Genomic DNA, 114,411 nt, shown 5'->3' with positions numbered 1-114,411 from the left:
CCCGCGCTCGCCGCGTCCCTCGGCGGCGTGGAGCTGATCAACCTGGGCCTGGCCGGCAGCGCCCTGCTCGACCCGTTCACCGCCCGCGCCCTGCGCGACACGCCCGCCGACCTCATCAGCGTCAAGATCGGCATCAACCTCGTCAACCTGGACCTGATGCGGTTGCGCGCCTTCGGCCCCGCGGTCCACGGCTTCCTCGACACCGTCCGGGAAGGACACCCGACGACGCCCCTGCTGGTCGTGTCGCCGATCCTCTGCCCGATCCACGAGGACACGCCCGGCCCCTGCTTCCCGGACTTCGGCGATCTCGGCAAGGGACGGCTGCGATTCGTCGCCCTGGGCGACCCGGCGGAACGCGCGAGCGGCAAGCTGACGTTGCGCGTCATCCGGGACGAGCTGTCCCGCATCGTGCGCCGGCGCGCGGCCGACGACCCGAACCTGCACTACCTCGACGGCCGCGACCTGTACGGCGAGGCCGACTCCGCCGAACTGCCCCTGCCCGACGACCTCCACCCCGACGCCGCCACCCACCGCCGCATCGGCGAACGCTTCGCGCACCTGGCGTTCACCGCCGACGGCCCCTTCGCGCAGACGTCCCCGGTCCTGCCCTCCTAGGCGACGTCTTCCGGATCAGGCCGGCGTCCCCTGGTCCAGCGGCGCAGTCCGCTGCCACGGCCGTAGCTGCTCGATCCGTTCCGCCAGCGCCAGCAGCTGAGCCTCCGAGCCGGGGAGCCCCACCAGTTGTACGGCGGTGGGGGCGCCGGACGGCAGCGTGCCGAACGGGATCGCCATCGCGGGCCAGCCGGTGAGGTTCCACGGCGGGGTCAGCGGCGAGTAGTTGGTGTTGGCCATGACGTTGCGCAGCCAGCCCCGCTCGTGCCAGGGCTCGGACTTGGGGGAGCGGCGGGCGAGGGCGGGCGTGAGCAGCACGTCGTACTCGGCGAAGAACGGCTCCAGCCGCCGACGCAGCTCCTCCCGGCTCGCGCCCGCCCGGACCCGGTCGACGAAGCGCTTGCCGACGGCGGCATGGACCCGGGTCCGGCGGGTGAGCTGCCGTGGGTCGAAGCCCTGGGCGTCCACGGAGGTGCCCGCCGTCCAGTGGGTCAGCGCGGTGATGCCCAGCGACATCGGGTACGGCGGGTCGGCACGCCGTACCTGGTGACCGGCCTTGATCAGCAGCCCCGCGGCCTCGCGGGCGGCGGTCGCGTACGGCTTGCTGATGGTGACCCCGGCGAGTGGGCTGCGCAGGGACACGGCGATCCGGTGCGTGCCGGGCGTGTCCGGGCGTACGACCTCGGTGTCGGCGAGGACCGACAGCATCAGGCGGGTGTCCTCGACCGTCGTGGCCAGCGGGCCGTTCTCCGACATGCCGAACCAGTCGCCGTCGCCGATGCCGGCCGGGACCACACCGTGCCCGGGCTTGATGGTGACCAGGCCGCAGTTGGCCGCGGGGATGCGCAGCGAGCCCATGCCGTCGTTGCCGAGGGCGATCGGCACCATTCCCGCGGCGACCGCCGCCGCGCTGCCGCCGGACGAGCCGCCCGCCGTGCGCGAGGTGTCCCACGGGTTGCGGGCCGTGCCGTGCACGCCCTCGGTGGTGCCGAAGACACACAGCTCCGGCACGTTCGTCAGCCCCATGACGACCGCGCCGGCGGCCCGCAGCCGGGCCACGGTGACGTGGTCGCGGTCGGCCGGCGTGTCCGGCGTGGCGCTGGAGCCGACGCGGTTGGACTCGCCGCGCACCGCGAGGTTGTCCTTGACCGCCACCGGCACACCGGCCAGGGGCAGTTCGGCGAGGTCGGCGCGCGAGCCCACCTCGTCGGCCTCTGCGAGCGCCGCCTCGGCCCGGACGACCCGGAAGGCGCCGACACGGCCGTCGAGCCGCTCGATGCGGGCCAGGTGCTCGGCCACCACCTCACGGGGCGTGGTCCGCTTCTCGCGTACGGCGGCGGCGATCTCGGCGGCGGTCCGGCCGACCCAGCTGGTCACGGGCGCTCCTCAGGGCTTACTCGCGAGCATGTAGGAGCACTCTGCCGGGCGGCGGGCCCGGAGTCGAGAGGGCACTCGGCTCGGATGTTCGCGAGGCCGCTCGGCTTGGCCATCGGCTTGGATATTCGGGCGGTTCTTCTTGGACTTTTCGCGCCGCGTCCCCTCGGCACAGCCCTGCTGACCTGCGCATCATCCGATCAATGAGTCAACTCCCCGCGCTTCGGGATCCATTGACAGCCCCTGGGGCCCGCTCAATGATCAGACATCCGATGAATGGGGGTGCCTCATGAGGAGACGCTTGAGAGCGGCCGGTGTCCTGGCGGCGCTGACGCTGCTCTTCGCGGCGCCGGTGCCGGCGCTCGCGCAGGAGGAGCAGGGGCCGCCGGTCACGGTGCCCGCGCTGAGCGACTGGACACCGGCATCCGGCAGTTACACCTACGAGCGCTCCGCCCGCCTCGTGGCCGACGGCGCGACCGAACGGCGGGTCGCCGGCACCCTCGCCGACGACCTCCGCGAGGCGGGACACGGCACGGTTCCCGTGGTGCGCGGCGCCGCCCGTGACGGTGACATCGTTATCGACGTCCGGCCCTACCGGACCTCCCTCGGGGTGGAGGGCTACGAACTGCGTGCCGGCAGGCGGCTGTCGGTGACCGCGGCGACCGAGACCGGAGCCTTCTACGGCACCCGCACCGTCCTCCAGCTCCTCGCCCGGGGCGACCGCATCCCCGCCGGCCGCACGGTCGACGTACCGCGCTACAAGGAGCGGGGCGTGGGCGTCTGCGCCTGCTACATCCACGTCTCCGTGCCCTGGATGGAGAACCTGGTCCGCGAGATGGCGTACCACAAGCTCAACCAGCTCCTCCTCGAACTGAAGGTGAGGAGCGACGCCCATCCAGAGGCCAACACCTGGGGCTACTACACCAAGGACGAGATACGCGGCCTGGTCGCCCTCGGCAAGCGGTACCACGTCGAGATCATCCCCGAGATCAACTCCCCGGGACACATGGACCCGTGGCTCGAGAGCCGCCCGGACCTGCAACTGACCGACTCCGACGGCAACAAGCAGCCGTCCCGGCTCGACATCACCCGGCCCGAGGCCTTCGCGTACTACACGAGCCTGATGGACGAGTACGCGCAGGTCTTCACCTCCCGGTCCTGGCACATGGGGGCCGACGAGTACATGCTCGGCTCCGACTTCGCCAAGTACCCGCAGATCCTGAAGTACGCCCAGGACAAGTACGGCCCCGACGCCGCTCCCCAGGACGCGTTCGTCGACTTCGTCAACCGCGTCCACGCCTACGCGGCGGACAAGGGCAGGAAGCTGCGCATCTGGAACGACGGGCTCACCGGCGCCAATACCGTCCCGGTTGCCGCCGGAACGACGGTCGAGCACTGGCTGAACGTGGCGACGAAGCCGAGCCGACTGCGGGCTCAGGGGTATCCGTTGATGAACGCCGCCTACGCCCTCTATCTGGTGCGTGGCGGCTTCCACAGCGACACCGAGGGGCTGTACGACCAGAGCTGGGACCCGCGCGGCTTCGAGGGTGAGAAGCTGGCCTCCTCCGACGGCATCACCGGAGCGAAGATCAGCCTCTGGCCCGACAACGGCCGGGGCGAGACCGAGAACGAGGTCGCCGTCGCCCTGTGGCCCGCGCTGAGGCACATCGCCCAGGCCACCTGGGGTGATCCACACCCCGACGCCACATACGCCGAGTTCACCGCGCGCGGCACGGCGGTCGGGCACGCTCCGGGGTGGCGGGAACCGACTCGCGTACCGGTGCCGGACGGGGCGTACACCTTCCGCACCCAGGGCCGGTCCTTCGACGCCGAGGTCGCGCGCACCGCCGACGGCTATGTGACCGTGCGGACGGCGGACGGCTGCCTCGAGGTGCGCGGCGGGAAGCTCACGCTCAACGTGCCGCTGCAGCCCGGAGTGGAGGCGGCGCCGCAGGCGTGCGATCCCGCGAACACCCTCCAGCGCTGGCAGCTGGAGCTCGCGGCCGGTGGCTACCGGCTCGTCAACGCCATCACCCGGATGACAGTGAGCGTGACGGACGACGGCCGGCTCGCACAGTACCCGCCGGACCAGCGCACGCCCGCCGTATGGCACCTGACCTGAGGATCCGATCCGAGGACCGACCCGAGGAGCCTTCCCATGGCCGTATCCCGCCGCGTCTTCGTCGCGACAGCCGCCGTCCTCGCCGTGACCGGCGCCACCAGACCCACCTTCGCGGCACCCGCCGCTCGCGCGGAGGACCCCGCCTACCGCATCCCAGTCAGCCCCGACGACACCGAGGCCGACCTCGTCCGCAAGGCCTCCAAAGTCCGCCCGACCGCACGGCAGATCGCCTGGCAGCGCCTGGAGCGCACGGCGTTCCTGCACTTCGGCGTGAACACCTTCACGGGCCTCGAATGGGGCACGGGTGACGAGGACCCGGACGTGTTCCAGCCAGCCGGCCTCGACACCGACCAGTGGGCCCGCGCGCTGCGCGACGGTGGGTTCAGGCTCGCCATCCTCACCGTCAAGCACCACGACGGCTTCGTGCTCTACCAGTCCCGCTACACCGACCACTCGGTGGCGTCCAGCAGTTGGCGCGACGGCCGGGGCGACGTCCTGCGCTCCTTCGCCGACTCCATGCGCCGCCACGGCATCAAGGTCGGGGTCTACATCTCGCCCGCCGACGAGAACCAGTACCTCCACGGCGTCTACGCCAACGGCAGCGCCCGCACCGACCGCACGATCCCCACCCTCGTGGAGGGCGACGACCGCACCCCGTCGCGCTCGTACACCCTCCCGGCCACCGACTACGGCGCCCATATGCTCAACCAGCTCTACGAAGTCCTCACCGAGTACGGCCCGGTCGACGAGGTGTGGTTCGACGGCGCGCAGGGGCGGATCCCGCCGGACAAGGTGGAGAAGTACGACTGGGACAGCTGGTACACCCTCGTCCGGTCGCTCGCGCCCGACGCCGTGGTCGCCGTGTCCGGCCCGGACGTGCGCTGGGTCGGCAACGAGGGCGGGCTGGCCCGGGAGGACGAGTGGAGCGTCGTACCGGTGCAGGAGAAGGACTACGGGCGGACGGACTACGCCCTCGCGTACGACGCCCCCGACCTGGGCAGCCGCGACGCGCTGGTCAAGGCCCGGCCCGTCGCCGACCACCTGCAGTGGTGGCCGGCCGAGTGCGACGTCTCCATCCGCGACGGCTGGTTCTACCACGCCGACCAACAGCCGAAGAGCGTCGAGCAGTTGACCGACATCTACTTCCGGTCGGTCGGCCGCAACTCGGTGCTCCTGCTCAACATCCCACCGGACACGCACGGCCTGCTGCCCGCCGCCGACGTGGCACGGCTGCGGGAGTTCCGCGAGCGCGTGGACCGCGAACTCCCGCAGGACCTGGCGTGCGACGGCCGTACGACCGCCTCGCCCGGCGGTGTCACCGTCGACCTCGGCCGCGAGCGGGAGGTCGACCGCATCCGGCTGGCCGAGGACATCCGGTACGGCCAGCAGGTGGAGAGCTTCGTCGTCGAGGCCGAGCGCGACGGTGCCTGGACGGAGGTGACCCGGGCCGGGACGGTCGGCGCGAGCCGGATCCTGCTGCTGGCGGCACCCGTGCGGGCGCGGCGGTGGCGGGTGCGGGTGACCGGCTCGCGTGCGGGGGCGAGGCTCGTGGAGTTCGGGCTGTACCGGTCGCGGGTCTGACGGGGGCGGAGGGGCGGTCACCACGCCTTCGACGGCCGGGTGACCGCCCCCGCGTGCATCATTGCTCCCTGGTGCCGTGGTAGCGCACGGCGAGCCGCGCCAGGGCGACCGCGCCGAGCAGCAGGCCGAAGTCGCGCAGCGCGATGTCGTAGTGGTCGGGGATCGTCAGCAGGTTGATGATGATCCCCGCGAGCCAGCCGGCCACCAGCCAGCCCCCGAAGCGCGGCGCCACCGCGACGACCAGTCCGGCGACGATCTCGATGACGCCGACGGCGTACATGGCGTCCTGCGCGCTGCCGGGGACGACGTCGTTGATCCACGGGGCGAGGTAGCCCGGCCAGTCGACGAGCAGGTTGGTGAACTTGTCCAGCCCGAACAGCACCGGGGCGACGGCGAACCCCACGCGCAGGATCCAGAAGGCCTGGTAGCCGGGGTCGGTGGTGATGGCCCGCCGGGCGGCGACGGGTGCGGGGGTTGCGGGTGCGGACGACATGGCGCCCTCCTTCTATGAACAACGTCTCTTATCGATAGAAGCGCATCCCGTCTCTTTAGTCAACGACACTTGGTTTTACACTGGTGCTCGTGGATCACTCGAAGGACGCACCCCGCGACGACCTCTCCGCCGTCGCCGCACTGGACGAGCCGACACGCCGCCGGCTGTACGAGCACGTGGCGCGCAGCACCGACCCCGTCGGCCGGGACGAGGCCGCCCAGGCCCTGGGCCTGGCCCGGCAGACGGCGGCGTTCCATCTCGACCGCCTGGCCGACGAGGGACTGCTGGACGTCGTCTACGAGCGGCGCAGCGGGCGCACCGGACCCGGTGCCGGACGGCCGGCCAAGCTCTATCGGCGCTCGGAGCGGGAAGTAGGCGTCAGCGTGCCCGCGCGGCAGTACGAGCTGGCCGGGCAGCTGCTGGCCGAGGCGGTGGAGGAGTCCGACACCACCGGCGAGCCGGTCCGCGCGGTGCTGTACCGCAAGGCGGCCGCGCTGGGCGAGCGGCTGGGCGGCGAGGCCGCGGCAGGGGTCGTGGACATGCTGGAGCGGTACGGCTTCGAGCCGCGCCACGAGGGGGAGACCGTCGTCCTCGGGAACTGCCCCTTCCATCTGCTGGCGAGAAAGCACGCCGAAACGGTGTGCGGGATGAACCTCCATCTGTTGCGCGGCGCACTCGCCACCTCGGGCGACACCGCGTTCCAGGCGCTTCTGGCGCCGGCCCCGGGCCGGTGCTGTGTGGTGCTGGAGCCGGCCTCCTGACCCAGGTGTGTTGATCACGAGCGTTGTTGACGCTGGGCGGGGCGTTCAGGGAGTGCGGGCCGCTCCCGTGCTCTGCCTCGGGATCAGCCGCGGCACCGGCACGCGCACCGCCCGCGCCGACCCCCCGTCCAGCAGGGCGGTCAGTTCGCGGGCCGCCGTGCGCCCGAACTCCACGCTGTCCCGGGAGAGCGCCGACAGCCAGGGCTTGACCATGCGGCACAGCGCCGAGTCCTCCCAGGACACCACCGAGACGTCCGCCGGTACCGAGAAGCCGAGTTCGGACGCGGCGGCGGCGCCGGCGACGGCCATCACGTCGTTGTCGTAGATCAGCGCGGTCGGGGGAGTGGGGCCCTCCAGGACCCGGCGGGTGACGGCCGCGCCCTCGGCGTCGGAGTAGTCGGTGGTCACCGACTTCACCTCGGACAGGCCGCGGCGCCCGGCCTCCGCCCGCAGCGTGCGGACGCGGCGTTCGGTGTGGGCGAGTCCCGGCAGACCGGCGATGTGCACGATCCGCCGATGGCCGAGGGCGTACAGGCCGTCCACGACCGACGCCATCGCGCCCGCGTCGTCCGCCCAGACGGTCGACAGACCGGGGTGGCGGTCGTCGGGCGCGCCGCCGATCACCACGGCGGGCAGGCCGAGTTCGTCGAGAAGGCCGGGGCGGGGGTCGTCGGTGCGCGGGTCGACGACCAGGACGCCGTCCACGCGGTGCTCGGCCCACCAGCGGCGGTACACCGCGCACTCGCCGGCGATGTCCTCCACCACCTGGAACAGCAGGCCGAGATGGCGCTCGGCCAGTACCTCCTGGATGCCGGAGACGAGCTGGAGGAAGAAGGAGTCCACCCCGAGGGTGTCGGCAGGACGGGCCAGTACGAAGCCGACCGTGGCCGCGCCTTCCCCGGACAGCGCCCGCGCCGCCGTGCTGGGCCGCCAGCCCAGCTCCTCGGCGACCTGCCGCACCCGCTCGCGGGTGTCGTCCGACACGCCGGGCCGGCCGTTCAGCGCGAAGGAGACCGCGCTCTGGGAGACCCCGGCGTGCCGGGCGATGTCCTTCATCGTCGGCCGACGGGCCGGTGACCGCTTGCCTGACATGGCGATTCCCCATTCCGGCGACGCATTCCCGGAGCAGTATGCACTAATGCGGTTCAGCTCAGGGTCCCTAATGCGGTTCAGCTCGATGATCCTAATGCGCATTAGTCACTAAAGAAATTAGCTCTGCGAGAGCCATTGACGGGCCTGCGGAACGGCGTGCAGGGTCTGCCTCGTCCACCAACGTGCCCCCGAAGGAGGCCGGTTCACGGTGCCCGTTTCCCGTAGAGCCCTCGCTGCCGCATTCGCCGTCTGTGTCGTCCTGCCGCTCAGCGCGTGCGGCTCCGGAGGGGGCGACGGCATCGCGGCCGACGCCTCCGGCAAGGTCGAGGGCGACATCACCTTCCAGACCTGGAATCTCCGCGCCAACTTCAAGGAGTATTTCGAGGGCCTGATCGCCGACTTCGAGAAGAAGTACCCCGGCACCGACGTGAAGTGGATCGACCAGCCCGCCGAGGGCTACGCCGACAAGATCAGCGCGGATGCGGCGGGCGGCACCCTGCCCGACGTCGTCAACGTCTCGCCGGATCTTGTCGCACCGCTCGCCAAGGCGGGCCTCGCGCTCGACCTCGACAAGGCGGCCGGGCAGTACGAGAAGGAGTATCTGGAGGGCGCCTGGGCCAGCCATCGGATACCGGGCATGACGGGCACTTACGCCTTCCCCTGGTACCTCAACACCGGCCCGCTCTTCTACAACAAGTCCCTCTTCAAGGAGGCCGGACTCGACCCCGACCAGCCGCCGAAGACGTACGGCGAAGTCTTCGACGCCGCCCTGAAGATGGCCGAGGAGACGGACGGCGAGGTCGCCACCCTCGCCAACGTGCCCACGATCGAGGACTTCGGCCGCTACGGCGTCGAGCTCATGAACGAGGAGGGCACCGCCTTCACGTTCAATGACGCCAAGGGCGTCGAACTCCTCGCCCGGTACAAGGAGTTGTACGACGCGAAAGCCCTCGACCCGCAGGCGCTCACGGCCACCCCCGAGTCGTCCGGCAAGAAGTTCCTCACCGGCGCCGTAGCCATGAACCCCGGCAGCGCGCTCGACCTCGGCAACTTCAAGAAGCAGGCACCCAACCTGTACAAGAACATCGGGATCACGGATCAGATCACCAGCACCGGTCACGTCAACATGTACGTGATGGGCGTGATGGTCAACGCGCAGACGAAGCGCACGCCCGCCGCGGTCGCCTTCGCCCACTACGTCACCGACGCCGCGCACCAGATGTCGTTCGCCAAGCAGGTCGCCATCTTCCCCAGCACCGCCGGCTCGCTCGACGACCCGTACTTCACCAAGGAGGACGGCACCGACGAGACGCGCGTACGGGTCGCCGCCGCCAAGTCGCTCAAGAACGCCGTCAACTACACGCCCGTGCTGTTCAGCGAGCAGATGAAGACCGAGCTGCGCAACGAGGTCGCCAAGGCGTTGCAGGGCAAGGAGAGCCCGAAGCAAGCTCTTGACAACGCTGTCGAGGCCTGCAACCGGCTCCTTCAGCAGCAGGGCTGAGCCGTATGGCGAGCCCGACCGTCCCCCGTGTCTCCCGGGTGCGGCGCCAACTGCCCACGAGCCCCTGGCTGTTCGCCGCCCCCGGCCTGCTGATCACCGGCGCCTTCATCCTGTACCCGTTCGTCTCCACCCTGGTCAACGCCTTCACCGACCGCCGCACCCTCATCCCGGGCCAGTTCGTCGGCCTCGCCAACTTCCGCGAGCTGCTGGGCGACGAGATGTTCTGGATCGGTCTGCGCAACAGCACGCTGTACGTCCTCGGCGTCGTACCCGCCCTCGTCGTTCTCCCCCTGCTGCTCGCGCTGCTCGTGCAGAAGAACATCCCGGGCATCACCTTCTTCCGGTCCGCCTTCTACACGCCGGTCGTCGCCTCCATCGTGGTGGTGGGGCTGATCTGGGTGTGGCTGCTCGACGAGCGAGGCCTGGTGAACTCGCTGCTGGAGGCGATCGGAGTCGGCCGCGTCGGTTTCCTGAGCGACCAGTGGCTGCTCCTGCTGAGCGCCATGACCGTGACGGTCTGGAAAGGCCTCGGCTACTACATGATCATTTATCTGGCCGCGCTCGCCAACGTGCCCCCTGAACTGCACGAGGCGGCCGCCGTGGACGGAGCCGGCCCGGTTCGCCGCTTCCTCAACGTCACCGTGCCCGCCGTCCGCTCCACCATGGTCCTGGTCGGGGCGCTCTCCTCGGTCGCCGCCTTCAAGGTGTTCTCCGAGGTGTACCTGATGGCCGGCCCGAGCGGCGGCCCGGCCGGCGAGGACACCACTCTCGTCATGCTCGTCCAGCGCACCGGCACGGGCCTCACCGGCCGCGTCGGCTACGCCTCGGCCATCTCGGTCGTCGTCTTCGTCGTCACCGTCGCCCTGATGCTGCTGGTGCTGCGCGCCGACCGGAGGGACGAGTCATGAGCGTCATCGAGAAGGTACGGCCCGCAGCCTCGAGGCCGGCCGTCACACGCGAACCCCGCGTCACCGACGAACACGGCCGCCGGATACGGGTCTGGGAGCTCGCCCTGCGCTACCTGCTCCTGCTCGCCGTACTCGCCCTCACCGTCGGCCCGTTCCTCTGGCAGCTGTCGACCTCGCTCAAGGGCCCCACCGAGGACATCTTCAGCTCCCCGCCGAAGTTCCTGCCGGGCGATCCCACCCTGCACAACTACGAGCGGGTCGCCGACACCATCCCCGTCTGGGACTACGCCCTGAACTCGCTGAAGGTCGCCACCGCCAACGTCGTCACCAACTGCGTCGGCGCGGCACTCGCGGGCTACGCCCTCGCCCGGCTCCGCTACCGGGGCCGCCGCGTGGCCACCGTCGTGTTCATCCTCGCGATGCTCGTGCCCGTGGAGGGCATCATCATCGCCCAGTTCACGACCATGCGGGAGCTCGGCCTGAACAACACCCTCATCGGGGTCGTCCTGCCCGGCTGCGTCAGCGCACTGAACGTCCTGCTGATGCGCAACGCCTTCCTCAACCTGCCGTACGAGATCGAGGAGGCCGCCTACGTCGACGGGGCCAACGTCTGGCAGCGGTTCCTGCGCATCGCGCTGCCGTCCGTGAAAGGGACCCTCGCCGTCGTCGCGATCTTCGCCTTCATGGGCGCCTGGGACGACTTCCTGTGGCCGCTCATCGTGCTGAGCGACCCGTCCAAGTTCACGCTGACCATCGGCCTCAACTATCTGCACGGCACCTTTGCCAACGACGAACGCCTCGTCGCCGCGGGCACGGTCATCGCCGTGGCGCCGCTGATCGCCCTCTTCGCCTGTCTCCAGCGGTACTTCTTCCGCGGGGTGGGCGAGGGCGCCGTCAAGGGCTGACATTCCAGGGCTGATCTCAAAGGGCTGACCACCCGTACCTCCGTCACAAGGACACGCATGCCTTCTGCCGTGCGCTTCGGCGTCAACTACACCCCGAGCGAAGGGTGGTTCCACCACTGGCTCGACTTCGACCTCGACTCCGTACGCGCCGACCTCGACTCCATCGCGGCACTGGGCCTCGACCACATCCGGATCTTCCCGCTGTGGCCCTACTTCCAGCCCAACCGCACGCTGATCCGGGCGCGGGCCGTCGACCAGTTGGTCCGGCTCGTCGACGCCGCCGCCGAACGCGACCTGGACGTCAATGTGGACGGTCTCCAAGGCCACTTGAGCAGCTTCGACTTCCTCCCGGCCTGGACCCGGACCTGGCACCGCCGGAACCTCTTCACCGACCCGGACGTCCTCGACGGCCAGGCCGCCTACCTGCGCACACTCGCCGCGGCACTCGCCGACCGGCCGAACTTCCTCGGCATGACCCTGGGCAACGAGGTCAACCAGTTCTCGGCGGGCCCGCATCCCGACCCCGACCGGGCGACCGAGGACGAGATCGACCGCTGGCTCACGCGCATGCTCGCCGCCTGTGAGGAGGGCGCGCCCGGGCGGCTGCACCTGCACGCCGAGTACGACGCCACCTGGTACCAGGACGACCAGCCGTTCACACCGGCCCAGGCCGCCCGGCACGGGGCCGTCACGGCCGTGCACTCCTGGGTCTTCAACGGCACCGCCCAGCGCCACGGCCGCACCTCCGTCCCGACCGAACACCATGCCGCGTACCTCGTCGAGCTGAGCAAGGCGTGGGCCGACGACCCGCACCGCCCCGTCTGGCTCCAGGAGGTCGGCGCCCCCGCGCCCCTGATCCCGCCCGAGCACGCCGCAGCCTTCACCGAGGCGACCGTCGCCAACGCCCTGGACTGCCCCGAGTTGTGGGGCATCACCTGGTGGTGCTCCCACGACGTGTCCCGCGAGCTGGCCGACTTCCCCCCACTCGAGTACGGGCTGGGCCTGTTGACCAACGACCGCGAGCCGAAGGACTCCGCTCGGGCGCTGGAGCGGGCGGCGCAGGAGCCCCCGCGGACCCCTGAGCCGCGTACGACAGCGCTGATCGTCCCGGCCGATCCCGCCGGCCGTTCGCTCTGCGCCCCGGGCGGCCCGGTCTTCGACGCCTATTTCCGGCTGGTCGCCGACGGCGTCCGCCCCACGACCGTCCTCGACGTGCGTGCCGCCGACCGTGAACACCTCCGCGCACGCGGCATCACCGAGGTCGTCGCTCCCGATCAGGTACTCCCCACCCCACAAGGAGGCGCCCGCTCGTGACCCCCACCAGACGCACCGTCCTCATCGCCGCCGCCTCGGCCGCGATGCTGCCCTCATTTCCGGCGACGGCAGCCGCCAAGCCCAAGGCCGCCGCCCTCCAGCCGTACGCCTCCTACTGGTACCCGGACTCCCTGCCCTCCGGCACCCCGGGCACCGGCATCACCTGGCGCAGCCTGAAGTCCTGGCGCCCGGCAGACGACCCGGACCTCGCCTTCAACGCCTCGACCGTCCCGCTCGCCCCGCGCTTCACCCCGACCCCGGCGAACGCCACCGCCCGCGCGGGCCAGGCCCGCATCCAGTCCCTGGTGTCGTTCGGGCCCACCTCCGGTAATCCTTCCCAGGGCTCGGCCACCGCCGACTACTACGCCCTCACGCACTGGGCGTACATCGACGAGCTGGTGTTCTGGGGCGGCTCGTCGGGGGAGGGGCTGATTCTCGCGCCGAACGCACCGATCGTGGACGCCGCCCACCGTCACGGCGTGCCCGTCCTCGGCAACGTCTTCCTGCCGCCCGTCGCCTACGGCGGGCAGCTGCAGTGGACGCGCGACCTGGTGCAGAAGGACGCGGCCGGGCGGTATCCACTGGCCGAACGGCTGGTCGCGGTCGCGGCGGCGTACGGGTTCGACGGGTGGTTCGTCAACGCCGAGACGAGCGGCGGGAACGCCACGCTGGGTGCGGACATGCTGGGCTTCATGCGGGAGTTGAAGGTGCTCGCCGAGGGCAAGGGCCAGCGGGTGACCTGGTACGACTCGATGACCGTGAACGGGTCAGTGAGCTGGCAGGGTGCGCTCAACTCCCAGAACGAGGCGTTCTTCCAGGCCGCCGACGACATGTTCGTCGACTTCCGGTGGACGGCGGCGAAGCTGGTGTCATCGGGGCAGCGAGCCGAGCAACTGGGGCGTGGCCGATACGAGTTGTGGGCAGGCGTCGATGTCGAGGCGAACGGGTGGAACTCGTCCGTGAACTGGGACGCCATCGTCCCGCGCGACAAGGCGCACGTCGTGTCGGTCGGTTTCTACCGGCCCGAGTGGACGCGGAATCACCTTCCGGCGGAGGGGCGGGGGCCGGGGGAGTTCCATGCCGCCGACGACCGGTTCTGGACGGGGCGGTCACTGGATCCGTCGCGGCCGGACGGTGCGGACAGCTGGCGGGCGCCGGCCGTGTCGGTCGCCGATCGGTCGACGGTCGCGTCCGTGCCGTTCGCGAGCGTGTTCAACACCGGGCACGGGCTGCGGTGGTACGAGGACGGGGAGGTGACGTCGGACGCGCCGTGGAACCATCTCGGCCTGCAGGACCGGCTGCCGTCCCGGCGCTGGGCCGTGCACACCGAAGGGCAGCGTCCCGCTGTGAACTTCGACTTCGCGGACGCGTGGCGTGGCGGGAGCAGTGTGCTCGTCGACGGTGAACTGGACGCGCCCGCGGTCGTGGATCTGTACGCGACACGGCTGCCGATCGGTGTGGACACGGTGGTCGAGCTGACCCACCGGACCGACGCGGGCAGTGTGGACGTCGAGCTCGCGGTGGCCACCGCCGAGCCGAGCGCGCCGGGTGCGACACCGCCGTACACGTATGCCGCCGTGAACTCGGCCGGCACATGGCAGACCTCGACCGTGCGGCTCACGGGCCTGACCGGCACTGTCCGTGCACTCGGTGTGCGGCTCACCGCGGCGGACGGGCCCGTGAGCTGGCGGCTGGGCGCCGTCGCGGTGCGGAACGCGAATGCTGCGCCCGCCGCCCCCTCAGCCCTCCGGATCACCGGCGCGAGCGGCGGCGATCTGCGCTTCATCTGGAATCCCGCCCCCGGGGAGGTGCGCCACTACACACTCCACCGTCTCCTCCCCGACGGCACCCGACGCTTCCTCGGCGGTACCTGTCAGTCCGCCTACTTCGTCGCGGGCCTGCGACCCGAACAGGGCGAGCAGGCGGCACGGTTCGAACTGCGTGCCGTGGGAGAGCTCTACACGTCGTCGGCTCCCGTGACCGTGACCCACACCTGGTAACCGTCCTCCCCTCAGCCCTGGAGCATCCCGCATGCATGACGACCGCAGCCTGGTCGAAGCCCGTCTCAAGCGCGTCCTCGACGAGCGTGTCCGCCCCGCCGTGTACCCCGAGTCCGTGCCGCTGGAGGTGGCGGTGTGGCATGCGCCGGGTGAGCCGGTGCCGGTCGCGGAGGGGCTCGCGGCCGAACCCGAGCCGATCGAGGTGGGCGCCCGCTGGGGTGCTCCCTGGGGCACCAGCTGGTTCCGGGTCACCGGGACCGTGCCCGAGGCGTGGGCCGGAAGGACCGTCGAGGCGCTGCTCGACCTCGGGTTCGACGAGAACATGCCGGGCTTCCAGTGCGAGGGCCTGGTCTACCGGCCCGACGGCACCCCGGTGAAGGGCCTCAACCCGCGCAACCAGTGGGTGCGCATCGGCGCTCCGGTGGAGGGCGGCGAGGAGGTGCGGCTGCACATCGAGGCCGCCTCCAACCCCGTCATCCTCGACTACCACCCCTTCCTGCCCACGCGACTCGGCGACAAGGAGACCGCCGGCAGCGAGCCGCAGTACACGCTCACCCGCATGGACCTCGCCGTCTTCGACGAGACGGTGTGGCAGCTCGTCCTCGACCTGGAGGTGCTCGGCGAGCTGATGGCCGAGCTGCCGGTGGAGTCGGCGCGCCGCTGGGAGATCCTGCGGGCGGTGGAGAAGGCACTGGACGCGATCGACCTCCAGGACGTGAACGCAACGGCCGCGCAGGCGCGTGCGCGGCTGGAGACGGTCCTGTCCGAGCCCGCCGTGCCCTCCGCCCATCGCATCAGCGCCGTCGGCCACGCCCACATCGACTCGGCGTGGCTGTGGCCGCTGCGCGAGACGGTCCGCAAAGTCGCGCGTACGACCGCGAACATGACCGCGCTGCTCGACGACGAGCCGGAGTTCGTGTTCGCCATGTCCCAGGCCCAGCAGTGGGCGTGGGTGAAGGAGCACCGGCCCGAGGTGTGGGCGCGGGTGAAGAAGGCGGTGGCGGACGGGCGGTTCGTGCCGGCCGGCGGGATGTGGGTGGAGTCGGACACCAACATGCCGGGCTCGGAGGCGATGGCCCGGCAGTTCGTGCACGGCAAGCGGTTCTTCCTCGACGAGTTCGGCATCGAGAACGACGAGGCCTGGCTGCCCGACACCTTCGGCTTCGCCGCCGGACTGCCCCAGATCATCAAGGCCGCCGGCTCCAAGTGGCTGCTGACCCAGAAGATCTCCTGGTCGCAAACCAACAAGTTCCCGCACCACACCTTCCGGTGGGAGGGCATCGACGGCACCCGGATCTTCACCCACTTCCCGCCCGTCGACACCTACAACTGCTCCATGAAGGGCAGCGAGATCGCCCACGCGGCCCGCAACTTCAAGGACAAGGGAGTCGCCCGGCACTCCCTCGCCCCCACCGGCTGGGGCGACGGAGGCGGCGGCACGACCCGCGAGATGATCGGCAAGGCGGCACGGCTGCGCGACCTCGAAGGCTCCGCCACCGTCGTCTGGGAGACCCCGGAGGAGTTCTTCCGCAAGGCCGAGGCCGAACACCCCGACCCGCCCGTCTGGGTCGGCGAGCTCTACCTCGAACTCCACCGCGCCACGCTCACCAGCCAGGCGAAGACCAAGCAGGGCAACCGCCGCAGCGAACACCTCCTGCGCGAGGCCGAACTGTGGGCGGCGACGGCCGCCGTACGCACCGCATTCCCCTACCCGTACGAGGAGTTGGACCGCATCTGGAAGACGGTGCTGCTGCACCAGTTCCACGACATCCTGCCCGGCTCGTCCATCGCGTGGGTGCACCGGGAGGCACGCAGGACGTACGAGCGGATCGCCGAGGAGCTGACCGGGATCATCCGCGCGGCACAGCACGCCCTGGCGGGTGAGGGGGAGCGGCACCTGGTGTTCAACGCCGCCCCGCACACCCGCGACGGCATCCCGGCGGGCGGCGCCGGCACCCCCGCGGCCCAGGAGCGGACGCGGCTCACGCCACGCCCCGGCGGCGGCCACGTCCTGGACAACGGCCTGCTGCGGGTCGAGATCGACGGTCAGGGCCTGGTGGTCTCCGTGTACGACATCGAGGCCGACCGCGAGACGATCGCGCCGGGCAGGGCCGCGAACCTCCTCCAGCTCCACGCCGACTTCCCGAACATGTGGGACGCCTGGGACGTCGACGAGTTCTACCGCAACACGGTCACCGATCTGACCGAGGCGGACGAGGTCGTCGAGAGCGAGGACGCAGTCCGGGTCGTACGGTCCTTCGGATCCTCCCGCGTCACGCAGCGGCTGAGCCTCGCACCGGGCGAGCGGCGCCTGCTCGTGGACACGGTGGTCGACTGGCACGAGACGGAGAAGTTCCTGAAGCTGGCCTTCCCGCTCGACGTGCACGCCGAGCGGTACGCGTCGGAGACCCAGTTCGGGCACTTCCACCGCCCCACGCACACCAACACCAGCTGGGAAGCGGCCAAGTTCGAGGCCTGCAACCACCGTTTCGTCCACCTGGAGGAGCCGGGCTGGGGCGTCGCCGTCGTCAACGACTCCACGTACGGCCACGACGTGACCCGCACGGTCCGCACCGACGGCGCCCGCGGGACGACCACCACGGTCCGCGTCTCCCTGCTGCGTGCCCCGCGCTTCCCGGACCCCGAGACCGACCAGGGCGTCCACCGCTTCCGGCACGCCCTGGTGCCGGGCGCGGGCATCGGGGACGCGGTGCGCGAGGGCTGGCGGATCAATCTGCCGGAGCGGCGGATCACCGGTGGCCGGGAGGTGGCGCCACTGGTGACGGTGGACAAGGACGCGGTCGTGATCACGGCCGTCAAGCTGGCCGACGACGGCAGCGGGGACGTGGTGGTCCGCCTCCACGAAGCCCACGGCGGCCGGGCACGGGCCACGCTGACGGCAGGCTTCGACGTCGGGGACGTCATGGCGACGGACCTGCTGGAACGTCCGCTGCCCGAGGCTCCGTCGTACGACGGCCGGCAAGTCGCCCTGCGCCTGCGGCCCTTCGAACTGGTGACGTTGCGGCTGCGGCGAGCCCGGGTCCACTGACGGCCAACGGCGGCGCGTCGCCGTGAAGTGGCGGACAACTGGCCTCACACTCAAGGGCGTTGGCGTTACGACAGCGCCTTGGAGGCACTCTTGAAGCTTGTCACGCGAGCCCAGCTCGGCTGGCCCGCATCCGCCGCACCCGCACAGACCTCGACCAAGGGTGTGAAGGTCCATTACGAAGGCACATCGGTCAGTGTCAAGCTCCTCGACGACCACGACCTCTGCATCGCCGAGTGGAAGTCGATCCGGGCATCCCATCTGGCCAACGAGAAGGAGAACTACTCCGACATCGCCTACAACTACGGCGCCTGCCCGCACGGTTACCTCCTGGAGGGCCGTGGCCTCGGCAAGCGCACCGGGGCGAACGGCAATCAGGAGCTCAACCGGGGCCACTACGCGATCGTCGGCCTGGTCGGCGACAAGGGGCTCACCAAGCCGACGGACGCCATGCTCGGCGCGATCCGCGACGGCATCGAGCTGCTGCGCCGCCACGGTGCCGGCAAAGAGATCAAGGGGCACCGGGACGGCCTCGCCACGGCGTGCCCCGGCGAGCACCTGTACGCATGGGTGAAGAAGGGAGCGCCGCGGCCAGGTGGTTCGACGACCGTTCCGGGCCCGCGCACGGTGATCGACGTGTCGAAGGTGGTCGCCGCGGCCCTGCGCGACCCGGCCAAGTCCGGCACGCCGGTGTCGTACGCGGGCGTGAAGACCGTGGAGAAGGCGCTCGTCGCGGAAGGTCTCCTCCCGTCGAAGCTCGCGGACGGCCACTTCGGCACGACGACCGTCAAGGCGTACGCCGCCTGGCAGCGCCGTTGCGGCTTCACCGGGGACGACGCCAACGGCATCCCCGGTCAGGCGTCACTGGAGAAGCTCGGCAGCAAGCACGGTTTCGACGTGAAGCCGTAGAGCGGCAGTAGTGAGACGGGGCCGTTCCCCTCGCGCGGAGGTGAGGGGAACGGCCCTCGGCGTTCGCGGTCAGCCGCCGAGCTGGGTCCGCAGCCACTCCTCCACCTCGCCGACGTGCGCGGCCGCCGCCGCCCGGGCCGCCTCCGGGTCGTGGGCGACCAGGGCGCGGTGGATCGCGGCGTGCTCGCGGCGGGTGCGGGCGAAGGCGCCCTCCTCCTGGTAGCCGCGCCAGACGCGGGCGCGGAAGGTGCGGGAGGACAGGCCCTCCAGGATCGCGGCCATGGTGTCGTTGCCGGCGGCGGCCGCGATCTCGCGGTGGAAGGCCAGGTCGTGGGCGAGGATCTCCTCCGGATCGTCCGTGGCGTTCATCGCCGTGAGGTGCTTCTCGACCTCCGCGAGCTGGTCCGGTGTGATCCGCGCCGCCGCCAGGGCCGTCGCCGTCGACTCCAGGATGCGCCGCACCTCCAGCAGTTCCACCAGACGCGGGCCCCGGGACAGGTCGGCCACCACGCCGAACGTCTCCAGCAGGTCGCCGGCCTCCAGCTGGGTGACGTAGATGCCCGAACCGTGCCGGGCCTCCAGCACCCCCAGCACCGTGAGCGCGCGGATCGCCTCGCGCATCGAGCTGCGGGAGATGCCCAGCCGGGCCGCCAGGTCGCGCTCGGTCGGCAGTCGCTGGCCGGGCTCCAGTCGGCCCTCGGCGATCATCGCCTTGACCGCCTCGATGGCGCGCTGCGTCACGGTGCCCTTCTGCGGGGCCGTCTCGACGGTGCCCTTCTGAGGGGCTGTCTCGTCCACGCCGTTCCTCCCGTCGCCCGAGGCGCCTCGGGGCGCCCGGTGAGCGGAAGTGTAATCACCAGGTTGGTCAGACCACTACGGCTGGAATCCGGGAAATTCTGCCGCCGGAGGCTGTTGTTTTGGCGAAGTGGTCTGATAAATATGCGGGCATCTGCTCGAACCAGGTGCTCGAAGACGCTCAACGAGGAGCCGCCAGATGCACGGCAGGACAGCGCGGAAGCAGAACAGGTCACGGATGGTCAGGGCGGTGTGCGCGGTCGCCGGCGCCTCGCTCGTGCTCGCCGCGTGCGGCAGCACCAAGGACACCGGCGCCTCCAGTGCCGGAGGTGGCGGCGGCAGCGGCAAGGTCGGGGTGATCCTGCCCCTGCTGACCTCGCCGTTCTGGCAGTCGTACAACGACTACGTGCCGAAGATGGCCGACGCCGAGGGCGTCGACACGCTCAAGACGGTCAACTCCAACAGCGACCCCTCCCAGCAGATCACCGACATCAACAACCAGCTCAACCAGGGCGTGAAGGGCCTGGTCGTCGCCCCGCTGGACAGCGCCGCCATCGAGGCGGGCCTCGACCAGGCCGAGCGCAAGGGCGTGCCGGTCGTCGCGGTCGACGTGGCGCCGGACAAGGGCAAGGTCGCGATGGTGGTGCGCGCCAACAACGTGGCGTACGGCGAGAAGGCCTGCCAGTACCTCGGCGAGCAGATCCCCTCCGGCAAGGTCGTGCAGATCATGGGCGACCTCGCCTCCGTCAACGGCCGCGACCGCTCCGAGGCCTTCCGGGCCTGCGTGAAGAAGAACTTCCCCAAGCTGAAGGTCCTGGAGATACCGGCCAAGTGGGAGTCCGACACCGCGGCCTCCAAGCTGGACACCCTCCTCAACGCCAACCCCGACATCAAGGGCATCTACATGCAGGCCGGCGGCGTCTACCTCGCGCCGACCCTCCAGACCCTGAAGTCGAAGGGCATGCTGAAGAAGGTCGGCCAGGCCGGTCACATCACGATCGTCTCCAACGACGGCATCCCGCAGGAGTACGACGCGATCCGCAAGGGCGAGATCGACGCGACGGTCTCCCAGCCTGCCGACCTGTACGCCAAGTACGGCATGTACTACATCAAGGCGGCGATGGCGGGGAAGACGTTCAAGCCCGGCCCCACCGACCACGACTCGACCATCGTGAAGCTCCCCAGCGGCATCCTGGAGGACCAGCTCCCCGCCCCGCTGGTCACCAAGGACAACGTCGACGACCCCGACCTCTGGGGCAACACGGTCAAATGATGACGCCACTCGTCGATGCGCGGGGCATCGTCAAGCGCTACGGCCCCACCACCGCCCTCGCCGACGGACGCCTCACCGTCCTGCCCGGCGAGTCCCACGCCCTCGTCGGCCGCAACGGCGCCGGCAAGTCGACCCTGGTCAACATCCTCACCGGACTCCAGGCCGCCGACGAGGGCGAGGTCCGCTTCGACGGCGAGCCCGCGCCCCCGCTGGCCGACCGGGACGCCTGGCGCCGCAAGGTGGCCTGCGTCTACCAGAAGCCCACAGTCGTTCCCGAGCTGACGGTCGCCGAGAACCTCTTCATCAACCGGCAGCCGCTCCAGCGAGGGTTCATCAGCTGGCGCAAGCTGCGCACCGAGGCCGCCGAACTCCTCGCCACCTGGGACGTGCACGTCGACCCCGAGGTCCGCACCGCCGACCTCAAGGTCGAGGACCGCCAAATGGTGGAGATCGCCCGGGCGTTGAGCTTCGGCGCCCGGTTCATCATCCTCGACGAACCGACCGCCCAGCTCGACAAGCGCGAGATCGAGCGGCTGTTCACCCGCATGCGGGCACTGCAGGACTCCGGCGTCACCTTCCTGTTCATCTCGCACCACCTGCAGGAGGTGTACGAGGTCTGCCAGACCGTCACCGTCCTGCGCGACGCCCGCTGGATCACCACCGCTCCGGTCGCCGAACTCCCGCGCCGGGCCCTGGTGGAGGCCATGGCGGGGGAGTCCCTGGAGGCCATCGCCGAGCAGGCCGTGGACCCGAGGGACGTCGACCACGACGCCCCCGTCCTGCTCGAGGCACGCGGGCTCACTTCACCGGCGTACGAGAACATCGATCTCACCGTGCGTCGCGGGGAGGTCGTCGGGCTCGCCGGCATCAGCGGCAGTGGCAAGGTGGAGCTCGCCGAGTCCTTCGCGGGGCTGCACACACCGACGGGCGGAACGGCTCAACTAGGCGGTGAGCGGCTGCCGTTCGGCGATGTCCAGGCCGCTCTCGAGGCGGGCGTCGCCTGCGTGCCCCGCGACCGGCACGACCAGGGCCTCGTCGCCGGCATGACCATCGGCGACAACGCCACCATGAGCGTCCTGGACCGGCTCGGCCGCTTCGGCTTCGTCCGCACCGAACGCAAGCGCGGCTTCGCCACCGCCCTCATCGAGCGCCTCGACATCCACACCGAGGGCCCCGAGCAACCCGTCTCCGACCTGTCCGGCGGCAACGCGCAGAAGGTCGTCATGGCCCGCGCCCTCGCCTCCGACCCCCGGCTGCTCGTGCTGATCAACCCCACCGCGGGCGTCGACGTGAGGTCCAAGGAGTCACTGCTGGCCCGCGTGGACAGCGCCCGCGAGGACGGCATCGCCGTACTCGTCGTCTCCGACGAACTCGACGACCTGCGCCGCTGCGACCGCGTCCTCGTCCTGTTCCACGGCCGTGTCGTCGCCGAGCACCCGGCGGGCTGGCGCGACCACGAGCTGATCGCCTCCATCGAAGGAGTGGACAACCATGGCTGACACCAAGGCCCCACCGGCCCTGCCTGTGAAGGTGCCGGACGCCCGTGCCGCCAGGACGGTCCTGCTCCGCCGCGCCCGTGAACTCGCCCTCGTCCCGGCCCTGTTGCTCCTCATGGTGCTCGGCGCGGTGGTCAACGACTCGTTCCTCACCGAACGCAACCTGATCTCCATCCTCGGCGCCTCCGCCGCGTTGGCGATGGTCGTGCTGGCCGAGTCGCTCGTCCTGATCACCGGAAAGTTCGACCTGTCCCTCGAATCGGTCGTCGGCATCGCACCCGCGGTCGGCGCACTCCTCGTGCTGCCCGTCGCCCAGTCCGGCTGGGGCACCGAACTCCCCGCCGCCCTCGCCCTGTTGGCGGTCCTCGCCGTCGGCGCGGCAGTCGGTGCCTTCAACGGCATCCTGGTGGTGAAGTTCAAGCTCAACGCGTTCATCGTGACGCTCGCGATGCTGATCGTCCTGCGCGGGCTGCTGGTCGGCGCGACCAAGGGCAAGACGCTGTTCGGGATGCCCGACAGCTTCTACTCCCTCGCCACCACGACGTTCATCGGCATCCCGATGTCGGTGTGGCTCGCGGCGGCGGCCTTCGCGATCGCCGGGTTCGTGCTGCGGTACCACCGCATCGGACGCGCCCTGTACGCCATCGGCGGCAACGCGGACGCCGCCCGCGCGGCCGGTATCCGGGTCGAGCGCGTCATGCTCGGCGTGTTCGTCGTCGCGGGCACCCTCGCGGCCGTCGGCGGGATCATCCAGACCGGCTATGTCGGCGCCATCAGTGCCAACCAGGGCAACAACATGATCTTCACCGTGTTCGCGGCCGCCGTGATCGGCGGCATCAGCCTGGACGGCGGCAGGGGCACCATGTTCGGCGCCCTGACCGGCGTACTCCTCCTCGGCGTCGTCCAGAACCTGCTCACCCTCGCCCAGGTCCCGTCGTTCTGGATCCAGGCCATCTACGGCGGAATCATCCTGGTCGCCCTCATGATCGCCCGCGTGACGACGGGTCGGGCTCAGGACTGACCCGAGCCGCCCCCCTCATCGACGTCACCGACCGAAAGGCCCTCTGTGTCCCCGACCCCCGGCACCCCCGCCCGCATCACCGCGGTCGACACCCACGACATCCGCTTCCCCACCTCGCGCGAGCTCGACGGCTCCGACGCGATGAATCCCGACCCCGACTACTCGGCGGCGTACGTCGTGCTGCGCACCGACGCGGCGGACGGGCACGAGGGGCACGGGTTCACCTTCACCATCGGGCGGGGCAACGAGGTCCAGGTCGCGGCGATCGAGGCGCTTCGCGGCCATGTCGTCGGCCGGTCCGTCGACGAGCTGTGCGCCGACCCGGGGACCCTCAACCGCGACCTGATCGGCGACAGCCAGCTGCGCTGGCTCGGCCCCGAGAAGGGCGTGATGCACATGGCGATCGGCGCGGTCATGAACGCCGTGTGGGACCTGGCGGCCAAGCGTGCGGACAAGCCCCTGTGGCGGCTCCTCGCCGACGCCGACCCCGAGTGGATCGTCCGGCAGGTCGACTTCCGGTACCTCACCGACGCGCTCACGCCCGAGGAGGCGCTGGCCATCCTGCGCCGGGGCCGGGAAGGGGCCGACGAGCGCGCGGCACGGCTGCTGGAGCACGGTTACCCCGCCTACACCACCTCCGCCGGCTGGCTCGGCTACGACGACGACAAGCTCACCCGGCTCGCCGCCGAGGCGGTCGCCGACGGCTTCCGGCAGATCAAGCTGAAGGTCGGCGCCGACCTGGAGGACGACGTACGGCGCTGCCGTGTCGCCCGTTCGGTCGTCGGTCCCGACATCCGCATGGCGATCGACGCCAACCAGCGCTGGGACGTGGCCGAGGCGATCCGCTGGACCAAGGCCCTCGCCGAGTTCGACCCGTACTGGATCGAGGAGCCCACCAGCCCCGACGACGTCCTTGGCCACGCGGCGATCCGCGAGGCCGTCGCCCCGGTGAAGGTGGCCACCGGCGAGCACGTCCAGAACAGGGTCGTCTTCAAGCAGCTCCTCCAGGCCGGCGCCCTCGACGTCCTGCAGATCGACGCGGCCCGCGTCGGCGGCGTCAACGAGAACCTCGCCATCCTGCTGCTCGCCGCCAAGTTCGGCGTGCCGGTCTGCCCGCACGCGGGCGGCGTCGGACTGTGCGAACTCGTCCAGCACCTGTCGATGTACGACTATGTGGCGGTCACAGGCACCACCGAGGACCGTGTCATCGAGTACGTCGACCATCTGCACGACCACTTCCTCGACCCGGTGGTGATCAGGGAAGGTCACTACACGGCACCAACCGCGCCGGGTTTCTCGGCCGCCATGCGACCCGAGTCGATCGCGCGGTACACGTTCCCCGGCGGCACCTTCTGGGCCGCCGACCTCGAGACTTCCGGAAAGAAGGGGCACGCGGCATGAGCGACTTCGACGGTCTCAAGGCACTGGTGACGGGAGGCGCCTCCGGCATCGGCCGGGCCACGGCCGAACTCCTCGCCGCGCGGGGCGCCCAGGTCGCCGTACTCGACCTGGACCCGTCGTCCGTCGACAAGCCCCTGCTCGCCTTCCGCGCCGACGTCACCGACGACGCCTCCGTACGCGAGGCCGTCGCGGCCGCCGTGGCCGAGCTCGGCGGGCTGGACGTGTTGATCAACAACGCCGGCATCGGCGCCCGGGGCACCGTCGAGGACAACGACGACGCCGAGTGGCACCGGGTCATGGACGTCAATGTCGTCGGCATGGTGCGGGTCGCGCGCGCCGCACTGCCCCACCTGCGCGACTCCCCGCACGCTGCGATCGTCAACACCTGCTCCATCGCCGCCACGGCAGGGCTGCCACAGCGGGCGCTGTACAGCGCGACCAAGGGCGCCGTGTACTCGCTCACCCTCGCCATGGCCGCCGACCACGTCCGCGAGGGCGTCCGCGTCAACTGCGTGAATCCCGGGACGGTCGACACGCCGTGGGTCGGCCGCCTGCTCGACGCCGCCTCCGACCCGTCCGCCGAGCGCGCCGCCCTGGAGGAACGCCAGCCCACCGGCCGCCTCGTCTCGGCCGCCGAGGTCGCCGGCGCCATCGCCTACCTGGCGAGCCCGCTCTCCGGCGCCACGACCGGAACCGCCCTCGCCGTCGACGGCGGCATGCAGGGCCTGCGGCTGCGGCCGGTGGGCCAGTGAGCACGCCGAGCGGGCTCGGCTTCGGGGCCGCCGGCATCGGCAACCTCTTCACCGAGGTCACCGAGGAGCAGGCGTACGAGGCGGTGGACGCCGCCTGGCGGTGCGGCATCCGCTACTACGACACCGCACCCCACTACGGCCTCGGCCTGTCCGAACGCCGCCTCGGTGCGGCCCTGCGCGAGCACCCCCGCGAGGAGTACACGGTCTCCACGAAGGTGGGCCGCCGTCTGGAACCGTCCACCGGCGGGGGCGACGACATGGCGAACGGCTTCGCCGTGCCCGCCACCCACCGCCGGGTCTGGGACTTCACCGAGGACGGCATCCGGCGCACCCTGGACGCGAGCCTGGAACGTCTCGGCCTCGACCGCGTCGACATCGTGTACCTGCACGACCCCGACGACCATGCCGAACACGCCTTCCGGGAGGGATACCCGGCCCTGGAGAAGCTCCGCTCGGAAGGCGTCGTCGGCGCGATCGGCGCCGGCATGAACCAGACCGACATGCTCACCCGTTTCGTCCGCGACACCGATGTCGATGTGGTGCTGTGCGCCGGCCGCTACACGCTGCTCGACCAGAGCGCGCTCGACGAGCTGCTGCCCGCGGCCGTCTCGAGGGGCACGTCCGTCGTCATCGGCGGGGCCTTCAACTCCGGCCTGCTCGCGGATCCCAAGCCGGGGGCGACGTACAACTACACGCGGGCGCCCGGCGAGTTGCTGGACCGGGCCCTGCGTATGAAGGAGATCGCAGCGAGGCACGGCATCGGCCTGCGCGCCGCCGCGCTGGCCTTCTGCGCGGCCCACCCCGCTGTCAGCAGCGTCCTGGTGGGGGCCCGCTCGGCCCACGAAGTCCAGGACGCCGCCCGCCAGTTCGCCACGCCGGTCCCCGACCCCTTCTGGCAGGAGCTGCGGGACACAGGACTCCTGGTCATCGAGGAGAAGCGATGAGAATCGCCCTGCACACCAAGGTCCGCGCGGATCGGATCGCCGAGTACGAGGCCGCCCACCGAGAGGTCCCGAAGGAGCTGACGGACGCCATCCGGGCCGCCGGCGCCACCTCCTGGACGATCTGGCGCAGCGGCACCGACCTCTTCCACGTCCTGGAGTGCGAGGACTACGGCCGCCTCCTCGCCGAGCTGGAGAAGCTGCCCGTCAACGTGGCCTGGCAGGCCCGGATGGCCGAACTGCTCGACGTGGTGCACGACTACTCCGGCGAGGGCGCGGACGCCGGCCTGCCGGTCGTCTGGGAGCTGCCGTGACGGTCGTCGACGCGCACCACCATGTGTGGGACCTGGCGGTCCGTGACCAGGACTGGATCACCGGACCCGAACTCGAGCCGCTGAGGCGGAACTTCACGGTCGCCGACCTCGCCCCGCAGGCGCGGGCCGCGGGAGTCGGCCGTACCGTCCTCGTCCAGACGATCACCGTGCCCGAGGAGACCCCGGAGTTCCTGGCCCTCGCCGCCGAGCACGAACTGATCGCGGGCGTCGTCGGCTGGACCGACCTCACCCGGCCGGACATCGCCGACGAACTGGCCCGGCTGCGGGAGCTGCCCGGCGGGCGGTACCTCAAGGGCATCCGCCACCAGGTGCAGGGCGAGCCCGACCCGGAGTGGCTGCTGCGTGCGGACGTACGGCGCGGACTCGCCGCCGTGGCCGAGGCGGGGTTGGTCTACGACCTGGTCGTGCTGCCGCACCAACTGCCGGCCTGCGTCAAGGCCGCCGCGGACCACGCCGACCTGACCTTCGTCCTGGACCACCTGGGCAAACCGCCCATCGCCTCCGGCGAGCGCGAGCCGTGGGAGACGGCCGTGCGCTCCCTGGCCGCCCTCTCCAACACCGTCTGCAAGCTCTCCGGCATGGTCACCGAGGCCGACCACGCCTCCTGGACGGTCGACGACCTGCGTCCGTACGCCGACGTCGTCCTCGACGCCTTCGGTCCGGAGCGGCTGATGTTCGGCTCGGACTGGCCCGTGTGCACGCTGGCGGCGACCTACGGCCAAGTGCTCGCCTCGGCGCGGGACCTGACCGGCGAGTCCGACCGCCGGCAGATCTTCGAGACGACCGCCACCCGTGTCTACGACCTCTGAGCCACCTCGGCCAGTCTGGTCGGCGGCAGATACTCCCGCACGTACGTCCGCTCCCAGCACGCGCCCGTCTCCCGCAGCTCACGCCACGTCGTGTACCGGTAGCGGAAGAGGCGGGCGCGGACGTAGCGGGGCGGCGCGTCGGGTGGGAAGGGCGAGCGGCGCAGCAGTTTCAGCGTGTCGCGGTCGTTCTCCAGGAGCCGCTCCACCAGGGCACCGAACCACGCCCCGGCGTACGCGGGCGACAGCGCGGCGAACCACATCAGCCAGTCCAGCCGCAGATGGTACGGCGCGAACTGCCGCGGCCAGTGCCGGGGATCGCCCGGCTTGCCCTTGAACTCGTACTCCCGCCAGTCCGAGTCCTCACGTGGTACGTCGTCGGTGGTGCCCTCGATCACCACCTCGTAGCGGAGTCTGCTGACGCTGCCGAAGGCACCGTAGGTGTTCACCAGATGGAGCGGATCGAAGGAGCGGTTCATGATCTGGCGGCGGGAGATCATGTTGGCGACCGGGTGGTAGCTGAGGAACAGCAGCAGCGCGGCGACCGCCAGCACCACGACCTCGTACCACAGCGGGGCGTCCGGCACCGAGGGCGGATCGCTCGGGAACCGCACCGCCGACACGGCCAGCACGATGGTGATCCAGTTCAGCCAGGAGAAGTTGCCCGACAGCACCAGCCACAACTGGGTGACGATCATCAGGGAGGCGGCGGCCGTGGCGATCGGCTGCGGGGTGAAGAGGAGGACGGGCACGGCAAGTTGGGTGACGTGGTTCGCGGCCACCTCGACGCGGTGCAACGGCTTCGGCAGATGGTGGAAGAACCAGCTCAGCGGTCCCGGCATCGGCTGCGTCTCGTGGTGGAAGTCCAGGCAGGTCAGCTTCCGCCAGCAGGCGTCGCCGCGCATCTTGATCAGGCCCGCGCCGAACTCGACCCGGAACAGGATCCAGCGCAGCAGGAACAGCACCACGACCGGCGGCGCCACCTCGTCGTTGCCCAGGAAGACGGCGAGGAAGCCGATCTCCAGCAACAGGGACTCCCAGCCGAACGAGTACCAGGTCTGGCCGACGTTCACGATCGACAGGTACAGCGCCCACGGGACCAGCCACAGCAGCATGGCGCCCCACAGGGGCACGACGTTGTCCAGCCCGGCCAGCAGCGCCGCCGACACCGCGCAGCCCGACCACGCGCAGGCCGCGAAGAACCGGTCCGAGTAATGGAGTTGGAACAGGCTCGGGGCGGCCTTGAAGGGCACCCGCGCGACGAACCGCGGTACGGGCAGCATGCCGCGCTCGCCCATCAGCGCCCGGAACTGCAGGGCCGCCGTCAAGAACGCGACGAGGTACACGCCGGCCAGAGCCCGCTGGAAGACCAGCCGGCTCGTCCAGTAGTCCGGTGCGATGAACCACTCCACGGCCGCACACTCCCTTCCCCATTGTCGCGCCCGAGGCCCATGTGACTCTCCGTATATCACTTCTCCGCTTGCGTAACCCGAGCGGGTGAAGCAGACAATAGTCCCGAACTGCCCGAAAGCACTCGGGAGGACGCGGTGCGGACATCCACCGGAGCCATCGTCACGGCCTGCATGCTCTCCGCGGCGCTCCTCGTCGCCGGCTGCGGCGGGGGCAAGGGCACGGAATCGAGCGGGGAGATCTTCCTCGAGCCCGCGGCGGCCAAGGGGCCCGATCCCTTCACGGACTCCACCGTGACCGCCACGGCCGAACCGTCCCCGGTCGCCCGAACGCCGCAGCCGGCGCGTACGGGCCGGACCGGACCGCAGCAGCTGTCAGGCGGCACGCCCGGCCTCTACGGCGGCACACCGGGGTCCGGCAGCTGCGATGTGCGGCGGCAGATCGACCACCTCACCTCCGACGCGTCCAGGGGCCGCGCCTTCGCGCAGGCGTCCGGCATCACCCGGGACTCGATCCCCGGCTATCTGCGCGGCCTGACCTCGGTCGTGCTGCGCGCGGACACCCGGGTCACCAACCACGGGTTCCGCGACGGTCGCGGGACCGGCTACCAGTCCGTCCTGCAGGCGGGCACCGCCGTCCTGGTCGACCGCCACGGTGTGCCCCGCGTCCGCTGCGCCTGCGGCAACCCGCTCACTCCGGCCGCCGACGTGCGGGGCGATCCGGCGACCAGCGGCCGGACCTGGTCGGGATACCGGCCCGACCGGGTGGTCGTGGTGGCTCCGACGACCCAGGTGATCACCAACATCACGATCATCAACAACGTCGACAACACCTGGATCGAGCGTCCGACCGGCCATCGGGGGCACGACCGCGACCATGTCCTGCCGCGGCCGAAGCCGGTGCCCCCCACTGCGGTCCCGCATCCGCATCCCCACGACAGCGGCTCACCCGGTGACCACGACGGGTTCCCCACGGACGGCAGCACGTCCCCGTCCGGTAGGCCCACCTCCCCGGAGGGCCCGCCGACGGACTGCGCGACCCACGGCCCCGCCGACTGCCCCACCGCCACCGCCACCCCGACGCCGTCGCACCCGACCACCGACCCGGGGCACACGCCCGCCTCGCCCGCCTCGCCCGAGGAGCCCGGCGCCCCCGACTCCGGCACCGAACCCGAGCCGTCCCCGAAGTCCCCGGACGCTCCGGACTCCCCGGCCGCCTCGCGATCCCCGGAGGAAACCGGCCCGGAAACCGTCCCGGAGTCCCCCGACCTCCCCGACGGCGGCGGGCTCATCCCCAACGATCCGCACACCACCGACAGCGTCTTCGGCAGCCCCACCGATGTCTTCGCCGGCTGACCGACGCGGGTGGACGGACCCCGGGCGCCGAGCGGAAACAGTTGCGTCGCCCCAGTCGAAGATTCCGGCGAATGCTGGCAAGGTGGCCCCATGGTTGATCGGGGAGCGAGCGCCCTGTCACTCCCGGACGACTGGCCCGCCCACCCGGACCCGATCCTGGCGCTCAACCACATGGGCACCTTCGACTGGGACCTGGACACCGGTGTCTTCCACATGGACGCCCAGGCCCACGAGGTCTTCGACCTGCGCCCTGACGAATACGACGGAAACCCCGCGACCCTGGCGGTCCGGGTGCCGCCGCCGGAGGGCTATCGCCTGGACGGCCTGGTCTCCAAGGCCCTGAAGGACGGCAGCGAGAACTACGGCGCCTACTTCCGCATCCGCTGCCGCGACGGCACCCTGCGCTGGACCCACACCCAGGGCTACATCCGCCGCGACGAGACGGGCCGCCCGCGCCGCATCATCGGCATCGTCCGCGACGCCACCGAGGAACTCGCCGAGAGCGAGGAGCGGCGCGAGCAGGCCGCCGAGGACGAGGCCCGACGGCGGCAGACCAACGTCGTCCAGCTCACCACGGCCGCCCTCGCGCACGCCCGCACCGTCCGGGACGTCATAGACGTCCTCAAGGACACCCACGGACTGACCCACCTCGGCGCCACCAGCCTGGTCATGGGCCTGGTGGAGGCCGGCCGTATCCGGCTGGTCGCCGAGGGCCCGGCGGGCAGCTTCGTGCCCGGGACCATGGTCACCCGAATAGACGAGCAGTACCCGATGAGCGAGGTCGTACGGACCCTCACCCCGCGTTTCATCGAATCACCGCAAGAGTTCGCGGACAGCTACCCGATCCTCTGGCCGCACATCACCGGGCTCAACATCACGGCCGCCGCCTATCTGCCGCTGATCGCCCAGGCCCGGCCGATCGGTGCCATCGGACTGCTCTACAGCGACCGGGACGGCTTCTCCGCCGAGGACCGCAACGTGCTCGTCGCCCTCGGCAGCAGCATCGCGCAGAGTCTGCAGCGGGCCATGTTCTACGAGCAGGAGAAGGACCTCGCGACCGGCCTGCAGCAGGCCATGCTGCCGCGCACCATCCCCAGCGTGCCCGGCGCCGACGTCGCCGTCCGCTACCGGTCCGGCTCCCTCGGCCGGGACATCGGCGGCGACTGGTACGACCTGATCCCGCTGCCGGGCGGCCGGGTCGGCGCCGTCATCGGCGACGTCCAGGGCCACGACACACACGCCGCCGCCGTGATGGGACAGCTGCGCATCGTGCTGCGCGCCTACGCCGCCGAGGGGCACACCCCGGCCACCGTGATGGCCCGCGCCTCCGTGTTCCTGCACGAGCTGGACACCGACCGCTTCGCGACCTGCCTGTACGCGGAGGCCGACCTGTCCACCGGGGTCGTGCAGATCGTCCGCGCCGGCCACATCGACCCGCTGATCCGGGAGCCCGGCGGCGCCTGCCGGCGCGTCCCGGTCGAGGGCGGGCTGCCGCTCGGCCTGTCCGCGGAGTTCGGGCGGCTCGAATACCCGGTCGGCACCATCGAGCTGGACTCCGACCACACCCTGCTCCTGTGCACCGACGGTCTGGTCGAGCAGCCCGGCGCCGACCTGGACGACGGCATGCACACCCTCACCGCACTCATCGCCACGGGCCCGAACGACGTCCGGGATCTCGCGGACCGCCTCATCGACGTGGCCGAGGAACGCGGCGGCGACGACGACGTGGCCCTGCTCCTGCTCCGCCGCCGCGTTCTGGACGCCCCGCAGTCCGGCGGCCGCCTCCAGCAGCACGTCGCCCCCGGCGACCCCGAGGCCCTCACCGCGGCCCGGCACATGATCCGCGCCGCCGTGCGGGCCTGGGGCGCCGGTGACCGCGCCGACGAGATCGAACTGGTCGCCGACGAGCTGATCACCAACGCCCTGATGCACACCGAGGGCTCCGCCATCGTGACTCTGCGGGTCCTCACCGGCTCCGAGCGCCGGCTGCGCGTGGAGGTCGAGGACTCCTCCAGCGCCCTGCCACGCCGCCGGGAGGCGGGGGAGTCCGGCGTCTCCGGCCGCGGTCTGCTCCTCGTCGACCTGCTCACCGACGTGTGGGGCGTGGAGGCGCGGGGCGGCGGCAAGGCGGTGTGGTGCGAGTTCATGGCGCCGGAGCGGCCCGGTCCGTGAGGGGACCTGCCTGGCGCTGTCGGTGCCGGGTGGCACTCTGGACCTATGCCGGAACTCCCCGAGGTCGAAGCGCTCAAGGACTTCCTGACCGAGAACCTGGTCGGCCACGAGATCGTGCGCGTGCTGCCCGTCGCGATCAGCGTCCTCAAGACGTACGACCCGCCGGTTACAGCCGTGGAGGGTCATCAGGTCACCGCCGTGCACCGGTACGGCAAGTTCCTCGACCTCGCCACGGCGGACGGTCCGCACCTGGTGACCCACCTGGCCCGGGCCGGCTGGCTCCACTGGAAGGACCGGTTGCCGAGCGGCATGCCCCGCCCCGGCAAGGGCCCGCTCGCGCTGCGGGTGGCCCTGGAGACCGGCGCGGGCTTCGACCTGACGGAGGCCGGCACGCAGAAGCGACTCGCGGTCTACCTCGTCCAGGACCCCCGGCAAGTCCCCGGCGTGGCCCGGCTGGGCCCGGACCCGCTCGCCGACGACTTCGACGAGCCGCGTTTCGCGGCGCTGCTGAAGGACGAGCGCCGCCAACTCAAGGGCGCCCTGCGCGACCAGAGCCTGATCGCCGGGGTCGGCAATGCCTACAGCGACGAGATCCTGCACGCGGCGAGGATGTCCCCGTTCAAGCTGGCGTCGTCCCTGACATCCGAGGAGACGGCGAGACTGTACGAGGCCCTGCGGACGACCCTCACCGAGGCGGTCGAGCGTTCGCGCGGGGTCGCGGCCGGACGCCTGAAGGCCGAGAAGAAGAGCGGACTGCGCGTCCACGGCCGCACCGGCGAACCGTGCCCGGTGTGCGGCGACACCGTCCGCGAGGTCTCCTTCAGCGACTCCTCGCTCCAGTACTGCCCGACCTGCCAGACGGGCGGCAAGCCGCTGGCGGACCGGAGGATGTCGAGGCTGCTGAAATAGGCCGGGACCGGACAGGCGAGCAAGGGCCTACCGGGGCGTGAGCGTCACCAGGTGGTCGCCGTCCGCCGTCCGTACCTCGTAGCGAACGATCTCGTCCGTGTGCATCGCCGAGGCTCCCGTCATCGTGTTCTCACGGGTGTCATGGTCGGCGGCGTGCCAACTGGTCACGGTCTCCTGCGAGCCGTCCCGGCCGATGGCGATCAGATGGCAGGGGCGCGGCCCCGCGCCGTCCTTCACCTTCAACTCCACCTGACTCCCGTAGGCCTCGTTCTCGGTCGTGACCTGCGCCCACACACCCGACCGCGCGTCGGTCGCCTGGACGACCTGTACGGGCGCCTCGTCGCCGCCCGCCATCATCGCGACCCCGGGCCCGGCGAGGGCGATCACGACCGAGGCCGCGACGGCGTACAGCGTGCGCCGGCGCAGGGCGCGATGGCGGGCCGCCACCGCCTCCAGCAGCCGGTTCAGCATCTGCGGGCCCGGCTTGGCCATGGGGTGCACGAACCGGGGCGTGGACCGCCGGTACAGCATCAACTGGCGGGTGACAGGCCCGAACTCGGTCACGTGTGCCGCGCAGCGCGGGCACTCCATGAGGTGGTCCTCGAAGCGGAAAGCCTCCGCCTCGGTCAGCACGCCGAGCGCGTACGCGGCGACGTCGCGATGCCTCTCCAGGGACCTCATGCCGAATCCTCGTGCCGTTGGGTGTGGGGTGTGTTACTCCTTGCACCCACTGGTACGCACCAGGCAGTCGAATCACTCAAGGCCTACACACAATCGCAACCAAGGGATTCGGAGCGGCCGGGGACGAGGATTGGTCCCAGGAGAAAAGAACTCAAAAAAGATGGATGGCGAGGTGCCCGAGCGGCAGCCCGAGCTGCCACGCCGGTGTCCACACCTTCGGTCCCTCGTCCTCGCCGACCAGCGCGCCGCCACCCGGCACCGCGTTCAGATCGGGCGCGAGCAGCTCGGTCTCCTGCAGCCAGCGCCAGGCCGCCTCGGCCAGCTCCAGGTCGGGTGCGGGCCCGCCGGACTTCACCGCCTCGGCCGCGAGGCCCGCCATGCGCTCGCGCACCCAGTCCTGCCACGGCTGGTCGTAGGCCGTCAGCGACAGCCAGGTCTCCAGCTGGGTGACGACCCGGATGCCGGACAGCTCCCCGTCGGTGTCGGAGAGGAAGATGGTCAGCGCCAGGGCATCGCGCCCGGCGCGGAACTCGAAGGACGTCGGCGGCATCAGATCGCCGGTCCGCAGGAGCTCGTCGGCGATGTACTCGGCGTACAACCACGCCATGGGGACGGCCAGTTCACCGCCGCCGGTGCCGTCCGTGCTCTCCTGACCTCTGTGCAGCATCCCTTCCTGCCTTCCTCCGGTGAGTGCGTCGCCCGACCCGGGGCCCTTGGGCCCTGGGGCCCAATCCGGAACACGGATGAGGACAGCCGATTACTCAACCGGTGTCTTCAGCAAGGCGCTTTACGGAGGTTTGACTCAGCCATTGGTTTCACCGCAGGTCGGCCGCGTATCCCGGTAGCACCCTGCGCAGGGCGCGCAGCGCGTAGTAAGCGCGGGACTTCACGGTACCGGGCGGGATCCCCAGGGTTTCCGCGGCCTCCGCAACACTCGCCCCTTGGAAGTACACGAGCACCAGGACTTCACGGTGCTCCGGAGTGAGTGTCTTCACAGCCTCGCGGACATCGAGCACTTCCGCGGCCCGCTCGGCGTGGTCGGACATCACCCGGGCGTTCTCCAGGATCGCGTCCCCGACCTCCGGCGGCCGCGCCTGCCGGGCCCGCCGCGCGTCGATCGCCAGGCGCCGCCCGACGGTCATCAGCCACGGCCGTACGGATTCGAAGTCGTCCGCGCGCAGCGCCTCGGGATGCTGCCAGGCGCGCACCAGTGTTTCCTGCACGAGGTCCTCGGCGCGCTGCCGGTCGCCGTCACAGAGCCGGAGCAGCAGCGCGAAGAGGGGCCGGCCGTGCTCGCGCTGCAGCGCGGCGAGCTCGTGCTCGGCGGTCGTCGTCCCGTTGGTGAGGGTGGTTCCGGCCGTCATGGCCGTATGGCATCGCAGGCGGCCGCTGTGGGACAGGGCACACACACGGCTCTGCGGCGGACGGTCGATCGCGTCGGCGAACGGTACGACGAACGGTCCCTTCCGCCTATTCGGGACAGGCCGGACGGGCTAACGGACGCGGCCGAATTGTTTACGGTCAGGCCCGGATTCATACGTATTGGTGGGTAATACGACCACTCGGGGTGAGTTGATGATTGCACGCAGTCGACTTGTGGCCCTGGCTCTGACGGCCGTTCTTGCCGCGGGTGCCGCATGCCAGGCCGACAATCGCAAGGCGGGGCAGCCGGGCGCCTCCGCCGACCCGCGCGGCTTCACGCTCGTCGCCTCCGGCGACATCCTCCCGCACACCTCGGTCATCGACCGTGCGCGTTTCGACGCCGGTGGGTCCGGATACGACTTCCGCCCGATGCTCGCCGGTGTCCAACCCGTTGTCTCGGGCGCCGATCTGGCGCTGTGCCACATGGAGACCATCTACGGCGAGCGGGGTCAGTACAGCGGATATCCCACGTTCAAGTCGCCGCCGGAGGTGGCCCGAGGGGTCGCCGCCACCGGCTACGACGGCTGCTCCACCGCCTCCAACCAGAGCCTCGACGACGGAGCCGCCGGCATCCTGCGCACCCTGAACGCCCTGGACGAGGCGCGCGTACGGCACGCGGGAACGGCGCGCACCGAGGGCGAGGCGCGCTCCGTGACGATGCTGCGCGCGGGCGCGGCCAAGGTCGCGCACCTCGCTTACACCTACGGCGTCAACGGCTTCCCGCTGCCGCCGGGGCAGCCCTGGGCGGTCAACCTGATCGACAAGGCCAAGATCCTGGCGGACGCCCGCGCGGCGCGGAAAGCGGGCGCCGACGTGGTCGTCGTGTCGCTGCACTGGGGCACCGAATGGCAGGACGAGCCCGACAACACCCAGCTGACCCTCGCCCGTGAGCTGACGGCCGCGAGCAGCGACGACCGCCCCGACATCGACCTGATCCTCGGCACTCACGCCCATGTCCCGCAGGCCTACGAGAAGGTCAACGGCACCTGGGTGGTCTACGGCATGGGCGACCAGGTCGCGGGTGCGATGTACAACGAGCAGGGCGTACAGGACCCGCGCGGCAACCAGTCCACCCTCGCCCGCTTCACCTTCGCGCCGCCCGCCGAGGCCGGCCGGCGCTGGGAGGTGAAGAAGGCCGAGTTCATTCCGCAGTTGTTCGACATCGACGCCGGCCGGGTGATCAACATCAGCCAGGCGCTGGCCCAGGGCGCCGAGCTGCGCGGGGTGCGGGACCGGATCCGGGAGGTCGTGCTCAGCCGGGGGGCGGCGGAGGACGGGCTCGTCATGGGGGAGTAGGTCAGTCCACGTCCACGTGGTCGAAGGTCTTCAGCATCTGCTTCAGTACGCGCACGCACGCCCGTAGCTCGGCGTCGGTCAGCTCGCCGCCGACCTGCCGGTTCAGGGCGTGCTCGCGCCCGAGGATCGCGGTGATGACGGTCTCGCCCTCATCGGTGATCCGGATGAGCGAGGACCGCTGGTGCGCCGGGTTGGGGATGGCCTCCACCCAGTCCCTGGCCATCGCGTCGTTGACCATGCGCTGCACGAACTGCCGGGTCAGCGTCATGACCCGGCCCATCTGAGGCACCGTCATGGGCCCGTACCTGTGCAGCAGCACCAGCACGGAGCGCACGCCGACGGACACCCCCTCGACCTCCTCACCCTGCTCGAGCTTGCGCAGCCCGCGCCGGTAGAGCGCGCCGACCAGGTCGAACACCTCGCTGACCCGGTGACCCAGATCGTCGGGGGAGAGGGGCTCGTCGGAGTCGTTCACCGGGCCATTATGACACCTCAGTTGCCAAACCACCTTTCAAGATGACACCTTGGTTGTCATGACAGCTGCTGGACTGAACTTCTTCCCATCGGCCGACGGAGACCTGGCCTACCGCGACGCGGGTACCGGCGATCCCGTGGTGCTGCTCCACTCCGGATTCGCCGACCACCGAGTCTTCGACGACCAGATACAGGCCCTCGCCGCTCACCACCGGGTGATCGCGCCCGACGTGCGCGGCCATGGCTTCTCCGCCAACGCGAGCCGCCCGTTCCGCTGGGCGGACGACCTCGCCGGCCTGCTGCGCCACCTCGACACCGGTCCCGCGGTCCTCGTCGGCCTGTGCATGGGCTCGGCCGTGGCGACCGACACGGCGCTGGAGTACCCCGAACTGGTCCGCGCGGTCGTCGTCAGCGGAGCCGGGACCAGCGAGTTCGAGTTCAAGGACCCACGGACCCTGGAGCACGTGGCAGAGGCAGCCCGTCTGCTGGGCACCGGAGACGTCGGGGGATGGCTCGACCACTTCGCACGGGGCGTGGCGGGCCCGCACCGTACGCCGGACGAGGTCGCTCCCGAAGTCGTACGACGACTACAGGAGATGTGCGCGCACACGCTCGCCAAGCACACACCGGGTGAGAAGGACTGGAAGGTGCCCGTGACCGACACCTGGTCCCGTCTGCCGAAGATCGACGTCCCGGTCCTCGCCATCCACGGCGCACTGAACGCGCCCGACAGCATCGCGATGGCGGAACGCGTCGCCCGCACGGTGCCCGACGGCCGCTCGGTCACCGTCGACGGTGTCGGGCACTACCCGAACCTGGAGAAGCCCGAGGAATTCAACGGCATCCTGCTCGACTTCCTCCGGACCGTCTGACCCCCGCCGGCTCCAGCGAAGGCGTCAACGTCGAATGCGGTCATCGCAACATCGTCGATCGCTGCAGGCCTGCCGTACACCGGCCGGTGACTCTGACCCAGGACTAAGGCACCACCGTCACCGGCCACCGCCCCGCCTTGACCAGCCGCACCGCGACCGAGCCGACGATCCGGTGCCCGGCCTGTTCCGACGCGCCCACCACCACGGCGTCGGCCTTCAGGTCGTCCGCCGCCTTCACCAGCCCGTTGTAGGGGTCCCCGGGGAAGGTGTGGAACTCCCAGCGGACGTCGAATATGCCCTTGACCCGCTCGGTCGCGTCCCGGATCTGGGCGATCAGGTCCTCGGCGATCTCGTCGGTCGTCTCCGCGACCGGCACCCCGAGGGCCGCGCCCGCCGCCATCACCGGCTGCACGTACACGACGGCGAGCAGGGCGTTCTGGCGCCGGGCCAGACCACCGGCGTAGGCCGCCGCCCGCAGCGAGGAGTCGGAGCCGTCCACCCCGACCACGATGACCTTGGGCCCGTCCGTGCCCCGCTCGAACCGGTGCGAGTGCTGTTCCGTCACGGCAGGGAGGCTATCGGAAGCCGCAGGTCGCGCCGCCGGGCAGGGCGCTCGACGGGCGAGGAGGCCGCGGGCTTCCTACAGTCGGAACATGAGTGCCACCGTGGAGGCCGCCCCGGCGAAGGACACCACGGGCCGGACCGGGCCGCCCGGGAACCGCTTTCTCAGCAGGGTTCCGGAGGGTTTCGCGACCTTCTTCGGCGCCCTCGGACTGCTCTGCGTCCTGCTGGCCTTCATCCCGCCGCTGCGCACGGCGCTCCGCCCGGTCGTGCACGCCCTGGACCAGATCATCGTCCCGGTCAGTGCCAACCTCGCCTACGCCGTCTTCCTCTTCCTGCTCGCCGCCGCCACGGCCGCACGCAAGAAGATCGCCTGGTGGCTGGTCGTCGTCTATCTGGGCCTGCTCGTCCTGGCCGACATCCTCGGCACGGTCGTCGGCGACCACTCCGACTCCGTCCCTTCCCTAGTCGTGTGCGGCCTCGCCCTGGCCCTGCTCGTCGTCGCCCGCAACGAGTTCTACGCCGCCTCCCGCCGTGCTGCCGTGCGCAGAGCCCTCGGTGTCCTGGTCGTCGGCCTCCTCGTGGGGGTCCTGGTCGGCTGGGGGCTCGTTGAGCTGTTCCCCGGCACACTGCCGCAGAGCCAGCGGCTGGCGTGGGCCGCCGACCGCGTGTGCGGCGGCCTCGTCTCCGGCACCACCTACGACGGACGCCCGCCCCGCCCCCTGTACTTCCTGCTCGGTCTGTTCGGCGCCTTCGCCCTCCTCAACGCCGCCGCGACCCTGTTCCGCTCGCAGCGCATGGAGGCAGCCCTGCACGACGACGAGGAGGCCCGCATCCGCGCCCTGATCAAGGCATACGGCGACCAGGACTCCCTCAGCTACTTCGCCACCCGGCGCGACAAGGCCGTCGTCTTCTCACCCAGCGGAAAAGCCGCCGTCACCTACCGTGTCGAGGCCGGGGTCTGCCTCGCCAGCGGGGACCCGGTGGGCGACCGGGAGGCCTGGCCGCACGCCATCGCCGTCTGGCTGGACCTGGCCCGCCGCTATGCCTGGGTGCCCGCCGCGATGGGCGCCTCCGAGGACGGTGCCCGGGCCTACGCGCGCGCCGGACTCGGCGCCCTCCAGCTCGGCGACGAGGCGATCGTGTACGTACCGGACTTCGACCTGGACGGCCGTGACATGCGGGTCACCCGGCAGGCCGTGCAGCGCGTCCGGCGCACCGGCGCCCACTGCCGTATCCGCCGCCACTCCACCCTCGGTGAGGCGGAGATGGAGGAGGTGATCGGCAAGGCCGACGCCTGGCGCGACACCGAGACCGAGCGCGGCTTCTCCATGGCCCTCGACCGCCTCGGCGACCCGGCCGACGGCGACTGCCTCCTCGTCGAGGCCCTCGGCGAGAACGGCGAGCTGCTCGCCGTGCTCTCCTTCGTGCCCTGGGGCAAGGAGGGCATCTCCCTGGACCTGATGCGCCGTGACCGGGCCGCCCCCAACGGCGTGATGGAGTTCATGGTCGCCGACCTGTGCGCGGCGGCGCCCAAGATGGGCATCCGCAGGATCTCGCTGAACTTCGCCGTGTTCCGCTCGGTCTTCGAGGAGGGCGCCCGCATCGGCGCCGGACCGGTGCTGCGGCTGTGGCGGCGACTGCTGCTGTTCTTCTCCAAGTGGTGGCAGCTGGAAGCCCTTTACCGCTCCAACGCCAAGTACCGCCCCCAGTGGTTCCCGCGCTTCCTCTGCTACGGCGAGGCCGCCGCCCTCGCCCGCATCGGCCTCGCCTCCGGCATCGCCGAGGGCTTCGTCTCCGTACCGTCGATGCGCAAACTCCGCGGAAAGGGGCACCCGAGGAACGGAGCGCGCCCGGCGACCACCGAAGGACTGCCCTCGCTGGCGGCGCTCGGCCTCGAAGGAGGGGACGAGGCCGGGGCGGCCGGGCCGGATGCGGGCCTGCCCGAGCAGGTCCGCATCCGGCACCACACCCTCGACCGGCTCCGCGCGGACGGCATCGACCCCTACCCGGTGGGCATCCCGGCCCGCACCCACGCCCTCGCCGAGGTCCGCGAGGGCGAGCAGGTCACCGTCGCCGGCCGCATCATGCTCGTCCGCGACTTCGGCGGCATCGTCTTCGCCGTACTGCGCGACTGGTCCGGTGACCACCAACTCGCCCTCACCCGGGGGGACTCCGGTGCCGCCCTCGACCGCTTCACCGCCGACACCGACATCGGCGACCTCATCAGCGCCACCGGCCTGGCCGGCGTCAGCGACAAGGGGGAGCCGACCGTCTTCGTCACCTCCTGGCAGCTGACGGCCAAGTGCCTGCGCCCCCTGCCCGACAAGCGCCGCGGTCTCGCCGACCCCGAGACCAAGGTCCGCATGCGCTACCTCGACCTGCTCTCCAGCCCCGCAGCCCGCGAGGTGGTCCGCGCCCGCTCCACCGCCGTCCAGGCCCTGCGCCAGGGACTGCTGGAACGCGGCTACCTGGAGGTCGAGACGCCGGTCCTGCAGCAGATCCACGGCGGCGCCAACGCCCGCCCCTTCACCACCCACATCAACGCCTACGACCTCGACCTCTACCTGCGCATCGCCCCCGAGCTGTACCTGAAGCGGCTCTGCGTCGGCGGCATGGAGAAGGTCTTCGAGCTGGGCCGCACCTTCCGCAACGAGGGCGTCGACTACAAGCACAACCCCGAGTTCACGATGCTGGAGGCCTACCAGGCGTACGCCGACTACGACGTGATGCTCGACCTCGTCCGCGAGCTGATCCAGGGCTCCGCGACCGCCGCCTTCGGCTCACCGATCGCCCGCAAGGACGGCCAGGAGTACGACATCTCCGGGAAGTGGCCGGTCAAGACGGTGTACGGCGCGATCTCCGAGGCACTGGGGGAGGAGATCGACCCCGACACCGAGCTGCTCAGACTGCACCGGCACTGCGACCGCGCGGGCGTGCCCTACACGGCCGACGACGGCCACGGCGACGTCGTCCTGGAGATGTACGAGCGCCTCGTCGAGGAGAAGACCCAGCTGCCCACCTTCTACAAGGACTTCCCCACCGACGTCTCCCCGCTCACCCGCCAGCACCGCACGGACCCCCGGCTCGCCGAGCGCTGGGACCTGGTCGCCTTCGGCACCGAACTCGGCACCGCCTACTCCGAACTCACCGACCCCGTCGAACAACGCCGCCGCCTCACCGCCCAGTCCCTGCTCGCCGCGGGCGGAGACCCCGAGGCGATGGAACTCGACGAGGACTTCCTCGACGCCCTGGAGTACGCCATGCCGCCCACCGGCGGCCTCGGCATCGGCGTCGACCGGCTGGTCATGTTCCTCACCGGCCTGACGATCCGCGAGACCCTCCCGTTCCCCCTGGTACGCCGACGCTGACAAGGCGTCACCTGCAACCGCTGCTGATCCGGTCGGGGGTTTTCCTGCCGCCGTACCGGTGTCGAGTGGTGCGTCGGTCCCGCACCGGGCGACTGATCATTCATGACGAAGGATCAGTCGCTCAGACGTCCGTTCACGCGGCGCCGCGCGCTGCTCGCCGGTGCCGCCGCCGTCGGCGCCGCCGGCACCGGGGTGTTCGCGACGGTCGCGGGCGAGGAGCCGGTCCGGCCCGCCGCCCCGGCCGCGGGCCCGCAGGCGCACCGCCCGCTCAAGCCCTCCGCCTACCGGCTGGAGCCCCTCATGGGGTACAGCCCGCCCCGCGCGGCGCCCCGCCGGACCCTGGTACGGCGCAAGCCGTTCCTGCGGGTGTCCGGGCGGGGCCGCACCATGGTGCTGACCTTCGACGACGGACCCGACGCCCGCTACACCCCGTACATCCTGGACACCCTGCGCGAGTACGACGTGCGCGCCATGTTCTTCGTGTGCGGCGAGATGGTCGCCGACAACAGGGACCTCCTCGCGCGGATGGCCGACGAGGGCCATGTCGTCGGCAACCACACCTGGTCCCATCCGCTGCTCACCCGCCTCAGCCGCGGCCGGATCCGCGCCGAGATGGAGCGCACCAGCGACATCGTCGAGAAGTCGTACGGCGAACGCCCCCTCTGGTTCCGCGCGCCCTACGGCGCCTGGAACCGCGCCGCCTTCCAGCTCGGCGCCGAGCTGGGCATGGAGCCGCTGGCCTGGACCGTCGACACCCTCGACTGGATGAGCCCCGGCACCCGCGCGATCGTCGACCGGGTCGAGGAAGGCGCCGCCCCCGGCGTCGTGGTGCTCTCGCACGACGCCGGGGGCGACCGCTCCCAGAGCGTCATGGCCCTGCGCGCCTATCTGCCGCAGCTGCTGGACTCCGGGTATTTCGTGACCGTCCCGGAACGGCGGTACACCTGACGGGAACGTCTCCCGACGGTGGGCGGTGCTCTGGATCAGCCATGCCGACCGACCCTGGTGATGAGTTTTCGCGCCCGCACCCGTCACACCTACGAAGGGACACGACGTGGCGGAGGGATGACGTGATGAGTGCGGACACGCGGCTGGAGGAGCTGGGCGTGAGCGGTCTGGGCGAGGTCGACGAGCCGGCGTTCTCGGGGCTGGTGGAGCGGCACCGGCGGGAGCTGCACGTGCACTGCTACCGGATGCTCGGGTCGTTCGAGGACGCCGAGGACGCCGTTCAGGAGACGTTCCTGCGTGCCTGGCGGCGGCGGGAGACCTTCGAGGGGCGGTCGACGTTCCGGGCCTGGCTGTACCGGATCGCCACCAACGCCTGCCTGGACCTGCTCGCCAAGTGCCGCCCGGAGCCGGCGACCGGCGGCGAGGTGCTGTGGCTGCAGCCCTACCCGGACCGGCTGCTCGACGAGCTACCCGCGGGCGACGCGGACGGGCCGGAGACCGTTGCCGTCGCGCGGGAGACGATCGAGCTGGCGTACCTGGTCGCGGTCCAGCACCTCGCGCCGCGCCCGCGGGCCGTGCTGATCCTGCGGGACGTGCTCGGCTGGCCGGCGAAGGAGGTAGCGGAGCTCCTCGGCGACTCCGTCAACTCCGTGAACAGCGCGCTGCAGCGGGCCCGCGCCGGCATGCGGGAGCATCTGCCCGCCGAGCGGCAGGACTGGACCGGCGGCGAGGAGGACGCCGGGACGCGCGAGCTGGTGCGCCGCTACACCGACGCCAGCGTGGCCACGGACGTCCCGGCGCTCGCCGCGATGCTGCGGGACGACGTCCGCTGCTCGATGCCGCCCACGCCGGGCCTGTACGTCGGCCGCGACGCGGTGGTGAACGACTGGGTCGAGAGCGGCTTCGAGGGCATGAAGGGCCTGCGCGCCGTCCTCACCTCCGTGAACCGGCAGCCGGCCGTCGCCTTCTACCTCTGGCAGGAGCAGGAGGGCGCGTACCTGCCGCTGACGATCGACGTCCTGCGGGTCACCGGCGGGGCGATCACCGAGATCGTCACGTTCCACGACGACCAGTTCCCGCGGCTCGGGCTGCCGGAGCGCCTGCCGGCGGCCGGCACGGAGTAGCCCCGGTGTGGACGCGGAGGTTGGAAATCGCTCAGTGGACCTCGACCAGGCTGGCGAAAGCGACGACGTTCCCGTCGTAGCCGTTCTGCTTCGAGAAACCGCCGCCGCAGGTGATGACCCGCAATTCCGCGCTCCCCTTCGAGGCGTAGACCCGGTCGCCCGGGAAGTTGTTCTTCTCGAACACCTCGACACCGTAGATCTCGAACACGGCCGTTTTTCCGTCCTGCCGGGAGATCTCGACGCGACTGCCGGGCTTGAGCGCTCCGAGGCTGTAGAACACGGCGGGGCCCTGACTGTTGTCGACATGGCCGACGACCACCGCCGTGCCCTTCTCACCGGGAGAGACGGATCCGGTGAACCAGCCCGCCAGGTTCGGGTCCTCCGGGGGCGGGGCGCCGACCCAGCCGTCCGCGTCCAGACCGACCGGGATCATCGGCGCGTCGACCTGGATCGAGGGGATCCGGACCCGCTCCGGCAGGGCGTACGGCATCGGCTGCGCCACACCGGCGAAGAGGCCGCTGGATACTTGGCTGTCGGCGGCCGCCGCCGACGCGGGCTGCGGCGGACCCACGTCGAACTCCCCCGAGCCATTGCGAATGAGCGCGAGACCGGTCAGCAGAACAAGCGCTATCACGCCCCAAGGAGCACGCTTCTTGCGCCGCTCCTCCTCTTCGGCCTGCTCGTTCCCGTACATTCGCCTTCCCCTCTCGACGCGGCCGTCGCCCCGCCAATCGCGCATACGAAAACGCTAAGTCCCGCGCGTGGAACCGGCGACGGGGTGGATGCGAACGGGTGGCCCCGAGCCGATCGGTGCGCCATCCGAGTTGCCGTCGGCCGGAAAAATCTGACGGTCCGTGACCTGCGGCAATTCCGATTGCGGGGTTGTCCGTCGGCGTGTCCTCTCACCAGGACGGACCATCGCCGAAATGCGGCCTCGGGCAGGGCATCTGAGGGTTTTTCTGGGAGGCGCTTTCTCGCCGACTCGACCGGGGACGGTTCCCGGGGCGTCTTCCGCGGAGGATCACATGCGTACTACTCGTGCCCTGGTGGCCGCTGCCACCGCGGTCGCCGCCCTCGGTGTCGCCGCCCCGGCGGCCGTCGCCCGGGACGGCCTGCCCATCGGACCGAGCAACATCGTCGCCCTGCCCAGCGTCATCCCGCGCGGCGGGCAGTTGACCATCACCGTCGACGGCTGCCCGAACGGCGGCACCGCGACCTCGGACGCGTTCAAGCCCACGACGCTGACCCCTGTGGGCGGCAGCACGGCGAAGGGCGTTGCGACCATCGACAGGCGCGCGAGGCCGGGTGCGCACAGCATCACGGTCCGCTGCACGGGCGCGGGCAGGCCCCTCACCCACCCGAACGCGTTCACCGTCATCGGCGGCGTCCGCGGCGGTCTCGGCGGCAGCACCTCCACGGGTGCGACGCCGACCGACATGGCCATCGGAGGTGGTCTCATTGCCGTGGCCGTCGTCGGTGGCGGGGTGTTCTGGATGCGGAGGCGGGCGGAGAAGCGGACCTGACCGTTGCCCGTTGGAGAGAGTCGCAGGTTCACTCAGCAGCACTTCGCCCCGGCCCCGTTTGAACGGGAATCCGGGGCGAGGCCACGTCTGTGCGGGCGACGGTGTCAGGAGCCGTCCTCGTCGTCGCCGCGCCGCGAGAGGTGGTACGCCGTCCCGAGCGAGCCCGCGATCAGCGCGGCGCCCATGCCGATCTCCTTCAGGTTCAGGTCGCCCAGGCTGCCGCCCCCACCCGCGGCCACGCCCTTTTGCCAGTGCGGGGGAGCGGACGCCCGGCCGCCGGCGATGGTGAGGTCGACGTCCTGCCAGAAGGTGCCGCAGTGGAACGACACCTCGTACACGGCACCCGGCTCGGCGTCCCGGTCCACCACGGCCCTGGCCCAGGTCCGCCCCTGGGGAATGATGATCGTGTCGAAGACCCCCGACGAGACGCTGACGCTCTGCTCGCAGCCGGCCGCGTGCAGCGTGACGTGTCCACCGGGGGCGACGGTGGAGGGCAGGACGGCGACCCGGAAGCCCTCGGTGGCCGCGCGGGCCTGGGCGACGGGGGAGCTGACGACAAGGGCGCTGACGCCCATCAGTGCGGCCGAAGCGGCGCGTATCGCGCGCATGGTGTTCCCTCCGGGTCCCCGAGGAGCAGCCGCGGACCCCTGTCCGCTCGCGCCGGAAATGCACCTCGGTGATCGGAACGCTAGGAAGGCGCGCACACCCGCGCGATCGCTGTCGTACGAATGGGGCAACCGTGTGGGCCGCTCAGGGGACGGAATTGGCACTCCCGGGGGAACGGAGCGGCGTGGCGGCGACGCGTACGGTGCCCTCGCCGGCTCCGCACGTCCCCCGGCAGCCCGTCAGGTGAGGGTGCGTCAGCCCTTGGCCTGGGGGAAGAGGTCCAGGAACGGCTCCGCCGATGCCGTGACCCCACGGCTGTACGGCGCGTCGAAGTCCCAGATGAGGAAGAGCAGGAAGGCGATCAGCGCGGAGAACAGCCCGGCGAGGACCAGCTCGCGCGGAGTGCGCCGGATCTGCAGGGCGAAGATCATCCCGATGGTGACGACGCCGCCGGTGATGAGCCCGAACCACACCACCCCCGGCATGGTCTCCCCGGTCGAGTTCGCGCGGGCGTTGCGTGCCTGGTCGGCGGCGGTCACCTGGTCGAGGAGCGGCTGGTAGGCCTGCGCCTCGAAGTCCGTCCTCGGCTTGTAGTCGGTGACGTCCTCGCGGATGCGCTGGAAGAGCTCGGCGCCGCGGTCGGTCATCCGGCCGTCGTCGGCCATCGACTTCCACTCGGTGGTGACGACGTGTCCGACATAGGTGTTGACGTCGTCACGAATACGGTCACGGATGTCGGCGGGATAGACCCGGACCCGCTCCGACACCTCGTGCAGCGCCACGGCCTCCGCCTGGACGTGGTCCTCGGCGGCGCTGCGGCCCTCCCACACGCCGGCGATGGCCAGGCCCAGCACGATGGCGTACACCACACCGATCCACATCGTCATGTACTCGATGACGTCCGGAGTCTCGGAGGGATCCTCGTCGTCGGGGGCGGTGCGGTGCCGTAGGAAGGTGATGATGACCACCACGGAGCAGGCGGCCAGCATCGCGAGGGTGAGAACAAGCCATTCCGGCAAGGGAAGCCTCCAGGTTCAGCGCGGGCGCAGCGCGGCGACGGCGGCGATCGCGGGCGCGGCGATGAGCAGGACGAAGGTGAGGGGCGACGGCGCGTCGTGGGCGGCCCGCCGGTGCGAGGTGGCGCGGTAGGGCGGGTAGTGCACGGGGGTGGCTGACGGAGTCGGCGTGGGTTTGACCGACGGCTTCGGGGGCGGCGTCGAGGTCGGTGTCGGCCTCGGGCGTGGTGGCGCGGGCTGAGGAGCCGGTGTGGCCGGGGGTGGTGGCGGTGGAGGTGGCGGCGGCGGCTTGGGCTTCTGGCTGGGGGTGGTTTTCGGCGGTGGCGTCGGTGTGGGGTCCGGCGTGGGCGTGGGCGTGGGCGTCGGTTTCGGCGTGGGCGTGGGTGTCGGCGTCGGTGTGGGAGTGGGCGTCGGTGCCGGGCACTGCGTGGGCGTCGGCCAGGTGAGGGTTCCGACGACCGCCACCGCCGTCGCGCCGTCGGGGCCGGTCTCGGCGTAGGCGCAGACGTCGGCCACGGCCACCCCGGCCGGTGCCGCCACCAGGAGCCAGGTCAGTGTCACCACCGTCAACACCCTTGCGGTCAGGGTGGATGGGATCGGTTCGAGTCCATGCACGACGAAGATCTTCAGTCCCGTGCACGTCCCCACGCGCCGGAGTGCGACCGGATTGCCCCGATCGGGCGACAGGCGGCCCTCGAAAGGTTTGGCCGCAGGGCGCATGAGTGACCGCCCGGCCCGCACGTGCGTGCGACGTGAGAGGTGAGTGGGCTCGTGCAGGTGAAGCGGGGTGGTCTCACAGCTGTGACGCGGGTGCTGTCACAGCTTTCGGAAAGAAATTTGTGCGCCGATTGAACACGAACGTGCCTCCCGTGCGTACCCCATGTCGTGCGGCGGCGCAGCAGGGCGCTGCAACACCCTTGTGATTATGGGGAGTTGACGATGAATACCTCGTGGCGGAGCGCCTCGCTCGTGGTGAGCGCCGTGGCAGTGCTGGCGCTGACGACGGCATGCGGCTCGGAAACCGCCCCGCCGGCGAGCAGCCAGAACGTGGGTGCCACGGCCGCGGCGGGCGATTACGGAACCGCAGGTACCGGCCTCGGGAACGGAACCGGCTACGACGCCGGCGCCGCCGGCCAGGAGAGCGCGGCCACGCCGACCACCTCCGCCGGTGAGCTGTCCGTTTCCACCAACCAGGAACTCGGCGAGGTGCTGACCGACAGTGCCGGCCTGACGCTCTACCGCTTCGACAAGGATGTCGCCGAGCCGCCCAAGTCGAACTGCGACGGCGACTGTGCGAAGAAGTGGCCGCCGGTCCCCGCGGACGACGCCGCGGCCGGCGCCGGCATCGACGAGTCGCTGCTCGGCTCGGTCACTCGCTCCGACGGCACCAAGCAGCTGACGGTCGACGGCTGGCCGGCCTACCGCTTCGCGAAGGACACCCAGGCCGGTGACGTCAACGGTCAGGGCGTGGGCGGCACTTGGTACGCGCTCGCCCCCACCGGCAAGAAGGCCCAGGGCGGTGGCGCCGAGGCCGCCGACCTGCCCGGTCTGTCGACGCGCAACGACCCCAAGCTCGGCGAGATCGTCATCGACAAGAACGGCCACACGGTCTACCGCTTCATGAAGGACTCGCCCTGGCCGATGAAGACGGCGTGCACCGGCGAGTGCCTGGAGAAGTGGCCGGTCATCGCCCCGGTCGACGCCGAGGACACCGAGGGCATCGACCTGAAGGGGTCCGGTCCCCGGGGGCAGGGTTACGTGGTCTTCGACCGGCCCGACGGCATCAAGCAGCAGACCATCGACTGCGTACCGATCTACACCTTCGCGGGCGACAAGAAGCCCGGGGACACCAACGGTCAGGGCGTCGGCGGCACTTGGTTCGCCATTCGCCCGGACGGCAAGCCGGTCGGCGCGACGGAGAAGTAAAGATCACACCTCCCCAAGGTTGATCGCCTCACCCAGCCGAGTACGCACCACGGAAGGGAGGGACGAGAACAGCGAGAGTGCCGGACGAACGGACGGCGCGCCCGACCCACCGGTCCGCCCCCTGAAGCTTCACGCGCAGGGGGCGGACCGGTTTGCCGTCATTCACCATCATTCTTCGCCCTCCTTCACCATGCTTCGGGACTCTGTGGAAAGCTTCGGATGCTTCTCGTGGAGGGTTGCGGGGCATCAATTCGGCACGTGCCGCTGGCAGTGACCGGGAACGGATGGTCAATTTCCGTTTCCGCTCGCTCCTTTGGCAGGCGATCAGTAGCCTCAGCTCGAACACCGGATCGCCTACGCCTTGGAGAGATAGATGGAGCGTCCCGCCTGGGCCCCACGGGGCATCGACATCTCGGTGCCCAGTGTCTCGCGGATCTACGACTACTACCTGGGCGGTTCGCACAACTTCGAGGTCGACCGGGAAGCTGCCCGCAAGGCCATGGAGTTCATGCCGGGGCTCCCCAAGATCATGCAGGCCAACCGGGCGTTCATGCGCCGCGCGGTGCGCTTCGCGGTCGACGAGGGCGTCACCCAGTTCCTGGACATCGGCTCCGGCATCCCGACGTTCGGCAACGTCCACGAGGTGGCCCAGGCGGCCAGCCCCGAGGCGCGCGTGGTGTACGTCGACCACGACCCGGTCGCCGTCGCGCACAGCCAGGCCGTCCTGGAGGGCAACGACAGCGCCGACGTCGTCGCCGCCGACCTCCGCAAGCCCCAGGACATCCTGAGCAGTTCCGCGGTCGAGCGCCTCATCGACCTGAACCGGCCAGTCGCCCTGCTTCTCGTTGCCATACTGCACTTCGTGGAGGACGAGGACGACCCGTACGAGTCGGTGGCCGAGCTGCGCGACGCGCTCGCGCCCGGCAGCATGCTGGTGCTCACGCATGCCTCGTACGAGGGAATCCCACTGCCCGAGGAGCGGGCCAAGGGCACGGTCGACGTATACAAGGACATTCGCAACCCGCTGATCATGCGCTCGCGCGAGGCGATCGCGCGGTTCTTCGAGGGGTACGACATGGTGGAACCCGGACTGGTGCCGATGCCGCACTGGCGGCCCGACACCGCACCGGAGGACGAGGATCCGTTTGCCTTCTCCGGTTTCGCCGGCGTGGGGCGTACGGCGTGAGCGCGGGGCCGGACGGGCCGGAGGACAGACTGCGCCGGTTCGCGACGATCTGGAGCCGGGCGGTCTTCCCGGTGACCTCGACGTCGTCGACCCGGCCGGAGTTCGAGGAGCAACTGCTGCCCCAGGCCCGGCGGTTGAGCGACGCGCTCAGGGCCAGGACGTTCGACGCGAACGAGGGCAGGGCGGTCGGTGCCGCGCTGGTCACCGCGCACTGCACCGACCCCGAGGCGCTCAGCCGCTCGCTGGACTGCGTCGACGCCTACCTCGTGCTCTACTGCGGCACCGACGGGGACCAGGAGGACCAGCGGGCGCGCTCCTCGCGGTTGCAGCACGCCATGGCCGCCGGGTTCGCCCAGGCGCTGCGTGAGCGGACGCTGGCCGAGCAGGAGGCGATCTCCGCGGCCGCCCTGAAGGCGCAGGGCGTCGTGGCGCAGGCGCTGCACGCCACCGAGGCCCGCTTCCGCGCGGTCTTCGAGGGCGCGGCCATAGGAATCGGCATCGCCGACCTCGAGGGCAACGTCCTGCAGGTCAACGGCGCGCTGCTGCGCATGTTCGGCGTCTCCGAGCAGACCATGCAGGGCCGTAACGTCATGGAGTGGACCCACCCCGAGGACGCGCCGCAGACCTGGAAGCTCTACGACGAACTCGTCCGCGGCGAGCGCGAGCACTACCACGTCGAGAAGGCGTTCTACCGGCCTGACGGAACGGTCCTGTGGACCAACCTCACCGTCTCCCTGCTGCGCGACCCCGACGGCAACCCGCAGTACCAGCTGGCCCTGATGGAGGACACCACCGAGCGCCGCCTGCTCAACCTCCGGCTGCGCTACGAGGCCACGCACGACGCCCTCACGGGCCTGCCCAACCGCACGTTCTTCTTCGAACGCCTGGAGAAGGCACTGGGTGCCGGCGAAGGACAGCGGTTCGGCCTGTGCTACCTCGACCTGGACGGCTTCAAGACCGTCAACGACAGCCTCGGCCACGCGGCCGGCGACCGGCTGCTCGTCGAGGTCGCCGACCGGCTGCAGGCCTGCGCCACCGCGCCCGGCGAGATGGTCGCGCGGCTCGGCGGCGACGAGTTCGTGGCGCTGACCACCGGCCCGGACACCGAGCGCGAGGTCGACGAACTCGCCGCCCGCATCATGAACGCGCTGATCGCCCCGATCAGCGTCGACGGCCGGGAGCTGACCGTGCGCGGCAGCATCGGCATCGTCGAGGGCCCGTCGGGCGAGCGCAGCCCGGCGGAGGTGCTGCGCAGCGCCGACATCACCATGTACCGGGCCAAGTCGGCGGGCGGCAACCGCTTCGAGCTGGCCGACCCGGAGGCCGACGCCCGCGCCATCACCCGGCACGGGCTGACCACGGCACTGCCGACGGCCCTGGAGCGGGGCGAGTTCTTCATCGAGTACCAGCCGCTGGTCCACCTCGGCGACGGCAGCGTGCGCGGCGCGGAGGCCCTGGTGCGCTGGCTGCACCCGCAGCACGGCATCCTCGGCCCGGACCGGTTCATCCCGCTCGCCGAGCACACGGGGCTCATCGTGCCGCTGGGCCGCTGGGTGCTGGAGCAGTCGGTGCGGCAGGCACGCGAGTGGCGAGAACGCCACGACGACGCGGGCCCGCTCCGCATCAACGTCAACCTCTCCCCGTGCCAGCTCACCCACCCTGGACTCGTCCAGGACACCGTGGACATCCTGGAACGCACGGGCGTCGAGCCGGACTCACTCTGCCTGGAGGTCACCGAGTCGGCCCTCATCGGCGCCGACGACGACCTGCTGAAACCCCTGCGCCGCCTCGCCGAGATGGGCGTCGACATCGCCCTGGACGACTTCGGCACCGGCTACTCCAACCTCGCCAACCTGCGCCGCCTGCCGGTCAGCATCCTCAAGCTGGACCGCTCCTTCACCCAGAGCATGCAGCAGTTCCCGGCCGACCCCGTCGACCTCAAGATCGTCGAGGGCATCGTCTCCCTGGCCCACAGCCTGAGCCTCGCGGTGACGGTGGAGGGCGTCGAGACCGGCGCCCAGGCCGAGCAACTGCGGATACTGGGCTGCGACACGGCCCAGGGCTGGTACTACGCCCGCCCGGGCCCACCGGACAGGCTGCACGAACTAGCGCTGGTGGATGCAACGGGCTGAGGGGCGCGGGGCCGTATCGATATGCGGCTCCGCCGCGTGGGCGCGACCAGCCACAGCGAACCCGCAGACCCGAACGGCGCCATCCCCCTACGGCGCTCCGGGAACACCAGCGCACGCTCACCGCTCGAGCAACATCCGCTGCAACTCCCTGGCCGCCCGCGGCGGAGCCACATCGCTGCGGTGGGCCAAGGCGATCGTGCGGTGCAGGCCGGGCCGGGCGAGAGGGGTGACGTGGAGGTCGGGGCCGGAGCGGGCGGCGACCATGCGGGGGACGACGGCGACGCCGAGGCCCGCGCGGACGAAGCCCAGGACCGCGTCCATCTCGCCGCCCTCGACCGCGAAGTCCGGTTCGAAGCCCTCGGCGCGGCACGCTGCGACGGTCAGCTCGCGCAGATCGTAGCCATGGCGGAACATCACCAGGCGTTCGCCCTCCAGGTCGGAGATGCGGACGGTGTGGGCGGCACGGCCGGGGCGGGGTGCGTCCGGGGAAGAGACGACGACCAGGTCCTCCCGCAGCAGTTCCACCGTGGTGAGCGCGGGCGACGGCGTGGGCAACGGCAGCACGATCAGGGCGAGGTCGAGGGCGCCGCGGGCCAGTTCCCGGACCAGGTCGTGCGAGCCGCCCTCCTCGATCAGCAGGCGGATGCCGGGGTAGCGGTCGTGGAAGGCGCGCAGTACGTCCGGCAACAACCCCGTGCACAGGCTCGGCGTCGCCCCCAGCCGGACCCGGCCGCTGCGCAGCTGCGCCAGCTCCTGCACCTCGTGCCGCGCCGTGTCCGCGTCGGCCAGGATGCGGCGGGCCAGCGGAAGCAGGGCCTCCCCGGCGTCCGTCAGCGTGATGTTGCCCCGCGCCCGCAGGAACAGATCCGCCCCCAGCTCCCGCTCCAGCGCCTTGATCTGCTGGGAGAGCGATGGCTGCGCGACATGGACCAGGTCCGCGGCCCGGGTGAAGTGCCGGGTCTCGGCGACAGCCACGAAGTACTGGAGTTGCTGGAACTGCACGAGAACCAGGATAGGCCCTGTCTATTGAAACCAGCCAAACCATGTCTTGGACCGATTGGGCTGTCCGGCCCTAGCGTTCATGAACATGGCTCTGGCAACGCGGACGGACCGACGGCCGTCCATGGCACGCACGGTGTGGGACTCCACCGTCGGCAAGAAGACCGTGATGGCGGTCAGCGGGCTGATCATGCTGCTGTACCTGGTCGTCCACATGATCGGAAACCTGAAGATCTTCTTCGGGGCGGGCGAGTTCGACCACTACGCGCACTGGCTGCGCACCGTCGGCGAGCCGTTCATGCACTACGAGTGGACGCTGTGGCTCGTCCGGATCGTGCTGGTCGTGGCCGTCGTCGCCCACGCCACCTCGGCGTACCAGCTCAGCCGCCGCGACATCAAGGCGCGCCCCAGCAAGTACCTGCACAAGAAGGCGCGGGCCTCCTACGCCACGCGCACCATGCGCTGGGGCGGCATCATCCTCGGCCTGTTCATCGTCTGGCACATCCTCGACCTGACGACCGGCACCGTGCACGCCGGCGGCTTCCAGGAGGGCCACCCGTACCAGAACGTCGTGGACACCTTCTCCACCTGGTACGGCAACGTCATCTACATCGTCGCGATGCTCGCGCTCGGCCTGCACATCCGGCACGGCTTCTGGAGCGCCGCCCAGACCCTCGGCGCCGGCAGCCGTACCCGCGACCGGGCCCTGAAGACCGTCGCGAACGTCCTCGCGCTGCTGCTCACGGCCGGGTTCATCGCGGTACCCGTGGGCGTCATGACCGGAGTGGTGAGCTGACATGACCGAATACACCGACTACGCGACCGGTGAACCCGTCGTCGACATCAAGGCCCCGTCCGGCCCGGTCGCCGAGCGCTGGGACAAACGCCGCTTCGAGGCCAAACTCGTCAACCCCGCCAACCGGCGCAAGCACACGGTGATCGTGGTGGGGACGGGGCTGGCCGGTGGCTCCGCCGGTGCCACCCTCGCCGAACAGGGCTACCACGTCGTCCAATTCTGCTACCAGGACTCGCCGCGCCGCGCCCACTCCATCGCCGCGCAGGGCGGCATCAACGCGGCAAAGAACTACCGCAACGACGGCGACTCCATCCACCGGCTGTTCTACGACACCGTCAAGGGCGGCGACTTCCGGGCGCGGGAGTCCAATGTGCACCGGCTCGCGCAGATCTCGGTGGAGATCATCGACCAGTGCGTGGCGCAGGGCGTGCCGTTCGCCAGGGAGTACGGCGGTCTGCTGGACACCCGGTCCTTCGGCGGTGTCCAGGTGTCGCGTACCTTCTACGCCCGCGGCCAGACGGGACAGCAGCTCCTCCTCGGCGCCTACCAGGCCCTCAGCCGGCAGATCGCCGCGGGGAACGTCGAGATGCACCCGCGTACGGAGATGCTGGATCTGATCGTCGTCGACGGGCGGGCGCGCGGCATCGTGGCCCGCGATCTCATCACCGGGCGCATCGACACGTACTTCGCGGACGCCGTCGTACTCGCCAGCGGCGGCTACGGCAACGTCTTCTACCTGTCGACGAACGCCATGAACTCCAACGCCACGGCCGTCTGGCGGGCCCACCGGCGCGGCGCGTACTTCGCCAACCCCTGCTTCACCCAGATCCACCCCACCTGCATTCCGCGCACCGGCGACCACCAGTCCAAGCTGACGCTGATGAGTGAGTCGCTGCGCAACGACGGCCGTATCTGGGTGCCGAAGGCCAAGGGTGACGACCGTCCGGCGAACAAGATCCCCGAGGACGAGCGCGACTACTACCTGGAGCGCATCTACCCGTCCTTCGGCAACCTCGTGCCCCGCGACATCGCCTCCCGCGCCGCGAAGAACGTCTGCGACGAGGGCAGGGGAGTGGGCCCCGGCGGGCAGGGCGTGTACCTGGACTTCGCGGACGCCATCAAGCGCATGGGCCGGGGGGCTGTCGAGGCGAAGTACGGCAACCTCTTCGACATGTACCAGCGGATCACCGACGAGGATCCGTACGAGGTGCCGATGCGGATCTACCCGGCCGTGCACTACACGATGGGCGGCCTGTGGGTCGACTACGACCTCCAGACCACCGTCCCCGGCCTGTTCGCGATCGGCGAGGCCAACTTCTCCGACCACGGGGCGAACCGGCTCGGCGCGAGCGCCCTCATGCAGGGCCTGGCCGACGGCTACTTCGTCCTCCCGGCCACCATCAACGACTATCTCGCCCGCAACCCGCACCACGAGAAGGTCACCGACGAGCACCCCGTGGTCCAGGAGGTGCTGGCCGAGACCCAGGACCGGCTGGGCCTCCTGCTGGCCGTGGACGGCGACCGTACGCCGGACTCCTTCCACCGTGAAGTCGGCGAGCTGATGTGGGAGTTCTGCGGGATGGCCCGTACCGACGCCGGGCTGCGCAAGGCCCTGGAGCGGATCCCGCAGATCCGGGAGGAGTTCTGGCGCCGGATCAAGGTCCCGGGCACCGGCGAGGAGTTCAACCAGTCGCTGGAGAAGGCCAACCGCGTCATCGACTACCTGGAGCTCGCCGAGCTCATGTGCCTCGACGCGCTGCACCGCGCCGAGTCCTGCGGCGGCCACTTCCGCGAGGAGTCGCAGACACCGGACGGCGAGGCGGCCCGCAGGGACGACGAGTTCGCCTACGCGGCGGCCTGGGAGTTCACCGGTACGGGCGCCGCTCCCGTGCTGCACAAGGAAGACCTGGTCTTCGAGTACGTCCACCCCACCCAGCGGAGCTACGCATGAAGCTCACCCTGCGCGTCTGGCGGCAGAAGAACGCCGACGCCGAAGGCGCCATGTCCACCTACGAGGTGGACGGAATCTCCTCCGACATGTCCTTCCTGGAGATGCTCGACACCCTCAACGAGGAGCTCATCCTCAAGGGCGAGGACCCGGTCGCCTTCGACCACGACTGCCGTGAGGGGATCTGCGGCGCGTGCTCGCTCGTGATCAACGGCGATGCGCACGGCCCCGAACGGACGACCACCTGCCAGCTGCACATGCGGTCCTTCGAGGACGGCGACACGATCGACATCGAGCCCTGGCGGGCGTCGGCGTTCCCGGTGATCAAGGACCTGGTGGTGGACCGGTCGGCCTTCGACCGGATCATCCAGGCCGGTGGCTACATCACCGCGCCCACGGGCGCGGCTCCCGAGGCGCATGCCACGCCGGTGCCGAAGCCGGACGCCGACTTCGCCTTCGAGCACGCCGAGTGCATCGGGTGCGGTGCGTGTGTGGCGGCGTGCCCCAACGGGGCGGCGATGTTGTTCACTTCCGCCAAGATCAACCACTTGAACGTGCTGCCGCAGGGGGCGCCCGAGCGCGAGACACGTGTCCTGGACATGGTGGCGCAGATGGACGAGGAGGGCTTCGGTGGGTGCACGCTCACGGGCGAGTGCGCCACCGCCTGCCCCAAGGGTATCCCGCTCATGTCGATCACCGGCATGAACAAGGAGTGGCTACGCGCCACGCGGAAGGTGAAGCGGTAGTTCCTGAGGCACAACAGACGTTCGCCGACAGGTGCGGACGGGCGGGGCCGGGAGTGGTGCTCCCCGGCCCCGTCTCGCCTTTCCGCGCCCGTCAGGTGAACAGCACCGGACCGCTCGGCTGACCGGTCGGGCACTGGAATGTGGACGACCGGTACGAGTTCGCGCCGTTCAACATCCGCACATCCGCTCTCCTGGCACAGGTCACGCATACGCCAACCGGCATAGGAAGAACAGGGGCGGCACCACGCACCGCTCGCAACTGCCCTCCGCTCGCCGTCCCCGGCCCGTGACCAGGAGTAAGCCATGACCGGCGTACTGACCGTCGACCGTCCCCCGCAGCCCACGGCACCCACCAGGTACACCGTCGGCCTCGCCCGCAACGAGGAGGACGTGCGCGCCGCCCAGCGGCTGCGGCACGACGTCTTCGCCGGCGAGATGGGCGCCCTGCTGGCGACCCCTCAGCCGGGCCTGGACATCGACGCCTTCGACGCGTACTGCGACCACCTGCTCGTCCGGGAGGAGGTGTCGGGCCAGGTCGTCGGCACCTACCGGCTGCTCCCGCCGGAGCGGGCCGCGGTCGCCGGCCGACTCTACTCCGAGGGCGAGTTCGACCTCTCCCGCATCGACTCCCTGCGCCCGAACCTGGTCGAGGTCGGCCGCTCCTGCGTCCACCCCGACCACCGCGACGGCGCGGTCATCAGCCTCATCTGGGCCGGCATCGCCCGCTACATGGTCGACCACGGCCACGAGTGGCTGGCCGGCTGCTGCTCCATCCCGCTCGCCGACGGCGGCACGCTCGCGGCCGCGACCTGGGACCGGGTGCAGGCCAAGCACCTGGCCCCGGAGGAGTACCGGGTACGGCCGCTGCGCCCCTGGCAGCCGACCGGCCCCGCCCCCGCCACGCGCATCGAGCTGCCCGCCCTCCTGCGCGGCTACCTCCGCCTCGGCGCCTGGGTCTGCGGCGAGCCCGCGCACGACCCGGAGTTCGGGGTCGCCGACATGTACGTGCTGCTGTCGATGCGCCGGGTCAACCCGCGCTATCTGCGGCACTTCCTCTCCCTCGTCCCGGCGTGACGGACGGGGCGGCCATGAGCACCTCCTCCCTCGGTGCCGTGGGTGTCCCCACGGCGACCGCTCCCACCGCCGGGACGACCGGCGCTCCGGCCGCGCGTGCCCACGCCGTCGAGGTGGCGACCCTCTGGCGGCCCAGCGCGCCCTGCACCCCACGCACGTGCGTGGACGCGACGGGACCGGCCAGGGCCGTGCCCCTGGCCGCCCTGCGACTCGCCGCCGTCCTCGTCCTGCTGATCGCCGGGTTCGTCGCCAGCCCGCTCGGCGGGCGGATACCCGCGGGACTGATACGGCGCTGGTGCCGCTGGGTCGTTCGAGCCTCGGGGGTACGGGTGCGGATCGCCGGCGGCGCCGCGCCCCACGGCGGGCTGCTGCTCGTCGCCAACCACGTCTCCTGGCTGGACATCCCGCTGCTCGCCGCCGTGCGCCCGGCCCGGATGCTCGCCAAGTCGGAGATCCGGGACTGGCCGGTGGCGGGCTGGCTGACCGCCCGCAGCGGCGCCCTGTTCATCGACCGGGACCGGATCCGCGCCCTGCCCGACACGGTGGCCCGGATCGCCGGGGCGCTGCGGGCCGGCGAGGCGGTCACCGTCTTCCCCGAGGGCAGCACCTGGTGCGGCCGCGCCCAGGGCTACTTCCGCCGGGCCGCCTTCCAGGCCGCCCTCGACGCGGACGTGGCCGTGCAGCCGGTGCGTCTGAGCTACCGGGTGGCTGGGGGCGCGCCCAGCACGGCGGCCGCCTTCGTCGGCGACGACTCACTGCTCACCTCGGTGTGGCGGGTGACGCGGTCACGTGACCTGGTCGCCGAGGCGGAGGTGCGCGAGCCGATGGCGCCGGGCAGCCGCCCCGACCGCCGCTCCCTGGCCCGCGCGGCCGAGGAGTCCGTGCTGAGCGGGACGCACCGGGCCGAGACCGCCGACCAGCGGAACACCGTGCCCCTCCCGGTCAGCGGTGCCGGCCGCGCGACCGAACAGCCGTCGGCGCCACCGGCACGCGAGGCACTTACAGCCTGACGCGGGCGTGAGGCCCTCGCGGGGTGATGTGGGCGCGGGATCTCACGGCGTGGTCGTGCGCGGGGTGTCCGGGCATGATCCGGGCGTGGGGTGGCATGGCGTGACGTGCGCGCTGGGGCTCAGGGCACGACGCGCGCGCTGGGGCTCAGGGCACGACGCGCGCGAGGCCCCGCGGCATGACGGTATGACCCGAGCGTGTGTCCTCACCCCATCACCCGGGCGAGATACGGCGCCGTGGCCCCGGCCCCCGCCCGTGCCACCTGAGCGGGCGGACCTGCCGCCACGATCCGCCCGCCGGCGTCACCGCCGCCCGGGCCCAGGTCGATCACCCAGTCCGCGCCCGCGACGACGGGCATGTCGTGCTCGACGACGACGACCGTGTGCCCGGCGTCGACGAGCCCGTGCAACTGGCGCATCAGCACCTCGACGTCGGCCGGGTGGAGTCCGGTCGTCGGCTCGTCGAGGAGGTAGAGCGTGTGGCCGCGCCGGCCGCGCTGCAACTCGCTCGCCAGCTTGATCCGCTGGGCCTCACCGCCGGACAGCTCGGTGGCGGGCTGCCCGAGACGCAGATAGCCGAGGCCCACGTCGAGGAGCGTGCCGAGGCTGCGGGCCACTGCGGGGGTGTCCGCGAAGAACTCCGCCGCCGCCTCGACGGTGAGGTCCAGGACCTGCGCGATGTTCCGCCCCCGGTACGCCACGTCGAGCGTCTCGGGGTTGTAGCGCGCCCCGCCGCAGTCCGGGCAGGGCGCGTACGTGCTCGGCAGGAACAGCAGCTCGACGCTGACGAACCCCTCGCCCTGACACGTCTCGCACCGCCCTCCCCCAGAGGGGGTACCTCCAGCGACGTTGAAGGAGAAACGCCCGACACCGTAACCACGCGCCCGCGCCTCGTCGGTGGCCGCGAACACCTTGCGCACGACGTCGAAGAGGCCGGTGTAGGTGGCGAGATTGGAGCGCGGGGTGCGGCCGATGGGCTTCTGGTCGACCGATACCAGGCGCCCGACACCCGCCAGTTCCTCGGTGATCTCCCCGATGAGCGTGGACTTGCCCGATCCCGAGACCCCCGTGACGGCGGTGAACACGCCGAGCGGGAACTCGGCGGTGACGCCACGCAGGTTGTGCCGGGTGACCGGGCCGACCTTCAACTGCCCGCGCGCGACACGCACTCGGCGTACGCCGGCAGGGGAGTCGTCGAACAGGAAGCGGGCCGTCGCCGAATCCGCGACAGCCGCCAGCTCGGCCACCGGCCCGCTGTGCAGCACCCGCCCGCCGTGCTCACCGGCGCGCGGTCCCACATCCACCAGCCAGTCGGCGCCCCGTACGACATCGAGGTGGTGCTCGACCACGAACACCGTGTTCCCGGCCGCCTTCAGCCGCGCCAGCACCCTGAGCAGCGCCTCCGTGTCCGCCGGGTGCAGTCCGGCCGACGGCTCGTCGAGGACGTACACGACACCGAACAGCCCGGACCTGAGCTGGGTCGCGAGCCGCAGGCGCTGGAGTTCGCCCGCCGAGAGCGTGGGGGTGGCCCGGTCGAGGCTGAGGTAGCCGAGGCCGAGCTCGACGACGGGCCCGATACGGGACCCGAGGTCCTCGGTGAGGACACGGGCCGTCTCCGACGAAGCCGCCCCGTCCAGCGTGCCCGCCAGCTCCGTGAGCGGCAGCCCGGCCAGCTCGGCGATCGTGCGCCCCGCGAAGGTCACCGCCAGCGCCTCGGGCCGCAACCGGCTGCCGCCGCACGCCGGGCAGGACGCGGCGGTGAGGAACCGCTCCGCCCTGGCCCTGAGCGTCGCGCTCCTGGAGTCGGAGAAGGTCTTCATCACGTACCGTCGGGCGCTCATGTACGTGCCCTGGTACGGCCGTTGGATGCGCTCGGCGTCGCGCACCGGGTGGACGGTGACGACCGGCTGCTCGTCGGTGAACAGGATCCACTCCCGCTCCTCGGCGGGCAGGTCGCGCCAGGGCCGGTCCACGTCGTACCCGAGCGCGTCGAGGATGTCGCGCAGGTTCTTGCCCTGCCAGGCGCCCGGCCACGCGGCGATCGCGCCCTCGCGGATCGACAGCCCGGGATCGGGGACCAGCGACTCCTCGGTCGTACGGTGCACTCGGCCGAGTCCGTGGCACTCCGGGCACGCCCCGGCCGCCGTGTTCGGCGAGAAGGCGTCCGAGTCGAGCCGCTCGGCGCCGGGAGGGTAGTCGCCCGCGCGGGAGAACAGCATCCGCAGGGAGTTCGAGAGGTTGGTGACCGTGCCGACGGAGGAGCGGGACGTCGGTGCCGAGCGGCGCTGCTGGAGGGACACCGCGGGCGGGAGACCGGTGATCTCGCCGACCTTCGGCGCGCCCACCTGATGGATCAGCCTGCGCGCGTACGGCGCGACCGACTCGAAGTAGCGGCGCTGCGCCTCGGCATAGATCGTGCCGAACGCGAGCGACGACTTCCCCGACCCCGACACGCCCGTGAACACGGCCAACACGTCCCGCGGAATGTCGACGTCCACGCCCTTGAGGTTGTGCTCACGGGCGCCGCGGACACGGACGTACGGGTCGTGTGGGGAGTGCATGGGCAGGTGCTCGGGCAGGGGCGAGTGGAAGGGCGAGCCGGCGAGGGCCGGTCGGGTCGTGGGCAAACCCCGCGATTCTATGCGAACCAGACGCGGCGCCCGCATGAGCCATCCGAAGTTCACGATGCCGTCGGCTCACCCACACCGGCCGCCCATAGCGTCTCGCCAGTCTCTCTTCCAACCGAGGAGTATGCGTGAGCGCTTCCGCTCTGAGCACTCTCACCGCCGCGCTGCTGATGGTCACGGGCGCCTCCGCCCCGCAGCCGGTCTCCGTCTCCGCACGCGTGGAGACCCCCGCCGTGTACGACGACGAGGCGGGCGGCAACGCCGACGCGGACGACCCGGCCGTCTGGGTCGACCCCGACAACCCGGGCCGCAGCCTCGTGATAGCCACCCTCAAGGAGGCCGGTCTCGACGTCTACGGCCTCGACGGCAAGCGGCTCCAGCACATCGCCGCGCCCGCCGCTCCGGGCGAGGACGCCGCGCCGGGCCGCTTCAACAACGTCGACGTCGTCCACGGCTTCGAACTGGGCGGCAAGAAGACCGACTTGGCCCTGGTCAGCGACCGCGGCCGGGACCGGGTGAGGGCCTACGCGATCGACCCGGCGGCCGTGGCGGCGGGCAGGCCCCCGTTGAAGGACGTGACGGTGGCCGACGCCGGGCCGGTCTTCTCCGCGAGCGAGGCGGAGGTGGACGACCAGCGCACCGCCTACGGCCTGGCCGCCTACAGCGACGACGACAACGCCTACGTCGTGGTGTCGCGCCGCTCGGAGACCCGGGTACGGCTGCTGCAGCTGGAGGACCGGAACGGGCGCGTCGGCTACCGGACCGAGGACACCCTCGACCTGCCCGATTCCTTCACCCTGCCGAACAACAGCAGCTGGACTCCGTGCGCCGACCCCGGTGACCACGCGCAGGTCGAGGGCATGGTCGTCGACCAGGAGGAGCACGTCCTGTACGCGGCCCAGGAGGACGTCGGACTGTGGCGGGTCGACCTCGACGACGAGGCGTTCGAGCGGCCCCAGCTGATCGACCGGGTGCGCGAGTACGGCACGCCGTGGACGTATGACGCCGAGGAAGAGGAGTGCGTCATCGACACCGCGGGCGACCCCGGTTACGGCGGTGAGCACCTGAGCGCCGACGCCGAGGGCGCCGCGATCTACCACGCCGCCGACGGCAAGGGCTACCTGCTGGCCTCCAGCCAGGGCGACAACACCTTCGCCGTCTACGAGCGCCAGGGCCGCAACACCTACCTCGGCTCCTTCGCCGTCACCGACAGCGCCGCCACCGATGGCGTGCAGCACTCCGACGGCACGGCCGTGGTCAACGTCCCGCTGGGCCGGTCCTTCCCCAAGGGCCTGCTGGTCACCCACGACGGCGAGGCCACGCCCGCGGACGGGGACCGGGAGGGCACGAACTTCAAGTTCACGGGCTGGGAGGCGGTGGCCGGCGCGTTCCCGACGCCGCTGACGATCGACACCAAGTCGTTCGACCCGCGCGACACCGACTGATCCAGCTGCCGCAGGCTCGCCCGGGTCACGCGTTCACGATCCGGGCGAGCCTGCGGTACGAGTCCACCAGCGCCTCACGGTCGTAGGTACTGGTCGTGACCAGCACCTCCTGCGCCCCCGTCTCCTTCAGCACCGTCTCCAGCTCGTGCGCGACCTGATCCTCCGTGCCCGCGATGTGCCCGGCCAGTCCGCCCTCGTACAAGCCGCGCTCCTTGCCGGTCATCGTCAGCGCCTCGACGCGCTCGGCGGGCGGCAGCGGCGGGAAGGTGCCGTGCGTACGCGAGTACGCCATCGACCAGGCCTCCGGCACGAGCAGCCGCCGGGCCTCCTCGGGCGTGGCGGCCACCGCGACCGTGCCGGAGATGACGACGTACGGCTCACCCGACCACGGGGAGGGCCGGAAGTGCTCCCGATAGTGATCGATCCCGCGCCGCATCCTCTCCCTGTTCCTGAGGTCGCCGATGACCATCGGCAGCCCCGCGCGGGCCGCGATGTCCGCGCCCTCGCCCATGGCCAGCACGAACGGCGGCACGGTCAGGCCCTCGGCGGGACGCGCGTGCACCCCGGTGGGCGAGGTCCCGCGGAACCAGCCGAGCAGCTCCTGGATCTGCGCCGCGAAGTCCTCCGCGTCCCCCTTGTCCCGCCCGAGCGCCTTGCGCACGCCGTCCGTGAAGCCGACGGACCGCCCGAGCCCCATGTCGACACGACCGGGGAAGAGGGATTCCAGCACCCCGAACTGTTCGGCTACGACCAGCGGTTGGTGGTTGGGCAGCATCACACCGCCGGTGCCGACACGGATCGTGCGGGTCGCGGAGGCGACTGCGGCGGCCAGCACGGTCGGCGCGGAACCGGCGACGCCGGGTACGCCGTGGTGCTCCGAGACCCAGATGCGGTGGTAGCCGAGCGCCTCGACCTCCCGCGCCAGCCGTACGGTGTCGCGCAGCGCTTCTGCGTTCGAGTGGCCCTCGCGGGTGCGGGAGCGGTCCAGGACGGAGAAGCGGGCCGAAGCGATCACGGAACTCATACCGGGTTCAACACCTGGCAGCCCGCAGGATTCCTCGGGAGCCCTCAGGGCGTGATGTTGTGGTTCAGGCGGAACAGGTTCCCCGGGTCGTACCGTCGCTTCAGCTCGCTGAGACGGGCGTAGTTCGCGCGGTAGTTGGCCTTTACGCGGTCACGGTCGTCGGCGTCCATGAAGTTCACGTATCCGCCCTCCATGGAGTGCGGTTCCAGCGCCCCGTGAAAGGCGCGCACCCAGTCCTTCTGGGCCTCGCAGTCCTCCCGGGTGGTGAGGGTCGGGCTGAGCGCGATGGAGTAGTCGGCGTCCCGGTAGGAGAAGGCGGTCTCCTCGGGTCCGACGCGGTGGCAGGCCCCGTCGATGGGGAAGACGACCGTCACGCTCTGGATCGAGGGCGTCGTGGCGCCGTACTCCACGAAGGCGTCGACGGCTCCGTCCGGCAGGCCCTGCATGAAGGCGCCCTTCCAGTAGTGGTAGAGCCCGGCGGGCACCAGGTCGTCGAACAGGGTGTTGATCACCGGGTAGGGCATCCGCTCCAGGTGCCGGCCCAGCACCGGCCCGAGCGCGGCGACCCGGTCCCGGATCAGGTCGTCCTCCTGCTGCGGTCCACTCCAGCAGGCGACCACGCCGCACAGCGGCCGCCCGTGCCAGCGCTCGGGCAGGAACGGCACCGGCGGTCCGAGCCCCACGATCAGCAGCGCGCCGAGGTTGTCGTCCGCCTCGGCGACCAGCTCCCGGTACCGGCGGATCACGTCGCCGTCGAGCGGGAAGAAGGTCGGCCCGCCGAGGATGTCGGCGACGGGGTGCAACCGGAACTCGAAGGACGTCACGACCCCGACGTTCCCGCCGCCCCCGCGCACCGCCCACATCAGGTCGCCGTGCTGGGCGTCGGTGCAGGTCACGAAGGATCCGTCGGCCGTCACCAGGTCGACCGAGACGAGGTTGTCGCAGGCCAGACCGCAGCGGCGGGCAAGGTGGCCCATGCCGCCGCCCGTCGTCAGGCCGCCCACGCCGGTGGTGGAGACGATCCCGCCGGTGGTGGCCAGCCCGAAGGCGTGGGTGGCGTGGTTGACGTCCGCCCAGGTGCAGCCGCCCTCGACCCACGCCGTGCGGCTCTCGGGGTCGACGCGGATGCCGTGCATCAGGCCGAGGTCGAGGACGGCACCGCCGTCACACGTGCCGTAGCCGGGGACGCTGTGGCTGCCGCCGCGTACGGCGAGCGGCAGGCCCTGCTCGCGGGCGAAGTCCACTGTGGCGATGACATCGCCGGCGTCGACGGCCCGCACGATGATCGCGGGTCGTTTGTCGTGCATGGCGTTGTAGACCTTGCGGGCCTCGTCGTAGACCGGGTCGCCGGGCTCGACGATGGCCCCGCGCACGGCTCCGCGCAGCCGGTCCAGCAGTCTGCCGTCCAGCGTGGGTGTGTAGGTGGCCATGACCCCACCTGCTTTCGGCTCCGGGTCGGGAAGGGGTACCTCTCCGGTCTACGCCGGAGCGGTGCCGGATTCATCGCCGGAATCACCCATCGCCGACGATCCCGGCATGGGCAGAACGGCCCATGGGCGGCCTCAGGCGATGCCGTGCCGGTACGCGTACGCCGTCGCCGCCGCCCGGGACGAGACGTCGAGCTTGGCGAAGATGTTGTTGAGGTGCCGGGCGACGGTGTGCTCGCTGATGACGAGTTCCGCCGCGACGGCCCGGTTGGTGCGGCCCGCCGCGACCAGCCGTAGCACCTGGATCTCCCGCTCGGTGAGCCCGCCGGGCCGCCCCGGGCGCACATCGGCGAGCAGGGCAGCCGCCCGCCGAGCGTCGGGTACCGCGCCGAGCTGCCGGAAGGCCTGCTCCGCGGCCCGCAGCTCCATCCGGGCAGTCTCGTCGTCCCCGGCGGCACGGTCGGCGGCGGCCAGCGTCATCCGTACCTGGGCGGCCTGGTACGGCACCCGCAGCTCCAGCCAGAGTGCCAGCGCCCGGCGCAGCAGGGGCAGCGCGCGGCCGACGTCACCGGCGGCGAAGGCCACCGCGCCGGAGGCGGCGGCGGCGCTCGCGTGCAGCAGGGTGGTCGCCGAACCGCACCGCCGCTGCCACTCCCGCGCCAGGGACCGCAGCTCCCCGGCCGCGGTGTCGGCCTCGGCCGTCCGGCCCAGCGCCAGGCACACCTCCACCTGGGCCGCGAGCAACCCGCACCGCTCGAGACCACCGGCCTCGGCTCCGTTCGCCAGGGCGAGTCGCAGGGCCGTCGCCGAGGCGTCGGCCTTCCCCTGGGCAAGGCGGAGCAGGGCGAGGCCGGGCTGCGGGTCGCGGCCGAGTTCATGGGTGCGGTCGTACGACTCCCCGGCCGTGGTGAGGTCGCCGCGCCGCCGCTGGATCTGGCCGACCAGGTAGACCGCCTCGGCGGCCATCCGCCGCTCGTACGGCAGCAGTTCCGCGCAGGCCCGCTCGGCCTCGGCGAGCGCCTCGGCCCAGTTGCCGCGCAGCTCCAGCACCTGGACCCGGTGCACCCGGCACAGTCCGCGGTAGTTGTTCTCCTCCGGCATGGACGCACACCACCGCATGGCCTCGTCAGTCCATTCGGCGGCGCGTTCCAGGTCGACGCACGCCATGGCCTGCTGGAGGCCCAGGCAGTAGGTCCAGCCGGTGAAGAAGGAGCTGAGCTCACCCGCCATGGCCGCGCACATGGCGTCATCCAGCAGATCGAGTCCGTCACGCAGGTGCCCTTGGGACACCAGCACGCCCGCCTGCGCCTGCACGCTCATGGCCAGCAGATCGGGGCTGCCGCAGCGCCGAGCGATCCCCGCCATGCGCCGGGCCGCGGCCATCGCCTCGTCGAACGCACCCCGCTCCTGCGCCGCCTCGGCATCGACCCAGGCGAGATAACACTGCTCGACGCACTCCGGCTCGCCCCGCAGATGCGCCCGCGCCCGGCGCAGCCAGCCGGCGGCAACGGCGGTACGCCCGGCGAGCTGGTGCTCGTAGAAGAGCAGCCAGGCCATGAGCCCCGCCTCCCGGGCCGCGCCCGCCGCGACATACCCGGAATAGGCCCGCATCCGCTGGACGATCGACTCCTCGATCCGGCTCGTCCACCAGGCGGCGTCGGCGAAAACGGCGCAGTCGTCGGGGGTGAGACGGGCCGGATCCAGGCCGCCCAGCAGCCGGTACGCCTCGGCCCACGCCTCACGGGCGGCGGCGTCCCTGGCCCGCCGCAAGGTGTCCGCGGCCGCCCTGTCGATCGTCCGCCCGGTCACCAGCGGCTCCCTTCTCGCGCTCTGCGAGCAGGACCGGCCCCTCACCAGGATAGGCGGGCCGGGTGCGGGGGAGTCAGTGAGCGGACACCTGGAGCTCAGCCGTGTGCTCGTGTTCGCAGGCGTAGTCGACACCGTATGTGTCCCAGGCCGGGAACGGGTCGGCGGACGGCACGCCCTCACCGCCGGCCATGAGGCAGTCGGCCAGGGCGGCCTGCAGTGCCTCCTTGTGCAGATGCGTGCCGATGAACACCAGCTCCTGCGCGTACGGGGCGTCGGTGTCCCGCGCGGCGCTGGGCTCGAAGCGGGCGACGGAGCCGGCCTGCGACCACAGGCCCGTCACCCGCGGGCGGCTGGCGAGGGTGAAGAACCCCTTGGACCGCAGCACCTTCCCGTAGGCGCCGCTGTCGAGCTGCTCGGTGACGAAGGTCCACAGCCGCCCGGGATGGAAGGGCGCCGCGGAGCGGAACACCGTGGAGGAGATCCCGTACTCCTCGGTCTCCGGCACGTGGTCGCCGTTGAGCTCCCGTACCCAGCCGGGCGCCTGCTGGGCGCGCTCCAGGTCGAACAGCCGCGTGCCGAGCACCTCTTGGAGCGGCACCCGTCCGCGTACGGCGTCGACGAGCCGCGCGGCGGGGTTGAGCCGGCGCAGGGCCGCCCGCAGCCGGTCCGCCGTGACGTCGTCCACCAGGTCCAGCTTGTTGAGCACGATGACGTCCGCGAACTCGACCTGGTCGACGAGGAGATCGCTGACGGTGCGCTCGTCCTCCTCGTACTGGTCGAGGCCGCGCTCGGCGAGTTCCTCGCCGCTGTCCAGCTCGGACAGGAAGTTCGCGGCGTCGACGACCGTCACCATGGTGTCCAGGAGAGCGAGATCGCCGAGGGTGGCGCCGTCGTCGCGGGCGAAGGCGAAGGTGGCCGCGACGGGCATGGGTTCGGAGATGCCGGACGACTCGATGAGGAGATGGTCGAAGCGGCCCTCGCGGGCGAGCCGGTCGACCTCTTCCAGCAGGTCGTCGCGCAGGGTGCAGCAGATGCACCCGTTGGTCATCTCGACCAGGCGTTCCTCGGTCCGCGACAGCGCGGCCTCGCCGCCCCGCACCAGCGCGGCGTCGATGTTGACCTCGCTCATGTCGTTGACGATGACCGCAACGCGCAGGCCCTCGCGGTTGGCGAGCACATGGTTGAGCAGGGTCGTCTTGCCGGCCCCGAGGAACCCGGACAGGACGGTGACGGGCAGACGGCTCTCGTACGGCATCCCCGGTCAGCCCTCGGGGCGCAGCAGCCCGCGCTCGTACGCCTTGACCAGGTGCTGCGGCACGAGGTGGCTGACGCCGTCGATGGTGACGGGCACGAGCTGGGGCGTGCTCGCCTTCCACTGGGCGCGGCGGTGGCGGGTGTTGCTGCGGGACATCTTCCGCTTCGGGACAGCCATGACGGACCTCCTCGGTGGGTGAACACCGAGGACGCTACATGAAAATGGATCCCATTAACAATTGACCGGGGATCGACCCGGGACCGGACCGGGTTCAGCGGCGTGACCGCACCCGTGCGTCCCGTGGTGGCCGGATGAACTGCAGCTCCAGCGTGACGGGCGGTTCCGCGAGGCCCGGGCCGCCCGCGGCCGCCCATCGCACGATCTCCTCCGTGCAGTCGTCGTCCATCGCGAAGCCCACCCAGGTGGCCCGCCCGCCGGCCCGGCGCCCCGCGGCCGACGGCTGGACGACGATCACGTTGGCCTGGTCGCAGGGGCCGAGGCAGTCGGTCGTACGGACCTCGAAGCCGTGCTCGGCCCCCGCGACGCGCAGTTGCTCCACCTGCCAGGCGTGATCGGTGCCGGGGTGCTTGCTGGGATTGCCGCAGCAGCAGCCCCGGCAGACGACGAGCGTGCAGGGGCGCTCGCGGGCGGCGCCGATCAGAAACGTACGGGTAGGCATGGCAGAAGCATCCCCTACTCCTTCGCGCCCACCAGCATCCGCACCTCGAACTCCGCGTAGGCGGCGTCCTCCTGACGTTCCTGGCGGCCGCTCAGCACGCTGCCGAGCCAGCCGAGGAGGAAGCCCGCCGGGATGGAGACGATGCCCGGGTTCTGCAACGGGAACCAGGCGAAGTCGGAGTCCGGATAGAACGAGCCCGGCGCGGAGGAGACGACAGGGGAGAACAGGACCAGCAGGACCGAGCAGAGCAGGCCGCCCCAGAGGCTGAGCAGCGCTCCCTCGCCGGTGAAGCGGCGCCAGAACAGGGTGTACACGATCGTCGGCAGGATCGCGGACGCCGCGATGGCGAAGGCGAGGAAGGCGAGCGTCGCGGTGTTGGCGCCCCAGGAGACGAGGGCGAGCATCATGGCGAGGACGCCGATGACGACGGCGGACAGCCGGGCGACGGCCAGTTCCTCGGTCTCGCTCGCGCGGCCCTTGCGGATCACCTCGCCGTACAGGTCGTGGGCGAGGGACGACGCGGCGGCGAGGGTGAGGCCGGCCGCGACGGCGAGCAGCGTGACGAAGGCGAGGCAGGACAGCAGCGCCGTGAGGATGCCGCCGCCGAGGGCGTTGGCCAGCAGCAGGACGGCGGAGTCGCCCTTGTGGTCCGTCTCCGCGATGGTCTCCCGGCCGACGACGGCGGTGGCGCCGAGGCCCAGGACCCCGGCCGCCAGGCAGACCAGGCCGACCAGGCCCACCGCCCACACGACGGAGGAGCGCAGGACGTCGACCCTGCGCGGGGCGAGCAGCCGCATCAGTACGTGGGGGAGGGCGGCGAGGCCGAGGACGATCGCCAGTTCCAGGCTGAAGAAGTCGAGCTTGCTGGTGGTGCTGACGCCGTAGCGCAGTCCGGGTTCGAGGAACTGTGTGCCGGTGCCGCTGTTGTCCGCGGCCGCGGACAACAGGGCGCCCGGGTTCCAGTCGTAGTGGTGGAGCACCATGACCGCGGTGATCGTCACGCCCGCCACCAGCATCACGGCCTTGATGATCTGGATGACCGTGGCGCCGGGAGCGCCGCCGATGGCGGCGTACACGATGACGATGGTGCCGATCACCACCACACACAGGGTTCGGGTTCCGGCGCTGGGTTCGCCGGTGAACTGGGTCAACAGGGCCATGCTGCCGACGAGTTGGGCCACCAGATACAGGGTGGTGATGGCCAGGGTGCACACGGCCAGGGCGAGCCGCGCCGGGCGTTGCAGCCGGGTCAGGCGCAGGGCCAGCGTGTCGCCCAGCGTGAACCTGCCCGCACGGCGCAGGGGTTCGGCGACGAGCAGCAGCACCATCATCCAGGCGACGACCGTGCCGCCGAGGTACAGCAGACCGTCGTATCCGGTGAGGGCGACCAGGCCGGTACTGCCCAGCAGGGTCGCGGCCGAGAGGTAGTCGCCGCACATGGCGAGGCCGTTGCGCAGCGGGGACATCGTGCGGTTGCCGAGGTAGAACTCGCTGATCTCGTCGCGCTGAGGGGCCGTCAGCAGCGCCATGAACAGCGTGACCACGACCACCGACAGGAACAGCACGAACGTCAGTTGCAGGCTGAACCGGTCGACGATGCCTTCGGACATGGTCACCACGTGCGGTACCCCCTGGAGGCGGGCGGGGCGCTCGGCCGTGCCGTGTGCTGCTTCAGCCGCGAGGCCAGGCCACGGGCGAGCGGGTCGACCCGGGCGCGCATGTGGCGGACGTAGCACCAGGCGGTCACGCCCATCACCACGAACTGTCCGAGGCCCAGGGCGAGACCGAGGGTGAGGTGGCCGAGCAGGCGCTGGTTCATCAGGCCGGGGACGGAATGCGACAGAAGCACGTACAGCAGGAATCCGCCGACCGACAGGAGCGTCGCACGGACTCCGAACCTGCGCTGGGCGCGGCGCAGTAAGTGAAATTCGGGGTCTTCGGATATGCGCTGGGACGGCGCCGGTTCATTGGTCGGGGGAGCGTATGTGAAAGAATTGTCGTGCCAAGGTGAAAACTCGGACACAGGCGCACCTTCTTTGCTGCGGCATGCCGGACATGCGGGAACGCGGGATTTGTTGGGGGTGGGGGGCTGTGAGCGGCGGCGACGGCGGCGGAGCCGGAAGCCGGAGTATGGCAGCGGGCTCTTTGAAGAATCAACCGCAGGGTTGAATTGCCGTACTCCGGTGGCGCATTGACGTCCCTCGTGGTCCTTTCCCGGCCTTCCGTGGCCTGCGAAAAGCGGCTTCCCGGAAATAGTCCGGACCATGTCTTCCGGCCGGACTGTCTCAAATCCGACCGTGCGGCCCGTGCGGCCCATTCCGGCCCGTCCGAACCCGGCGCCTCAGAACCGGGCGCCGACGGCCGCGCCGCTCCGAGGCACGAGGAAGGTCGGGGCCGACGGCAGCGAGCCATCGGCGGAGCGCGGGCGCGTGATCGCCCCCGAGTCGGTGCTGAGGACTGACGACGCGTCCCAAGCCCCGCCGAGGTTCCATGAGTTGCCCTTGGCCACCGTTCCCGGGCCGACGGCCGCCGCGCGGGCGTCGCCGACGGACAGGCTGGCGGTGAGGGTGGCGGTGCCGCCCGCCACGTCGGCGTCGAAGCCGGTGCCGGCGTTGGCCCAGGTCGTGTTGCGGGTCAGGGTCAGGGAACCGGGATTGCCGTTGTCCGTGACGCCGTGCGCCGCGTTCTTGAACGCGATCGTGTTGTGGAGGCTGTGGCCGACGGCCGGGGCGGGGCTGCCGCCGCCCATCTTGAAGCCGTTGCCGTCGCCCGAGAAGTCCGGGAAGTTCCAGCGGTTGTAGCCGTTGCCGTACGTGATCGTATTCTCGATCAGAATGGGCGAAGTGAACTTCCAGGCGTCGAACCCGTCGTCGACGTTGTTCCACAACCGGGCGCCGCGCACCACGTTGCCGGTTCCGCTGCCCTCCTTGATGGCCAGGCCGTCGGCACTCTCGCCGTTCTTGCGCGGGTCGCGATTGCCGTAACTGTCCAGGTTCAGGATCTGGTTGTCGCTGGACGATCCCTGGAGCTGGAATCCGGACTCGTAATTGTCGTGCGTGGACAACCGCGAGAAGACGTTGTGATTGCACCCGTCGCAATAGACCCCGTACGGACCGTTGACCAGCTCCAGGCCGGAGATACGCCAGTACGAGGCCTCCATGTGGATCGCCCCGCGCTCGGCCCGCGGGATGCTGCCGCCGACCGGTGTGTGACTGGCGGGCAGCTGCTCGCCGTCGATGACCGCGCGCTCGCCCTGGTGGGCGCCGAGGGTGATGGGCTGGCCGGCGGTCCCGGAGCTCGTGATGGTGATGTTGTCGGTGAGGGTGTAGGTGCCGGCGCGTACGGCGATGACGTCGCCGGGCTTCGCCAGATCCACGGCCCGCTGGACGGTCCGCAGCGGCCGCTCCAAGGTGCCCGGCGCGGAGTCACTCCCGTCGGTCGCCACGACCAGCGTCGTCGCGCCGTACGCCTCGTCCGCCGGGCTCCACACCGCCAGCAGCGCCGCACTCACCGCCGCCGCCGTCCAGACCGCCGCACCGCGCCTGCCGCTCACCGTGCCGCCCATGGGGCCTCCCGCCTCCGCCTGCGTGCCGTGTCGCACAGCAGTGGCCGCCCGGCGCGCGAAGGTTGCCGGGGTTGCGGGGCCTGTGCGGCCACCAAGGGCGAGAGGTTGCCTCAGCTGGTCCCTTGTGTGAGTCAGCCTGGCCCGGGACCTGGCAGCGGCTGCACGAGATCCTGCTACTCGTCCTGCTCAGCTTCCTCGGCCGAGAGGGTGACAGGCTGACCGGTGGTCAACTCTCGGAAACCGCCGGCCTGGAGAAGCGAGCACGCCCCACCCCTCTTCGCTGTGCCACTCGTGCACGTGGCCGGCGAAGACCTCTTCGGGCCTGGTCTCAGGCATGCTCCCTTGCCCCCCTTCGCGCGATCGGCGCATCGCCGTTCGGCACGCGCTGTGGTCAGCAGCGCTTGACCGAACCCGCAGGATCGGCGGCCACCCGCGGGATGTCGCTGGGCCCCGGTGCCGGCTGAAGGAGTCGGTGCTTCCGGGAGGGGTCCCCATATCTGTGGGCCAAGCTGCGGGCCGACGGACAACTGCGGCTCGCTGAGGCCAGGGTGGGAGAAGGGCAGAGGACCGTGACCATTGTCTGGTCGGGCTACGGATTGCTGACGATCGTGTTGTATGTCGTTGGTCCCATCGTTCCGCTCTTTGTCTTGGATCAGGCGGCCGGCGTCTTGGCGCTCGGAGAAGGCTCGGCGATCGGAGACTCAGCAGGGGCGCTTGTCTGGGTCGGTCTGGGAGGGGCTGAAAACTGGCTCGTGGGTCGGTACGTGAACCGAGAGTGGAATGAACACACGCTGTTCGCCCTACCGATCCAGCACTGGGGAATGTTCGGGGTGTTCGCGGCGGCCGTGGGGCTGGTGCTGCTGCCATTCGGGTGCGACCCGGTGCGCTGGCTCTTGTCCAGTGGGTGACGAGAGGTTGATGAGCAAGTCTCTCTGAGATCTGCTCGACGGCACGTCGCCGCCCTGGTGATCCAAGCCTGGGTGGTGGCCTGCGGCAGTTCATAGATCGAGAGTCGTCCGTGCTTTGTCGGCGGCGCGCTGGTAGAAGTGGCTCGCCAGCTGCGAAGAACCTCCACCAACCTGGAAGAAGGCGTAAGCCAGGGCCACGCTCTCACCCAGCCGCTCGATCGCGATGTAACCGTTGACGAGCACCCCTTGGTGGGTGGCGTCCATGCGTACAGCGGACGAGTCAGGGCCGCCGAAACGGATCGGGGTCAGCGAAAACTTGATCGTTTGACCGGCAGATACCAGGCTGATGGAACCGCAGGACTCCAGAGCCTGCTTGGTTTGCGCATAGTCGTCATCGAGTACGGCGGGCGGCTCAGCGGTCAGCGCTTCATACACAGCAACGCGTCCGTCCCGGCTCGTGAATATGGCCACGGCTCGAGGGTTCTTCGAGCGGCCGTCGTCTCCCGTGCCGTTCAGTAGTCCTGCCAAGGGTTGGCAGCCTGCGAATCGGGTTTCGTTCGCTGCGTCTTCCGGCTGGGACGGCGACGGGCCGGTGGTCGGCTTTTGCGTGAAGGCCGGCCCGAGATCGTCGGCCCTCAGCAGTGCCGACTGCAGTTGGTCCGGGGCAGGAAGGTCCACAGTGGGAGCTGTCGAGGTGACCATCTGCGTCGGCGCACTGGCCCATGCCTGCGCCGGCGGGTAGGCCGTACCCACGCCGCCGGCGCTGCCCAGGCCTACGATGCCGACGAACGCGGCAGCTTTGATCATCCGAGCAGCGCGAGCCCTTCGCATGGCGCCTCCCGTGACCTTGAGGGGTTGGTCAGCGGGCCCGGTCAGCGGGCCTGGCCCCGAGGTCAACGGTAGACGCCTGGGCTTCCCGCCACCTGGCCCCTGTGTGGTAACAGCTGTTACCGTTCGGGTATGGCGAAGACCCAGCTCGGCGTCCGCGTCGACCCCGAAGTCAAGAAACTCGCCCAGGCCCGGGCCAAGGACCGAGGCCTGGACCTCGGCGACTACATCACCCGTCTCGTCCGCGACGACGCCGAGGGCCTGCGTCAGCGCGGCCTGGACGCCGCTCGCCGCTTCCTCGACGAGCACCAGCAGCTCTTCGACGAGGCCGAGGACGCCGACCGCAAGGCACCGGGAGCCCACGCCGCCTGATGGACCTGCGTATCGATGTCCCCTGGATCCTCCAGGTCGCGGAGCTGGCGGGCGCCGGAGACCCGGCACCCGACGATTACGGCGTGCCGGTGGCAGCCGTCGCCTGCCACACGGCCGAACTCCTGGAGCAGCCGATCTACGACGGCCCTTACGCCCGCGCCGCGGCCCTTGTACACATCCTCGGCCGCTGCCGCTGGCTGGAACGCTCCAACATGGCCGTCGCCGCGGCGACCGGCGTGATGTACCTGGAGGCTTCCGGGATCCCGGTAAAACCCACCCGCGATGACGCGCTCGCCCTGCGCGACCTGCTGCGTGACTCCACCTGCACGAGCGCCAAGATCGCCGCCCTGCTTCGTGGCTGGCCCGTCCCCAGCTGACGACGACTGAGCGCAGGGGCACTGCTGCACCAGCCTCGCCGCGCCGGGGCTCCAGCAGGCAGCGGGCGTAGAGGAAGTCGCCCTCGACAGGGTGGAGTTCGCGGATGCCTACGCGGTGCCCGACGGGAGACTCGTCGGGGCGGCGTCGGACCGGTGCACTCGCTGATCGACGGCAACGCGTCATGGCGCGGTTCCGGCAGGAGACTTGAGCTTCCCGACAGGAAGGTCGAGCACCGTCAGACACGGCGCCTTAGGGTGAGGGGTGTGACCGACCGCAACGCACTCCCGCTCGCCGTGTTCGACCTGGACAACACCCTCGCCGACACGGCACACCGGCAGCACTTCCTGGAGCGCAAACCGCGCGACTGGGACGGCTTCTTCGCGGCCGCCCCGCAGGACCCGCCGATCACGGAGGGCATCGCGCTGGCGCTGGAGTGCGCCGAGGAGTGCGAGGTGCGCTATCTGACCGGGCGGCCCGAGCGCTGCCGGCGCGACACGCTGGACTGGCTCGCCGCGCACGGGCTGCCCGAGGGGCGGGTGTACATGCGGCGCAACGACGACCGCAGGCCCGCCCGGCGTACCAAGCTGGAGATCCTGCGCCGCCTCGCCCGCACCCGGGAGATCCGGGTTCTGGTGGACGACGACGAGCTGGTCTGCGAGGACGCCGAGCGGGCCGGTTTCTCCGTCGTACGGGCACGCTGGACCGCCCCCTCCGCCGCGCTGAAGGTGGCGCAGGAGCAGGAGGGGCGGACCTGAGGGCGAGGTACCGACCGGCCGGTGCTACTCGGCTTCCTCCAGGCGGAAGCCGACCTTCATGGTCACCTGCCAGTGCGCGATCTCCCCGTTGTCGAGCTGGCCGCGCACCTCGGTCACCTCGAACCAGTCCAGGTTGCGCAGGGTCTGCGAGGCCCGCGATATGCCGTTGCGGATGGCCTGGTCCACGCCCTCGGGCGAGGTGCCGACGATGTCCGTGACCCGATAGGTGTGGTTCGTCATGTGGGTGCTCCTCTCCCGTGACTCCGCCGTGGCGGATCTGTCACGCGTCATTCCACCGTGCCCCAAGGCGGGGCATCGCGCGAGCCGTCCGTCACCGTGCCACGCTCAGTGACAGGGCGAAGCGACCCTCGCCGTCCGTCCACCAGTGCGCCAGTTCCAGCCCGGCCGCGAACAGTTCCGCGCCCACACCCTCCTTGCGGAACTTGGCCGACACCTCGGTGCGCATCTCCTCGCCCGCCGCGAAGTCCACGGCGAGCTCGAGCGCGGGCACCTTCACCGTCTGTGCCGTACGGGAGCGCAGCCGCATCTCGATCCACTCGTTGCGCGCGTCCCAGAGCGCCACGTGGTCGAAGGCCTCGGGCTCGAAGTCGGCGCCCAACTCGCGGTTGAGCACGCTCATGACGTTCTTGTTGAAGGCGGCCGTCACCCCGGCCGCGTCGTCGTACGCCTCGACCAGGACCTTCTCGTCCTTCACCAGGTCCGTTCCGAGCAGCAGCGCGTCGCCGGGGGCGAGGAGCTCGCGCACAGAGGCGAGGAACGCCGCCCGCTCGGCCGGCAGCAGATTGCCGACCGTGCCACCGAGGAACGCCACCAGCCGGGGGCCCGGCGTGTCCGACAGGGCCAGTCCGCCCGTGAAGTCGGCGATCAGGGCATGCACGTTCAGGCCCGGCCGCTCCTCGACGAGCGCCTGCCCGGCCTGGGTCAGCGCGCTCTCGCTGACGTCGACCGGGACGTACGTGTGCAGCGCGGTCAGCGCGTCGAGGACATACCGCGTCTTCTCCGAGGAGCCGGAGCCCAGCTCGACCAGGGTGCGGGCGCCGGTCGCCGCGGCGATCTCGGCGGCCCGGTCGACGAGGATCTCGCGCTCGGCGCGCGTCGGGTAGTACTCGGGCAACTCGGTGATCCGATCGAAGAGTTCGCTTCCCCGCGCGTCGTAGAACCACTTCGGCGGCAGCGTCTTCGGCGTGCTCGTCAGGCCCTTCAGAACGTCGGCGCGCAGTGCGGCGTCGGTGGCGTCCTCGGGCAGGGTGCGGGTGACACGGAACGGACTCACGTGCTGGGCTCCTCCGGTCGTGCGGGTGCGGTTGCCAGGGTGTCGCTCGGGTCCTTGAGCGGGGTGAGCAGCACGTCGGTGCGGCTCGCCGCCAGCAGGGTGCGGTCGGGGACCTCACGCCAGTGCGGGTCGTCGTCGTAGGGCTCGGAGGCCACGACGGTGCCGCCGCCGGGCCGGGTCAGATACCACAGGGTGTCGCCCCAGGCGGTCGCGGTGATGGACTCGCCGTTGGTGAGCAGCAGGTTGAGCCGGGAGCCCGGGGCGGCCTCGGTGACCTCCACGACCGTGTCGGCCAGCGCCTGCCCCTCGTCGTCACCGCCGCGCAGACGGGCCAGGACCAACGCCCAGACGAGCGCGGAGTCGTTGCGGGCCTCCAGCGACAGCAGATCCACGGCGGGCACGGTCGCAACGAGCGGGGCCATCGAGCCGGGCCAGCCCTTCACGGCACCGTTGTGGCTGAACAGCCAGGTGCCCGCGGCGAACGGCGCCGCCGCGGCCTCACCGTCGGCGCCCGCCACCGTCGCGTCCCGTACGGCGGCGAGCAGCGCGGTCGTGCGTACGACCCGGGCCAGATCGGCGAAGGACAGGTCCGCCCAGATCGGACCGGCCCGGCGGTACCGCGCCGGCACCGGGTCCCCCTCGGCGTACCAGCCGACCCCGAAACCATCGGCGTTGACAGTCCCGTACCGCTGCCGCCGAGGCGCCCACGACTGGCGGTACAGGCCGTGCGGGGGTTCCACGAGGAGTCGGCCGAGCGGCTCCTCGGTTCCCAGGTAGGCCAGGTGACGGCACATCAGACGTCCCCCGTGGAGCGGGCCGTACGGAACCCGGAGAAGATCTGCCGCCGTATCGGATAGTCCCAGTTGCGGAAGGTGCCCCGGCAGGCCACCGCGTCCACGGCGAACGAACCGCCGCGCAGTACCTTGTGCTCGGGGCCGAAGAACACCTCCGAGTACTCCTTGTACGGGAAGGCCTGGAAGCCCGGGTACGGCAGGAAGTCGCTCGCCGTCCACTCCCACACGTCACCGATCAACTGCCGTACGCCGAGCGGCGACTCACCCTCGGGGTAGCTGCCGGCCGGTGCCGGGCGCAGGTGGCGCTGGCCGAGGTTGGCGTGTTCGGGAGCGGGGTCGGCGTCGCCCCACGGGTAGCGCGTCGAGCGGTCCCCGGCCGGGTCGTACCGGGCCGCCTTCTCCCACTCGGCCTCGGTGGGCAGCCGCCGCCCGGCCCAGCGGGCGTAGGCGTCGGCCTCGTACCAGCACACGTGCAGGACGGGCTCCTGAGGCGGTACGACCTCCGTGACGCCGAACCGACGGCGCAGCCACTGTCCGCCGTCCCGGCGCCAGAACAGCGGGGCGTGGATGGAGTGGGCGCGGATGTGCGCCCAGCCCTGCGGCGTCCACCAGCGGTCGTCGTCGTAGCCGCCGTCGTCGATGAACGCCTGGTACGCGGCGTTCGTCACCGGCGTCGTGTCGATGTAGAACGGCGGCACCTCGCGCCGGTGCGCCGGGCGTTCGTTGTCCAGCGCCCAGGGCTCGGTGGAGGTGCCCATGGTGAACGGGCCGCCGGGGACCAGGACTTCGGACGGCCCCGTGAACAGCGGCACCGGTTCCGGGTCGGGGGCGGTCAGGGCCTGCGGGCCCTTGCGCAGCTGATGGGTGATCAGCATGGTCTCGTCGTGCTGCTGCTCGTGCTGCGCGATCATCCCGAAGGCGAAGCCCGCCTCGGTCAGCCGCGTCCCGTGGAACGCGGTGCTCTCCAGGATGTCCAGCACCCGGCCACGCACCTCGGCCGCGTAGTGCCGGGCCTCCGTAGGCGGCAGCAGGGGCAGCGAGGGACGTTCGGCACGCGGGTGCTCGAAGGCGTCGTAGAGGCCGTCGATCTCGGGCCGCATCGCCTCCCGTCCGGCGACCGCCCGGAGCAGCCACTGCTCCTCCTGGTTGCCGATGTGCGCCAGGTCCCACACCAGCGGAGACATCAGCGGCGAGTGCTGGGCGGTGAGGTCGGGGTCTTCGACACAGCTGGTCAGCAAGGTCGTGCGGGCACGGGCGGTGGTGAGGGTGGTCAGCGCCCGCTCGCGGAGTGTGTCGGCGTCGAGGGCGGGGTCGGTCATGTGCGGATGTCCTTCCCGTGCAGGTTGGGGGAGCCCCCGCTCGAGCGACGTCGATAGTGGGGGAGGTCCGTGCCGTAGAGCTCGTCCAGCAGGTCGTCGGCGGGGCAGCGGCCCTTGACGACATAGCGGTCGCGGTACGCCGCGACGGCCTCCGTGACCTCGGTCGTGGCCCCCAGCCGGGGCAGCGCCTCCAGGGCCGCCGCGAAGCACTCCACGGCGACCTCGCGCAGTTCGCGATCGGCGAGCCCGGATCTGGCCGCGTCGATCCACAGCGGGTTGTGCGGCGCGGACAGCGCGAGGGCGCGCTCGGCCAGCGGCTTCACCGCGCGGTAGGCGGTCTCGGCGGCTTCGGGGTCGTCGAAGAGCGCGGTGGTCACCGCGAGCGGCACGATCCAGCCGTCCTCACCGGGCTGCGCGTCGATCATGCGCAGTTCCAGATGGCCGCGCGGTCTGACCGGCGGGAACAGCGTCGTGAGGTGGTAGTCGAGGTCCTCGTGGGTCGGGGGTCTGGGCGCCCCCGACCTGGTCCAGTCCCGGAATGTCAGGCCGTCCGGGACGTCCCACGGGCCGCCGTCCCGCCGTACGCACATCACCGGCGCGTCCAGCACGTGCCGCGCCCAGGCAGACCGCGGATCGCCGTCCAGTGGGGGCGCGCCCGCGCGGCCCGGGCCGATCTCCGTCCACAGCAGCTGCCGGGTGGAGAGCCAGCCGGTGGGCTCGCGCCCGGCCAGCGGGGAGTTGGCGAACACGGCGACCAGCACCGCCCCCAGCTGGTGCGCCAGCCACCAGCGCCGCCCGTGCCCGAGGGGGCCGGGCTCCTCGTAACCGGCGTCCAGGCAGACCTGCACGGAGGCCGAGGTGCACATCATGGCGCGGCCGGCCGGGCCCACCCGGTCCAGGCACGCCTCCATGGCGTCGTAGCGCGGCTCGCGCAGGAACCGGCGCGGCGAGTGCCAGGGGTCGTTGCCGATGCCGACGAGACCGAGATCGTGCTCGCGCAGGACCGCACGGGCGGCGGCGAGGTCGGCGGAGACGGTACCGATGCACTCCATCAGGGAGGCGGCGGGCGGCGAGCTGAGCTCCAGCTGGCCGCCGGGTTCGACGGTGAGCGCCGACGTCAGAGGCACGGTCCGCAGTGCGGCGTAGGCCGCTTCGAGTCGTTCGGGTGTCACGGGGAGCTGCGGGCTGCGCAGCTCATGGACCAGCCATTCCACTTCGACCCCGAGGGTGCGGGGCGGGCCGGTCTTGAAGCAGATGCCCCTGACCAGGGCCTCCACCTCGGCTTCGGTGACTGCGGTGCGGGGTTGCTCCGTACAGTCACTTACCGAATCGGACATGTCGGGATCCTCCTGAGAGTCCACGATGCCATCGGCCCTCGGATCCCGCGGGCCGGGTCGGCACACTCGTCCCACCCAAGACCCTCACGTCGCATCGCACAAGGGTGCGTACCGGCACGTTCCGGGTCGGTAATCTCCGCACGCCCCGTGTTTCCGAGGGCTTTTCCGGTCGTTCGCGCAGGCCGTCGCGGACCGGGAAATTCCATTGCACCGCATGACCAGCATCGCCCAGGATCGGTGCATGAGCACGACGGGGGAGATCGCGCGGAGCGCGGTCATGGCGCACACGGGGGTGGCGCCATGAGCGCGCGCCTGCGCGGCATCGCACAGGAGACGGAACGGATCGTCGCGGAGGGCGCGTACCGTGCGCCGGGCGGCCGCGAGGTGTCCCTCGTGGCGGCGATCGAGGCGGCACGGGCCGGGACCCGGATGCACGGGCCGGACCCGGTGCCGGTGCCGGAGGCCTCCGTGGCTGAGACGTTCTTCGAGGTCACGGGCGAGAGCAGCCTGGAAGCCGCCCGCCGCATCGACGGCAGCGCGGCCGTACTGAACTTCGCCTCGGCCCGCAACCCCGGCGGTGGTTATCTGAACGGCGCCCAGGCCCAGGAGGAGGCCCTGTGCCGCGCCTCGGCGCTGTACACCTGCCTTCTGGAAGCCCGCGAGTTCTACGACCACCATCGCGCCCACCGCGACCCGTTCTACACGGACCGTGTCATCCATTCACCCGCCGTGCCCGTCTTCCGTGACGACCGCGGCCGCCTGCTGGACGAGCCGTACACCGCCGGCTTCCTGACCGCCGCCGCGCCCAACGCGGGTGTCATACGGCGCACGGCACCGGAGCGCATGGCCGAGCTGCCGGACGCGCTCGCGACACGCGCCGAGCGCGTACTGGAGACGGCCGCGGCACACGGGTACCGGCGCCTGGTGCTGGGCGCGTGGGGCTGCGGGGTGTTCCAGAACGACCCGGCGCAGGTGGCGGGGGTGTTCCGGGCACTGCTCGGGCCCGGCGGGCGGTTCGCCGGGGCCTTCGAGCAGGTGGTGTTCGGGATCCTGGACCGCACGCCGGACAGCCCGGTTCGAGCCGCTTTCGGCCGGGCGTTCCCGGAGCGTCAGGTCCAGCCGTAGCGTTCGTGCAGCCGGTGCCTGACCAGGTTGAACCGCCCGCGGTCCAGGGCGCAGGCCTCCCGGCGCATGCCTTCCTCGTGCAGGCGGAGGATGCGGTCCACGTCGACCCAGGAGTCACGCCCCGACCGGTCCCACGGCCCGCTGCCGATGGCGACCCACTCGCGGTCCCCGTCGTGCCGCTTGCTGGACAACTGCACGGCGAGAAAGGTCCCGGCGGCCTCCCGGGCCACCACGAGCACCGGGCGGTCCTTGCCCCGCCCGTCGTTCTCCTCGAAGGGGACCCAGGTCCAGACGATCTCCCCGGGGTCGGGGTCGCCGTCGTGCGCGGGGGAGTACTCGGTGCGCACCTTGCCGACGCGGCGGGGGTCGGCTTCGGTGGTGGCGGTGGGGCCGTGGCGGCCCGGAACGTTCTCATCGGTAAGCGTGCTCACGGGGGCACCTTAGGGGCTGCCCCCGTGAGTTACGCGTGGAGGGTCACCGGTTACGCGTGAAGGTCACTTCTCGTCCACCGGCACCTTCTGGGCGAGCCCGTTGAGGGACGACGCCTCTTTCGGGGCCTGCCCGTTCTGGTTCATCGAGGCCAGCAACTGGCGGGCCAGCCCCAGTCCCGTACCGCCCATCGTGAGCGCCTTGGCGAACATGTCCGCCATGCCGTCGGCGCCGTTGAGCAGCACCATGTTGTCGACGCTGCCGAAGGCCGACGCGCCGGCCCGGACGATCTCCGGCCAGTTCTCGGCGAGTTGCTGGGCGACCACCGCCTCCTGGTTCTCCGCGAGGGCGGCCGCGCGGGCCTTGATCGCCTCCGCCTCCGCGAGACCCTGCGCCTTCGTCGCCTCGGCCTGCGCGAGTCCCCTGGCCTGAGCGGCGGCGGCCTCCGCCTCACCCGTGGCCCGGGTCGCCGCCGCCGTGGCCGCGCCGCGCGTCTTGGTCGCCTCGGCCTCGGCACCCGCGGCCGTCTTGACCTGGGTCGCCTCCGCGGCGGCAGCCAGCTCCGTCTCCTTCGCCTTGGCCTGCGCCGCCGAGATCCGCGCGTCGCGCTCGGCCTCCGCCAGCGTGCGCTTCTCGTACGCCTGCGCGTCGGCGGGTTTACGGACGTCCGCCTGGAGTTGCTGCTCGCGCCGGTGCGCCTCCAGTTCGGCGACCCGCGTCTCCTGCACGACGACCTCCTGCCGGGCGGCCGCCTCGGCCAGCGGCCCGGCCTGGCGGGACTTGGCGGCGGCCTTGTCGCGCTCGGCCTGGTAGCCGGCCTGGAGGATCTCGCTGTCCCGGGTGGCCTCGGCCATCCGCGCGAACGACTGCTGCTCCGCCTCCGTGGCCAGCCGGTTCGCCTCGGCCTGCGCGATACGCGCGTCCCGCTGGACGGCCGCCGCGTGCGGGGCGGCCAGGTTCTGGATGTACCCGGTGGGGTCCTCGATCTCGTGGATCTGCAACGAGTCGACGATGAGCCCCAGCTTCTCCATCTCCGTGCCGCACGCGGCCCGGGTCTGCCCGGTGAGCTTCTCGCGGTCGCGGATCATGTCCTCGACCGTCAACCCGCCGACGATGGACCGCAGATGACCGGCGAACACGTTGTGCACCCGCTCCGACATCAGCTTCTGCTGGTCCAGGAAACGGCGGGCCGCGTTGGCGATCGACACGAAGTCGTCGCCCACCTTGAAGATGACCACGCCCCGCACCTTCAGCGGAATGCCCTGATGGGTCACGCAGTCCACCTGCAACTCTGTCTCGTTCAGGTCGAGCGACAGCCTGCGCACCGCCTGCACACCGGGCAGCACCAGGGTGCCGCGCCCGGTGACGATACGGAAGCCCATGCCCTCCTCGAGGCCCTCCGTACGATGCTTGGAACCGGAGATGACGAGCGCCTCGTTCGGCTCCGCGACCCGCCACATCATCTTGAACACACCGATCAGCACGAGAACGGCGGCTACGGCCGCTCCCGCCACGACGCCGACGACCATCGGCATACGCCCCCTTTGCCTGGCGCCCTTTCGGCACCGAACGCAAGGGAGTGTGCGCCCGCGCGACGCCCGGGTACAGACGTCGGCGGATCCTTGCCGAAACCTTGACGCGGCCGGCTCCCACCCGCGCCGGGGCGGCTCAACTGTCGTATGCGGCCTGGACGTAGACGGTCCGCGGCGGTTGGTACTCGACCACCATCACCACCGTGCCCCGCTCGATGCGGTCCGTGCCGGTGGCCGGATAGGCGAGGAAGTGCTCGGCGCCGCCGCGCACCCGGACGATCACCTCGCCGACGAGTCCGGGCCCGATCGTCCCCGTGACCCGTCCCATGAGCCCGACCATCGAAGCATCCCCCATGACCACAGGGTAGGTCCTGGGCCCAGGAGTTGGCGTCAGGCGACTGCCGTGGGTGCCGTCTCGTCCTGCTGCGGCGGCCACCGCTCGTGCCAGCGCAGCTCCGCCTCCAACTGGGCCGCCAGCGAGATCAGCAGGGGCTCGCTGTTCGCCGGTCCCAGCAACTGGGCGCCGACGGGCAGGCCGCCCACGAATCCGGCGGGGACGTTGACACCGGGCCAGCCCAGCACGTTCCAGGGCCAGGCGTAGGGGCAGGCGGCGATCATCGCGCGGTCGGTGGCGAATCCGCCGAGGCCGAGCATCGCGCCGATCCGGGGCGGGGGAGCGGCGGTCGTGGGCGCGAGGACGACGTCGTACGACTCGTAGAACGCGCCGATACGACGGTGCAGGACCGCCTCCGCGCGCCGGGCCGCCCGCAGCGGGGCCCCGCCGAGCAGCCGGCCCAGGCGGGCGGCGCTGCGGGTGCGGGGGTCGAGCAGCGCGGGGGTGGGCACCTCGCTCGCCCACTCGGCGATACCGGCCGTCGCACGGGGGAGGAAGGTCAGCCCGATCTGGCCGTACGGCGGATCGGCCTCCTCGACGACGTGCCCCAACGCGCTCAACTTCTCGGCGAGTTGGACGACCCTGGCTCGCACCTCCGGCCGCAGGCGGGCGGGCAGGGCGGTGAACGGCGGCTTGAGGGAGAGCGCGATACGCAGCCGGCCGGGGTCGCGGCCGGCCGCCTCGAAGGCGTCGACGGCCGGCGGACGGTGCGGATCGAGGTCGTGGTTGCCGGCGGCCGCGTCCAGCAGGAGGGCCGCGTCGGCCACGGTGCGGGCGAGGGTGCCGTTGACGGTGATGCCCTGGAACGACTCGCCGCGCGGCCAGGTCGAGATGCGGCCGCGCTGCGGCTTGATGCCGATCAGATGGGTCCAGGACGCGGGGATCCGCACCGAGCCGGCGCCGTCCGAGCCGAGCGCGGCGGGAACGAGTCCGGCGGCGACCGCGGCGGCCGAACCGCCGGACGAGCCACCGGGAGTGTGCTCCGGGTTCCACGGATTGCGCGTCGCTCCGAACGCGGGCCCCTCGGTGAACGGCCACTGCCCCAGTTCGCAGGTGTTGGTCTTGCCGACGATGACGGCCCCGGCCGCGCGCAGCCGCCGTACCGCCTCGCCGTCCTCGGCGACGGGCGGGAACACCCCGCCGCACCCGAACGCCGTCGGCTCGCCCGCCACGTTCATGTCGTCCTTGACCGCGACCGGAACGCCCAGCAGTGGCCGGCGCCCGCCGGCGGCGAGCTCCTTGTCCGCGGCCTCGGCCTCGGCGAGGGCGGCTTGCGTCCGGATCACCCGGAAGGCGTTGAGCGACTCCTGGGTAGCCTCGATGCGCGCCAGCGCCTGAGCGACGAGCGCCCGCGACGTCACCTCCCCGTCGGCCAGCGCGCGGGCGGACTCGGCGAGGCCTACGGCACGGTCGGGCGTCATACGGGCACCTCCGGGACGACGTTGTCTACCGAACGGTAACCTCCAGGGGCCCGTGGTGGAACGGTTTCGCCGGGCGCGGCCCGTGGTTCACCACAGGTTTCACTCAGTCCCGCTTTCTCATGCTCGAACCATTGACGCACCCGGACCCCACCCCTACCTTCTGATCGAATCTCCGAACTGCGTTCGATATTTCGAACTCTCGTGCTCGAACCCGTTCGGAGTCCCTTGAGCCGTAGGGAGAGCCGCACGTGATCCGACGCCCCCACACCCCGTCCCGCCGCGCCCTGCTGCGCGCGATGGCCGCCGTGCCCGCCTCGGCGCTGATCCTGGGCGAGGCACCCGGCCTGCTCGGCACGGCCCTGGCGGCCGCGCCGCCGAGCGGCTCGGCCACCCGCTACACCATCGTGCCGTTCCTGAACAGCAACGACGGGACCGTGAACGTCTACCAGTCGGACGACGCCACCGACTTCCGCCTGGCCCGGGCCTCCGCCTACACGCCGCCGAGCAACCGCATCCGCGACGCGAGCATCTTCAGGCACACCAACGGCTACTACTACATCACCTACACGACCCACACCTGGCAGGACACCAGCACCACCATCGGCTTCGCCCGCAGCACCGACCGGGTCAACTGGACCTTCCTGTACGACTACCCGGTCCCGATCACGAACCTCTCCCGGGCCTGGGCGCCGGAGTGGTTCGTGGACAGTGACGGCAGCGTCAACATCATCGTGTCCTGCTCGACGGCCAACGACGAGTGGATCTTCACCCCGTATCTCCTCAAGGCCACGAACTCCGCTCTGACAGCGTGGAGTTCACCGGTGGCGCTGTCCGGCATCGGCGCGAACCACATCGACACCTTCATCGTGAAGATCGGCTCGACCTACCACGCCTTCACGAAGAACGAGACGACGAAGTACATCGAGTACGCGACGGCGGCCGGCCTCACCGGCCCCTACACGATCTCCCGCACGGGCAACTGGGCGGGCTGGGGCAGCTACCGCGAGGGCCCGGCGCTGGTGCAGCTCGACAACGGCGGCTGGCGCCTCTTCTTCGACGGCTACGGCGACGGCACCTACTACTACAGCGACAGCTACGACACCTTTGCCACCTGGTCCGCCCCGGCCGCCCTGCCCGCCGTGTCGGGAACGGCCCGCCACTTCACGGTGATCAAGGAAACGGTCTCGGGCGGCCCGACCCTGGCCAGGAACGTCACCCGTTCCTTCCAGTCGGCCAACTACTCCACCCGCTACTGGCAGTCGCAGTCCTCCCTGCTCAATCTCCCGGTGGTGAGCAGCTCCAGCACGACCGCCGAGAAGCAGGCCTCGACGTTCACCGTGGTGGCCGGCCTCGCCGACGCGAACGGCTACTCCTTCCGCGACACGTCCGGCCGGTATCTGCGCCACTGGGACTTCCGGGCCCGCTTCGACACCAACGACGGGACATCGACGTTCGCCAAGGACGCCACGTTCATCGCCCGCACCGGCACGACGAGCGGCTCTATCCGCTTCGAGTCGTACAACTACCCCGGCTACTACCTGCGGCACTACGGCTACCAGCTCCGGGTGGAACGGTCGGACGGGACGGATCTGTTCCGACAGGACAGTTCGTTCGCGCCGGTTGGCGCCTGGGCCTGACCTGCGCTGCTGCTGACCTGGAATCCTGGGGCGATGGACCGCCCGGCTCACGACGCCCTGCGCCGGTACTGCCCCGGCGCCACGCCGAACTCGCGCTTGAAGGCCTTGGCGAAGGCGAACTCCGAGGTGTAGCCCGTGCGCTGGGCGACGAGTCGGAGCGGTGTGTCGTCCTCGCGGAGCAGGCGGCCGGCCGTGGTCATGCGCCACCAGGTGAGGTACGTCAGCGGGGGCTGACCCACCAGGGAGGTGAAGCGGCGGGCGAAGGCGGCGCGTGACAGGCCAGCCCGGAGACCGAGTTCGCCGACCGTCCAGGGGTGGGCGGGGTTCTCGTGGATGGCGCGCAGGGCCGCCGCGATGCCGGGGTCGGCGAGGGCGGCGGCCCAGCCGGTGGGGTGCTCGGGGTTCTCCTGGCCCTCTCGCTGCCACCAGGCGCGCAGGATGTAGAGCAGCAGGGTGTCCAGGAGGTTGGCGACGATGGTGTCCGAGCCGGGCTGCGGTTCGGCGAGTTCGGCGCCGAGCAGCTCGACCGCCGTGCGCAGGGAGCCGTACGCTCCGACGCGGGCGGGCAGGTGGACCACCTCGGGCAGTTCCGTCAGCAAGGGGTGCGCACGGGTGCGGTCCAGCAGATAGGCGCCGCACAGCATCACGGTGTCGGGCGTCGAATCCCTTCGCGGGGTGGGAAGCTCGGGCCAGCGGCCCGCACCGTCCAGCTGCACGTCCTCCAGCGGCGCGTCGGGGGAGCCGGCGATCGCGTGGCCGCGCCCGTGCGCGAGGAACGCCACGTCCCCCGGCGCCAGTGCGACCGGCTCACCGTGCGCGGGCATCAGCCAGGCCGAGCCCCGCAGCACCACATGGAACCCGGCGCCGCCCGCGGCCTCGAACCGCACCCCCCAGGGCGCGTAGTTCTCCCGCAGTCCGGAGTGCGGCCGGCCGGTGCGTATCGCGGCGACCGCGTCACTGAGCACGTCCATGCCCGCAACGCTAACCGCCGCGTACGGCGCCGTACTGCGCGGAAGACGATCGGACAGGAAACCGAGACAGTGAGGCATGGCTCGTCTCACGGGCCGCTGCCTAGCGTTGACCGCATGTCAACTACCGCACGTACCGTGCTTTTTCATGAAATCGGCGGTCCCGACGTCCTGACCGTCGAGGAGACCGAGCTGCCCGCCCCCGGCCCCGGCGAGGTCCTCGTCCGTGTGGAGGCGCTCGCCCTCAACCGCGCCGAGGCGCTCTTCCGCTCGGGCGGCTACTTCTACCAGCCGACCCTGCCGGGCTCCCGCAACGGCTACGAGGCCGCCGGCCAGGTGGCGGAGGTCGGCCCGGGAGTGACCGCCTTCGCGCCGGGCGACCTCGTCCTGACGGCCGCCAATCACGAGCTGAGCGCGCACGGTGTCTACGGCGACCTGGTCCTCATGCCCGAGACCGCCCTGGTCCCGCGCCCCACGGGGGTGGACGCGGTGACCGCGGCCGCGGTCTGGGTGACGTACTCGACGGCCTACGGCGCCCTCGTCGAGCGGGCGGGGATGAAGGCGGGCGACCATGTGCTGATCACCGGTGGGTCCAGCGGCGTCGGCACCGCCGCGATCCAGGTGGCCCGCCGGGCCGGTGCCGTGCCGGTCGTCACCACGCGCACCGAGGCCAAGCGGCAGCGGCTGCTCGACCTGGGCGCGGAGCATGTGATCGTCTCCGACAGCGAGGACGTGATCAAGGAGACGAAGCGGCTGACCGGTGGTCGCGGCGCCGAGATGGTCCTGGACGCCATCGGCGGTGCCTGGTTCGCGGCCCTGGGGGACGCGGCCGTGGAGGACGGCACGCTGATCTGCTACGGCTGGCTGAACGAGGAACCCGTCCTGCTGCCCATGCAGTGGCCGCTGACCGTGCTGGGTTACAACAACTTCGTGCTCACCGGCTCGGCGGACGGCCGCCGCCGCGCCGCCCACTACATCGGCTCCGGCCTCTCCGACGGCACCCTGAAGCCGGTCGTGGCAGAGGTCTTCGACGGCCTGGAGGCCATCCGGGAAGCCCATCGCCTGATGGACTCGAACGCGCACACCGGCAAGATCGTCGTACGCGTCTGACAACACCCGAGCGGCGGCCACGAGGGGGGTGGTCCTCGGTCGATGCCCTGACACTTGGGGACCGCCGCGCCCCACCCCCGAACCACGGGATCACTCCTCGCTGCACACCGTGTCCGGGTCGGCCCCCTTGCGGCCCGGCGGCGCGGAGAGCGGTTGGTCGCTGCCGGCCGGCCGGCCGCACACCGTTTCCGATCGGACCTTGTGGTCCCGGTAGGTCACCCGGACGATCTTGTAGCCGTGCCCCCGCTGGTCGGCGTAGGGCTGGCTGCCGGCGAAGCTGACCGTGCCGACCGGCAGGTTCGGGTTGGGGCGCCAGCGCAGGTCGGCCCAGGTCTCCGGGGCGGTCTGCGGGGCGTCGCCGTTCTTCGAGGCCCGGTACAGCACGGCGGTGGCGCTGTAGGCCAGTACCGCCTGGCCGCTGGAGAACAGCGCGTCGTCCCAGGGCCGGGCAGGGTCGGGGAGCGGGGTCGCCGTCGCGCCCGCGGGGAGCAGGTCGCCGAGCACACGGTGCGCGTCCTGGTAGAAGCCGGTCGCGCCGACGAGGTCCATCGGTGCCAGCGCGAAGTGGTAGAGGGTGACCTCCGGCGGGATGCGCAGGCTCTCGCCCTCGTCGTAGTTGCTCTTGGCCAGGTCGTCGCCGGTGAACACGGTGATGTTCCGGCCGGAGCAGCCGGGCGTCGAGCCGAGTTGGGACATCAGGTTGGGTACGTCCTCCACCCGGCCCGCGAAGTACAGGGCCCTGGGCACGGGGCGACTGGCGCAGATCGCCTCCACCGGGTCGGTGAGTTCCGGTTCGCCGTTGGGACTCAGTCGGTACGACCGGGAGGGGAGCAGGCCGAAGCCGGCCTGGTCCAGCATCTGCTTGCCCACCCTGGCCTGTTCGGTCGTGTAGAAGTCCTTCTCGCTGCCGACCTTGCGGGCCAGGACCACGGCCCGGGAGCCGTCCTCGCGCCGGGCGAGTTGCCTGGCGACGACGAGCAGCGCGTTCGCCTCCTCCTCGTCGGTGGCGGCCAGCCCGAACCAGTTCGACAACTGTCGTGCCAGATGGCTCCCGGAGTTGGTGGTGCTCACCACGGGCAGGCCCGCGCCCTTGAGGATCTCCACGGCGTCATCGCTCTCCGTGGTGTCGCGCCCAAGGCCAACGACACCGACGACCGACCGGTCGCGCCGGGCCAGCTCCGCTATGTGCCGGGCCATGGGCAGCACCTGGAGCATGTTCTCGCCGCTGTTGGCGAGCAGGACCCTTATCTTGGTCGGCTGGTGGGTGCTGACATTGGCGTAGTGCTGGTAGAGGTAGACACCCGTGAGCTCCTCGAGTCCCTTACGGGTGTCGGACTCGTCCGCCGCGGTGATCGGGCCGGCGTAGACGATCGTCACGTACTTGTCCTTCGGGCCGATCCTCGCGTTCTCGGCCCTGATCGCCTGCTCGACGGCGTCGAAGGTGATGCCCTTGCCGGCACCGTAGAGTTCCAGCCCGTTGCCCGCGGCCAGCCGTACGTCCCCGGTCGCGACCCCCACGCACTCGCCGCCCACCAGAACGGAGTCCGTGTTGGAGCCGATCAGCCGGCCCTCGCAGTAGCGCTGGGCCATCCACCGGTTGCCCAGGAAGCCGAGGCACAGGGCGATGGCCAGCACCACCGACAGGCAGGGCCTGGACCACAGCAGCCAGGCAGCCGTACGGCGGATCCTGGTGGTGGAGTGCTGCGCGGAGTGCCGGCGGCGCAACTCGTCCGCGGACAGCGGTATCCGCAGGATCCACGGCAGCGCGGCCGACCGCCCGGGGGACTGGCCGACGTTGAGGCCGGTCACCCACTCCTGATACCTGGCGTCCGCTCCGAAGGCGCGCTCCCCGTCGTCCTCCGCGGACCCGTCGGGACGCGGTGCGACCGGCAGCCCGGGCCCCTCGAAGCCCGGCGGCCGCAACCGCTCGGCCGCCGGGATCGCGGCCAGCCCCAGCAGTGGGTCCACTTCGCTGCGGCGGCTGCGCACGTTGCTGATCGCCCGCAGCAACAGCAGGCCGCCGTCGTCCTCGGTGGCGCACGGCAGGTACACCACGGGCGGAACCGTGCGCTTGCGGCGGCGCAGATCCAGCGTCCTCGGCCGGAAGTTGTCGCGCAGATCCTCCAGCAACGCCAGCACCCTCAGCTCCAAGTGGAACTGACGTGCCGTCAGGTCACCTGTCTCGGCGGCGACGACCTGCTGAGCCACGGCGAAGGCCCGGCCCCGGATGGTCTCCCAGGACTTCGTCGGCCGCCACCGGGACCACTCGGCCGCCTCCGGCCGGTCGCTCGACGGTGCCAGGAACGTGGTGGTCGCGAACCACCGGCTGGCCCGGCGCAGCCACAGCAACGGCGGAGCACTGCGCGCCAGCAGGTGCACCACGCCGAACGCGGCCAGCGCGAGCGCGCCGCCCCACACAGCGGTCTGCCATCCGCCCTCGCCCAGCAGCACGCTCAGGCAGGCGATGAACATCGCCCCCACGAAACCGGAAGGGTTCACCACGGCACCGACGGTGTCGGTCAGCGCCGAGACACGCCTGTCCTCGTCGGCCTCGTCCGGATCGCGCCCCGGCCGCCAGCGCAGCTCGGCCAGCCGTCGCATCAGCCGTTCGCGGCGCTGGGCGGCGGACCACACCGTGCTCACCTCCCCGCCGACCTCCGGCGCGGCCTGCTCGATGGCCCTCAGCAGCCGCGAGCGGGGAAAGGCGAAAGGCTTGTACTGGGACTGGTTCTGGTTGTCCCAGGGGTGCTCGCACAGTTGGCGCACCATGTCGATAGCGGAGGAGTACGCGTCCACGCCGCCCCCGCCGTCCAGCCGTTTGGCGATCAGCCCCCGCGGCTGATGGCCCTGGCGGACGAACTCCACGACCTGTGCGGCCCGCCGGTCGAGGGTGCCGGTCGGGTCCTCCTCGGCGGCCTGCAGGACCACCAGCGGCGTCACCGGCGGGTTGTCCCGGAAGTTGTCGATGAGCCGTCTCATCAACTCGAACACCGCGTCGGCAGCCTCGATCCCGGCGCTGCCGCTCCATGCCTCTCTCGCCACTTCATCCGCCCCCGTCGCATCCGCCCGACCCGGCACTCCCGGATCCGATGGAGATACCCATACCGGAAGTCGCTGCACCACACAGGCGTTCCGAGGCTTACGGACTTTCCCGGAACCGGCGTGCGGGCCGATCGTCCGGAGGGCACAGCGGCCTGTGCTTCCTCTAGAGTCGGCCGTATGACGCAGGCACCGGCCCAGGGCCGCGGCGCCCGGTCCCGGGACGCGATTCTCGACACCGCCGGCGAACTGATGGCGCGTTACGGCTATGCCGCCACGTCCATCTCGATGATCTCCGCCGCGTGCGGCCTGCCGGTCAGCTCCCTCTACTGGCACTTCGGAAGCAAGGACGGGATCTACGTCGCCGTGCTGGAGCGGGCCAGGACCACACTGCTGGCGGCCCTGCCCGTGGCCGAGATGCCGGGCACCGGCGTCAACGGGCGCCTGGAGGCCTTCCTCACCGAGGTCGGGGACGCCTTCCAGCGTCACCAGCCCGGTGTGCGGCTGCTGTTGGGGCTGGGCATGGTGCAGCAGGACGCCAGCGCTGCGGCCGTGGCCGAGGTGCGGCGCTACCGGGATGCGCTGGTGGTCTGGGCCCGGGACGCGCTGAGCGGCGTCTTCGGACTGGGTGATCGTCCCGAGGTGGCGGACGAGTTGGCCCGCTTCACACTGAGGATGGCGAGCGGTACGGCCGTGGCCCGCTGGTTCGATGCGGGTGCCGTCCTGGAGACCGGGCCGTTGCGTGTTGCCTTGCTGGCACTGGCGGCTCACCACGGCGTCGCCGTGCGGGACGCCCCGGGCGGGGGCGCCCCGTCGCGCGGCCTCACGAACCGTCCGGAGGCGCAACCGTAGAGAGGGCGAGGCTCTTGTCGCCGCGTAGGCGTTGATCAAGTGCGCACCGAAGCGACGGATCCGGCGGCGTCAGCCCCGGGCCAGGCCGGCCCACATCCACGTCACCGCACGATCAGCGCACGATCCTCCGGGAAGCGGGAGAGAGCTCCCAGAACGCGCAGTGGTGATCGGCCGCGAACCCGCCGGTGGGGCCGACCCGGTCGGGCGCCAGTACCTGGATGCGGTCCTCGTTGGGCGTGTAGCGCGGCCAGGAGGGTGTTCCGGGCCCGTTGGGATCGCCGGTCGCGGCGAACCGGGCCCAGTAGGCGGTCATCGTCGCGGACAGCCGGCGCTGGGCCGGTGTCAGGGGCCGCACCGTGTTCATGGGGAAGAGATAGGCCAGTTCGGAGGCGTGGAAAGCGCCCTGTGGTGTGTGGGGCGCCGGGATGAACGGTGGTGCCTGGGGGTCCGCGAACTCGTAGGCGTAGACGAGCGTCCGAGTGCCGTACAGCCGGCTGTCGGCCCGCGCCGGGCAGGCGAACCGCTGGTCGGTGACGACGGCGGAGTAGGCCAGGTTCGGTGAGGGATGGGCCGACGCCGGGTACGTGTCGAGGACCGCCGCCGCACGGTCGCCGTGCTGGAGCCTGATCAGCGCGGCGTACGAGGCGGGGGTCAGTGGGCCGCCGCCGAGCAGGTCCACGTACAGCGCGGTGAAGTAGCGGTATTCGTCATGGGTGTTGCCGCTCAGCGTCGGGACCGCGTTCACCCGTCCCTGCGCCCACGCCGCGTCCGGAGGGTGCGGCAGGACGCGCGGGCCGGTGTTCGGGCCCCACAGGGACGCCGTCCCGGTCCCGGCGGCGCGGATGAGCTCGGTGACCGGCACGGCGCGCAGACAGGCCGCCGCCGTGGTCGGGTCGGGGCAGCCCACGGAGGCCGCGAAGCCGTTCCCCTTGCGCTCCGCCGCGTCGAGCGTGAGGGGTGCGAGAGCGCCGGGTGAGATGCAGCTTCCGCTCTGCTGGATCGCCCGGTGGAAGAGCCCCTTCGCGGTCGGCGAGGCGATGTGGGCGCAGGTGTCCACTGATCCGGCCGACTGGCCGCCGAGCGTCACCCGGTTCCGGTCGCCTCCGAAGGCGCCGATGTTGTGCCGCACCCAGCGAAGCGCGGCCTGCTGGTCCATCAGACCGTAGTCGCCGGAGGCGTTGTCCGCGCTCTCCGCCGACAGGGCGGGGTGGGCGAGGAACCCCAGTGCGCCGAGGCGGTAGTTGACGGTCACCACGACCAGGCCCTGCGCGGCGAGCGCCGAGCCGTCGTAGTCGCTGCCCGCGCCGTAGGCGTTGCCTCCGCCGTGCAGCCAGACCAGCACCGGGAGGGGGCGGCCGGTGGTGCGGGCCGGGGTCCACACATTGAGGTACAGGCAGTCCTCCGTGGTGCTGCCGGTGAGGTTGGACTCGCCGGGCAGGACGGGACCGCCGTCGGGGAGCAGGGTCAACGGCATTTGGGGACAGGGGCGGGCCGGTGCGGTGGCGTCCCGGACGCCGTGCCAGCGTGCGGCGGGCCGCGGCGCACGCCAGCGCAGCGCACCGGTCGGCGCGGCGGCGAACGGCACCCCCTGGAAGACCCGCCCGCCGTCGCGGCCGACCGCCCCGCGCACCCAGCCGCGATCGGTGCGCACGACCAGCGAGTCGTGGCCGGGGTCGGCGTCGGCGCGGGCCGTGGGCGGGGGAGTGGTGAGGGACAGCAGCAGGGCTGCGGCGATGGCCATGACGCGGGCAAGGGTGTGGCGCAGTCTCGGAGAACTCATCTCATCGCATCCTCATCGGTTTTGATGCCGGTGCGGGGGTCGGGACGCGCGGTCATGGCATGCGCTCGTAGGCGCCGATATCGCAGGCGGTGCCCTGGGGGCGGGCGATGCCGCGCTGGTCGGTGGCGGGGCAGTCGGCGGCGGCGTCCACGGCGAGGCTGCCCGGGAGCAGCGCCGCGGTGTCCGTGGGACCACCGTTGTCCGTGAGCGGGCCGACCAGGGGGTCACGGCTGGGCAGATCGCCTGCGGCGGTGAGGTGACAACTTCCGTCGGCGTCGATGTTGTGGCCCAGCGACGTGATGGTGGCGAAGGCCTTCTCGCAGTCGGCGGCAGCGCCGTCGACGGTGTTGCCCGCGACGACGGAGTTGCGCAGGGTCATGCGTCCCAGGGGCAGATCGATGATGTCGGGGATGGGCTCGGGCAGACTGTCGAGGTAGGCCGGGGCGATGTTGATTCCGCCCCCGCCGTGGCTGGAACTGTTTCCCGTGATGGTCGAGTTGAGGATCTGCACCGTTTCCGTGCCGCGGATGTCGATGCCTCCGCCGTAGCCGCCCAGGCTGCCGGGGCGGTCGCCGGGGTCCGTCACCCGGTTGTCGGCGATCGTCGAGTTCGTCACGGTCCCGCCGGCGTCGAACCTGATGCCGCCGGCCTCTCCCGCGGCGTTCCCGCTGACCGTGCTGTCGACGAGATCCAGATGGGAGTCCGGGACGTTGAAGATGCCGCCGCCGTAGCCGGCGGAGTTCCCGGTCACGGCGACCCGACGCAGTGTCAGATGCCGTCCGTTGGCGATGCCGCCGCCTCCGGTGTCGGCGATGGGCAGTTCGCGTTGCCTGGCCCGTCCCCCGGTGATCGTCGTGTCCGATATGCGGGTGTCGGCCCGCAGGCGGAAGACGCGGTCCAGGAGGTTGGCGTCAATGACGGTGGTTCGCGCGCCGGATCCCCTGATCGTGGTGGGCGCGTCGACGTTCAAGTCGCCGGTCGTGGGGTCGGGGTTGTCGCCGACGATCAACCGGGGGTCGGGTGGGATCGTCAGCCGATAGTGGCCGGCGGGCAGCGTGATGGTGCTGCCGGGCCGCGAGTTGGCGGCCATCACCGCGGCACGGAGGGTGCACGCGCCGGACGCGGTGAGGCACCGGCCGTCAGACGCGTCGGCGTCCACCGCGTCGGACGTGGTGTCCACGGTGAATTCCGTAGGCCCGGCGGACGCGGGCGTGGCGGCGGATGCCGCAGTGACGGGGAGGTGCATCCCCGTGGCGACGGTGATGGCGACGGCGGCCAGTGCCGCCGGGGTGATTCCGACCCTCATGCGATGTACTCCTCTCGGCGAGGAAGCGGGACGTACGAGGACTCGACCGGTACGAGGACTTGCCGGCGGTTCGGGGCTGCGCGCCTCGTGCGGGCGCGCGCCTCGTCGGGTGCGCGGCTCGTGCGGGGTGGGCGGCCGGCGCAGTGGTGCCAGGTCGCTCCGGGCCGCCAGGCGGACCCGGGAGCGGGCGCAGGGAGGCCGTAGGGATGGAACGACCGGCGTGCATCACCCTGCTCTGGAGCGAGCGTTCCATTCAGAGAGGTCGGTGTCTACCGACGGGTAGGGGAATGACCGAATGGAGGCGGTGCCGCAGGGTGGGTCCGGCACGTCGCCGAACCCCCGCACGCCGAGAGTGCGCTGCTCGCCTCCGCCCGGGCGCAGGCCTCCCACGCCACCCACCGACGCGCACAGGCATGGCCAACTCGGCCACCTGCGGCTGGCTCGGGTCAAGGGGCGGCAACTGGGTGGATACCCCAGGCCTTTCCTGCCTGACGGCCCACCAGCGCCGCCCCGTCTTCAGGTCCGTCCCGTCTTCAGGTCAGCCCGGCCTTCAGGTCTGTTCCCAGCGCGGGTCAGCCGGTGGGGTCGAGGAGGATCTTGCGAACCCCGTCGGAGCGGCCGGCGAACAGTTCGTACGCCGCGGGGCCCTGGGAGAGGGGGAAGCGGTGGGAGACCACGACCTCGGGCTTGATCCTGCCGGCCTGGGCAAGGGCGATCAGGGCGGGGAGTTCGTAGTGGATCGAGCAGAGCCCGATGGCGAACTCGAGTTCCTTGATCTGCGCCAGTCCCATGTGGAAGGGGAACGCCTTGTTCTGGCTGACCCCGATCACGCTGACCCGGCCGGCCTGCCGTACGGCCTTGAGGGCCAGCTCGATGGTGGCGTCCGCGCCCACGGCCTCCACCACCGCGTCCGGTCCGCGTCCGCCGGTCATCTCCCGTATGACGGCCTTCGTGTCCTCGCCCTCGACCGGCTCGACCCCCAGGCCGGCGGCGAAGGCGCGGCGCTCCGCGACCAGGTCCGCCCCGAGCACGCGTGCGGCGCCCATCGCGAAGGCGGACTGGGCGGCCATGAGGCCGACGGGGCCGAGGCCGATGACCAGTACGGTCTCGCCGGGCTGGACACGGGCGCGGCGGCAGCCGTACCAGGCCGTCGGGGCGTTGTCCGTCAGGACGATGGCGGCCTCGTCGGAGATGCCCTCGGGCAGGTGCACCAGGTTGATGTCGGCATACGGCACCGCCAGGGCCTGGGCCTGGCTGCCGGGGAGCTGTGGGCTCACGCCGTAGCAGAGCTCCGTACTGGACTTGGCGCGCTCGCACCGGGCGGTGAACCCGGCCGCGCAGGCCTGGCACCGGGTGCAGCCGGCCGAGGCGGGCACCAGGACCCGGTCGCCGGGCTTGAACCGGGTGACCTGGTCGCCGGTGTCGACGACCACGCCGACGCACTCGTGTCCCGGTGTGTAGCCCAGTTCCGGGCTGAACGGGTTGCCGTGGTAGATATGCAGGTCGCTGCCGCAGATGCCGGCCGTGGTCACCTGGACGACCGCGTCGGTGGGGCTGGTGACGGCCGGGTCGGGGACATCCTCGTAGCGGATGTCGTGACGGCCGTGGTAGGTCAGTGCCTTCATCGGATCGCTCTCTCCCTCTGCCCGGTCAGTCCGCGATCTTCAGCACGAGCTTGCCGTGGTTCTCGCCACGGAAAAGGCGCATCAGGGTGTCGGGGAACGCGGCCACCCCACCGGACACCACGTCCTCCAGCGACTTCAGCCGGCCCTCCTCCCGCCACGCGGCCATCCGCGCGATGCCCTCGGCGTAGCGGTCGGCGTAGTCGAAGACCACCATGCCCGTCATGGTGGCCCGGTTGACCAGCAGCGACAGGTAGTTGGCGGGGCCCTGCGGCTTGGTGCTGTTGTACTGGGAGATCGCACCGCAGACGATGACGCGGGCACCGCGCGCCAGGCGCAGCAGTACGGCGTCCAGGACGTCGCCGCCGACGTTGTCGAAGTACACGTCGACGCCGTCGGGGGCGTGCTCGCGCAGCGCCTTGCGGAGGTCCTCGCTCTGGTAGTCGATCGCGGCGTCGAAGCCGAACTCGTCGACCACCAGCCGGCACTTGGCCTCGCCGCCGGCGATGCCGATGACCCGGCAGCCCATGATCTTGGCGATCTGACCGACGACGCTGCCGACCGCTCCCGCCGCACCGGAGACGACGACCGTCTGGCCCGGCTCGGGACGCCCGATGTCGATCAGGCCGAAGTAGGCCGTCAGGCCCGACATGCCGAGCGCGCCGAGATAGGTCGGCAAGGGGGCCGCCGCCGGATCGACCCTGGTCACGCCCTGCCCGTCCGACACGCAGTACTCCTGCACGCCGAAGGACCCCGTCACATGGTCGCCGGCCGGGAAGCCGGGGTGCCGTGAGGCGATCACACGTCCCACCGCGCCGGCGCGCATGACCTCACCGATCTCGACCGGGCGGATGTAGGAACGGCCGGCGTTCATCCAGCCGCGCATCGCCGGGTCGATCGACAGACAGAGCACCTGGACGAGGAACTCCCCGTCGCCGGGTTGTCCGACCGGCTCCTCGACGTGCTCCCAGTCGGTGGGCCGCGGCTCTCCCACGGGACGCGCGGCCAAGCGCACCTGGCGGTTGGTTCGGCTCATCTTCGGCGGCTCCTCGGACGATCGCTTGGGACTGGCGGCGGGCACGCTGGGCGGATCGCCCGTCGGCGCGAGCTGAGGTCGCCAGGTGACATACCAGCTGGTCGGTATGGCGTGTGAGCGTACGGTGCCGAGGCGTGGGAGGCAAGAGAGCCGGACTCGAGCGGGGCTCGGCAGGCGGCCCGCATGTGCACTGAGTGGGCCGGCCGCCGATCCGTGTCGCTCAGGTCTTGGCGGCCACCGTCTCCTCCGGCACCTGCGTCGCCTGCCCGCCCGGCCCCCTCCGGGTGAACCGCATGGCGACGCATGCCCCCAGGTACAGCGTGGCGACGACCAGCAGCAACGCCTGATAGCCCGTCACCAGAGCCAGGTACTCCAGCGCGCCCCCGGTCAGCGCCCCCAGCAGGTTCGCCCCGAACGCGGCTGTCGGGTCGGGGGCCTGTGCGAGGCGGTCCGAGAAGATGAGGTTGGCGCAGAAGATGGGGGCGAAGGCCAGGGCGATGGCGGCGGCCAGACGTCCGGCGAAGGGCAGTGAGAGCACGGCCTGCGTGGGAACGAGCCAGGCCACGGCGAGGGAGCCGAACAGGAGGAGCTGCAACAGCAACTGGTTGGCCTGTCGCATTCGGCGCCGGACCTCGACCGCCGCGAGGACGGAGAGCAGAACACCGAAGAAGACGAGGGCGTTGACCAGCCACGTCGTACCGAAGTAGAGCGCGAAGCCGATCACGTTCTTCGTTTCGAGCAGCATGAAGGCCGCGCCCAGCAGAAACATGTCGAAGTACCGGAACGTGCTGCGGATGCGAACCCCGGTCAGGCGCACCGACAGCAGCGTCACCAGCAGGATCGCGCCCAGGGCACCCAGGTAGAGCGTGGGGATGCCCCGGTGGAGCAGATACGGGAAGGGGTGGTCATCGCTCGCGGCCGCCGGGACCGGGCCGCTGGGCTGCCAGACCTGCTTGCAGGACTGGTCGGCAGGGGTCATCCCGGCCACCAGCACGGCCGCGTTCCGTTTGAACGTCGTCATGCAGGGTGCGTGGCCGTAGACGCTGTCGAGGTCGCCGGCGAAGCGGTCCACCAACCAGCTCTTGCGGTAGTAGTTGTACATGGCGAATGCGCCGTCCGGCGCCAGGTGATCGCGCGCGGCCTCGAACGCCTGCCGGGTGAACAGGTAGCTCTCGAGCCGCAGATTGCTCGCACCCGACACCAGGGTCAGGGAGTCCGGGAGGGCCAGGACGATGAGGTCGTACTTGGCGTCGGTCCGCTCCAGGAACGCGCGTCCGTCGTCGATGTAGGTGTGCACTCTGGGGTCGTCGTAGGGCCTGGCGGGGTGCAACGTCGCGCCGATCTCCTGCAGGCGGGGATCGATCTCGACCGCGTCCACCCGCTCTGCTCCGTGCGCCAGCGCGACGGCGACGTCGTTGCCGTTGCCGGCCCCGATGATCAGCACGCGCTTGTGCGGGTTCTGGGGTGTCTGGTCGTACGCCTGCCGGTACGGCGAGTTCTCGCGCATCAGCACCGGGAGTGGCGCGGTGCTCTGGTGGGGGACGCCGTTGGCGGAGATGTAGTAGGTGCGGGTGGCGGTCGGCGAGGGTTTGAGCTGGATCTTGTAGTAGGGCGACCAGGAGACACCGGTCGTGGTCGTCTCCAGGAACAGCGCGGCGACCATCGCCGTGAGGGGGATCCCGTACAGCAGGGTGTTGCGGCGCCCGCCGAGGACCAGCAGGGCCGCGGCGGCGAGTACGCCCCACACGACCGAGGGGGCGCGGAGCCACGACAGTACGGCGAAGGAGACCGAGCCGGCGATGCTGCCGAGCAGGTCGTAGCGGTAGGCGTCAAGCGAGGGGAGTTGCCGGAAGAGATCGGCGGTGATCTTGCCGATTCCCGCCATGATCACGGCGGTCAGCAGGAAGATGGCCGGCAGGGTCACCCACTGGGGCAGGCCGGTGGTCTTCACGGCGGTGAAGTAGATGACCTCGCTGCTGCTCTGACGCACCTGCACCGGATACGCGCGCACCAGGACGACGAGAAGCGCGAGCGGGATCGGCGTCCAGCGTTTGAGCCACTGCCCGCGCGCGGCGGGGATCAGGAATCCGATGCCGATCCCGAGGAACGATCCCAGCAGGATGAAGTTCGAAAAGTAGCTGAGGTGGACGACGTTGGCGCCCGCCCATCTGATCAGCGCCAGCTCGACGAAGAGCATGGTGGTGCTGGCCAGCACGAGTCTCCAGCGCACCGAGCTTTCTGTTTGTCCGCCTTCGTTCAACTTCATGCCGGTTTACGGTGCCAGCTTCGGGACGGTGAGTCGAGATGCCTTGCCGGTGGATCGCGCGGGCGGCCACCCGGCCGGGCCTGGGCCGGGTGGCGTCGCCGGCCGGACCGGTGAAGTCGGCGAGGCCGGACAGGTAGGCCCGGTTCAAGGTCCGCCATCCTCCACCGGGGCACTGGTCAGGCCGGTCGGCCGGTCAGGCGCGGCAGCGGAGCATCTCCAGTGGCGGGTGCGCGAGGAGGTCCGCCCAGAAGTCCTCGCCGAACTCCTGGATACCGGCTTCGGAGATCTGCAGCGGAACCCACTCCACGGCGCTGAACCCGGTCGCCCGCAGACACTCCTCGTACACCTCGCGGCGCGGGACCGTGGAGACGATGCTGATCGGCTGCGGCTCGAGGAGAGCGGTGACCCGCACACGCGGGCCCGTCTCGGATTCCTCTCCGGTGGGCTCGCAGCGGAAGCCGTACCTGTCCAGGGACGCGCAGTCGAACCGGTAGTCGGGCTTCTGGCAGAACACGAAGAACTCCCCGCCCGGCACCAGGCTCCGGTGGATGTTGTGACACATCCGCTCCATCGCCGCGATGTCCTCGGCGTAGTTGAGGCACTGCACTCCCACCGCGATGTCGAAGCGCCGGCCGAGCGGCCGCAGTTCGGCCACGTCACCTACCTCGTAGCGCGCACCCAGCGGGTCACGTTGCTCGATCTGCCGCGCGGCGGCGATCATCTCGACGGAGATGTCGACGCCGAGGACCTCGGTGGCGCCGCGCCGCTTGAACTCCCTGCTGTAGAAACCGGTACCGCACGCCACATCGAGAACCGACCTGCCGCGCACGTCCCCGACCAGGCCCAGGAAGCTGGGCACCTCCCCGTAACGCATCAACGGCAGGGACTTGAATCCCTCGAACGCCTCGCCGATCTCGTCGTACTGCTGCACGCTCATGTGCTGCCCCCTTCTGTGCTTCGTCCCGTACGTGGCCGCGCCGGCGTTCCGGATGCACAGGCGCGCCGGGCCGCGGTCGTGGCAGAGAGTCTTCCTTCGCCCCGTCCGGCCGCCGTACTGGCAGATGACACAGAGAAGTTGGCCGGGTGACCCACCGATCACCCAATGCCAACTCACTGACCAGCGCGGACACGGCAATTGGCGCCGGCCGTGCCGTACTCCGCGGGACCGGTCCCGGCACCGCGCGGCTACCGTGCCGATATGCCGCGACTCGATCTCGCGCCGCACTCGAGGCTGGCGGAAGGAAAAAACGACGGGAAGTCCCACTGGGGAGGGCACATGGGGCAGTGGCGGCTACGGCGTTCACTGTCGGGGTCGGCGACGCGGTACGGGTTCGGTGAGGTGCGGCGGGTGCACCGTGAGCGCCGGTCTGCGCTGGTCCTGGTGATCGCCAAGCTCGGTTTCGACTGGGCGATGGTGCTGTTCCTCATCGAGGCCTTGTCCGAGTTGGACTTCGACCCGGGCGTCAGACCCGTCGCGGTGTTCCTCTGGTTGGTGGGTTCCTGGGGCGGCTTTGTGTATTGGCTGATCGGGCGGGCCGGGAGTCGCTGGTACGCGGTATGCGACGGCGGTCTGCTGGTGGGAGGGGGAGGAACGGAGACGATCGCCGTCGCCTGGGACGCGGTGGAGGGAGTCGGCCCCGTGGCGGGAGGCGAGGCCGGGAAGGGGGCCTGGCGGCTCTCGTGGCTCGACGGCGGCAAGCAGCGGTACGTCACCTTCCGTACCGTGACCGACCGTGAAGCGCTGGTCCAGGCGGTCGAACTCCGGGAGCCTGTGCCGACACCGCCGGGTCGGCGGGTTCTCGCGGGAGCGGGGCTGGTGACCGTGGCGGGCGTGGTGGTGTGGGCGGTCGCGCTGTCCTCGCTCGGTGACGTCGTCATGGTCAGCCGGCCGTACTATCTGCGTGACTTCGGGCGGCTGTGCACCCACCCTGGCGCCTCGTACGCCAAGGCGGCGCCTTACGGCGGGAGCGGCCCGCATCCCGTGGTCCTCATCGATGAGGAGAAGGGCACCGACCCGGTGGTCACGGCCCCGGCCGGCCGATCCGGCGAGCCGGACCCCGATGACGTTCAGCTGGTGGTGTGCAGCCGAATCGTCCGACGCGAGCTCGACCTGGTCTGCATGTATGAGGGGGGCGAGGCGAGCCTGACCTTCTACCGGGCCCGCTACCGCATCGATGTGTACGAGGCGCGTACCGGCCGCAGGATCACCGGGCACACCGTGGATGCCGACACCGTCGACTCCTGCCCGATCTGGATGTCGCTCAACGGGAGGCGCGGCCGCGAGGAGCGTGTTGCCGCCCCGGCTCAGGAGGAGTACCAGCACATCGTCGACGAAGTCGCCGTCGGCTCACCCTCGTAGGCGCCTCTCACTCACCGGTCCTGCGTATGCACCCTGGCGTACGCACGCTGCCCGGACCGCGACGCTTCACCTGTGAAGGGTGCGAGGAGGTTGGGAAAGCACCGCTCGTGCGGCCACCGCGGTCCGGAGCGGACGTGGCCGAATGAGTGACGCAGCCAGGTCCGGCAACCAAGTCACCTCCGCCGGGCCTGGGCGGACGGGGAGCGCCGAATGGGGACCATGATCATACGGATGCGAGCGCTGGCCGAGGCCCCGCCACGGGTGTGGATCGCGGTGGGTGGATTCCTCGGTCCCGCAACGCAGCCCCACATCCGGCGGGGGCTGTACGACCGTGCCATGGCCGGAGCCCGCGAGTTCTTCCTCGACCTGCGGGAACTGCACTGCGACGGCGGGGTGGCCAGAGGCGACGTACGGGCCCTGTTCCCCGATCACCCCGGGGCGCGGTTCCATCTCGTGGGCGCTGCGGACCGAATCCGCGACTGCGTCGGCAGCGATCCACGCTTCACCGTGCACACCCGTCTTGAGTCCGCCTGGAACGCCTGGTCACAGGATCCGTGAGGGGTGACCTGCGAGCGCCGGTGGCGATCCGCGCCGGCAGACCCTGTCACAGCAGATGCCGTCGTTCATCGAGCAGCTCCGCGATCGGTACGGCGTCGTCCGTACCCGTCATACGGCATTCCTCCGTCTCCCGCACAGCCCCACAGCACGTCCACCGAATGAGACCGGACGGGCGCTGCTCCCGTGACATCAGCCGGAACAGGAACGACACCAATGGCCCGTCGCCGGCGAGGCGCGCGATCTGCGCCTTCTGGGGGGCCGTTTGTGCCGTGACCGTGCGTCTGCGGGTCGTGGCCCCCGTGGCCTGGAGTTCCCGCCGCGCGCGTTCCGCGAAGGCCTCCGCCCCGCGTTGAACGGGCGGTTCACCTGCTGACGCAGACACTGACGCCGGCGCAGCGTGCCCCGTACGTCCTGAGGGGGGGTTCGGCCATCCGTACAGCCGGATCTCCGGCAGCCAGTGGACCGTATTCAGTGAACCCGCACGGAATTCACTGCTGCGCGAACCACTCCGACAGCTTGGTCGGGGCGATGTCCGCGTCCGGACCCGGCAGCAGGGTGTTCTCCTCCAACTGGGCTCCGGAGTACGGGGCCTTCGGGTCCGTGACGACCGTGCGGGGGTCGTTCTTGGCGGCGAGTGCCTTGCGGATCAGCTCGTCGAGCTGGAACACGTCAGGACCCGCGACCTCCACCACGCCGTTGACGGGAGTGCCGACCGCGGTGCGGCCGACGGCCGCGGCCACGTCGTCGGAGTAGATGGGCTGGATCTTGGCGGGCGACAGACGCACGGTGTCCCCGTCGGTCGAGAGGTCCGCGATCCCCTTGATGAACTCGAAGAACTGGGTGGCGTGGACGATGGAGTACGGCCTGCCGGACGCCTTGATCAGGTCTTCCTGGGCCTGCTTGGCCCGGAAGTAGCCGCTCTCCTGGAGGCGGTCGGTGCCGACCACGGACAGCGCCACGTGGTGCGTCACGCCGGCCTCGGCCTCCGCCTCGAGGAGGTTGGCCGTGGAGGTGCGGAAGAAGTTCAGGACGGCGTCGTCCTCCCACGAGGGCGAGTTGGACACGTCGACCACGACCGACGCGCCCTCCAGGACCTCGGCGAGACCCTCGCCCGTCAGGGTGTTGACGCCGGTGTTGGGCGAGGCCGCGACGGCCTCGTGCCCGTGCTCGTTGAGCTTGCCGACCAGTTTCGAACCGATCAGCCCGGTTCCACCGATCACGACGACCTTCATAGCGGATTCCTCTCGGAGAAAAATTCGGTCTGCACCAGAACAGACAGGACAGGGTCTCTGCGTGTGACAGTCGACGAGCGGGAATCGAGAAAGCTCTTCTCCCGCCGCGCCGTCAGGTCGTTCGGCAAGTTTTCCCTCGGTGGGGGACCGGCCCCGCCGGTGCCGATCACCAGCACCATGGTGGAAAGACGTTGTTCGGTGACAGCCACGGTCTTCTCCGATCAGGGGGTCGTCACTCATCACGACCGGGCCGTCGGTGGATCCGCACAGCCCCTCATTCTGCGGCAATCCAGGCGATGGCGCAGGGTGGGCGACTTGGCCGTGGCACTCGGTCGACCGGGGTTCGGATATCGATGCCGGTCAGGACGCCGGCGTGATGGTCGTCGGTGTTCCCTGCCAGGCCATCCTCGCGTAAGGGCACACCGAGTCGGCCTTCTCCAGGAGCGGAGCGGCGATCTCGGGGTCGACGTCCGGCCACCTGACCACCAGGTCGATGTGCAACAGGCAGCCGCCGTCCTCCGGGTCCCGCCCGAAGGCGACGGTCTCATTGGACGCACCCTCTTGCCGCGCGGAGGAACTCCCGGTCCGGGACAGCTGGTTGACCGACCAGCCACCCACCTTGTGACGGACAGACCCCGCGCCGCGTGGCCCTCAGTCGGCCAGCGAGGCCACGTAGGGAGCCAGCTTGGCCGGATTCATGACCCACATGATGCGTTCGACGCCCCGTGCCGACACATCGACGCAGAGCAGCGCCACCGCGTTGCCGTCTGCGGAGACGAGGACGGCCGGCCTGCCGTTGGCCTCGACCCAGCGAACGTCCGCCGGGGGCCAGAACCGCGGGGCGAAGGCGGCGAGGTACCTGGAGACACGGAGCCGCCCCACGACCGGGATCCTGGAGGCTCCGCGCATGCCTCCGCCGTCGGAGTAACTGACCACGTCCTCGGTCAGGACGTCCTCCAGCTCCGCCAGGCTGCCGGTCCGGGCCGCGGCGAGGAACACCTCCAGAAGGCGCCGGTGAGCGGTGGAGCTGACCGGCGCGCTGCGTTCCGCCGCCAGGTGTTTCCTGGCACGGGTCACCAGCTGGCGCGTATTGGCCTCGCTCGTCTCCAGGATCTCCGCGATCCGCCGGTACGGGTAGTCGAAGGCCTCCCGCAGCACATAGGCGGCCCGTTCCACGGGGTTGAGCTTCTCGAGGAGGAGGAGCACCGCCAGGTCGAGTGCCTCGGCCCGCTCCGCACCCAGCTGCGGATCCGTACGGGTGTCGACCGGCTCCGGAAGCCACGGTCCGACGTACGACTCACGGCGCATCCTGGCGGACTGGGCGAGGTTGATCGCCAGACGGGTCGTGACGGTCGCCAGGAACGCCGTCGGCTCCTGGATCTCGGCGCGGTCGGTCTTCTGCCACCGCAACCACGCGTCCTGGACGATGTCCTCGGCCTCCGTGACGCTGCCGAGCACGCGGTACGCGATGCCGAAGAGCTGGGGGCGCGCCGTCATGAACTGCCTGGTCGCCCGGTCGAGGGAGCCTGCGTCGTCCTCGGCGCGCATGGATGTCCTCCCGTCCTGGACGACCAGGCTACAAGCGGGCACGGCAGGGCGCGCGCCGCCGGACCGGGCTTGGCGGGGCACCCGTCAGCGCCGGCGGAGACGTACGGCCGGCACGGCCGGATCATCCCGACCGGGGCGCGGAAGGAACCCGGATCCCAGCAGTTCCCCGATCACTTCCGCACGGGAGGCCGGCCACATCCAGAACGTCTCGGTGTACTCGCGCAGCACACCGCTCCCGCCCCGCACCCAGTAGTCGAAGCGGGTCCGGATCCGGTCCGCGGCGGCCGGCATCACCATGCGTACCGCGTACTCGTGCCGGCCGACCTTCTGCGCCGGGAGGAGGTATGTGACCTCATCCCGGGGCATGCGGTCGGGCGGGAGCTGGACGAGGAACACTCCTCCGGGCACGAGGGCGTCGGCGCCGGGCGGCCACAGGGCCCGGCGCGCGGCGGGTCGAAGGCAGGCGACGGTGTTGTGGCATACGGCCACGTCGGCCACCTCGTGCAGGACGGCCTCGTCGAGTCTGCGGGGGTGCACGGTGACGCGCGCTCTCACGTCCACGGGGAGCGCTGCGAGCCGGGTCATCAACAGCGACCGCATGGAACGCGAGGGCTCGACGGCGTGCACGGGAGCCCGCGACTGCGCGAGGCTCACGAGCGTCACCCGCCCGGTGCCGGCGCCCACGTCCAGCACACCCCGGCGGGCGAGGCGGACATCGCGGCCGTAGAACCGGCGTACACGTGCCCTGTCCTGGTCCGCTTGCAGGCTGTCGTAGAGCTCGGCACTGATCTCGCAGGCATCCGGTGGCTCCCGGGCTGAAGGAGCAACGGAGACATCTGGCAACAGGGGGAGCATGTAAAAAAGACCGGTCAGGTGGCTCATCTGTGACAGCTGGACCCGCTGCCAGGCGGTCGAGCATCGGGTAGGTCCACGGCCCCCGGCGCGTCCCCCGAGGTGGTGCGACAGCCGGCGAAAAGGGCGACCGGCGGGGCCGCGGCAGGCGTTGGTAGCGTCGGCCATGTGCCGTGCCCACCGGTGCGGTGCGCCGATCGACCGAGAGAGATGTGATGTCCCCGACGATCCGCAGGGCTGTGATCCCCGCCGCCGGACTCGGCTCCCGACTGCTGCCCCTGACGAAGGCGACACCGAAGGAGATGCTCCCGGTCGGCGACAAGCCGGTCATCGAGCACACCGTGCGCGAGCTGGTGGACTCCGGCATCACCGACATCACCATCGTGGTCTCCGGCGGCAAGAGCCTCATCCAGGACCACTTCCGCCCCAACCCCGCGCTCGTCGAGCAGCTTCGCGAGGACGGCAAGACGGCGTACGCCGACGCGGTCGAGGAGGTCGCGGAACTGGCCCGCCGGGGCCACATCACCTACCTCGACCAGTACGGTCCGTACGGCAACGGCACCCCCGTGCTGAACGCCGCCCGTTCCTTCGGCGACGAGCCCGTGCTGGTGCTGTGGCCCGACGACGTCTTCGTGGCCGAGGTCCCCCGCGCCCAGCAGCTGATCAGGGCCTACGAGCAGACCGGCTGCCCGGTGCTGGCCCTCATGCCGATGGACCCGACCGAATCCCAGCGCTACGGCGTGCCCATCGTCAAGGAAGACCTCGGGGACGGCCAGCTGCGCATCACCGGTCTGGTCGAGAAGCCCGAGCCCGTCGCCGCCCCGTCGTCGTACGCGGCCATCGGCGGCTACGTCATCACCCCCGGCATCATCGACGAACTGCGCGAGCAGACCCGCCGCTGGTACGAGCACCGGACCGGCGAGGTCTACCTCACGGACGCCATCAACGCCTACGCCGCCACCCGCGCGGTGTACGGCCAGGTCATCAAGGGACGCTGGTACGACACCGGCAACCCGGCCGACTACCTGGTCGCCCAGATGGCGTTCGCGCTCGCCCACCCGGAGTACGGCCCCCTCCTGCGCGGCCTGGTCGCCGGTCTCGACGACGACCGGGCCGCCGCCCTCCAGGCGGGACCCGACAGCTGACCCGGGCCGTCGCGCCGGCAGGCGCTCTCACGGCGCCGGGTTCTCGCCGGCCGCGGCCGCTTCGCACCGGGCGCGAATGAGCGCGATCACGGTGTCGGTCGTGCGATCGAGGTGGCTTCGGCCGTCCGGCAGCCGTTCCTCCGGGCTGATGTAGCTGCGCGGCCCGAGGTGGGTGGCCGGCTCCAGCCGGTGCACGGTGATCTTCCCGGCGCGGCGGGCGCGGTTCCATCCACTGCGCCGGAACAGGCGCCTGCGCTGCGGGAAGAGCCAGGTGCCGACCCGCTCGATCCGGTCGTACGCGCTGGTGAGCTGATGCACCTGCTCGGCATGGGTGAGGTCGTTGGCGCCGTTGTGGAAGCCGCCGAGCATGATCACCGTGACCGGGCAGTGAAGCCGCGTGTGCAGTTCGTCGACCGCGCCGGTGGCGACCTGCGCGCCGCCGCTGTAACTGAGCAGCACCACGGGGACACCGCTGCCCGGCCGGTAGCCGGCCAGCCGCAGCTGCGTGGCGATCTGGGAGCCGACGGCCCGGTTGTACAGCGGGCGGTACCGGTGGTCGGCGGCGACGAAGATCTGCATGACGTTGTGCAGGAACAGCAGCAGCCCGATGTGGCGGCGTAGCCACGCCCACACCGGACGGTCGGCCAGCGGGTCGGCCAGCGGTGAGTACGGCTGCACCTGCCCCAGCACCCGCAGCTCCGGCGCTCCGGCGAGCACGGCCCGGACCAGCCGGCCGCCGTCCCGGGTGTCACGGACGCGGCGCTTGCCGATGCCGTCCAGGTAGACCAGGTAGGCGTCCGGGGGCCGGTCGGCGGCCGCGCCCCGGGCGTAGGGCATGCCCGCGGGGAGATCGGTCGTGGTGGCCCGGAAGCCGGCGCTGTAGACCAGCACCTCGTAGCGGGCCAGCAGGCCCTCGGCGAGCAGGACCGGCCCGAGCACGCACGCCCACAGCAGGAAGTCGTTCATACGATCGACTCCGTCGTCCGGGGCGCACTGATCCTCACGACCAGACGCCGTACGGCCTCCACAGCGATCCCGAGTCCGGCCCCGGCGGCGGCCACACAGCCGGCGGCGCCCCACCAGCCGAGCCCGCTCGCCGCAGCGAGCGGACCGGCCAGGCCGGCCCCGAGCCCCACGAAGCGCAGCAGGTGGAGCAGCGGCCCGAGCAGCGGGAAGGCCAGGACGGCGGAGAGCACCAGCGGCGCGACCAGGCCCGGTGTCCATTCCAGGCCGTCGCCCGGCGGGGGAGCGGACACCACCAGCTCGGCCAGGGTCCACGCGGTCAGCGGCCACAGTGCGAACACGGCCGCCTCGACCAGGCCGGCGGCCAGCAGCGACCCAGCAACCAGAGTCGGTGGCATGCCGGGCCGACGCACGAGCAGGGGCAGGATGCGGCCGGCGGCCTCCGACAGCCCGCCGAACAGCAGCAGGACGACGACGGCGGACATCGCTCAGCCTCGCCGCGACGGATCGGCGGGGACCGGCCGACGGACCCGGTCGGCCGTTCGCGCGTACCGCTCGAGCTCGTCGGCGGCCCGTCGATATCCACCCGCGTCGTGCTGGGCGGCCTTGAGGGCGGTCGCGGCTGTGCGGAACCCCGGCTCGTGCAACAGGTGCCGGGCGAGGGAACGCACGGAGCCCGTGGCGACATCCTGGGTACGGATCGACAGGCCCGCGCCGAGTTCGACGACGCGACGGGCGATCATCGGCTGGTCGGCGCCCTGCGGCACCACCAGCATTGGGACCCCGGCGTACATGGCCTCGTTGACGCTGTTCATCCCGCCATGGGTGACGAACAGGGCCGCGCGGGCCAGCACCTGCGGCTGCGGCACGAAGCGCAGAGGGAGCACATTCGCCGGCAACGGTCCCAGCGCCTCAGGATCGGTCTGGCCGGTGGAGACGATCACGGTGCCGCCCAGGGGGGCGAGCGCGAGGGCGAACGTGCGCAGCAGCTCGGGGCCGGCGTTGAACACGGTGCCCAGCGAGGCGTACAGCACCGGATCCCGTAGCCGGTCGGTCTCGAACGACGGGTCGACCGGGCGGGCGCCGATGCTGGGGCCGACGAAACGGTAGGACCCGTCGAAGTGCTCGACGGCGGGCTGGAAGGCCGGCGAGGTGTAGACCAGATTGAGCGGCCGGCGGATGTTCAGCAAGTCGAGCACGGGCAGCCCGCGCGCGTCGAAGCGGCGGTGCAGCGCCCAGCGGGAGCGCAGATAACCCTGGACGCTGCGGGGCTGTTTCCGCGCCATGGCGAGCAGGTCCCACGAGCCGCTGGTGGGGCTCGGGACATGCCGGTTGAAGGCGAACGTGGTGAACGAGGAGGCCGCCGGCACACCGAGCTCGCGGGCGGCGACCGCGCCCCACGGGCAGGAGCTGTCGTGGACGATCAGGTCGGGCCGGCCGCGGCGCAGGTCGTCCAGCACAGCGGGCAGCAGACGGACGGTGGTGCGCGCCAGGGACTCCAGCAGCGTGACCGGTGTCGGCGGATCGGGGAGAGGCGGGTCGCCCCCGGGGTAGAGGTACACCTTCGCACCGGCGGCCTCGATCGCCGCACGGAACGCGGGTGAGGTGCGATACGTGACGGTGTGGCCGCGCCGGACCAGCTCGGCCACGACCGGCAGCGTCGGGTTGACGTGCCCGTGCATGCCGATGTTGAGGAACGCGATGGTACTCACAGCCCGGCCTCCACCACGGAAGAAGTCGATGCCCCGCCCGGACCGGCGGGCGTCGCCGAAGGTTCGTCGACCCGGTACTGGCCCGGGTCACGCTCGATCTGATGGCGCAACAGCAGCGTCCCGGCCCGGGCGGCGATCGCACCGGCACGGAGGCGCGGACCGACAGGGCGGGGCGGCGAACTCTCCGGCCCGGTCGACACCACCACCACGCCGGCCGGCAGCCCGGACTCGAGGTCTGCGCGGTCGAGCAGGACCGGGGCGCCGGTGCCCAGGTCCATGGCCGTGAACGGGACCGCCAACTGCTCGATCCGCGACGGCAGTCCGGCCCGGGCGATCAGTCGGCGCAGCTGCGTCCACACATGGTTCAACCACGGCGCGGCCCGGTCGGGGTGGGCGGCCGCAATGGCCCCGTTGAGGGCACCCACCGAGGTTCCGATGATCATGTCCGGCACGAATCCGCGCTGCTGACGCGATTCCACGGTGATCTCCTTGTCGCGCGACGGCATACGCATGAATGACCGGAGCCACCCACGCCGTGTGACAGGGCGCTGTGTGTGAACTGCGTCTCCCCACAGTGCGACACGCAGGTGTAGGTGTCAGCGGGGGCGCAACTGACGCCAACTGACGCCTGCAGCAGGGGAGTTGGCGGTGTACAGCTGAACGGCGTCCACGCCGCCCGGGGTGACGCCCGCAGTTCACGCGCTGGTGGGAAAGTCTGCGATGTTTTGGAAGTGACCTATGTCCACTTCTGGGAAAAGATGCGTGCTCTGTGGCGATGTGGTGACCTTGGTTGTGGAGGCTATGGCTAACCCAGAGGAGATGGTGTTATGCCTTCCATTGACAAGGCGATCGAGGACATCACCGGCGTCCGGAGCGACCTCGAAGCGGCACTCGACCCCGCTGAACCGGACGGCGTCTACCGTGACAGCCGTGAATGCGCCGCCCTGGCGCTGCTCTCGGCGGACACCAAGCTGCTGCTGTCCCCGCCGACCCCCCGCCCCAAGAAGGGCTGAGCGGACCGACAGGAGCAGGCTGAATGGAGCAGTCAGGCACTTCGGCCCTCTTGCAGGGCGCGGTGCAGGACCTTGCGTCCGACGTGGTCTCCGCCCTTCGGGGTGGAGACCACCTGCGCATGTCCGGCACCGGAGCGGTGGACGAGATCGAGGGAAGCCTCGACCTCGCGGCCGTACGCGTGTTGGGAGCGGATCTGCTGCTGCCGCACGTACTCTTCCCCTCCCCGCCCGACCCGGCGGCACTCGCCGTGTTCCGGAAGACGGTGGAGACCTTCCCACCCCGCGCCGACGCGGCCCCCACCGTCAAGTGGAGCCACTGGGCGATGAGTCGGACCCTGCGACGGTTCGACACGCCCCTGTCCGGTGCGCCCGGAGCACCCGGCGCGTCCTTCGAGGACGAGGCCGCCGAACCCGACGCCGGCTGGCTCGACGAGGCGACCTGGCAGGCGCTCACCCATCAACTCGCCGTCCTGGCACCGCTCGCGGTACCCGCGGAGGACTGTGCCGTGGTCCGCGCCGCCCGGCGCCGCCCGGTCGACGTGGCCCGGGGTTTCGTACGGGCCGTGCGGCGCAGGGACTGGCAACAGGCGGCCGGCGCGGGACGCTGGCTCACCCTGCTCGACGGAGTGCCGGACACGCTCGGCCTCGAAGCCGGGCTGGACTTCGTGGAACTCATGGGCGGCAACGACCCCCGGGTGGCCCTTCAGGTACAGGCGGCCCGCGTCATGCGGACGGCCGGAGCCCTCGTATGACCGCCGGAGGCATCACCGCCCCGGGCGTCGACGAGATCCGCGAGGTGGGAGCCGCCGCGTTCGCGTGGCTGTCGGCGCACCGCGACGACTTCGCCCTGGGCGAGGACGCGCTCACCCTCGACGGCCACGTGGACGCCACCTGGAAACCGCTCGGCGAACTGGCCCAGACCTGCGCGAGCGTACGCGCGCACACACAGCCGACCGATCCCCTGCATGCCCGCGCTGCCGATCTGTTGCGGTTCGCCTGGCAACAGACCGGCCGGGGCGAGTTGTTCCTCCGCCTCCAGCGGCTGGAGCCCTTCGCGACCTACCCCCTGGAGATCTACTCCGTCTTCGCCTCGGCCGGTTTGCGGCACGCCGGGTACGAGGCCGCCGCCGCCACGACGGCCCGCACCCGAAGCTGGCGGCTCACCGAGCACGAACCGACCCGCCGGCTCGGCGTCCTGAGAGCCGAGCGGCGCAGCGGCATCCACCGGCCGGAGCGGGCCGCGCAGACGCTGCGGCGCACCTGGCTGGGCGGACTTCCGGAACCGTGGACCTTCGAGCGCTCGTCGGGATACGCGCTCACCCACGTCGTCTTCCACCTCACCGACTGGGGCCGCCTCCCCGCGGGCGTCCCCGGCGATCTCGCCGCCTACCTCGCCCACTGGCTGCCGCCCTGGCTCGACACCTGCCTGGACGCCGGGATGTGGGACCTGAGCTGCGAGCTGCTGGTGGTGGCCGGCAGCCTCCCGGGCCCGACCGACCCGGCGACCCTGCACCACGCCTGGACCCGCATCGCGCGGGCCCAGCACCCGTCCGGCGCGCTCCCGGAGCAGGACCTCCCGGGCGACCCCGGAGCGGACCGGGAGCCGGACTTCCGCCGCTGCTACCACTCCACGTTGATGGCCGCCTTCGCGGCGGCACAGACCGTCAAGTGCCTTGCCGCCGAAGGAGTGCCAGCATGACCGAC

105 protein-coding genes (2 of these 105 only partly in view) are annotated in these 114,411 nt (G+C 71.1%); 52 read left to right on the top strand and 53 right to left on the bottom strand.

The genetic code is table 11. The features are described 5' to 3' along the window. A protein-coding gene (locus IF78_RS0117905) for a GDSL-type esterase/lipase family protein (protein ID WP_031482521.1) crosses the window boundary here: on the top strand, positions 1-615 show its 3' portion. Its footprint begins 582 nt before the window's first position; the window shows 615 of its 1,197 coding nt (coding positions 583-1,197); its start codon lies off the left edge, out of view; it ends in the stop codon at positions 613-615. A gap of 15 nt (positions 616-630) precedes the next feature. On the opposite strand, the gene IF78_RS0117900 is transcribed toward IF78_RS0117905, so the two are convergent. Further along, complete coding sequence (locus IF78_RS0117900; RefSeq protein ID WP_031482519.1) at positions 631-1,989, bottom strand: amidase; 1,359 nt, start codon at positions 1,987-1,989, stop codon at positions 631-633. A gap of 286 nt (positions 1,990-2,275) precedes the next feature. Here IF78_RS0117900 and IF78_RS0117895 point away from each other — a divergent pair, with 286 nt between their 5' ends. Both IF78_RS0117895 and IF78_RS0117890 read left to right on the top strand, forming a co-directional pair. Beyond that, on the top strand, positions 2,276-4,108 hold the full coding sequence (locus IF78_RS0117895; protein WP_031482517.1) for a family 20 glycosylhydrolase: 1,833 nt from the start codon (positions 2,276-2,278) through the stop codon (positions 4,106-4,108). 36 nt (positions 4,109-4,144) lie between these two features. Beyond that, positions 4,145-5,689, top strand: coding sequence for an alpha-L-fucosidase (locus IF78_RS0117890; protein WP_031482515.1), 1,545 nt, complete (start codon positions 4,145-4,147; stop codon positions 5,687-5,689). Between the two features lie 58 nt (positions 5,690-5,747). On the opposite strand, the gene IF78_RS0117885 is transcribed toward IF78_RS0117890, so the two are convergent. Further along, positions 5,748-6,182 carry a membrane protein gene (locus tag IF78_RS0117885; RefSeq protein ID WP_031482513.1) on the bottom strand — a complete coding sequence of 145 codons (435 nt, stop codon included), beginning with the start codon at positions 6,180-6,182 and terminating at the stop codon, positions 5,748-5,750. Between the two features lie 83 nt (positions 6,183-6,265). Here IF78_RS0117885 and IF78_RS0117880 point away from each other — a divergent pair, with 83 nt between their 5' ends. Next, complete coding sequence (locus IF78_RS0117880) at positions 6,266-6,943, top strand: helix-turn-helix transcriptional regulator (RefSeq protein WP_031482511.1); 678 nt, start codon at positions 6,266-6,268, stop codon at positions 6,941-6,943. A 45-nt stretch (positions 6,944-6,988) separates the two neighbouring features. Here the strand turns inward: IF78_RS0117880 and IF78_RS0117875 are convergent, their stop codons facing one another. Beyond that, positions 6,989-8,035, bottom strand: coding sequence for a LacI family DNA-binding transcriptional regulator (locus IF78_RS0117875; protein WP_031482509.1), 1,047 nt, complete (start codon positions 8,033-8,035; stop codon positions 6,989-6,991). 208 nt (positions 8,036-8,243) lie between these two features. Between IF78_RS0117875 and IF78_RS0117870 the strand changes: the two genes are divergently transcribed. The 7 genes from IF78_RS0117870 to IF78_RS0117840 all read left to right on the top strand — a co-directional run bounded on the left by IF78_RS0117870 (position 8,244) and on the right by IF78_RS0117840 (position 18,618). Next, positions 8,244-9,536: an ABC transporter substrate-binding protein gene (locus IF78_RS0117870; RefSeq protein ID WP_031482507.1), complete on the top strand. Its 1,293-nt coding sequence runs from the start codon at positions 8,244-8,246 to the stop codon at positions 9,534-9,536. A gap of 5 nt (positions 9,537-9,541) precedes the next feature. Continuing rightward, entirely contained in the window at positions 9,542-10,444 is a 903-nt protein-coding gene (locus tag IF78_RS0117865; RefSeq protein WP_031482505.1) for a carbohydrate ABC transporter permease, read from the top strand. Beyond that, positions 10,441-11,349 (top strand): carbohydrate ABC transporter permease, encoded by a 909-nt coding sequence (locus IF78_RS0117860; RefSeq protein ID WP_031482503.1) that lies wholly within the window; start codon positions 10,441-10,443, stop codon positions 11,347-11,349. Before IF78_RS0117865 ends, IF78_RS0117860 begins: the two co-directional genes overlap by 4 nt. 57 nt (positions 11,350-11,406) lie before the next feature. Continuing rightward, positions 11,407-12,663, top strand: coding sequence for a glycoside hydrolase 5 family protein (locus IF78_RS0117855; RefSeq protein ID WP_107049959.1), 1,257 nt, complete (start codon positions 11,407-11,409; stop codon positions 12,661-12,663). Beyond that, complete coding sequence (locus IF78_RS0117850) at positions 12,660-14,663, top strand: endo-beta-N-acetylglucosaminidase (protein ID WP_031482499.1); 2,004 nt, start codon at positions 12,660-12,662, stop codon at positions 14,661-14,663. The genes IF78_RS0117855 and IF78_RS0117850 overlap by 4 nt, the downstream gene beginning before the upstream one ends. A gap of 31 nt (positions 14,664-14,694) precedes the next feature. After that, positions 14,695-17,712 (top strand): alpha-mannosidase, encoded by a 3,018-nt coding sequence (locus IF78_RS0117845; protein WP_031482497.1) that lies wholly within the window; start codon positions 14,695-14,697, stop codon positions 17,710-17,712. Positions 17,713-17,802: 90 nt separating this feature from the next. Continuing rightward, a complete protein-coding gene (locus tag IF78_RS0117840; RefSeq protein ID WP_031482495.1) occupies positions 17,803-18,618 on the top strand; it encodes a peptidoglycan-binding protein in 816 nt (271 codons plus the stop codon). A gap of 69 nt (positions 18,619-18,687) precedes the next feature. Here the strand turns inward: IF78_RS0117840 and IF78_RS0117835 are convergent, their stop codons facing one another. Further along, the gene (locus IF78_RS0117835; RefSeq protein ID WP_031482493.1) at positions 18,688-19,416 is read right to left on the bottom strand and encodes a FadR/GntR family transcriptional regulator; all 729 of its coding nucleotides are present in this window, start codon (positions 19,414-19,416) and stop codon (positions 18,688-18,690) included. Positions 19,417-19,612: 196 nt separating this feature from the next. Between IF78_RS0117835 and IF78_RS0117830 the strand changes: the two genes are divergently transcribed. Genes IF78_RS0117830 through IF78_RS0117795 form a run of 8 tightly spaced genes read left to right on the top strand, consistent with a single transcriptional unit; the run spans position 19,613 to position 27,441 of the window. Continuing rightward, the gene (locus tag IF78_RS0117830; protein ID WP_031482490.1) at positions 19,613-20,686 is read left to right on the top strand and encodes a sugar ABC transporter substrate-binding protein; all 1,074 of its coding nucleotides are present in this window, start codon (positions 19,613-19,615) and stop codon (positions 20,684-20,686) included. Further along, positions 20,683-22,185, top strand: coding sequence for a sugar ABC transporter ATP-binding protein (locus IF78_RS0117825; protein WP_031482488.1), 1,503 nt, complete (start codon positions 20,683-20,685; stop codon positions 22,183-22,185). The genes IF78_RS0117830 and IF78_RS0117825 overlap by 4 nt, the downstream gene beginning before the upstream one ends. After that, complete coding sequence (locus IF78_RS0117820) at positions 22,178-23,203, top strand: ABC transporter permease (protein WP_031482487.1); 1,026 nt, start codon at positions 22,178-22,180, stop codon at positions 23,201-23,203. Before IF78_RS0117825 ends, IF78_RS0117820 begins: the two co-directional genes overlap by 8 nt. Before the next feature lie 45 nt (positions 23,204-23,248). Continuing rightward, positions 23,249-24,604, top strand: coding sequence for an L-fuconate dehydratase (locus IF78_RS0117815; protein ID WP_031482484.1), 1,356 nt, complete (start codon positions 23,249-23,251; stop codon positions 24,602-24,604). Then, positions 24,601-25,356 (top strand): SDR family NAD(P)-dependent oxidoreductase, encoded by a 756-nt coding sequence (locus IF78_RS0117810; RefSeq protein ID WP_031482482.1) that lies wholly within the window; start codon positions 24,601-24,603, stop codon positions 25,354-25,356. Before IF78_RS0117815 ends, IF78_RS0117810 begins: the two co-directional genes overlap by 4 nt. Then, entirely contained in the window at positions 25,353-26,300 is a 948-nt protein-coding gene (locus tag IF78_RS0117805) for an aldo/keto reductase (protein ID WP_031482480.1), read from the top strand. Before IF78_RS0117810 ends, IF78_RS0117805 begins: the two co-directional genes overlap by 4 nt. Beyond that, complete coding sequence (locus IF78_RS0117800; protein ID WP_031482478.1) at positions 26,297-26,611, top strand: L-rhamnose mutarotase; 315 nt, start codon at positions 26,297-26,299, stop codon at positions 26,609-26,611. Before IF78_RS0117805 ends, IF78_RS0117800 begins: the two co-directional genes overlap by 4 nt. Further along, the gene (locus tag IF78_RS0117795) at positions 26,608-27,441 is read left to right on the top strand and encodes an amidohydrolase family protein (RefSeq protein WP_031482476.1); all 834 of its coding nucleotides are present in this window, start codon (positions 26,608-26,610) and stop codon (positions 27,439-27,441) included. Before IF78_RS0117800 ends, IF78_RS0117795 begins: the two co-directional genes overlap by 4 nt. On the opposite strand, the gene IF78_RS0117790 is transcribed toward IF78_RS0117795, so the two are convergent. Then, the gene (locus IF78_RS0117790; protein WP_031482474.1) at positions 27,429-28,850 is read right to left on the bottom strand and encodes a lipase maturation factor family protein; all 1,422 of its coding nucleotides are present in this window, start codon (positions 28,848-28,850) and stop codon (positions 27,429-27,431) included. The genes IF78_RS0117795 and IF78_RS0117790 overlap by 13 nt on opposite strands. A gap of 135 nt (positions 28,851-28,985) precedes the next feature. On the opposite strand from IF78_RS0117790, the gene IF78_RS0117785 reads away from it, so the two are divergent. From IF78_RS0117785 to IF78_RS0117775, 3 genes are all read left to right on the top strand, one after another. Then, a complete protein-coding gene (locus IF78_RS0117785) occupies positions 28,986-30,203 on the top strand; it encodes a DUF6777 domain-containing protein (RefSeq protein WP_031482472.1) in 1,218 nt (405 codons plus the stop codon). A 90-nt stretch (positions 30,204-30,293) separates the two neighbouring features. Further along, positions 30,294-32,375 (top strand): SpoIIE family protein phosphatase, encoded by a 2,082-nt coding sequence (locus tag IF78_RS0117780; RefSeq protein WP_031482470.1) that lies wholly within the window; start codon positions 30,294-30,296, stop codon positions 32,373-32,375. 45 nt (positions 32,376-32,420) lie between these two features. Further along, complete coding sequence (locus IF78_RS0117775) at positions 32,421-33,284, top strand: Fpg/Nei family DNA glycosylase (protein WP_031482468.1); 864 nt, start codon at positions 32,421-32,423, stop codon at positions 33,282-33,284. Between the two features lie 27 nt (positions 33,285-33,311). Here IF78_RS0117775 and IF78_RS0117770 read toward each other — a convergent pair whose 3' ends face one another. The 3 genes from IF78_RS0117770 to IF78_RS0117760 all read right to left on the bottom strand — a co-directional run bounded on the left by IF78_RS0117770 (position 33,312) and on the right by IF78_RS0117760 (position 35,329). After that, on the bottom strand, positions 33,312-33,965 hold the full coding sequence (locus IF78_RS0117770; protein ID WP_031482466.1) for a zf-HC2 domain-containing protein: 654 nt from the start codon (positions 33,963-33,965) through the stop codon (positions 33,312-33,314). A gap of 151 nt (positions 33,966-34,116) precedes the next feature. Further along, a complete protein-coding gene (locus IF78_RS0117765) occupies positions 34,117-34,632 on the bottom strand; it encodes a hypothetical protein (protein ID WP_031482464.1) in 516 nt (171 codons plus the stop codon). A 148-nt stretch (positions 34,633-34,780) separates the two neighbouring features. Then, positions 34,781-35,329, bottom strand: a complete 549-nt coding sequence (locus IF78_RS0117760; RefSeq protein ID WP_031482462.1) for a sigma-70 family RNA polymerase sigma factor — start codon at positions 35,327-35,329, stop codon at positions 34,781-34,783. Between the two features lie 211 nt (positions 35,330-35,540). Between IF78_RS0117760 and IF78_RS0117755 the strand changes: the two genes are divergently transcribed. After that, on the top strand, positions 35,541-36,683 hold the full coding sequence (locus IF78_RS0117755) for a CapA family protein (RefSeq protein ID WP_031482460.1): 1,143 nt from the start codon (positions 35,541-35,543) through the stop codon (positions 36,681-36,683). Position 36,684: 1 nt separating this feature from the next. On the opposite strand, the gene IF78_RS0117750 is transcribed toward IF78_RS0117755, so the two are convergent. Beyond that, positions 36,685-37,158 (bottom strand): MarR family winged helix-turn-helix transcriptional regulator, encoded by a 474-nt coding sequence (locus tag IF78_RS0117750; protein WP_031482458.1) that lies wholly within the window; start codon positions 37,156-37,158, stop codon positions 36,685-36,687. Between the two features lie 58 nt (positions 37,159-37,216). Between IF78_RS0117750 and IF78_RS0117745 the strand changes: the two genes are divergently transcribed. Continuing rightward, a complete protein-coding gene (locus IF78_RS0117745) occupies positions 37,217-38,029 on the top strand; it encodes an alpha/beta fold hydrolase (protein WP_031482456.1) in 813 nt (270 codons plus the stop codon). Positions 38,030-38,132: 103 nt separating this feature from the next. Here IF78_RS0117745 and IF78_RS0117740 read toward each other — a convergent pair whose 3' ends face one another. Further along, a complete protein-coding gene (locus IF78_RS0117740; protein WP_031482454.1) occupies positions 38,133-38,594 on the bottom strand; it encodes a universal stress protein in 462 nt (153 codons plus the stop codon). An 88-nt stretch (positions 38,595-38,682) separates the two neighbouring features. Between IF78_RS0117740 and lysX the strand changes: the two genes are divergently transcribed. From lysX to IF78_RS0117725, 3 genes are all read left to right on the top strand, one after another. Beyond that, positions 38,683-41,961 carry a bifunctional lysylphosphatidylglycerol synthetase/lysine--tRNA ligase LysX gene (gene lysX / locus IF78_RS0117735; RefSeq protein ID WP_031482452.1) on the top strand — a complete coding sequence of 1,093 codons (3,279 nt, stop codon included), beginning with the start codon at positions 38,683-38,685 and terminating at the stop codon, positions 41,959-41,961. Between the two features lie 102 nt (positions 41,962-42,063). After that, positions 42,064-42,909, top strand: coding sequence for a polysaccharide deacetylase family protein (locus IF78_RS0117730; RefSeq protein WP_031482450.1), 846 nt, complete (start codon positions 42,064-42,066; stop codon positions 42,907-42,909). A 125-nt stretch (positions 42,910-43,034) separates the two neighbouring features. Continuing rightward, on the top strand, positions 43,035-44,033 hold the full coding sequence (locus IF78_RS0117725) for an RNA polymerase subunit sigma-70 (protein WP_031482449.1): 999 nt from the start codon (positions 43,035-43,037) through the stop codon (positions 44,031-44,033). A gap of 31 nt (positions 44,034-44,064) precedes the next feature. Here IF78_RS0117725 and IF78_RS0117720 read toward each other — a convergent pair whose 3' ends face one another. Then, positions 44,065-44,727 carry a class F sortase gene (locus tag IF78_RS0117720; RefSeq protein ID WP_031482447.1) on the bottom strand — a complete coding sequence of 221 codons (663 nt, stop codon included), beginning with the start codon at positions 44,725-44,727 and terminating at the stop codon, positions 44,065-44,067. 331 nt (positions 44,728-45,058) lie between these two features. On the opposite strand from IF78_RS0117720, the gene IF78_RS0117715 reads away from it, so the two are divergent. Further along, complete coding sequence (locus tag IF78_RS0117715; protein ID WP_031482445.1) at positions 45,059-45,556, top strand: hypothetical protein; 498 nt, start codon at positions 45,059-45,061, stop codon at positions 45,554-45,556. Positions 45,557-45,660: 104 nt separating this feature from the next. Here the strand turns inward: IF78_RS0117715 and IF78_RS0117710 are convergent, their stop codons facing one another. The 3 genes from IF78_RS0117710 to IF78_RS48465 form a co-directional block, all read right to left on the bottom strand. Then, positions 45,661-46,164 (bottom strand): hypothetical protein, encoded by a 504-nt coding sequence (locus IF78_RS0117710; RefSeq protein ID WP_031482443.1) that lies wholly within the window; start codon positions 46,162-46,164, stop codon positions 45,661-45,663. 252 nt (positions 46,165-46,416) lie between these two features. Continuing rightward, positions 46,417-47,181, bottom strand: coding sequence for a bestrophin-like domain (locus IF78_RS0117705; protein WP_078662487.1), 765 nt, complete (start codon positions 47,179-47,181; stop codon positions 46,417-46,419). Between the two features lie 15 nt (positions 47,182-47,196). Then, positions 47,197-47,742: a hypothetical protein gene (locus tag IF78_RS48465; RefSeq protein WP_158751431.1), complete on the bottom strand. Its 546-nt coding sequence runs from the start codon at positions 47,740-47,742 to the stop codon at positions 47,197-47,199. A gap of 375 nt (positions 47,743-48,117) precedes the next feature. On the opposite strand from IF78_RS48465, the gene IF78_RS0117690 reads away from it, so the two are divergent. The 3 genes from IF78_RS0117690 to IF78_RS0117680 all read left to right on the top strand — a co-directional run bounded on the left by IF78_RS0117690 (position 48,118) and on the right by IF78_RS0117680 (position 52,422). Continuing rightward, the gene (locus IF78_RS0117690; protein WP_031482439.1) at positions 48,118-49,104 is read left to right on the top strand and encodes an SCO0930 family lipoprotein; all 987 of its coding nucleotides are present in this window, start codon (positions 48,118-48,120) and stop codon (positions 49,102-49,104) included. Between the two features lie 373 nt (positions 49,105-49,477). After that, entirely contained in the window at positions 49,478-50,290 is an 813-nt protein-coding gene (locus IF78_RS0117685) for an SAM-dependent methyltransferase (RefSeq protein ID WP_031482437.1), read from the top strand. Beyond that, complete coding sequence (locus IF78_RS0117680) at positions 50,287-52,422, top strand: putative bifunctional diguanylate cyclase/phosphodiesterase (RefSeq protein ID WP_031482435.1); 2,136 nt, start codon at positions 50,287-50,289, stop codon at positions 52,420-52,422. Before IF78_RS0117685 ends, IF78_RS0117680 begins: the two co-directional genes overlap by 4 nt. 117 nt (positions 52,423-52,539) lie before the next feature. Here the strand turns inward: IF78_RS0117680 and IF78_RS0117675 are convergent, their stop codons facing one another. Further along, positions 52,540-53,424: a LysR family transcriptional regulator gene (locus IF78_RS0117675; protein WP_031482433.1), complete on the bottom strand. Its 885-nt coding sequence runs from the start codon at positions 53,422-53,424 to the stop codon at positions 52,540-52,542. A gap of 121 nt (positions 53,425-53,545) precedes the next feature. Between IF78_RS0117675 and IF78_RS0117670 the strand changes: the two genes are divergently transcribed. The 5 genes from IF78_RS0117670 (at position 53,546) to IF78_RS0117650 (ending at position 58,995) form a co-directional block, all read left to right on the top strand. Beyond that, positions 53,546-54,217 (top strand): succinate dehydrogenase, encoded by a 672-nt coding sequence (locus IF78_RS0117670; RefSeq protein WP_031482431.1) that lies wholly within the window; start codon positions 53,546-53,548, stop codon positions 54,215-54,217. A gap of 1 nt (position 54,218) precedes the next feature. Further along, the gene (locus IF78_RS0117665) at positions 54,219-56,168 is read left to right on the top strand and encodes a fumarate reductase/succinate dehydrogenase flavoprotein subunit (RefSeq protein ID WP_031482429.1); all 1,950 of its coding nucleotides are present in this window, start codon (positions 54,219-54,221) and stop codon (positions 56,166-56,168) included. Further along, on the top strand, positions 56,165-56,911 hold the full coding sequence (locus IF78_RS0117660; protein ID WP_031482427.1) for a succinate dehydrogenase/fumarate reductase iron-sulfur subunit: 747 nt from the start codon (positions 56,165-56,167) through the stop codon (positions 56,909-56,911). Before IF78_RS0117665 ends, IF78_RS0117660 begins: the two co-directional genes overlap by 4 nt. Positions 56,912-57,214: 303 nt before the next feature. Then, on the top strand, positions 57,215-57,985 hold the full coding sequence (locus tag IF78_RS0117655; RefSeq protein ID WP_031482425.1) for a GNAT family N-acetyltransferase: 771 nt from the start codon (positions 57,215-57,217) through the stop codon (positions 57,983-57,985). 14 nt (positions 57,986-57,999) lie between these two features. Further along, a complete protein-coding gene (locus tag IF78_RS0117650; protein ID WP_078662486.1) occupies positions 58,000-58,995 on the top strand; it encodes a lysophospholipid acyltransferase family protein in 996 nt (331 codons plus the stop codon). Positions 58,996-59,198: 203 nt separating this feature from the next. Here IF78_RS0117650 and IF78_RS0117645 read toward each other — a convergent pair whose 3' ends face one another. After that, positions 59,199-61,553, bottom strand: coding sequence for an ATP-binding cassette domain-containing protein (locus IF78_RS0117645; RefSeq protein WP_031482421.1), 2,355 nt, complete (start codon positions 61,551-61,553; stop codon positions 59,199-59,201). Positions 61,554-61,747: 194 nt separating this feature from the next. On the opposite strand from IF78_RS0117645, the gene IF78_RS0117640 reads away from it, so the two are divergent. Next, a complete protein-coding gene (locus tag IF78_RS0117640; protein ID WP_031482419.1) occupies positions 61,748-63,064 on the top strand; it encodes a phytase in 1,317 nt (438 codons plus the stop codon). Positions 63,065-63,089: 25 nt separating this feature from the next. Here the strand turns inward: IF78_RS0117640 and IF78_RS0117635 are convergent, their stop codons facing one another. The 9 genes from IF78_RS0117635 to IF78_RS0117595 form a co-directional block, all read right to left on the bottom strand. Beyond that, positions 63,090-64,088, bottom strand: coding sequence for an LLM class flavin-dependent oxidoreductase (locus IF78_RS0117635; RefSeq protein WP_031482417.1), 999 nt, complete (start codon positions 64,086-64,088; stop codon positions 63,090-63,092). Positions 64,089-64,132: 44 nt separating this feature from the next. Next, entirely contained in the window at positions 64,133-65,518 is a 1,386-nt protein-coding gene (locus tag IF78_RS0117630) for an FAD-binding oxidoreductase (protein WP_031482415.1), read from the bottom strand. Positions 65,519-65,650: 132 nt separating this feature from the next. Beyond that, entirely contained in the window at positions 65,651-67,324 is a 1,674-nt protein-coding gene (locus IF78_RS0117625) for a helix-turn-helix transcriptional regulator (RefSeq protein ID WP_031482413.1), read from the bottom strand. A gap of 73 nt (positions 67,325-67,397) precedes the next feature. After that, positions 67,398-68,579, bottom strand: coding sequence for a GTP-binding protein (locus IF78_RS0117620; protein ID WP_031482412.1), 1,182 nt, complete (start codon positions 68,577-68,579; stop codon positions 67,398-67,400). Between the two features lie 6 nt (positions 68,580-68,585). After that, complete coding sequence (gene rpmF, locus IF78_RS0117615; protein WP_003996023.1) at positions 68,586-68,756, bottom strand: 50S ribosomal protein L32; 171 nt, start codon at positions 68,754-68,756, stop codon at positions 68,586-68,588. A 94-nt stretch (positions 68,757-68,850) separates the two neighbouring features. Then, positions 68,851-69,258: a (2Fe-2S) ferredoxin domain-containing protein gene (locus IF78_RS0117610; protein ID WP_031482409.1), complete on the bottom strand. Its 408-nt coding sequence runs from the start codon at positions 69,256-69,258 to the stop codon at positions 68,851-68,853. Positions 69,259-69,272: 14 nt separating this feature from the next. Then, complete coding sequence (locus tag IF78_RS0117605; protein WP_425314620.1) at positions 69,273-70,868, bottom strand: solute symporter family protein; 1,596 nt, start codon at positions 70,866-70,868, stop codon at positions 69,273-69,275. Positions 70,869-70,870: 2 nt separating this feature from the next. After that, the gene (locus IF78_RS50875) at positions 70,871-71,176 is read right to left on the bottom strand and encodes a DUF485 domain-containing protein (protein WP_244889799.1); all 306 of its coding nucleotides are present in this window, start codon (positions 71,174-71,176) and stop codon (positions 70,871-70,873) included. A 423-nt stretch (positions 71,177-71,599) separates the two neighbouring features. Beyond that, positions 71,600-72,823, bottom strand: a complete 1,224-nt coding sequence (locus IF78_RS0117595; RefSeq protein ID WP_031482403.1) for a right-handed parallel beta-helix repeat-containing protein — start codon at positions 72,821-72,823, stop codon at positions 71,600-71,602. A 569-nt stretch (positions 72,824-73,392) separates the two neighbouring features. Here IF78_RS0117595 and IF78_RS0117590 point away from each other — a divergent pair. Further along, positions 73,393-73,731 carry a hypothetical protein gene (locus IF78_RS0117590; protein ID WP_158751429.1) on the top strand — a complete coding sequence of 113 codons (339 nt, stop codon included), beginning with the start codon at positions 73,393-73,395 and terminating at the stop codon, positions 73,729-73,731. Positions 73,732-73,821: 90 nt separating this feature from the next. On the opposite strand, the gene IF78_RS48460 is transcribed toward IF78_RS0117590, so the two are convergent. Next, entirely contained in the window at positions 73,822-74,538 is a 717-nt protein-coding gene (locus IF78_RS48460) for a hypothetical protein (RefSeq protein ID WP_158751427.1), read from the bottom strand. Between the two features lie 153 nt (positions 74,539-74,691). Between IF78_RS48460 and IF78_RS0117580 the strand changes: the two genes are divergently transcribed. The 3 genes from IF78_RS0117580 (at position 74,692) to IF78_RS0117570 (ending at position 76,064) form a co-directional block, all read left to right on the top strand. Beyond that, positions 74,692-74,931 carry a hypothetical protein gene (locus tag IF78_RS0117580; protein WP_031482397.1) on the top strand — a complete coding sequence of 80 codons (240 nt, stop codon included), beginning with the start codon at positions 74,692-74,694 and terminating at the stop codon, positions 74,929-74,931. Beyond that, positions 74,931-75,308, top strand: coding sequence for a hypothetical protein (locus IF78_RS0117575; protein ID WP_031482396.1), 378 nt, complete (start codon positions 74,931-74,933; stop codon positions 75,306-75,308). Before IF78_RS0117580 ends, IF78_RS0117575 begins: the two co-directional genes overlap by 1 nt. Positions 75,309-75,572: 264 nt before the next feature. Further along, positions 75,573-76,064, top strand: a complete 492-nt coding sequence (locus tag IF78_RS0117570) for a phosphatase domain-containing protein (protein WP_031482394.1) — start codon at positions 75,573-75,575, stop codon at positions 76,062-76,064. A gap of 24 nt (positions 76,065-76,088) precedes the next feature. Here the strand turns inward: IF78_RS0117570 and IF78_RS0117565 are convergent, their stop codons facing one another. From IF78_RS0117565 to egtA, 5 genes are all read right to left on the bottom strand, one after another. Next, positions 76,089-76,304, bottom strand: coding sequence for a dodecin (locus IF78_RS0117565; protein ID WP_031482392.1), 216 nt, complete (start codon positions 76,302-76,304; stop codon positions 76,089-76,091). Positions 76,305-76,395: 91 nt separating this feature from the next. Then, positions 76,396-77,358, bottom strand: a complete 963-nt coding sequence (gene egtD / locus IF78_RS0117560) for an L-histidine N(alpha)-methyltransferase (RefSeq protein WP_031482390.1) — start codon at positions 77,356-77,358, stop codon at positions 76,396-76,398. Beyond that, on the bottom strand, positions 77,355-78,152 hold the full coding sequence (gene egtC / locus IF78_RS0117555) for an ergothioneine biosynthesis protein EgtC (protein ID WP_031482386.1): 798 nt from the start codon (positions 78,150-78,152) through the stop codon (positions 77,355-77,357). Before egtC ends, egtD begins: the two co-directional genes overlap by 4 nt. Further along, positions 78,152-79,471 (bottom strand): ergothioneine biosynthesis protein EgtB, encoded by a 1,320-nt coding sequence (egtB, locus tag IF78_RS0117550; RefSeq protein ID WP_031482385.1) that lies wholly within the window; start codon positions 79,469-79,471, stop codon positions 78,152-78,154. The genes egtC and egtB overlap by 1 nt, the downstream gene beginning before the upstream one ends. Then, positions 79,468-80,808, bottom strand: coding sequence for an ergothioneine biosynthesis glutamate--cysteine ligase EgtA (gene egtA / locus IF78_RS0117545; protein ID WP_031482384.1), 1,341 nt, complete (start codon positions 80,806-80,808; stop codon positions 79,468-79,470). The genes egtB and egtA overlap by 4 nt, the downstream gene beginning before the upstream one ends. A gap of 300 nt (positions 80,809-81,108) precedes the next feature. Between egtA and IF78_RS0117535 the strand changes: the two genes are divergently transcribed. Next, positions 81,109-81,933, top strand: coding sequence for a TIGR02452 family protein (locus tag IF78_RS0117535; protein ID WP_031482383.1), 825 nt, complete (start codon positions 81,109-81,111; stop codon positions 81,931-81,933). On the opposite strand, the gene IF78_RS0117530 is transcribed toward IF78_RS0117535, so the two are convergent. The 4 genes from IF78_RS0117530 to IF78_RS0117515 form a co-directional block, all read right to left on the bottom strand. Continuing rightward, positions 81,918-82,364, bottom strand: a complete 447-nt coding sequence (locus IF78_RS0117530) for a type II toxin-antitoxin system PemK/MazF family toxin (RefSeq protein ID WP_031482382.1) — start codon at positions 82,362-82,364, stop codon at positions 81,918-81,920. The two genes, IF78_RS0117535 and IF78_RS0117530, sit on opposite strands and share 16 nt — an antisense overlap. 63 nt (positions 82,365-82,427) lie before the next feature. Next, positions 82,428-83,897: an SPFH domain-containing protein gene (locus tag IF78_RS0117525; RefSeq protein ID WP_031482381.1), complete on the bottom strand. Its 1,470-nt coding sequence runs from the start codon at positions 83,895-83,897 to the stop codon at positions 82,428-82,430. Positions 83,898-84,030: 133 nt separating this feature from the next. Further along, the gene (locus tag IF78_RS0117520) at positions 84,031-84,249 is read right to left on the bottom strand and encodes a hypothetical protein (RefSeq protein WP_031482380.1); all 219 of its coding nucleotides are present in this window, start codon (positions 84,247-84,249) and stop codon (positions 84,031-84,033) included. 35 nt (positions 84,250-84,284) lie between these two features. Continuing rightward, positions 84,285-85,709 carry an amidase gene (locus IF78_RS0117515; protein ID WP_031482379.1) on the bottom strand — a complete coding sequence of 475 codons (1,425 nt, stop codon included), beginning with the start codon at positions 85,707-85,709 and terminating at the stop codon, positions 84,285-84,287. 248 nt (positions 85,710-85,957) lie between these two features. On the opposite strand from IF78_RS0117515, the gene IF78_RS0117510 reads away from it, so the two are divergent. Further along, positions 85,958-87,346 (top strand): glycoside hydrolase family 43 protein, encoded by a 1,389-nt coding sequence (locus IF78_RS0117510; protein ID WP_031482378.1) that lies wholly within the window; start codon positions 85,958-85,960, stop codon positions 87,344-87,346. A gap of 47 nt (positions 87,347-87,393) precedes the next feature. Here the strand turns inward: IF78_RS0117510 and IF78_RS0117505 are convergent, their stop codons facing one another. Then, positions 87,394-88,317: an AraC family transcriptional regulator gene (locus tag IF78_RS0117505; protein ID WP_031482376.1), complete on the bottom strand. Its 924-nt coding sequence runs from the start codon at positions 88,315-88,317 to the stop codon at positions 87,394-87,396. A 114-nt stretch (positions 88,318-88,431) separates the two neighbouring features. Here IF78_RS0117505 and IF78_RS0117500 point away from each other — a divergent pair, with 114 nt between their 5' ends. Continuing rightward, complete coding sequence (locus IF78_RS0117500) at positions 88,432-89,424, top strand: zinc-dependent alcohol dehydrogenase family protein (protein ID WP_031482374.1); 993 nt, start codon at positions 88,432-88,434, stop codon at positions 89,422-89,424. Positions 89,425-89,514: 90 nt separating this feature from the next. On the opposite strand, the gene IF78_RS0117495 is transcribed toward IF78_RS0117500, so the two are convergent. Next, positions 89,515-92,466 carry a type 1 periplasmic-binding domain-containing protein gene (locus tag IF78_RS0117495; RefSeq protein ID WP_031482370.1) on the bottom strand — a complete coding sequence of 984 codons (2,952 nt, stop codon included), beginning with the start codon at positions 92,464-92,466 and terminating at the stop codon, positions 89,515-89,517. A gap of 177 nt (positions 92,467-92,643) precedes the next feature. On the opposite strand from IF78_RS0117495, the gene IF78_RS0117490 reads away from it, so the two are divergent. Next, positions 92,644-93,315 (top strand): TetR/AcrR family transcriptional regulator, encoded by a 672-nt coding sequence (locus tag IF78_RS0117490; RefSeq protein WP_031482368.1) that lies wholly within the window; start codon positions 92,644-92,646, stop codon positions 93,313-93,315. 112 nt (positions 93,316-93,427) lie between these two features. Here the strand turns inward: IF78_RS0117490 and IF78_RS0117485 are convergent, their stop codons facing one another. The 6 genes from IF78_RS0117485 to IF78_RS0117460 form a co-directional block, all read right to left on the bottom strand. Then, positions 93,428-95,095 (bottom strand): carboxylesterase/lipase family protein, encoded by a 1,668-nt coding sequence (locus IF78_RS0117485; protein ID WP_031482366.1) that lies wholly within the window; start codon positions 95,093-95,095, stop codon positions 93,428-93,430. Between the two features lie 52 nt (positions 95,096-95,147). Then, positions 95,148-96,401, bottom strand: coding sequence for a choice-of-anchor Q domain-containing protein (locus IF78_RS0117480; protein WP_031482364.1), 1,254 nt, complete (start codon positions 96,399-96,401; stop codon positions 95,148-95,150). Positions 96,402-96,973: 572 nt separating this feature from the next. Then, the gene (locus IF78_RS0117475; protein ID WP_031482361.1) at positions 96,974-98,026 is read right to left on the bottom strand and encodes an alcohol dehydrogenase catalytic domain-containing protein; all 1,053 of its coding nucleotides are present in this window, start codon (positions 98,024-98,026) and stop codon (positions 96,974-96,976) included. Between the two features lie 25 nt (positions 98,027-98,051). After that, the gene (locus tag IF78_RS0117470) at positions 98,052-99,059 is read right to left on the bottom strand and encodes an NADP-dependent oxidoreductase (RefSeq protein ID WP_031482359.1); all 1,008 of its coding nucleotides are present in this window, start codon (positions 99,057-99,059) and stop codon (positions 98,052-98,054) included. Positions 99,060-99,279: 220 nt separating this feature from the next. Beyond that, positions 99,280-101,325, bottom strand: a complete 2,046-nt coding sequence (locus IF78_RS0117465) for a spermine/spermidine synthase domain-containing protein (protein ID WP_051827969.1) — start codon at positions 101,323-101,325, stop codon at positions 99,280-99,282. 193 nt (positions 101,326-101,518) lie between these two features. Beyond that, a complete protein-coding gene (locus tag IF78_RS0117460; RefSeq protein WP_031482355.1) occupies positions 101,519-102,262 on the bottom strand; it encodes a class I SAM-dependent methyltransferase in 744 nt (247 codons plus the stop codon). 339 nt (positions 102,263-102,601) lie between these two features. On the opposite strand from IF78_RS0117460, the gene IF78_RS48905 reads away from it, so the two are divergent. Then, positions 102,602-103,684 (top strand): hypothetical protein, encoded by a 1,083-nt coding sequence (locus IF78_RS48905; protein WP_031482353.1) that lies wholly within the window; start codon positions 102,602-102,604, stop codon positions 103,682-103,684. A 210-nt stretch (positions 103,685-103,894) separates the two neighbouring features. Next, entirely contained in the window at positions 103,895-104,242 is a 348-nt protein-coding gene (locus tag IF78_RS0117450; protein WP_031482351.1) for a hypothetical protein, read from the top strand. Positions 104,243-104,288: 46 nt separating this feature from the next. Here IF78_RS0117450 and IF78_RS47690 read toward each other — a convergent pair whose 3' ends face one another. The 6 genes from IF78_RS47690 to IF78_RS0117425 all read right to left on the bottom strand — a co-directional run bounded on the left by IF78_RS47690 (position 104,289) and on the right by IF78_RS0117425 (position 107,865). After that, complete coding sequence (locus tag IF78_RS47690; RefSeq protein WP_107049956.1) at positions 104,289-104,624, bottom strand: hypothetical protein; 336 nt, start codon at positions 104,622-104,624, stop codon at positions 104,289-104,291. Positions 104,625-104,730: 106 nt separating this feature from the next. Then, positions 104,731-105,474 carry an SDR family oxidoreductase gene (locus IF78_RS0117440; protein ID WP_031482348.1) on the bottom strand — a complete coding sequence of 248 codons (744 nt, stop codon included), beginning with the start codon at positions 105,472-105,474 and terminating at the stop codon, positions 104,731-104,733. Further along, positions 105,471-105,683, bottom strand: coding sequence for a hypothetical protein (locus IF78_RS48455; RefSeq protein WP_158751425.1), 213 nt, complete (start codon positions 105,681-105,683; stop codon positions 105,471-105,473). The genes IF78_RS0117440 and IF78_RS48455 overlap by 4 nt, the downstream gene beginning before the upstream one ends. A 151-nt stretch (positions 105,684-105,834) precedes the next feature. Further along, on the bottom strand, positions 105,835-106,092 hold the full coding sequence (locus IF78_RS0117435) for an OsmC family protein (protein WP_234439825.1): 258 nt from the start codon (positions 106,090-106,092) through the stop codon (positions 105,835-105,837). 33 nt (positions 106,093-106,125) lie between these two features. After that, positions 106,126-107,022 (bottom strand): RNA polymerase sigma-70 factor, encoded by an 897-nt coding sequence (locus IF78_RS0117430; protein WP_031482345.1) that lies wholly within the window; start codon positions 107,020-107,022, stop codon positions 106,126-106,128. A gap of 84 nt (positions 107,023-107,106) precedes the next feature. Next, positions 107,107-107,865 (bottom strand): class I SAM-dependent methyltransferase, encoded by a 759-nt coding sequence (locus IF78_RS0117425; RefSeq protein ID WP_234439824.1) that lies wholly within the window; start codon positions 107,863-107,865, stop codon positions 107,107-107,109. 224 nt (positions 107,866-108,089) lie between these two features. Here IF78_RS0117425 and IF78_RS0117420 point away from each other — a divergent pair, with 224 nt between their 5' ends. Continuing rightward, positions 108,090-109,019 carry a UTP--glucose-1-phosphate uridylyltransferase gene (locus IF78_RS0117420; protein ID WP_031482340.1) on the top strand — a complete coding sequence of 310 codons (930 nt, stop codon included), beginning with the start codon at positions 108,090-108,092 and terminating at the stop codon, positions 109,017-109,019. Between the two features lie 27 nt (positions 109,020-109,046). Here the strand turns inward: IF78_RS0117420 and IF78_RS0117415 are convergent, their stop codons facing one another. The 4 genes from IF78_RS0117415 to IF78_RS0117400 are packed head-to-tail and all read right to left on the bottom strand — an operon-like array spanning position 109,047 to position 112,173. After that, positions 109,047-109,985, bottom strand: coding sequence for a hypothetical protein (locus IF78_RS0117415; protein WP_031482338.1), 939 nt, complete (start codon positions 109,983-109,985; stop codon positions 109,047-109,049). Next, a complete protein-coding gene (locus IF78_RS0117410; RefSeq protein WP_031482336.1) occupies positions 109,982-110,467 on the bottom strand; it encodes a hypothetical protein in 486 nt (161 codons plus the stop codon). Before IF78_RS0117410 ends, IF78_RS0117415 begins: the two co-directional genes overlap by 4 nt. 3 nt (positions 110,468-110,470) lie before the next feature. Beyond that, positions 110,471-111,694: a macrolide family glycosyltransferase gene (locus IF78_RS0117405; protein WP_031482334.1), complete on the bottom strand. Its 1,224-nt coding sequence runs from the start codon at positions 111,692-111,694 to the stop codon at positions 110,471-110,473. Then, positions 111,691-112,173: a patatin-like phospholipase domain-containing protein gene (locus IF78_RS0117400; RefSeq protein ID WP_234439823.1), complete on the bottom strand. Its 483-nt coding sequence runs from the start codon at positions 112,171-112,173 to the stop codon at positions 111,691-111,693. Before IF78_RS0117400 ends, IF78_RS0117405 begins: the two co-directional genes overlap by 4 nt. Before the next feature lie 348 nt (positions 112,174-112,521). Between IF78_RS0117400 and IF78_RS0117395 the strand changes: the two genes are divergently transcribed. The 4 genes in view from IF78_RS0117395 to IF78_RS0117380 are tightly spaced (at most 23 nt apart) and all read left to right on the top strand, a layout consistent with a single transcriptional unit that may run on beyond the window. After that, positions 112,522-112,707 (top strand): hypothetical protein, encoded by a 186-nt coding sequence (locus IF78_RS0117395; protein ID WP_031482330.1) that lies wholly within the window; start codon positions 112,522-112,524, stop codon positions 112,705-112,707. A 23-nt stretch (positions 112,708-112,730) separates the two neighbouring features. After that, the gene (locus IF78_RS0117390; RefSeq protein WP_031482328.1) at positions 112,731-113,459 is read left to right on the top strand and encodes a hypothetical protein; all 729 of its coding nucleotides are present in this window, start codon (positions 112,731-112,733) and stop codon (positions 113,457-113,459) included. Then, the gene (locus IF78_RS0117385) at positions 113,456-114,406 is read left to right on the top strand and encodes a DUF6895 family protein (protein ID WP_051827964.1); all 951 of its coding nucleotides are present in this window, start codon (positions 113,456-113,458) and stop codon (positions 114,404-114,406) included. The genes IF78_RS0117390 and IF78_RS0117385 overlap by 4 nt, the downstream gene beginning before the upstream one ends. Continuing rightward, positions 114,403-114,411, top strand: the 5' portion of a protein-coding gene (locus tag IF78_RS0117380) for a DUF6895 family protein (protein WP_031482324.1). The gene runs 912 nt beyond the window's last position; only the first 9 of its 921 coding nucleotides appear in the window; it begins with the start codon at positions 114,403-114,405; the stop codon falls past the right edge of the window. Before IF78_RS0117385 ends, IF78_RS0117380 begins: the two co-directional genes overlap by 4 nt.

Source organism: Streptomyces bicolor (assembly GCF_000719285.1).
In the GTDB taxonomy this organism is placed as follows: domain Bacteria; phylum Actinomycetota; class Actinomycetes; order Streptomycetales; family Streptomycetaceae; genus Streptomyces; species Streptomyces bicolor.
The sequence above is the reverse complement of the archived record's forward strand: the minus strand, read 5'-3'. Positions and strand labels throughout refer to the sequence as shown.

Coding starts and splice junctions, on each gene's coding strand:
- IF78_RS0117465 (WP_051827969.1), bottom strand. CDS start 101,325: ATGAAGTTGAACGAAGGCGGACAAACAGAAAGCTCGGTGCGCTGGAGA.
- IF78_RS0117665 (WP_031482429.1), top strand. CDS start 54,219: ATGACCGAATACACCGACTACGCGACCGGTGAACCCGTCGTCGACATC.
- egtB (WP_031482385.1), bottom strand. CDS start 79,471: ATGACCGACCCCGCCCTCGACGCCGACACACTCCGCGAGCGGGCGCTG.
- IF78_RS0117800 (WP_031482478.1), top strand. CDS start 26,297: ATGAGAATCGCCCTGCACACCAAGGTCCGCGCGGATCGGATCGCCGAG.
- rpmF (WP_003996023.1), bottom strand. CDS start 68,756: ATGGCTGTCCCGAAGCGGAAGATGTCCCGCAGCAACACCCGCCACCGC.
- IF78_RS0117810 (WP_031482482.1), top strand. CDS start 24,601: ATGAGCGACTTCGACGGTCTCAAGGCACTGGTGACGGGAGGCGCCTCC.
- IF78_RS0117760 (WP_031482462.1), bottom strand. CDS start 35,329: ATGACGGCCGGAACCACCCTCACCAACGGGACGACGACCGCCGAGCAC.
- IF78_RS0117410 (WP_031482336.1), bottom strand. CDS start 110,467: ATGTCCGCCGTCGTCGTCCTGCTGCTGTTCGGCGGGCTGTCGGAGGCC.
- IF78_RS0117685 (WP_031482437.1), top strand. CDS start 49,478: ATGGAGCGTCCCGCCTGGGCCCCACGGGGCATCGACATCTCGGTGCCC.
- IF78_RS0117420 (WP_031482340.1), top strand. CDS start 108,090: ATGTCCCCGACGATCCGCAGGGCTGTGATCCCCGCCGCCGGACTCGGC.
- IF78_RS0117865 (WP_031482505.1), top strand. CDS start 9,542: ATGGCGAGCCCGACCGTCCCCCGTGTCTCCCGGGTGCGGCGCCAACTG.
- IF78_RS0117660 (WP_031482427.1), top strand. CDS start 56,165: ATGAAGCTCACCCTGCGCGTCTGGCGGCAGAAGAACGCCGACGCCGAA.
- IF78_RS0117575 (WP_031482396.1), top strand. CDS start 74,931: ATGGACCTGCGTATCGATGTCCCCTGGATCCTCCAGGTCGCGGAGCTG.
- IF78_RS0117535 (WP_031482383.1), top strand. CDS start 81,109: ATGAGCGCGCGCCTGCGCGGCATCGCACAGGAGACGGAACGGATCGTC.
- IF78_RS0117825 (WP_031482488.1), top strand. CDS start 20,683: ATGATGACGCCACTCGTCGATGCGCGGGGCATCGTCAAGCGCTACGGC.
- IF78_RS0117480 (WP_031482364.1), bottom strand. CDS start 96,401: ATGAGGGTCGGAATCACCCCGGCGGCACTGGCCGCCGTCGCCATCACC.
- IF78_RS0117430 (WP_031482345.1), bottom strand. CDS start 107,022: ATGCGCGCCGAGGACGACGCAGGCTCCCTCGACCGGGCGACCAGGCAG.
- IF78_RS48905 (WP_031482353.1), top strand. CDS start 102,602: ATGGGGCAGTGGCGGCTACGGCGTTCACTGTCGGGGTCGGCGACGCGG.
- lysX (WP_031482452.1), top strand. CDS start 38,683: ATGAGTGCCACCGTGGAGGCCGCCCCGGCGAAGGACACCACGGGCCGG.
- IF78_RS0117765 (WP_031482464.1), bottom strand. CDS start 34,632: ATGCTGCACAGAGGTCAGGAGAGCACGGACGGCACCGGCGGCGGTGAA.
- IF78_RS0117385 (WP_051827964.1), top strand. CDS start 113,456: ATGACCGCCGGAGGCATCACCGCCCCGGGCGTCGACGAGATCCGCGAG.
- IF78_RS0117485 (WP_031482366.1), bottom strand. CDS start 95,095: ATGAGTTCTCCGAGACTGCGCCACACCCTTGCCCGCGTCATGGCCATC.
- IF78_RS0117505 (WP_031482376.1), bottom strand. CDS start 88,317: ATGGACGTGCTCAGTGACGCGGTCGCCGCGATACGCACCGGCCGGCCG.
- IF78_RS0117890 (WP_031482515.1), top strand. CDS start 4,145: ATGGCCGTATCCCGCCGCGTCTTCGTCGCGACAGCCGCCGTCCTCGCC.
- IF78_RS0117610 (WP_031482409.1), bottom strand. CDS start 69,258: ATGCCTACCCGTACGTTTCTGATCGGCGCCGCCCGCGAGCGCCCCTGC.
- IF78_RS0117450 (WP_031482351.1), top strand. CDS start 103,895: ATGGGGACCATGATCATACGGATGCGAGCGCTGGCCGAGGCCCCGCCA.
- IF78_RS0117440 (WP_031482348.1), bottom strand. CDS start 105,474: ATGAAGGTCGTCGTGATCGGTGGAACCGGGCTGATCGGTTCGAAACTG.
- IF78_RS0117390 (WP_031482328.1), top strand. CDS start 112,731: ATGGAGCAGTCAGGCACTTCGGCCCTCTTGCAGGGCGCGGTGCAGGAC.
- IF78_RS0117725 (WP_031482449.1), top strand. CDS start 43,035: ATGAGTGCGGACACGCGGCTGGAGGAGCTGGGCGTGAGCGGTCTGGGC.
- IF78_RS0117745 (WP_031482456.1), top strand. CDS start 37,217: ATGACAGCTGCTGGACTGAACTTCTTCCCATCGGCCGACGGAGACCTG.
- IF78_RS0117820 (WP_031482487.1), top strand. CDS start 22,178: ATGGCTGACACCAAGGCCCCACCGGCCCTGCCTGTGAAGGTGCCGGAC.
- IF78_RS48460 (WP_158751427.1), bottom strand. CDS start 74,538: ATGATCAAAGCTGCCGCGTTCGTCGGCATCGTAGGCCTGGGCAGCGCC.
- egtA (WP_031482384.1), bottom strand. CDS start 80,808: ATGTCCGATTCGGTAAGTGACTGTACGGAGCAACCCCGCACCGCAGTC.
- IF78_RS0117895 (WP_031482517.1), top strand. CDS start 2,276: ATGAGGAGACGCTTGAGAGCGGCCGGTGTCCTGGCGGCGCTGACGCTG.
- IF78_RS0117635 (WP_031482417.1), bottom strand. CDS start 64,088: ATGAGTTCCGTGATCGCTTCGGCCCGCTTCTCCGTCCTGGACCGCTCC.
- IF78_RS0117875 (WP_031482509.1), bottom strand. CDS start 8,035: ATGTCAGGCAAGCGGTCACCGGCCCGTCGGCCGACGATGAAGGACATC.
- IF78_RS0117650 (WP_078662486.1), top strand. CDS start 58,000: ATGAGCACCTCCTCCCTCGGTGCCGTGGGTGTCCCCACGGCGACCGCT.
- IF78_RS0117395 (WP_031482330.1), top strand. CDS start 112,522: ATGCCTTCCATTGACAAGGCGATCGAGGACATCACCGGCGTCCGGAGC.
- IF78_RS0117855 (WP_107049959.1), top strand. CDS start 11,407: ATGCCTTCTGCCGTGCGCTTCGGCGTCAACTACACCCCGAGCGAAGGG.
- IF78_RS0117845 (WP_031482497.1), top strand. CDS start 14,695: ATGCATGACGACCGCAGCCTGGTCGAAGCCCGTCTCAAGCGCGTCCTC.
- IF78_RS0117470 (WP_031482359.1), bottom strand. CDS start 99,059: ATGAGCCGAACCAACCGCCAGGTGCGCTTGGCCGCGCGTCCCGTGGGA.
- IF78_RS0117775 (WP_031482468.1), top strand. CDS start 32,421: ATGCCGGAACTCCCCGAGGTCGAAGCGCTCAAGGACTTCCTGACCGAG.
- IF78_RS0117780 (WP_031482470.1), top strand. CDS start 30,294: ATGGTTGATCGGGGAGCGAGCGCCCTGTCACTCCCGGACGACTGGCCC.
- IF78_RS0117620 (WP_031482412.1), bottom strand. CDS start 68,579: ATGCCGTACGAGAGCCGTCTGCCCGTCACCGTCCTGTCCGGGTTCCTC.
- IF78_RS0117730 (WP_031482450.1), top strand. CDS start 42,064: ATGACGAAGGATCAGTCGCTCAGACGTCCGTTCACGCGGCGCCGCGCG.
- IF78_RS0117475 (WP_031482361.1), bottom strand. CDS start 98,026: ATGAAGGCACTGACCTACCACGGCCGTCACGACATCCGCTACGAGGAT.
- IF78_RS0117860 (WP_031482503.1), top strand. CDS start 10,441: ATGAGCGTCATCGAGAAGGTACGGCCCGCAGCCTCGAGGCCGGCCGTC.
- IF78_RS0117525 (WP_031482381.1), bottom strand. CDS start 83,897: ATGCCGATGGTCGTCGGCGTCGTGGCGGGAGCGGCCGTAGCCGCCGTT.
- IF78_RS0117720 (WP_031482447.1), bottom strand. CDS start 44,727: ATGTACGGGAACGAGCAGGCCGAAGAGGAGGAGCGGCGCAAGAAGCGT.
- IF78_RS0117770 (WP_031482466.1), bottom strand. CDS start 33,965: ATGAGGTCCCTGGAGAGGCATCGCGACGTCGCCGCGTACGCGCTCGGC.
- IF78_RS0117595 (WP_031482403.1), bottom strand. CDS start 72,823: ATGGGCGGCACGGTGAGCGGCAGGCGCGGTGCGGCGGTCTGGACGGCG.
- IF78_RS0117830 (WP_031482490.1), top strand. CDS start 19,613: ATGCACGGCAGGACAGCGCGGAAGCAGAACAGGTCACGGATGGTCAGG.
- IF78_RS0117670 (WP_031482431.1), top strand. CDS start 53,546: ATGGCACGCACGGTGTGGGACTCCACCGTCGGCAAGAAGACCGTGATG.
- IF78_RS0117520 (WP_031482380.1), bottom strand. CDS start 84,249: ATGGGGGATGCTTCGATGGTCGGGCTCATGGGACGGGTCACGGGGACG.
- IF78_RS0117580 (WP_031482397.1), top strand. CDS start 74,692: ATGGCGAAGACCCAGCTCGGCGTCCGCGTCGACCCCGAAGTCAAGAAA.
- egtC (WP_031482386.1), bottom strand. CDS start 78,152: ATGTGCCGTCACCTGGCCTACCTGGGAACCGAGGAGCCGCTCGGCCGA.
- IF78_RS0117500 (WP_031482374.1), top strand. CDS start 88,432: ATGTCAACTACCGCACGTACCGTGCTTTTTCATGAAATCGGCGGTCCC.
- IF78_RS0117490 (WP_031482368.1), top strand. CDS start 92,644: ATGACGCAGGCACCGGCCCAGGGCCGCGGCGCCCGGTCCCGGGACGCG.
- IF78_RS0117630 (WP_031482415.1), bottom strand. CDS start 65,518: ATGGCCACCTACACACCCACGCTGGACGGCAGACTGCTGGACCGGCTG.
- IF78_RS0117565 (WP_031482392.1), bottom strand. CDS start 76,304: ATGACGAACCACACCTATCGGGTCACGGACATCGTCGGCACCTCGCCC.
- IF78_RS0117690 (WP_031482439.1), top strand. CDS start 48,118: ATGAATACCTCGTGGCGGAGCGCCTCGCTCGTGGTGAGCGCCGTGGCA.
- IF78_RS0117655 (WP_031482425.1), top strand. CDS start 57,215: ATGACCGGCGTACTGACCGTCGACCGTCCCCCGCAGCCCACGGCACCC.
- IF78_RS0117460 (WP_031482355.1), bottom strand. CDS start 102,262: ATGAGCGTGCAGCAGTACGACGAGATCGGCGAGGCGTTCGAGGGATTC.
- IF78_RS0117755 (WP_031482460.1), top strand. CDS start 35,541: ATGATTGCACGCAGTCGACTTGTGGCCCTGGCTCTGACGGCCGTTCTT.
- IF78_RS0117885 (WP_031482513.1), bottom strand. CDS start 6,182: ATGTCGTCCGCACCCGCAACCCCCGCACCCGTCGCCGCCCGGCGGGCC.
- IF78_RS0117605 (WP_425314620.1), bottom strand. CDS start 70,868: ATGTCCGAAGGCATCGTCGACCGGTTCAGCCTGCAACTGACGTTCGTG.
- IF78_RS0117715 (WP_031482445.1), top strand. CDS start 45,059: ATGCGTACTACTCGTGCCCTGGTGGCCGCTGCCACCGCGGTCGCCGCC.
- IF78_RS0117515 (WP_031482379.1), bottom strand. CDS start 85,709: ATGACGCCCGACCGTGCCGTAGGCCTCGCCGAGTCCGCCCGCGCGCTG.
- IF78_RS0117710 (WP_031482443.1), bottom strand. CDS start 46,164: ATGCGCGCGATACGCGCCGCTTCGGCCGCACTGATGGGCGTCAGCGCC.
- IF78_RS0117415 (WP_031482338.1), bottom strand. CDS start 109,985: ATGAACGACTTCCTGCTGTGGGCGTGCGTGCTCGGGCCGGTCCTGCTC.
- IF78_RS0117645 (WP_031482421.1), bottom strand. CDS start 61,553: ATGCACTCCCCACACGACCCGTACGTCCGTGTCCGCGGCGCCCGTGAG.